Source organism: Streptomyces johnsoniae (genome assembly GCF_031845565.1).
In the GTDB taxonomy this organism is placed as follows: domain Bacteria; phylum Actinomycetota; class Actinomycetes; order Streptomycetales; family Streptomycetaceae; genus Streptomyces; species Streptomyces johnsoniae.
The window spans coordinates 228,697-341,474 of sequence record NZ_JAVREV010000001.1; the positions used below are offsets into that span (position 1 = coordinate 228,697).

Sequence of the window (112,778 nt, forward strand, 5' to 3'; positions counted from 1 at the left end):
GACCCGGATGTCCACCAGCCTGGTGTTGACCTCCTCCGGCGGGTACTTCCACGCCAGCGCCCAGCGCGGCGCCCGCGAGGTGCTGCCCAGGCGGCCCTGGAGCGGGATCTCGTCCACCTTCACCACGACGCCGTCGATCTCGTGCTCCACCGCGTGCCGGTGCTCCCCGTAGTACGCGATGAACTCCCGCACGCCGTCGATGGAGGAGACGACCCTGCCCGCCCGCGCGGTGGGCAGGCCCCACCCCTTCAGCAGCTCGTACGCCTGCGACAGCCGGTCGATGTCGAAGCCCTCGCGGGCGCCGATGCCGTGCACCACCATCTGGAGCGGGCGGCTCGCGGTGACCTTCGGGTCCTTCTGCCGCAGCGAACCGGCCGCCGCGTTCCGCGGATTGGCGAAGGGCTTGTCGCCCGCCTCGACCAGCCGCGCGTTCAGCTCCTCGAAGCGCTCCATGGGGAAGAACACCTCGCCGCGGATCTCCACCAGCTCCGGCACGTCATCGCCCGCGAGCCGGAGCGGCACCTCGTCGATCGTGCGCACATTGGGCGTGATGTCCTCGCCCGTCCGCCCGTCGCCGCGGGTGGCCGCCCGCGTCAGCCGGCCGTGCTCGTACGTCAGGTTGACCGCGAGCCCGTCCACCTTCAGCTCGCACAGGAAGTGGTACGGAATGCCGCGCAGCTCCTCCGCGATCCGGTCCGCCCACGTGTCCAGGTCCTCGTCGGCGAACGCATTGTCCAGCGAGAGCATCCGCTCGCGGTGCGGAACGGAGGTGAACTCCGTCTCGTAGACGCCGGCGACCTTTTGCGTCGGCGAGTCGGCCGTGCGCAGCTCCGGGTGCTCCTCCTCAAGACCCGTCAGCTCGCGCAGCAGCTTGTCGAAGGCGGCGTCGCTGATGACGGGCGTCTTCACGTAGTACCGGAAGCGGTGCTCCTCGACCTGCTCGGCGAGGCGCGCATGCCGCTCCCGGGCCGAAGCGGGCACTGACGACTGCTGCTCGACGCCACGTTCCCCAGCCACTGTCTCGTCTCCCGTCACTCAGGGTTGTCCGCGAGGGATCTCGCCGCCCGGGCGCAGTGGACGAGCGCGGCCCGCGCGTACCCGGGGGAGGCACCCGCGAGGCCGCAGGCCGGGGTGGGTGTCACCAGCTCCGCGAGGAGCCCGGGAGACAGGCCCAGCCTGCGCCAAAGCGACCTGACTCCACCGACAGTACCGGCCGGGTCCGACAATTCTTCCGCCTCGGCTCCCCGCCCCGGCACGACGCCCGCGAAGAGGGCGGTACCGCCCTCGGCCGCCTCCCCCACCGCCTCGTCGTCACGCTCGGTGAGCAGTCCGGCGTCGAAGGAGATCCCGGTCGCCCCGGCCCCGCGCAGCAGTCCGAACGGCACCTCAGCGGCGCAGCAGTGCACGACGACGGGGGTGTCCCCGGCGGCGGCGATCAGGCCGCGCAGCGCCTCCTCGGCGACGGCGGGGTCGACGGCACGGTGGGCCCGGTAGCCGCTGGCGGTCGGCACCCGGCCGGAGAGCACCGCGGGCAGCGAGGGCTCGTCGAGCTGGAGCACGGGGCGAACGCCCGGCAGCCGGCGCCGCACCTCCGCCAGGTGGGCCGCGAGCCCCTCGGCCAGTGACGCGGCCAGGTCCCTGCGGGCGCCGGAGTCGCCGAGCATCGCCTCGCCGTTGCGGCGCTCCAGGGCCGCGGCCAGCGACCAGGGGCCGACGGCCGACACCTTCAGCGCGCCCTCGTAGCCCTGCGTGAACTCCTCGATCGCGTCCAGGTCCTCGCGCAGCCACGCCCGTGCGCGCCGCGTATCGCGCCCCGGGCGGTCGGCGATCCGCCAGCCACTCGGCTGGAGGTGCGCGTACAGCTCGGCCAGCAGCCCCGCGGTGCGGCCGGTCATGTCGGCGCCGGGACCGCGGGCGGGCAGCTCCGGCAGGAAGGGCAGCGTCTCCAGCGTGCCGGTGACGATCCGGGCCGCCTCCCGGACGTCCTCGCCCGGCATCGAGCCGACCCCGGTCGCGGCGGCCGGGCCCCAGGGGAACTTCCACGTGTCTGTCACGGGGACAACGTAGGTCACCGGGCGGGTGCGGCTCCCGGCAGGCGGGTCATTCCGCCGGGCGGACGGTCAGGTCGGTGACCTCGGCGCCGCGCGGCAGGTCGAGGGCGGTGAGCACGGTGGTGGCCACCGCGTCGGCGGTCAGCCACCGTTCCGGGTCGTAGTCCTTGCCCTCCTGCCGGTGCACCTTCTCCTGCATCGGCGTCGCGGTGCGCCCGGGGTAGACGGTGGTCACGCGCACCCCGCCCGGCGCCTCCTCGCCGCGCAGGGCGTCGGCGAGGGCCTTCAGCCCGTGCTTGCTCGCCGCGTACGCGGACCACTGCGGGCTGGCGCGCAGCCCCGCGCCGGAGTTGACGAAGACGACGTGGCCGCGGGCGGCGCGCAGCTGCGGCAGCAGCAGCCGGGTCAGCTCGGCGGGCGCGACGAGGTTGGCGGCGAGCGTGGCCTGCCAGATCCGCGGCGTCAGCTCCCCGACGCCGGCGAGGTCGACGACGCCGGCGCTGTGCACGAGCGAGTCGATGCGGTCGGGCGGCGACTGGTGCCCGAGCGCCCACGAGAGCCGCTCCGGCTCGGCCAGGTCGCCCACCAGCGTGCGCGCGCCGGGGAAATGCTGCGCAAGCTCCCGTGCGCGCCCCGCGTCGCGGGCCCACAGCCACAGTTCGTCACCGCGCTCCGCGAGCCGCCGCGCCACCGCCGCGCCGATTCCGGACCCTGCCCCCGTGATCACATGCGTTGCCATACGACCATGGTCTCCTATGCCCCGACAGCGAAGGAGGGCTCCCCGTGCGGATCGCAGTGAGTCAACTGGCGTCCGGCGTCTCGCCGGCGGACAACCTGGCGGCCATCGCGGAACAGACGGCGCGGGCGGCGGCCGAGGGCGCCGACGCCGTGGTCTTCCCCGAGGCCGCGATGGCCAGGTTCGGCATCCCGCTCGGCCCGCTCGCCGAGCCGCTCGACGGGCCGTGGGCGACGCGGGTGCGGTCCGTGGCGGATGCCGCGGGGGTGCTGGTGGTCGCCGGGATGTTCACCCCGGCCGGGGCGGGCCGGGTCCGCAACACCCTGCTGATCACCGGCCGCGGCATCGACACGCACTACGACAAGCTGCACCTGTTCGACGCTTTCGGCTTCGCGGAGTCGGCGACCGTGGCGCCCGGTTCGCGGCCGGTGACGGCGGAGCTCGACGGCGTGGTGCTTGGCTTCGCCACCTGCTACGACGTCCGTTTCCCCGGCCTGTTCACGCGGCTCGCGGACGACGGCGCCCGGATCGTGCTGCTGCCCGCCTCGTGGGGCGCGGGGCCCGGCAAGGCGGAGCAGTGGGAAGTGCTGGTGCGGGCCAGGGCGCTCGACAGCACCTGCTGGCTGGTCGCGGCCGGGCAGGCGGACCCGGCGAGCGTCGGCGAACCGCCCGCGACGTCCGCGCCCACCGGCATCGGGCACAGCATGGTGGTCTCGCCCTACGGCGAGGTCCGCGCCCGGCTCGGCGCGGAGCCGGGGCTGCTGGTCGCCGATGTCGACCCGGCCGAGACGGAACGGGCCAGGCGGACCCTTCCCGTGCTCGCCAACCGCAGGCGCGACGTGGTGTGAGCCGGCGCGAACGGCGCGCGGCCGTCAGCCGACGGCCGTCAGCCGACGGCCGCGCCCGCGCGCTCCGTCGCGGAGATGGTCGCGGACCCGACCACCCGCGTCCCGTCGTACAGCACGATCGCCTGGCCGGGCGCGACACCGCGCACCGGCTCGGCGAACCGCACCCGCAGCGAGCCGCCGTCCGGCTCCGCCGTGACCGGCGTCTCGGCACCGTGCGCGCGCAGCTGCGCGGTGTACGCGGCGGGGCCCGTGGGCGCGGCCCCGCACCAGCGGGGCCTGATGGCGGTGAGGGCGACCACGTCGAGCGCCTCGGCCGGGCCGACCGTCACGGTGTTGGTGACCGGCGAGATGTCCAGCACGTAGCGCGGCTTGCCGTCCGGGGCCGGGTGGCCGATGCGCAGGCCGCGGCGCTGGCCGATCGTGAAGCCGTGCGCACCGCGGTGGGTGCCGACCTTCTGGCCCTCCTCGTCCACGATGTCGCCCTCGGCCGAGCCGAGGTGGCCCGCCAGGAAACCCTGGGTGTCGCCGTCGGCGATGAAGCAGATGTCGTGGCTGTCGGGCTTGCGGGCCACGGCCAGACCCCTGCGCTCGGCCTCGGCCCGGATCTCCAGCTTGGTGGCGCGGGTGTCGCCGAGCGGGAACATGGCGTGGGCCAGCTGCCGTTCGTCCAGGACGCCGAGCACGTAGCTCTGGTCCTTGGAGAGATCGGCCGAGCGGTGCAGCTCCCCGCGCCCGTCCGCGCCGCGGACGACCGTCGCGTAGTGCCCGGTGCAAACGGCGTCGAAGCCGAGGGCCAGCGCCTTGTCCAGCAGCGCGGCGAACTTGATCTTCTCGTTGCAGCGCAGGCACGGATTGGGCGTGCGGCCCTCCCGGTACTCCGCGATGAAATCCTCCACGACGTCCTGCCGGAACCGCTCCGCCAGGTCCCATACGTAGAACGGGATGCCGATGACGTCGGCCGCGCGGCGCGCGTCGCGCGAGTCCTCGACGGTGCAGCAGCCACGGGCGCCGGTGCGGAAGGACTTCGGGTTGGCGGAGAGGGCGAGATGGACGCCGGTCACCTCGTGCCCGGCCTCGGCGGCGCGGGCGGCGGCGACGGCGGAGTCCACCCCGCCGGACATCGCGGCCAGCACGCGCAGGCGTCGCGGGCCGCCCGCGGGTCCGGGAGCGGGGAGGGAGTCAGTCATCACTCCACCAGGGTAGTGCCCCGTACCGGTGCCCCCCGGTCAGGTGAGCCCGGCCGTGCGGGCCCGCTCGACGGCGGGCCCGATCGCGTCGGCGACGGCGGCCACGTCGGCCTCGGTCGAGGTGTGCCCGAGGGAGAACCTGAGCGTGCCGCGCGCCAGGTCCTGGTCGGCGCCGGTGGCGAGGAGCACGTGGCTGGGCTGGGCGACGCCCGCGGTGCAGGCGGAGCCGGTGGAGCACTCGATGCCCTGGGCGTCGAGCAGCAGCAGCAGGGAGTCGCCCTCGCAGCCGGGGAACGCGAAGTGCGCGTTCCCCGGCAGGCGGCCCGCCGGGTCGGGGTCGCCGCCGAGCACGGCGTCGGGCACGGCCGCGCGGACCGCCTCGACGAGCGCGTCGCGCAGCCCCGCGACGCGGCGGGCCGTCGCCGCGCGGTGGGCCGCGGAGTGTTCGGCGGCGGCGGCGAAGCCGGCGATGGCGGGCACGTCGAGGGTGCCGGACCGGACCTCGCGTTCCTGGCCGCCGCCGTGCAGAACGGGCGTCGGGGTCCAGTCGCGGCCGAGCAGCAGGGCGCCGATGCCGTAAGGACCACCGATCTTGTGCCCCGACACCGTGAGCGCGGCGAGCCCCGAGGCGGCGAAGTCCACCTCCAGCTGGCCGACGGCCTGAACGGCGTCCGAGTGCATCGGAATGCCGTGCTCGGCGCAGATGGCGGCCAGCTCGGCGACCGGCTGAAGGGTACCGATCTCGTTGTTCGCCCACATGACGGTCACCAGCGCGACGTCGGCCGGGTCCCGTTCGACCGCCGCGCGCAGCACGCGGGGCGCGACGCGGCCGTACGCGTCGACCGGCAGCCATTCGACGCGCGCTCCCTCGTGGTCGGCGAGCCACTGCACGACGTCGAGCACGGCGTGGTGCTCGACCGGGCTGGCCAGCACGCGGGTGCGGCGGGGGTCGGCGGCGCGGCGGGCCCAGAACAGCCCCTTGACCGCGAGGTTGTCGGCCTCGGTGCCGCCGGAGGTGAAGACGATCTCGCTGGGCCGGGCGCCGAGCGCGGCGGCCAGCGTCTCGCGCCCCTCCTCCACCGCCCGCCTGGCCCGCCGCCCGGAACCGTGCAGCGCCGAGGCGTTACCCGTCGTGGCGAGGTGGGTGGTCATCGCCGCGATGGCCTCGGGGAGCATCGGGGTGGTGGCGGCGTGGTCGAGGTAGGGCATGGTGAGCCGATTCTACGAGCCGCTGCGGAACCGGCGGCGGGGCCTCGGACGTTCTTTCCGACCGGAGGAGATGCGCGATGGGTGAGCATTCCGCGGGTGGGCATTCCGCCGGGCGCGGTCCGCGGGAGCCGCGCGGCGGGCCCGGGCGCCGGGCGCTGCTCGTGGGCGGCGCGGCCGGGGCTCTCGGCGTGGGCGGGTTCGCGGCGCGGGACACGCTCTCGCGCTGGTGGTGGCGCTATTCGGGGAGCGAGACCCCGCGCGTCGAGGGGGAGGTGGACCACGCGGGCGCCGAGTGGGTCCCCGCGTCCTCCGCCAACTACCGGCAGGCCAGCCGCCCGCGGGACTACGGCATCGACCGGGTGGTGATCCACATGCCGGAGGCCACCTACCCGATCACGCTGCGCGTCTTCCAGGACCCGGGGCACGGGGCCGCGACCCACTACGTGGTCCGTTCCGAGGACGGGCACATAGCCCAGCTGGCCAGGGAGTTGGACGTCGCCTACCACGCGGGGCACCAGGGGTTCAACGAGCGCAGTGTCGGCATCGAGCACGAGGGGTGGGCGGACCGGCCCGAGTACCTGACCGACGCGCTGTACGAGTCGTCCGCGCGGCTGGTGGCCGGCATCTGCGACCGGTACGGCATCCCGGTCGACCGCGAGCACATCGTCGGGCACAACGAGGTGCCGGACGTGGTGCGGGTGTGCCCGGGCCCGCACTGGGACTGGGACCGCTACATCGAGCTGGTGCGGCGGGCCGCGGGCGCGGCGTGACGGCACCAGGTGCCGCGGCGGCCACGGTGGTGCGGCGGCCACGGTGCCACGGCGGCCAGGGTGCCGCGGCGCCTCAGGCCCTGCGGCCCGAGTAGGTCAGCATCAACGGGAGCGCCGCCGCGGCCCGCTCCGCCGCCTCGGTGCGCGCGGCGGCGCGCAGCGTCCGGCGCGCGCGGCGCAGCCGGAGGCGCGCGGTGGTGCGGCGGACGCCGAGTGCCGCGGCGGCCTCGGCAACGGTGCGGCGGCCGCCCGCGGTCAGGCCGACCAGGGCGCGCTGCGTCTCGGGGAGGGCGGCCAGCGCCGCGCGGACGCGGGGTCCTGCGGCCCTGGCCAGGTCTTCCGGTTCGGTGTGCACGTGAGGTCTCCGTCCTGGTTGTCCGGCTGGTCGTCCGGCCCCGCGGCGGGCGGCGCGGTGCCCTCCCTGGTTGTCCGTTCGGCGCCGGGTGTCACGCGCTGACGTGCCCGTGCCCGTGCCCGATCCGCTGCCCTGTTGAGCCCGTCGGGGTGCCGTCGGTTGCAGTGGAGTTTCCGGTTCAGGGGCGTGGCGTCCAGTCGGCGGCATGGCCGAGCCGGTCGACGACGCGCTTGCGCACGTCTTTGATGGAGATGCCGGGGCCGCGCGGGTCGACCTTGCCCGGCTGCCACTCGAAGTGGCCGATCACCGAGGTGTCGCCGTCCTTGCCCCAGCCGTGCGCGCGGCAGATCGCGGCCGAGGCCCGCACGATCGCCTCGACCTGCTCCTTCGGCCAGGAGTCCTCGCCGTCGCCGAGGTTGACGCACTCGAAGCCGTAGAAGTGCGGGTTGCCGTCGGTGTCGGAGGCGTTGTCCTTCGGCAGGGAGCGCTCGGCGATGACGGCGTTCAGCACGTCGCCGTCGCCCTTGCCCGCGTGGTTGGCGCGTCCGTGGCCGACCAGGTGGACGGTGCCGTCCTTGGCGATGACGCCGTGGCACAGGGGCCCGGGCAGATCGGAGCGGCCGTCATAGCACAGCTCGACCGAGCTGTCGGTGCCCGAGGTGGCGGTGTGGTGGATCATCACGCCGTGCACGGGGCCCCAGGCCCCGGACTTGTTGCGGTTGTTGGTGCGCCAGGAACGGTGCTCGACGAGGTCGACGCCTTCGTCGCCGAGCGCTTTCAGGAGTTTGTCCGCAGACAGTGGAGTAGCCATGTACGACTTGTAGGATGAGTCCGGACTGCTACACAAGGGCACCCCATGCTCCTTCTGGGCGGGAACCGCCCACTGTCTCGCCTTTGAAGGTCAACGCCCCCTGCAATGCGCGTAGTTGGCGTTTGTCAGTGAAACTCGTGAATCTTCCGGTTCGACCAGGCGCTTTCAACAATTAAGATTCCTTCATCCTGCTTTCATGAAGCGCAGCACAGTCCGACCGCAGCCTTGTTCGTATGGCTTTCTCGCACCGCATGGCAGCGCTCGCCGCCGTTGTCCTCATACCCGTGGGCATCGCCGGGACGAGCTACCTGCTCAGTGACGATCCCGAACCGCCCGCGGTCCCCTCCGACGTAGAGCTGGAGGAGCCGTCGCCCACGGTGCCGCCCAACGAAGAAGTGGTGCCAGGGCCCGACCCGACCGAGGTCCCCATCGATGGACACGACCAGCAGCACCTCGACGACGGGGACGACACGGACGACGACCGGGACGACGACCAGGACGACGACGGAAACGAGGGCGGGGACGACTTCGACGACTGAACGCGGCACCCGGGCGCCCTCGCGCGTCTCCGCCCGGTTCCGCATCCTGCTGTGGCTCGTGGTCGTGATGGCCGTCGCGCTCGCCGCTGTCGTCACCACCACGCGGTCGATCCTGCTGCGCGACGTCGAGGAGCGCACCAGCCAGATATTGACCCAGGAGTCCTCCGAGTTCCGCAACTTCGTGTCGCGCGGGCGCGACCCGGGCACCGGGCAGCCGTTCACCGACGCGCGCCGCCTGCTCAACCTCTACCTGGAACGTCAGTACCCGGACCCGGCCGAGGAGCTGCTCGGCTACATCGTGGAGTCGCCGCGGCCCACGGTGATCAGGCAGCCACGGGACATACCCTCCCGCCTGCCGCTCTTCCAGGACCCCGCCTCGCTGGCGCTGATCGCCGAGGACACCGCCCGGACCGGCACGCTGAAGCGGGACAGCGGCGAGGTCAGCTGGGCGAAGGTCCCCATCACGCCCACCGGTGACGAGCCGCCCGCCATGTTCATCGTCGCCTTCCACTCCGACCGCGCGCAGTCCTCCGCGCAGAATGTGGTCAACATCCTGCTGGTGATCTCGGGCGTCGCGCTGCTGATGACCTGCGCCGTGGGCTGGGCGGTGGCGGGCAGCATCCTCGCGCCGGTCCGCCTGGTGCGGGCCACCGCGGCACAGCTCACCGAGCAGGACCTCACGCGGCGCATCCCGATCCGCGGCCGCGACGACATCTCGGCACTCGCGGAAACGTTCAACGCGATGCTCGACCGGCTGGAACGCGCCTTCGCCGCCCAGCGGCGCTTCGTGGACGACGCCGGGCACGAGCTGCGCACGCCCATCACCATCGTGCGCGGCCACCTGGAGCTGATGAGCGAGGGCGAAGGCCCGGAGAGCGTCGCGGAGCGGCGCGAGACGGTGCGTCTTGTCACCGACGAGCTGGACCGGATGAGCCGCATCGTCGAGGACCTGCTGCTGCTCGCCAAGGCGGAACGACCGGACTTCGTGCAGCCCGCGCCCGTTCAGCTGGCCGAGCTGACCGCCGACGTGTTCGTGAAGGCCAGGGCCCTGGGCGACCGGCGCTGGGAGCTGCCGGAAGTGGCCGAGTGCGAGGCGCAGCTGGACGCGCAGCGCATCACACAGGCCATGGTGCAGCTCGCGCAGAACGCCGTCGAGCACACCGGCCCCGGGCAGGCCGTGCACATCGGCTCCCGGCTGACCGAGCGGCACGTGGAGCTGTACGTGGCCGACTCGGGGCCCGGCGTCCCGGCCGAGGACGCCGACATGATCTTCGAACGCTTCCGGCGCGGCGACGCCAGGCGCGGCGGCAGGACCGGCGGCGGCAGCGGGGCCGGGCTCGGCCTTTCCATCGTCAAGGCGATAGCCGAGGGCCATCACGGCCGTGTGGACCTGCGCCCCACTCCCGGCGGGGGCGCCACCTTCGTACTCGTACTGGAGACCCCATGAACCGCATTCTCATCGCCGAGGACGAGGAGCGCATCGCCTCCTTCGTCGAGAAGGGCCTGCGGGCCAACGGCTTCACCACCACCGTCGCCGCGGACGGCGACGCCGCGCTCGACTACGTGAGCACCGGCGGCTACGACCTGGTCCTGCTCGATATCGGGCTGCCGGGCCGTGACGGGTTCACGGTGCTGCGCGAGATGCGGGAGTCCCGCGTCACCGTGCCGGTGATCGTGCTGACGGCGCGCGACTCGGTGCGCGACACCGTGGCCGGCCTCGAAGGCGGCGCGGACGACTGGATGACCAAGCCGTTCCGCTTCGAGGAGCTGCTGGCCCGGGTGCGGCTGCGGCTGCGCACCGCGGCCAGGGCGCCCGAGGTGACGGTGCTGCGCAGCGGCGACCTGAGCCTCGACCTGCGAACGCGCCGGGCGCGCGCTGAGGGCGCGATGGTGGACCTGACGGCGCGCGAGTTCGTGCTGCTCGAACTTTTTCTGCGGCACCCAGGACAGGTGCTCTCGCGCGAGCAGATCCTGTCCCACGTATGGGGTTACGACTTCGACCCGGGCTCGAACATCGTGGACGTGTACGTGCGCGCGCTGCGCAAGAAGCTCGGCGCCGGGCGCGTCGAGACGGTGCGCGGCATGGGGTACCGGCTGCCGCAGTGAGGCGCGGGAGGGCGCCGCCCGGCCGATGAAGTTCCCCTCATGAAGGGTTCATCGGCCGCTCACCCGACGTTCGGAGACTGGTCGGGTGACACTCACCTTCCGTCAGGCCGCGGCGCTGTGCGCGACGCTGAGCTTCTGCGGGCTGCTGCTCGTTCCGCGGAACTTCCCGGAGCTGACCGGCGACGCGCGCATCACGCTCGCCGTCTTCGCGCTCGCGACCTGCGCCTGGATCGCCTCGTCGATCGACGACACCTACGTCGCGCTCGGCGCCGGTCTGGCCCTGACGGTGACCGGGGTCACCAGCGCGGACGCCCTCTTCGGCACCCTGGGCGACGCGACGATATGGCTGCTGATCTGCGCGTTCGTCCTGGCCGCCGCCGTGGCGGCCACCGGCCTCGCCGGGCGCGCCGCCGCCTTCCTCGTGGGCGGCGCGCGCACGGTGCGGCAGCTGGTGCACCTGACGACGGCGGCCCTGGTCGTCTCGGCCTTCGCGGTGCCCGCGACCTCGGGCCGCGCCGCGCTGGCCCTGCCCGTCTTCCTCGCCCTGGCCCGCGCGCTGGCCGACCGCAAGCGCCTTGTCGTCGCGCTGGCCCTGCTCTTCCCGACCGTGATCCTGCTGTCCGCGGTGGCCACGCTGATCGGCGCGGGCGCCCACCTCATCACCGTCTCGGTGCTGTGGGAGACCACGGGGGAACGCGTCGGTTTCCACGAGTGGCTGCTGCTCGGGCTGCCGCTGGCCGTGGTGTCCTCCCACCTCGCCGCCGAGGTGGTGCTGCTGACGACGACGCGGCGGGCGGACCGGCGCGGGCCGGTGCGGGTCACCGCCGAGGCGATCGAGGAGCACAGCGAACGGCCGGTGACCGGGCGGCTCTCGCCGGCCGAGACCCGCTGCGCCGCGCTGCTGACCACCGTCGTCGCGCTGTGGTGCAGCGAGCCGCTGCACGGGGCGTCGCCCGCCGTGGTCGCGCTGATCGGCGCCGTCGTCGCGACGGCGCCCGCGCTCGGCACGATACGGCTCAAGGACGCGCTGGCCACGGTGCCGTGGTCGCTGCTGCTGTTCATGGCGGCCACCATGGCGATGGGGGTGGCGCTGGCCGAGTCGGGGGCCGCGACGTGGCTGATATCGGGCCTGCCGGGGGACGCGGTCCCCGCGTGGGCGTTCCTCGCCGTCGTCGTCGCGGTGAGCACCGCGGCGCATCTGGTGCTCCAGTCCCGCTCCGCCCGCTCCAGCGTGCTGGTGCCGCTGGTGGTGGCCGCGGCGATGGCCGCGGGGGTCGACCCGGTCGCCGCCGCGCTGGCCTCGACGGCGGCGGCGGGCTTCTGCCACACCCTGCCGGCCTCCGCCAAACCGGTCGCCCTGTTCTCCGATGTGCCCGGCACACCGACGTACACCCCCGGTGACCTGCTGCGGCTGTCCGCGGTGCTCGCCCCGCTCACCGCCGCCCTCGTTCTGCTGTTCGCCCTGGCCGTGTGGCCGCTGTTCGGCGTCACCCCCTGAGGAGTGCCCGTGATCCCCCCGTACCGATTTGCCGTGGCGCCCAGCGGCCTCAAGGAGTCGCTGTCCGCCTCCGCCGCCGCCGATGCCATCGCCGAGGGCCTGCTGCGGGCCGCACCCGGCTCGCACATCGACCTGCTCCCCCTGGTGGACGGCGGCGAGGGCACGGCCGAGGCGCTCGCCGCCACGGCCGGCGGCCGGCTGGTCCACCGCACCGCGACCGGACCCGTGGGTTCGCCGGTGCCGACGCACTTCGCGCTGCTGAACGGCACCGCCGTGGTGGAGATGGCCGCGGTCGCCGGTCTTTCGCTGGTCCCGCCGGGGCAGCGCGATCCGGGCGCGACCACGACGTACGGCGTCGGCGAGCTGATCGCCGCGGCGCTCGACACCGGGGTGCGGCGCATCCTGGTGGGCTGCGGCGACTCTGGCACGTCCGACGGCGGCGCGGGCGCCCTCCAGGCGCTGGGCGCGCGACTACTGGACGCGGACGGACGGGACCTGCCGCCCGGCGGAGCCGCGTTGCGGCGGCTGCACCGCATCGACGCGCGGCGGCTCGACCCGCGGCTCGCCGAGGCCGAGGTACTGGTCGCGTGCAACCCGTTCAACGTGCTGTGCGGCCCGCGCGGCGTCGCCCGCGTCTTCGGGCCGCAGAAGGGCGCGGGGCCCGCGCTGGTGGAGGAGCTGTCCACGGCGCTCGACCACTGGGCCGGCGTACTGGCCCGCGACCTGGCGCCCGCGGGCATCGACCTACGCACGGGCGCGGGCACCGGCGCGTCCGGGGGCCTGGGCGCCGGTCTGGCCGCCGTGGGCGCGCGGCTGCTGCCGCGCTTCGACGTTCTGCTGGACCACGTCGACCTGGACGCACGGCTGGCGCGCGCGGACCTGGTGGTCACCGCGGAGGGCGCGCTGGACCGGCAGTCCTCCCGCGGGAAGATCCCGGGCGAGGTGGCCCGGCGCGCGAAGGCGCTCGGCATTCCGGTCCTCGCCCTCGCGGGCACCCTCGGCGAAGGCGCGCACGAGGTCAGGCTGATCGGCGTCGACGCCTGGAGCGGCATCCTGCCCGCACCTGTCGGCCTGCCGGAGGCGCTGGCGCGCGGCGGAGAGTTCCTGGCCGACGCGGCGGAACGGGCGCTGCGCATGGTACTGCTCGGCAGCCGGATGGCCCGCCCCGCGGTGCGCCCCTGAGAGCCGCTCGGCGCGGGCCTACTCCCAGATATCGGGCCCGCCGCCGCGCCATTCGAAGAGGCCGGGGTCGCGCAGGTCGACATCGTCCGGGTCGAGCCCGGCCCGCCGCAGGAATTCGAGCAGCTCGCCGAGCGACCTGGCGCGGCCGAGGATTTCGCCGTTCGCGCGCACCCGCCGCCCGCCGCCCTCGGTCAGCGGATAGACGACGATGCGTGTGGCCATGCGCCAAGAGTGCACCCCGGCGCGCGCCCGCGCACCCTCGACGGCGCACGCGGGTGCGGAACACCCAGCCCGGAGACGGCCCCGGCAGGACCCGCAGGACCGACCGACGCGAAGCCGCGCGCGGCGTTCCGGTACGGCTCCGGCCGACTGCCCGACGCCGCCCGGAGCGCCACGCTGCCGCGTGTGCCGCGCGCTGAGCCCGGAGCCTCGTCTCCTCGGGCATGGCGGTTTCCTGGACGGGAGTGCGGGTAGCGTGCGCCAGGCCGCCGTGTCACGCCTCGTGGAGTCCTGCCCACTTGGCGAGTATCGCGAGTTCCGGCTTCGACCGCCGGTGCAGCGACACCAGGACCCGCAGCACCTCCCGGGCCATCGGGTGAATCCGTGCCATCTGCGGCGCCGCGTCCCGCGCGCGGAGCAAGGACTGGAGCGCCTCGTCACGGTCGCCGGCCGCCAAGTGCGCGCGTGCCGCGTCGATGTGCAGGTGCCCGACACGGGTCGGCGCAAGTCCTGGGAGGGGGACGTCGGTGAGTTCGTCCACCATCGCGACCGCGCGGCGGGGGCGCTCCAGTTCAATGTGAGTGGCGAGTTCATGGAGCACGACGTTGCCCGGCCCGAACGTCAAGTTGTTCCGGTACAGGTCGGCGTCGGGGATGTACCCGGCCAGTCGCTTGGCCTTCTCCAGGTGGAATTTGGTGGTGGCGCCGTCCCGGGCACGGGACGCCAGGGTGACGGCGCGGAGGTGCAGCGATCCGGCGGCTACGACGCCGGCGACGCTGTCGGTGGCGATGGCACTCATGGAGGTCAGCGCCCGGTCGGTGACGGCGAGCCCTTCGAGGTAGTCGCCCGCGGACTGGTAGCAGCCGGCCTCGGTCCAGGCGGCGGCCATCTGAGCCACGGGCGTCCAGCTCTGGTTGGCTGCCCACTCCTGCCGGGCGGCCACGAGGTCGGCGAGGTCGGGATACCCGAGTCGGTGGGCGATGGTGAACGCGCAGCTGTAGGCATCAACCAGCAGCTCCCAGGCCGTTGGTTCCTGTGTGTCGTGTGCGTGTGCGACAGCCCGGGCGATCAGTGCGGGCAGTATCGGGAGAAGGCGCGCGTAGTTGGTCGACGCGCGCATGCGGGAGGCGGCGTCGATGTCAGCGGGCAGCTGGTCGGCACGCAGATCCGTGACGGCTGGATGCCGGTGCCGGCGGACGGATGAGCGCAGGGCGTCGATGAGGTGGGGGTCGGGGGATTCCGCGTAGGGCTGGCCGTAAAGGACGGTGAGGGGGACACCCAGCGCGCCGGCGATGGATGCGGCGACGGCTGGGCGGCAGGCCCGGTCACCGATTTCGATTTTCGCGAGTAGTGACTTGGAAATCTTTGCCCGGTTGGCCAGCGCCTGTTGCGAGAGTTCCCTCGCCTTGCGCTGGACGGCGATGTTCTCGCCCACGGCAGTAGGTGCTGTGGCAGCGTGCATGTCCAAAGTGTTCCCCACCTCGCTGGGGGCGCGTCCGGCATCTGGGCTATTCCCTCAACGGGTTGTGCATCATCTGTGCATCTTCAGCCACCCGCCACGTAGTTGTCTGGTTACCACAGGCAATGACGGCTGGACGGAGGCGTCGTGAACTCGACGGGCAAGGACGCGAGCATCGACCACGATGCGCTGCGGGAGTCGGTGAGCCGCGCGCGGTCGCTCTACTCCGCGAAGTGGCAGGCCGCGAAGGTCGCCGAGGTGACCGAGCAGCTACGTGGCCACCTCGGCGTGCTGGTACGAGAGTGCTCGGGGATGGCCAAGCGGATGCCGCCGCACACCTCCACGCGGCGCCGGCTGGAGGCAGCCCTGGAAACCGCCGCGCACCTGCTGGAGAAGCAGCCGTCCGGGGGTCCGATGTCGATGCTCGTTCACATGCAACTGCTCGCCGACTCGGCGAGTTCCCTGGCCACTCACGTCCGTACCCCGAGCTGAGGCAGGGCCATGGCGACATCCGAGGTACTGCCCGAGTGGCTGCCCGTTGAGGAGGCGGCGGTGTTGCCGTCCGGCCGGTGGTGGGACGCAGTCCGCGTCACTTCGCTCACGGGAACGCGAACGGTCAGCCACCTGCGTGAGCGGTCCGGGCCGGTAATCGAGGATCAGGCGCTGCGCACGATGACGTGGTTGGTGCCCGTCGGCTCGTCCGACGGGTGGGCGCGGGCCGGCGGTATATGGGTCCTCGGGGCGGGGCTGGCCGCGCTGGTCCCGCCTGCCGAGAGCATCGGCGGGCCGTGGTCGGGCGGGGAGTCCCTGCGGTGGCTGATTCCCCCGACCGTCACGTGCCTGACCGACCCCGGCGACCTGCACGACGCACTGGAGCAGGTTCGGTGAACGCGCTGTCGCGCCGCGCGCGCCACCGGCGCTCAGCTGCCCGCCAGGCCCGCGCCCGTGGCTGGCTCGGCGCCCGCGCGGGCGAACTGATGATCGCGGCGGACCCGCTCGGTTTGGCCGCCCTGCTCGCCGTCCTCCTTGTCTCGCGGGAGTGAGCGCCGTGACCGCCTCTGTCTGTCACCACCCCGGCGTCCTCGACCGCCGCGCGGACGGCGCGTACTGCCCGCTCTGCGATGCCCTGATCTACACCGCCCGCGCCTGCGTCACCCCCGCCGACCCGCCGCCCGAGTCGCCCGCGCCGTCGCTGACCGACGCCGACCGAGAGGACCTCATCATGACCCCCGCAGCCGAGCCGCGCAGGCCGGCCCGATGACCGGCAGGCCCCTGGCGCGGGCCGGCCAGGTCATGATCTCCGTGGAAGTCACCGCGCAGACCGTGCGCCGCGGCGACCGACTGGCGATCGGCGGACAGGACTTCACCGTCCGCGACCTCACCACGATGCACCGCGGCACCAAACGGCTGGAGTTCACCACCGGCGAGACGTTCACCATGACCAAAGCCACCGTCCTGTGGGCCGCCCGCCGCCGCACCCTTCCGCGGGTGGACACCCCCTGAAACTGCGCTGCCCCCGACACCCGCCCCCGCGGCAGCCCGACACCATGGCGGCGGGGCCCATTCTCCCCTCGCGCGCAGCGGGGCCGCCCGGTCGCAGAGCCGGGCAGCCCCGAACCAACCGTGCGCGAGGGGAACGCCCGCCCCGCGCACGGGGCCCACGGGGCGGGCAACCAGCACCGACCGACGAGGAGAAGCGCATGGGCGCCTGCCCCGAGGGCGGCAGCCTGAACGTGCGCCGCCTATTTTCCACAGACGGGCGCGTGCCCTGCCAGTGCAGGGACTGCCGTCACACCTGGATCAGTTGACTCCCGCCCCGGCGCTCTCGCCTGGACAGCCGAGCGCCGGAGGCGGGCCCGCAACACCCCAGCAACCAAGAAGGGAACACCGGAATGAGCACTACCACCGTAGCGCCCCGCACCGGGCGCGACTTACTAACGGACCGCGAGTTCGCGGCCGTCACGGCGACCGTGCGGGGCAACAACCCCGGCATGCGCGAGCCGCTGGCCCAGCGCATCGTCTCCCAGGGCGCGGCGTTCGTCGGCGCTGCCGCCGTCACCGAGCACACCATCTCCCCGTCGCGCACGGTGGATGAGGGCTGGCATGCCCTGATCCTGCACACCCGCATCTACCAGCGGCTGTGCGACCGTGCGGGCCGGTTCGTGCACCACGTGCCCCAGGCCCCGGACTCCGGACGGTTCGACACGGCCTGGCGGGACCGGGCCATGGACGCGATCCGCGCGGCTGGGTTCGAGGTCGACGAGGAGTTGTGGCGACCTCCCGGGGACCGCACAGTCGACGTGGCCGCGCAGTGCCAGCACCGGCCGCCCACGTGCGATGACGCGCCGTGCGAGGCCCAGGACTGCGACGCGTCACCGAACTGATGCCACCCACACGAGCGGTGCACCCGCCGTTTCCTCTCCCAGGCGCGGGCCGCGACCGTACAGTGCGGCCATGACCGATCCCACCGATCCCGAGGAACAGCACCGGCAAGGCGTGAATGCCGCGGCCGTTTTCGAGCTGCACTGGCAGAAAGTACTCCGTCGGCGAAGCCGGAAGCCCCGATGGGCGCGTACCTGCCCCGGGACACTGATCGTCATGGCCACCGGGAACGGCCCGGTGACTGTTCCCTGTGTGTGCTGCCAGGGCGGCAGCTCCTGACCTGACGGACAGCGCAACGCCCCGGCCGTCACCGCGGCGGCCGGGGCTCCTGTACGAGGTCGGCCAGGTCGACGCCGAGGGCACCGGCGATACGGATGAGCCAGCCGAGGTGAACTGAGGTGGCGCCGGGAGAGCCGGCGGGGGCGGGGCCCACGGTTGCCCGCCCTTCCGCGGTGCCCACACAAAGGCCCCGACCGCCCTTTTCAGGGTGGCCGGGGCCTCGCTGCGTTCCGGTTTCCTTCCGGTCGGGCGGCGGATTCCGGTTTTCTTCCGTCACATTTCGGGGAGTGACGGAACGCCGTGTCACATGTCGTGACTGCTGTTTTCCCAGGTCACCACGCCGAGACGGTGGCGGTCTCAGGACTCGTTCTCGGCCTGGAACATCCAGTGGTGCTTCTCCAGCTCCTTCGTGAGCTGGATCAGTACGTCCTCGGTGACGGAGTCGACCGGGCCGACCTCGTCCAGGCGCTCGCGCATGCGGACGATGACCGCGCCCAGCGCGTCCACCATCGTGCGGACGGCCTCGGTGTCCTGCTGCCAGCCGTCGGCGACCTTGCCGATCCCGGTGGCCGCCGCGACCGTCGAGGCGCGGCCGTCCGGGGAGAGGCCCAGGGCCGCGGCGCGCTCGGCCACCGTGTCGGAGTGGGAGCGCGCGGTGTCCACGACGTCGTCGAGCTGCAGGTGCACCGAGCGGAACCGGGGGCCGAGAACGTTCCAGTGCGTCTGCTTGGCGATCAGGGAGAGATCGATCAGATCCACCAGCGCGCCCTGGAGCGCCTCGCCCACCGTCTTCAGCGTGGCCTCCGGCAGCGTGCTTTTGATGGCGTACATGCGGGCGTCCCCTCTCCTGTGTCTGTGAACGTGACGGGTAACCCGGAAAGGCCGCCCGAAACCGCCCAGGGACTCAGTACGGGCGCGGGTAGCCGTAGCCGTGCCGGCGGGGCGGGGCGGGGCCCGAGCCGTCGCCGGGTGCGTCCCGGTCGTAGAACGGGCGGGCGTTGGCCCGCAGCCACATCGCGACGGGGTCGAACGCGTCGGCCATCGCGACCGTGCCGACCGGCAGGCCCTCGGGCACCGCGGTGATCGCCCGGCTCATCATCTGCCGCACGGCCTCCGCCGTCTGTTCCGCGGTGTCGTCCACGTCCAGGCCGATCACGAGGTAGGCGGGGCCGACCGCGGGGCGCACCCACGCACGGCGCAGGCTGCGCAGCGCCGGCGTGCGCCGGGCGTGCAGCGTGAGTTGCGCGTAGAACGCGTCCGCGCGGATGCTGGGTTCGCTGATACGCAGCGGGCCGGCGGGCAGCCGGTCGAGGCCGCCGGCGATGCGGCGCAGGTCCAGCCACGGGATGCCGAGGCCACCGCTCTCCGCGTGCGGGTTGAGCCACAGGCCCCAGTGCTCGGGGTAGAGGGCCGCGGCGATGTCGCGGCCGGCGACCACCTCGTGCGCGCGCGTCCAGCCGCTCGCGGTCAGCTCCCGTTCCGAGGTGACGCACGGCGCGTAGCCGTGCCCCGCCACGTCCACGCTGCCGTACTGCGCGTCCGGCTCACCGGGGCGGCCGTGCCACAGCAGCATCAGAACCTCGCTGGTGGCGAGCGCGCCGAGCAGCTTCTCGTAGGTGTCGAGGCGGTCGGGGGTGATCCGGGGCAGCAGCTCCTCGACGCCCTCTTCCGCACTCACCTGGTCCGGACCTCCTCGCGCCCCTCGGATGCACTGTGCCCGGCAGCCGCCCGTCACATGCCCCTCACCGAGGGCGCTTAGACGTCACGCGTGTAGAACGGCTGCACACATTCCCGCAGCCAGTCCACCACGGGGTCCTCGGCCGCATCCAGCATGACGAGTTGCACCGGCCAGGCGACCGGTCGCGCGGCGAGCGCGCGCCCCAGCGCATCGCCGGCGGCCGCGCGCCCTTCCTCGTCCGGCGCGTCCAGCTCCACGCCGATGAACAGGCTCGGCGGCGCTCCCTCGGCGCTGGCGAGGCCGCGGCGGGCGGTCCTGACCTGCCACACCTGCGCCAGCTCGGCCGCCGCCGCGTTCAGGAAGTCGACCGGCTCGCTCTGCCAATCCGGCTGGAACAGACGCATCCGCGCGCCGGAGGGCACACCGGGCGTGCGCCGGCCCGGGGTGGAGCGGCACAGCTCCGCCACGGCGGCGGGCGGCACCGGAACGCCGACCGTGCCGCCCGGGTTGACGGCGATGCCGACCTGCGGCGGCAGCCCGCGGGCGAACTGCCAGGCGGGCGCGACACTGAACGGAAGGTGCGAGGCGCCGCCGAGGTGCAGCTGCTCCGCGGAGCTGAACACCGGGACGTACACGCCGCCGTTCAGCTCGATGGTGGGCAGGTCGAGGGTGCGGCTCTCCGGCCCGCCGCCCTCGGGCAGCGGGACCCACACGGCGCTGCGGGCCAGGGTCTCAAGCAGGCGCGGGGCGGCGTCGTTGGCGCCGAGGGCACCGGCGAGCGTCTCCTCCAGCTCGTTGCTCGGCCAGCCGCCCCCGTAGCCGGGGCCCTGCCGCGGAACACTCATCTCGTTCGACCACCATCTCATCAGGTCCGGGAACGCCGCCCCAGACCTTAGTACGGGCGGCGATCGGGGACGGGGCGGGCGGCCTGCCGCCCCGGTCCGTGCGATGATGTGTCCGCAGCACGACACAACCGCATACCTGGCCGTTCGACCACGCGCGGGAGAGTCCCCGGTCACCGGGGCGCCGAAGGAGCAAGTCCTCCCTTGAATCTCTCAGGCCCCGCACCGCGCGCGGGAGGCGAATCTGAAAAGCGGGCCGCCCACGTCGGCGCGGCCCCACCCACGGTGCAAGCCGCCGCCCGCCAGGGCCGCGGCGAACCTCTCAGGTGCCGATGACAGATGGGGAGGGCCCGGAAGCCTTACGCCCCCTGCCCTTCTGCCGCTGCCCATCGCCTCCTGGAGACCGCCCATGACGGACGTCACCCCCCGGACGACGGCGCTCGACGCCGTGCACCGCGCTCTCGGCGCCACCCTCACCGACTTCGCGGGCTGGTCGATGCCGCTGCGCTACGGCAGCGAGCGGGCCGAGCACCAGGCGGTGCGCTCCGCCGCGGGCCTGTTCGACCTCTCCCACATGGGCGAGCTGACGGTGACCGGGCCGCAGGCGGGCGCGCTGCTCGACCACGCGCTCGTCGGCCGCCTGAGCGGCCTGGCGGTGGGCCGGGCCCGTTACACCATGATCTGCGATGCCGCGGGCGGCATCCTGGACGACCTGATCGTCTACCGGCTCGCCGACGCGGAGTACCTGCTGGTCGCGAACGCGGCCAACGCGCAGACCGTGCTGGACGCGCTGGGCGCACGCCGAGGGGCGTTCGACGCCGAGGTGCGCGACGACCGCGCGGCGTACGCGCTGATCGCCGTCCAGGGCCCGGCCGCCTCCGGCATCCTCGGGCGCCTGACCGACGCCGACCTGGCGGGCCTGAAGTACTACGCGGGCCTGCCAGGAACGGTCGCGGGCCGCCACGCGCTGATCGCCCGCACCGGATACACCGGCGAGGACGGCTTCGAGCTGTTCTGCGCACCGGCCGACGCCGAGCCGCTGTGGCAGGCGCTCACCGAGGTCGGGCGGCCCGACGGGCTGGTCCCCTGCGGCCTCGCGTGCCGCGACACGCTGCGGCTTGAGGCCGGCATGCCGCTGTACGGGCACGAACTGTCCACCGCCACCACCCCGTTCGACGCCGGGCTCGGACGGGTGGTGAAGCTCGACAAGCCGGGCGGCTTCGTGGGCCGCGAGGCCCTGGCCGCCGCGGCGGAGCGGGCCGCGGCCGGACCGCCGCGCGCGCTCGTCGGGCTCGTGGCCCGCGGCCGGCGCGTGCCGCGCGCCGGGTACGCGGTGGTGAACGCCGCGGGCGCCCCCGTCGGCGAGGTCACCTCCGGCGCGCCGTCGCCGACCCTGGAGCGGCCGATCGCCATGGCGTACGTGGACCCGGAGTTCGCCGCGCCGGGCACCGAGGGCGTGTGCGTGGACATTCGCGGCAGCCGCGAGCCGCACGACGTCGTGGCGCTGCCGTTCTACCGTCGCCAGAAGTAGTCCCGAGTAATCGCACAAGCTGAAGACAACCGCGATCTCCCAGGAGAGCCACCCCATGAGCAACCCCCAGCACCTGCGCTACAGCAAGGAACACGAGTGGCTGACCGCCGCCGAGGACGGCGTCGCCACGGTCGGCATCACCGAGTACGCGGCCACCGCGCTCGGCGATGTCGTGTTCGTCCAGCTGCCGGAGACCGGGTCCGCCGTCACCGCGGGCGAGCCCTGCGGCGAGCTGGAGTCGACCAAGTCCGTCAGCGACCTGTACGCCCCGGTGTCCGGCGAGGTCACCGAGGTCAACCAGGACGTGGTGGACGACCCGGCCCTGGTCAACTCCGCGCCGTTCGAGGGCGGCTGGCTGTTCCGCGTGCGCCTGGACACCTCGGCGGGCGAGCCGGAGGGCCTGCTGTCCGCCGACGAGTACACCTCCTTCACCAGCGAGTGAGCACGCCGTGGCCCTCTCCGCCTTCGACCTGTTCAGCATCGGCATCGGCCCCTCCAGCTCGCACACCGTCGGCCCGATGCGCGCCGCCGGGATGTTCGTCCGCAGGCTGAAGAACGAGGGGCTGCTGGCCCACACCGCCGCCGTGCACGCCGAGCTCTTCGGCTCGCTCGGCGCCACCGGGCACGGCCACGGCACGCCGAAGGCGGTGCTCCTCGGCCTCCTCGGCCACACGCCCGACACCGTGGACACCGACCGCGCGGACGAGGAGGCGGAACGGGTACGCGGCGAGCGTTCCCTGCCGCTGCTCGGCGTCCACCCGGTCCCGTTCGACCAGGACACCGACCTGGTGCTGCACCGCCGCCGCGCCCTGCCGTACCACGCGAACGGCATGACGCTGCGCGCGGACGACGGCGCGGGCCGCCCGCTGCTGGACAAGACGTACTACTCGGTGGGCGGCGGCTTCGTCGTCGACCATGACGCGGTCGGCGCCGACCGCATCCGGCTGGACGACACCGCGCTGCGCCACCCGTTCCGCACCGGCGACGAACTGCTGCGGATGACGCGGGAGACGGGCCTGTCGGTGTCCGGCCTCATGCTGGAGAACGAACGGGCCTGGCGCACCGACGCCGAGATCCGCGCCGGGCTGCTGCGCATCTGGGAGGTGATGGCCGCCTGCGTCGACCGCGGCCTGCGCACCGAGGGCATCCTGCCCGGCGGCCTGAAGGTCCGCCGCCGCGCCGCGGCCTCCGCGCGCCGCCTGCGCGGCGAGGGCGACGGGGCGGCGCTCGCGATGGAGTGGGTCACGCTGTTCGCGATGGCGGTCAACGAGGAGAACGCGGCGGGCGGGCGCGTGGTGACCGCCCCGACGAACGGCGCGGCCGGCATCGTGCCCGCCGTGCTGCGCTACTACGTCGACTACGTGCCGGGCGCCGACGAGGAGGGGATCGTCCGCTTCCTGCTGGCCGCCTCGGCGATCGGGATGCTGTTCAAGGAGAACGCGTCGATCTCCGGCGCCGAGGTCGGCTGCCAGGGAGAGGTCGGCTCCGCCTGCTCGATGGCGGCCGGCGGCCTCGCCGAGGTCCTGGGCGGCAGCCCCGAGCAGGTGGAGAACGCCGCGGAGATCGGCATCGAGCACAATCTGGGCCTGACCTGCGATCCGGTGGGCGGCCTCGTGCAGATTCCGTGCATCGAACGGAACGGGATGGGCGCCGTCAAGGCGATCACCGCCGCCCGCATGGCCCTGCGCGGCGATGGCCGGCACCACGTGTCGCTGGACAAGGCGATCAAGACAATGAAGGACACCGGGGCCGATATGAGCGTGAAATACAAGGAAACGGCCCGCGGCGGCCTCGCGGTGAACATCGTCGAGTGCTGACTCGATGTTGATCAGAGCGGCGCGGGCCGAGGAGGCCGGGGCGTTGAGCGAGCTGGCCCTTCGTTCGAAGGCGTACTGGGGCTATAGCGATGCCTTTATCGCCGCTTGCCGCGAGGAGTTGCGCCTCCACCCCGGCGACATCGAACGCCGGCGGACCACCGTGGCGGAACGGGAGGGCCGCGCGATCGGGTTCGCGACCCTCGACGGTGAGCCGCTGGAGGGTGAGTTGGGGATGCTGTTCGTGGACCCGCTCGCCATCGGGCAAGGTGTCGGCCGTCGCCTGTTCGACCACACCCTCGATGTGGCACGCGGCCTCGGCTTCACCCGCCTGATCCTCGGCGCCGACCCCAACGCGGAGCCCTTCTACCGCCGGATGGGGGCGGTACGTGTCGGCTCGGAGCCTTCCGGATCGATTCCCGGCAGAGAGCTTCCCCTGATGGCGGTGGACCTGAGGGTTTGACGAACGCCGAGCCGGGCTGCCGGGTGCGGTGAGCCGGAGGGCGGCGGCGATAGCCTCCAGGACGGCGGGTGAGACACCGGCGAGGTGGCCGCGTCCGACCTTGGCGTAGCACTCGACGCCGACGTCGGCGAGGGCGGCGACTTCGCTGCGCCGCAGGCCGGGGACGCGGCGTTCGCCGCCGGTGGGCAGTCCGGCCTGCTCGGGGGCGACCTTGGCTCGCCGCGAGACGGGGAACTCGCGGACTTCCTGGCGCTTGTCCAGGTCATCGACGGTACGCCCGCCCGGCTGTGCGAGGGACGCACTGCTGGTGCGCCCCTCGGCGGAACCTCCCTCGACGCCGACGGCCGCGCTTCCCTGGACAGCGTGCCGCCCGACGAGTGGCATCGCGCCGACACGCCGCGTGCGCGAACCGTACCTGTCCCCGGCCGCCCTTAGCTGTCCAGGACCGGACCCGGCCGCCGTGCCGGGGCCCGGCACGCGAGCGAACGAGGAAGAGGGATCATCATGCGCGCTGCTGTGCTGCACGCTCCCGGCGACGTCCGGGTGGAAGAGATCGGCGACCCGACGATCACCGCGCCGACGGATGCGGTCATCCGGGTGTCGGCGGCCTGCGTCTGCGGTTCGGACCTGTGGCCCTACCGCGGCACCGAGCCGATTCAGGCGCCGATGCCGATGGGGCACGAGTACGTCGGAGTCGTCGAGGAGGTCGGCAGCGACGTCCGCACCGTGCGGCCCGGGCAGTTCGTCGTCGGCACGTTCGTCGCCGCCGACGGCACCTGCGAGATCTGCCGCTCGGGATACCCCTCCTCCTGCGTGAACCGCGTGTTCATGGCCCAGGTCGGCACCCAGTCAGAACGCGCCCGCATCCCGCACGCCGACGGCACCCTCGTGGCCACCCCTGGCACGCCCGAGGAGGACCTGATCCCCCACCTCCTGGCCGCCTCCGACGTGCTGGGCACCGGATGGTTCGGCGCGGTGGCCGCCGAGGCCGGGCCGGGAAAGACCGTCGCGGTCGTCGGCGACGGCGCGGTCGGCCTGCACGCCGTGCTGGCCGCCCGGCAGCTCGGCGCCGAGCGGATCATCGCGGTGAGCCGCCACGAGCCCCGGCAGAAGCTCGCCCGGGAGTTCGGCGCCACCGACGTCGTCACCGCACGCGGCGACGAGGGCGTCGCCGCGATCAAAGAACTGACCGGCGGTCTTGGCGCCCACTCGGTCGTCGAGGCCGTCGGCACCCAGCAGTCGATGCAGCAGGCGATCCGCTCCACCCGCCCGGGCGGCCACCTCGGCTTCGTGGGCGTCAACCACGACGTCACCCTCAGCGGCGAGGAACTGTTCTTCTCCCAGATCCACCTCCACGGCGGCCCCGCCCCGGTCCGCCGCTTCCTGCCCGAGCTGATCGACCTGATCTGGCAGCGGAAGATCCACCCCGGCAAGGTCTTCGACCTCACCCTCCCCCTCGACCGGGCCGCCGAGGCGTACCGGGCCATGGACGAACGCCGCGCCATCAAAGCCCTGCTGCGCGTGTGACGCCCGCAGCCGCCCACCGCGGCTGTCCGCAGCGACGGTGGCGCCGTACAGTGGTGGTATCGAGAGTTTGTCGTACGTCGGCTTTCATGCGGGCGCCGTTCTCGACGAAGGAAAATGCCGGCCTTCGCCCCAGGCGGTGGCCGGAGACGGGTTCGTCCCATGTCAGCGACAACCGATCGCCCCACATTCCCCTCGGGGCGTGCTGATGCCCTCCCTGCTCGACTGGCCCTGAAGAGCCCGGATGCTCCGCGAGAGCTGCTGGACGGGGCATGGTGGCCTCGTTCCCGGGAGCTGTCCCGGGAGCTTCCCGCGCTGGCCGCCGTACTGGACCCGTTGTGGGGCAGGATCACCCGTGTCGCCGTGAACCCCCGCCACTGGCCGGTCGTTCCGCGCAAGGTGCCGGTCGGGCGGCACGTGATCAAGGTGGGCTGGTTCGCGGCGGAACTGGACCCGCACATGCTCCTGCTGCTCTCCTTCCGCGTCGGCCGCTGGGATCTGCTGGTGATTCCTCCGGAGACCAGCGCGCACTCGGCGGAACGGCTGATGGCCGCGGCGCGCGACGCGTCAGGGCCACCCCGCACCGCGAGCGCGCTCATGGCCGACGAGACGGCCCACCCGGAGCTGCTGACGGTGTGGGAGGACGAGGGCGGCGCCGTCCCGCCGGAACGCCCGCGCGCCGGACGGCACCACGAGCGGCGGGGCCCGGCGTGACAAGCGACCTCGCGCGTCCCGGGCGGACCGGCGTCCCGCTGCGCGTGTCCCACCGCCGGAGAGCCGACCGGGCCCCGATCACGCTGACGGGCGACATCGGCGTCGCGTCCTCGGCACTGCTCCGCGACGGCATCCACCTGATCGACGCCGGCCTGGCCGGCGTCACCTTCCGCGACTGCGCCGGGGTGAACGCCGCCCTCACCGCGTCCCGGCGCGCGGCGACGGCGGGCGCCGTGCTGCGCCTGCACTGCCCGGACGTCCGCGCCGGGCCGGTGCCGCCCGGACGGTTCTCCGGAGGCGCGGGCCGACCATGGCGGCCGGGCCGCGCGGCGTGCGGGAGTGTGTGGTGAGGCCGCCTGCCCGGCCCGGGAAGCGGCCCGTGTCCGCGACGTCCCCTGCCCGCCTGCGCCGGCTCAGCCGCTGGCAGGCCGAAGGGATGCGGGAGGATCTCGCGGATCTGTACGCGGAGTCCACGACGGCAGGCACCGACGTGGACTACCGGAGCCGGGAAGACTTCTTCCGGCGCCTCGCCGAGGATGTCAGGCAGCCGGGGTTCGGCATGCTCATCGCGGAGACGACCACCCTGGCGGGGTGCGCTTTCGGCTTCCCGGTGGGGCGTGGCAGCTCCTGGTGGCACGGGTTCGACGGCCCGCTGCCGCCGGATGTCGAGCACCTCACCGCTTCGGGGCGGGTGTTCTCGATCACCGCGATCGTGGTCCATCCGCGGGAGCGCGACCGCGGGCTCACCGAACGGCTTCAGAAGCGTCTGTTCGCCGATCACCAGGTCTCGTTGGGCGTCACCCTGGTGGACCGCGCCGATGAGTACGCCGTGCGGGCTTTCGCGGCCCTCGGCTGGCGGCAGATCGGCGAGCTCCGCCGCCCGACGGGCCCGGCGGTTCTCCGGGTCCTCGCCCTTGACCTCGGGAACGCGCGGTCCGCCGCGCCCGGCCAACTCGGACGGCACGACAGCACGCAGGGGTGAGGCCCCGTTCAGGCACTCGGTGCCGGGCCGGGACGGGTACGGCTCAGCAGCTCCTCGGTGCGCTCCGCGAGGCGGGCCGCGTCGGCCGGGTCGAGGGTCTTCAGCGACAGCGGAACGTTCCGGCCGCGGTCGACGGCGGTCAGCGGTTCCGCGGGCGGCCGGTCGATCCAGTCGACGACAGGGCGGGCCGAGTCGGCCACCGGGCGGCCGAAGAACCGGCCCAGCAGCCGGATCGAGCCACGGACCAGCGGGTTGCCGTGGGCGTCGGCGCCACTGCGGGTGAAGCCCGGGTGGTACAGGACGTAACGGGCCCGGCCGCCGGCCGCCGCGAAGGCCACGCCGAGCAGGTCGTTGGCCCGCCCGGCCTGGAGCTGGGCGCGCACCTGGCCGTAGCGGCGGGTCAGTTGCAGGTCGTCCCAGTGCATCCGGCCCGCGGTGTTGCCGACCCCGGCCACGTTCACGACGACGGGGGTCTCGGCGGCGTCGAGCAGGGGGCGCAGGCGGTGGGCGAGCAGGTGGCGGCTCAGGTAGTAGAGGGCGAAGGTGAACTCCAGCCCGTCCGGGGTCTCCCGCCGTTTGACGCTGACGCGGTTGGCGAACAGCGCCAGCGCGTCCACGGCCTCGTGGTGCCCGGCGATCTCGGCCGCGACCCGCTCGACCTCGGCGATGGAGGACAGGTCCGCCCGGATGAACCGCAGGTCCCGGTGCCCGGCCAGGTCGAGCAGCGCGCGCCCTCTGGACTCGCTGCTGCCGATCACGGTGACGCGGTCGCCGCGCGCCAGCCGTTCCAGCGCGGTCGCCCGGCCCATGCCGGCGGTACCGCCGCTGATGATCACGTTCTTTCGTGCCGGGACCGGCATGGTGTCCTCCGCATAGGCTCGTCGATCGGCCGGTCCATCGTCGGCCGCGGCCTCGGAAGCGGGAAAGAAGGCACTTTGATGTCAGGTACGCACAGCGATGTTCCCTCGGTGCTCGCGCACGAACTGCCGCGTCCCGTGCCGCTGGACGAGCTGGCCGCCTGTCCGGTCGGGGAGGTGTTCCGGCGGGTGGGCGACAAGTGGAGCATGCTGCTGATGATCCTGCTCGGGCACCGCCCGTACCGGTTCAACGAGTTGCACCGCGCCGTCGAGGGCATCAGCCAGCGCATGCTGACCCGCACGCTGCGCGGTCTGGAGAACGACGGCCTGGTGCGGCGCGAGGTGTTCCCGACCGTGCCGCCCGGCGTCGAGTACAGCCTGACGCCGCTGGGCCGGTCGCTGCTCGAACCGCTGTCGGCGCTGGCGGACTGGGCGGTGCGGCACGGGTCGGCGCTGGGCCGCGCCCCGGAACCGCGCTGACCGGCCGGGTCCTGGGGGTAACCCCACCGCGTACCCGGTGGGTTGCCGCATGGTGGGCCGGTGGCGCCGGGCGGCAGGGTGAGCGGCATGAAGGATATGACGAGGACGAAGGGCCGCGCCGGGCGGGCGGTGGCGTGCGGCATCGCGGTGGCGGTACTCGCGACGCTCGCCGGGCCGGCCGCGGCCGGCGGAGCGGCGACGGACCCGCGCGAGGGCGACGGGGACCGGCTGCGGCAGGACGTGGCGGCGATCACGGCGGCCGGCGTGACCGGCGTTCAGGCGCGGGTGACGGGGGCCGACGGACGCGTGCGCACCGCGACCGCGGGTGTCGCGGACCTCCGCACCGGGCGGCCGGTCCCGCCGAACGGATACTTCCGGATCGGCAGCACCAACAAGACGCTCGTGGCCACCGTCCTGCTGCAACTCGCGCGCGAGGGCGCGCTGTCGCTGGACGACACCGTGGCGGAGTGGCTGCCCGGCGTCGTCGAGGGCAACGGCCACGACGGCAGCCGCATCACGCTCCGCGCGCTGCTCCAGCACACCGGCGGCGTGTACGACGGCAACTACCCCAGCCGCGGCGGCTCCGCGGCCGACTACTACGCGAACCGGTACGACGTGCACACGCCGCAGGACATCGTGGCCGCGGCCATGCGCCACGCGCCGGACTTCCCGCCCGGCGAAGGCTGGAGCTACTCCAACACCGGCTACGCGGTGCTCGGCATGGTCATCGAACAGGTCACCGGACGGGCGTGGCACGAGGAGGTGAACGACCGCATCCTGACGCCCCTCGGCATGCGGCACACCATCTGGCCGGGCCTCTCCCCCACCCTGCCCCACCCGCACGCACACGGCTACACCCGTTTCGCGCCAGGCGAGGACCTGGTGGACACCACCGAGCTGATCGACGCCGACGCCTCGGGCGGCTACCTCTCGACGACCGCCGACCTGGACCGGTTCGCGCGGGCGCTGTTCGACGGCACGCTGCTCGACGAGGCCGAACGGGCGGAGCTGACGCGCACCGTCGCGCTCGGCGAGGACGACACCCCCTGGCCAGGGGCCCGTTACGGTCTCGGCGTGTTCTCGCGTCCGCTGCCCTGCGGCGGCACCGTGTGGATTCCCAGCGGCGACCAGATCGGCTACAAGACCAGGATCGGCGTCACCGCCGACGGGCTGCGCAGCGTCGTGGTGTCGATGTCCACCCAGCTCCAGGACTCGGCCGACAGCGCCCTGCGCCAGGAGTCCGCCGCCACCGAGCTGATCGACAACGCCCTGTGCGAGGACGGCGGCTGACAGGCCCCCGGGACCAGCGGCGCCGTCCGGCTCACTTCACGGCGCCGCTGGTGATGCCCGAGACGATGCGCCGCTGGGCGATGACGAAGACCGCGATCATCGGCAGGCTCATCAGTACGACGTAGGCGAAGACGAGGTGCCAGTTGTTCAGGTACAGCTGCGCGCTCGCCACTTGGTAGAGGTTGATCGGCAGGGTGGCGGCGTCGCCGCCGCCGAGCACGAAGAACGCGTAGAAGATGTCGCTCCAGGCGTACAGCATCACCATGATCGTCGCGGTCGCGATGACCGGGCGCAGCAGCGGCAGGATGATGCGCAGGAACACCCGGAGCGGGCGGGCGCCGTCCACCCGTGCCGCCTCCTCAAGTTCGAAGGGGATGCTGCGAATGAAGCCGGTCATGAAGAAGATCGCCGTGGAGAGGTACATCGCCGTGTAGACCGCGATCATGCCGGGCCGCGTACCGGCGAGGCCGAGCTGGCGCAGTTGCAGCACGATGGTGATGATGGCCGGCGGGAGCAGCAGGCCGCTGATGCAGACGGCGTACGCGGCGGCGACGAGCCGCCCGCGGCGGCGGGCGAACACCCAGGCCGCGGCGGCGCCGAGGCACAGCACGAGCACCACGGAGGGAACGATGACGAGCAGGCTGTTGACGAAGCCGCGCAGCATCTCGCCCTCGCTGAAGGCGTCCGCGTAGTTGGCGCCGGGCTGCCAGTCGCCCGGCGGGTCCAGGTTCGGGCGGACGGCCTCGCCCTGGGGTTTGGCTGAGGTCGCCAGGACGAGCCAGAGCGGGATGCCGACGGTGACGAGCGCGAGGACGACCACGAGCGCCGGGCGCCCCAGGCGCCAGTAACGGCCGGGGCGGTTCACAGTAGTTCCTCCCTGCGGCGCAGGCCGGTGATGAGTGGGATCGCCATGGCGATGACCACGAGGAACAGCACGAGGCTCATCGCGGACGCCTGGGCGTACAGGCCCTGTCCGAAGACGCGGAACATGTAGATGTTCATGACCTCGGTGGAGGCCGCCGGGCCGCCCGCCGTCGTGGCCTGGACGATGTCGAAGGTGTTCATCGAGCCAAGCAGCGAGGTCGTGACGTTGAACGTGACGGCCGGCGCGAGCATGGGGAAGCGGACGGACCTGAACATCCGCCACGGCCCCGCACCGTCCGCGCGCGCTGCCTCCGTGACCTCGTTCGGGATGCCCTTGAGGCCCGCGAGGTAGATGAGCATGGCGAGCCCCATCCACTTCCAGCCGTGGATGACGGCGACCAGGACGACGGTCCACGTGGTGTCGCCCAGCCAGGGGACGGACGTTCCGAGCAGGTCGTTCACGGCGCCTTCGGTGTTGAGCAGCGCCTGGAAGACGTAGCCGACCGCGAGCGCCGAGATCAGCACCGGCAGGAAGAACACGGCGCGGAAGAAGCGGTTGAAGCGCGTGTCCTTCTCCAGCAGCAGCGCCAGCAGCAGGCCGAAGAGGTTCTGGAAGAAAGCGGCGAGCAGCGCGTACGTCAGCGTCACGCGGATGGCCCGCCACAGCGTTCCGTCGTCGAGGACGGCGCGGAAGTTGTCCAGGCCGGCGAAGCCGATCTCGCTGTGGTAGGCGGACCAGTCGGTGAACGGGTACCAGAAGTTGAGGAGGTTGGGCAGCAGGAAGAACCCGCCGAACACGACGACGGCCGGCAGGGCGAACCACCAGGGGTGGTGAACGGCGGCGGCGGAGAGCCGGCGGCCCGTGGCGGACGCCTTGTCGGTGGCGGTGTGCGCCACGATGCGTGTCCCTTCGCTCGGGTCAGAAGCCCGCCGCGCCCTGGGCGCGGGCGATCTCGGTGAACTGGTCCTGCACGAACTCGGCGACGTCCCGCGGCGACCGTTCCCCGTGGATCATGTCCGCGAGGCCGACGTGCAGTTCCGGGGCGACGATGGCGCGGGCCTGGAAGACGCCGTGGGCGTCGGGCAGCGCGGCGACCTGGTCGAGGGCGGTCTGCGGCAGCCCGTCGGGGGTCGGCACGTCCGGCTGGATGGACGGGATGTCCCTGGCGTCGACGTAGTCCGGGTAGTGGGGCCCCAGCCAGAAGGCGAGGAACTGGCGGGCGGCGTTCTGCCGTTGCTCGTCGCCGGTGCGGAAGGCGACGACGCCGTTGGTCTGGTCCGGCGAGTACAGCCCGCGCGCCTCGGAGTTGGCGATGGGGAACCAGCCGATCCGTTCGTCGATCTCGGCGCTGCCGTACTGGGCCTGGAGCTGGGACTGGAAGGAGGTGACGTTGAGCGCCATGGCGGCGGTGCCGCCCCAGAGGGCCTCGCCCTGGCCGGTGAACGTGCCGGTGCGGTAGTTCTCCTGGGCCAGTCCGGCGCCGAGGAGGTCGTCCTGGTAGCGGGTGATGGCGTCGACGACGACCGGGTCGGTCCACGACTCCTCGTTGCGGTTCAGCCCCTCCCACCAGGCGTCGGGCAGGTCGGTGAGCTGGACCTGGACCTGCCACTGAAGGGGCCACCTGTCGCCGCCCACCTCGTAGAACGGGGCCGCGTCGGTCCGGTCGGCGATGGTGTGCCCGAGGGCGAGCAGCTCCTCGTAGCTGCCGGGGAAGTCCGCCTCGTCAAGGCCGGCTTCGGCGAAGACGTCCTTGTTGTAGTAGACACCGAGCATCGCCGGGCTGGTGACGATCGCGGCGTAGCGGGTGCCGTCGACGACCCCGAGGGACCGCTCGGTCGGGCCGAGGGCCTCGACCCACGGCTCCTCGTCCAGCGGGAGCAGGTTCTGTTGGGGCTGGATGAACGGGAGCGTGCTGATGCTGGGCTGCCAGAACATCAGGTCGGGCTTGTCGCCGCCGGCCAGCCGGGTGGGCACGTTCTGTTCGTAGAGGTCGGGGATGGCCTCGGTGGACACCTCGGCGCCGGTCGCCGCCTCGAACGCCTCGATCACCGGCTCGGGGGCGGTGACGCTGTTCTGCGCGGTCCAGAAGGTGAGTTCCACGCCTTCCAGGCTCGCGGTGGGGTCGACCGGCGGGCCGCCGCCGCTGTCGGGCGGCCCGCCCGCCGTACTGTCGCTGCACGCGGTCAGGGTCAGGGCGGCGGTGCATATGAGGGCCGTCAGGCCGGCGACTCTTCGCATGGCGGACTCCGGGAAGGGTGGTCGGTGCGGGTTCAGTTCTCGGGCCGGCCGCCCACGGGGCCGGTGCGCGTGGCCGCTTCGGCTCCCCGCGGCCGTCTGCCGCCCCGCAGCCTTGTGTTACCGGTCACACGCATGCCAGGATTGTGACCGGTAACACTTTGGCCGTCAAGAACTGCACCAACTGCACCGACGGATTCACCGGGAGGCACGCGTTGTCCGGTACACCCGCGGCTGGTGGCAGCCAGCGCATCCACTGGGGGCACTCCGCGCTGTCCGCCGAGTTCGCCACGGCGCCCGACGGCTCCCTGCGGATCGTCGGGCTCGGCCCCCGGGGCGCCGGCCCCCTGGACACCGCGGCGGCGGCGCCGCCCCAAGCGACCCCGGTGGTCGAAGTGCTGGCGCTCGGGCACGGCAGCGGATGGTCGGGGCGGCGGTCGATCGAGACCGCCGTCGGCGCGCGCCTGCGGCTGCGCGGCCACACCAGGGAACGCGACGGTGACTGGCACGTGCTGCGCCTCGACCTGCACGACGCGGTCAGCGGCATCACCGCCGTACTCCGGCTCTCCTCCCCCGAAGGGCTGCCCGTCGTCCGCGCCGACACCGAGATTCGCAACGAGGGCCAGGAGCCGGTCACGCTGCTGGCCGTCTCCTCGTTCGCCCTCGGCGGCCTGCCCGCGCCCGGCGAGCTGGAGCTGCACTGGGCGGACAACGACTGGCTGGCCGAGTGCCGTTGGCGCAGCGCGCCGCTGCGCGAACACCTGCCCGACCTCAACCGCGGCGTGCACGAGCACGACAGCCGGGGGCACTTCGCCCTCGGCAGCCGCGGCAGCTGGTCCACCGACGGCCACCTCCCCATGGGCGCGCTGACCGAACGCACCGGCGGGCGGTGCTGGTTGTGGCAGGTCGAGTCGCCCTGCGGGTGGACCTGGGAGACCGGGGAGCGGGAGGGCGGCACCTATCTGGCGCTGCACGGGCCCACCGACACCGAACACCAGTGGCGCGATCGGCTGTCCCCAGGTCAGTCCTTCCGTACCCAGCCGGCCGCCGTCGCGATGTCCGGGGAGGGCTTCGACGGCGCGCTCGGCGCGCTGACCGGCTACCGGCGGCGGGTGCGCCGCCCGCACCCCGACCACGGGGCGCTGCCGGTGATCTTCAACGACTACATGAACACCCTTTCCGGCGACCCGACCACCGGGAAACTGCTGCCGCTCGTCGACGCCGCTGCCCTGGCCGGTGCGGAGTACTTCGTCATCGACTCCGGCTGGTACGACGAGGACGCGGCCGGCTGGTGGGACAGCGTCGGCGCGTGGCAGCCCGCGGCGAGCCGGTTCCCCGGTCCGCGCGGCATCCACGAAGTGCTCGACCGGATACGGCAGCACGGCATGGTGCCGGGCCTGTGGCTGGAGCCCGAGGTTGTCGGCGTGCGGAGCCCGCTGGCCGAACGGCTGCCCGACGAGGCGTTCTTCCGGCGCGACGGGGTGCGCATCAGGGAGCACGGCCGCCACCAGCTCGACCTGCGGCATCCGGCGGCCGTTGCGCACCTGGACGAGACGGTCGACCGGCTCGTCGGCGCCTGGGGCGTGGGCTACCTCAAGCTCGACTACAACATCAGCGTGCCGCCCGGCACCGACGGCGGCGGCGTGGAGAGCCCGGGCGCGGGCCTGCTCGGGCACGCGCGCGCCTACCTGGACTGGCTGAACGCGGTCCTCGACCGGTACCCGGGGCTCGTCATCGAGAACTGCGCCTCGGGCGGCATGCGCATGGACGGGGCGCTGCTCGGCGTGGCGCAGCTCCAGTCGACCAGCGACCAGCAGGACCACCTGCGCTACCCGCCGATCGCCGCCGCGGCGCCGACGGCGGTGCCGCCCGAGCAGGGGGCCGTGTGGGCGTACGTGCAGCCGGAGTTCGGCGACGAGGAGAACGCGTTCATCCTGGCGGGCGCCCTGCTCGGCCGCGTTCACCTCTCCGGCCGTCTCGACCGCATGTCCCCGGCGCAGCTCGGGCGGGTGCGGGAAGCGGTCGGGGTGTACCGGTCGATCCGGCAGGACCTGCCGGACGCCGTGCCGTTCTGGCCGCTGGGCCTGCCCGGCTGGACCGCCCCGTGGACCGCCCTGGGGCTGCGGGCCGGGCGGGCGTCCTATCTCACCGTGTGGCGCCGCGAGGGCGGCGGTCCTGACGCGGTCCTCCCGCTGCCGCACCTGCGCGGCCGGGCGGCAGGCGTGGAGGTGCTGTTCCCCGCGGGCACGGCGGGCGGCGCGGCGTGGTCCGCCGCGTTGGGCGAGCTGGCCGTCACCCTGCCCCGGCCCGGCACGGCCCTGCTGCTGCGGCTGACCACGTGAGGGGGCGGCCGGGCGGCGGGGCGGGGGCGGCGGGGCCCGCGTTCGAGCACGACTACGGACATCCCGGATACGAGGAGGCAGCACCCATGAGGAAATCCCTGAGACACCTGGCCGGGGCCGCCGCCGTGGTCACCGCCGCGGGGCTGCTGGTGCCCCCGGCGGCCTCGGCCGCGGAACCCGACGTCCTGGCCGTCGACTTCGGCGAGACGACCGGCGCGTTCCGCGGGGGTGCCAGCGGCACGCTGTACGGCTTCGGCGACGACGGCTCCCCGACTCAGGCGCTGATCAACGGGGCGCACATCACCAACTCCTCGCAGAAGCCGCCGGCGGGCCTCCAGCATCCGAGCGGCGACGTGCTGAACATCGAGGACGGCTTCTTCGACAAGCACGGCAGGGAGCTGGCCGTGTACGTCCAGGACCTCTACCCGGACTGGCCGTACCACGAGGGCGAACGCCCGCAGGACACGCGCACGTACGACCAGACGGACGGCTCGTGGACGGAAGGCGGGAACGGCACCTGGGACTACCTGGAGGTCGTGCGGCACGTCGTCACCCGGATCGCCACCGAATCCACGCACCCGGACCAGTACCTGTTCGTCATCTTCAACGAGCCGGACGGCATCTGGTACCAGGACTGGCCCGGGATGAAGGACCAGTTCCTGGCCGACTGGACCGAGGTGTACCACCTGGTGCACGAGATCTACGACGAGGTCTTCGACGGCGCCGTGCAGCCGCGCATCGGCGGCCCAGGGCACTCGCGCTGGCACGGCACCGCCGAGCCGGACGACAACCGGCGCGAGCGGGACTTCCTGGAGTACGCCGCGGCGCACGACGTCGTGCCGGACACCTACATCTGGCACGAGCTGGGCGGCACGGACCCCGACCTGTTCCGCGACCACATGCGCGAATACCGGGCGCTGGAGGACGAGTTCCTGGGCGCGGACCTGGACCTGCCGGTCACCATCAGCGAGTGGGGCGGACTTGAGGACATGAGCACGCCGGGCCGGATCGCCCGGTGGTTCGCGGCATTCGAGGCGGAGAAGGTCGACGCCCAGACCGCCTACTGGAACTACGCGGGCAACTTCTCGGACAACATGGCCCGCGCCAACGGCGCGAACGGCGGCTGGTGGATGTTCAAGTGGTACGGGGACCTGGCGGGCTCACGGACGGTCCGGGTGACCCCGCCACACCCCGAGGACGTGACCTCGCTGCGGGGCATCGGCGCGCTCGACGAGGACAACCGGCGGGCCACCGTTCTCTACGGCGGCACGAACGCCGACGTGGCGCTCGACCTGCACGGCCTGGACCGGTCCCTGTTCGGCAGCCAGGTCGACGTCGAGGTGCGGGAGATCACGCTCAGCGGCGCGGAGGGCGTCCACGGCAATCCGCGGCTCGTGGCCGCCCTTGAGGGCGTGCCGCTCGGCGACGACGGCACGCTGGCGGACGTCACGGTCCCGACGCACGACGAGGACGCCGCCTACCAGCTCGTCATCACGCCCCGCCAGGACCGCGACGTCGAGGCCGCGCTCGCGGACCAGGCGTGGAGCCGGTCCTTCGAGGCGGAGGACACGCGGCTGACCGAGGCGTCCGTCCGCGACGCCGCCGACCACGAGTTCCAGGCTTCCGGTGACGCGGACGTGGCCGAGTTCAACCAGCCGGGGTCGCGTTCGGACTTCACGGTCACCGTGCCGCGAACGGGCACCTACCGCTTCCAGGTCATCGGCTCGGCGCCGGCCCCCGGCCGCCACGCCCTGTTCGTCGACGACCGGTTCGGCGCGACCGTCCAGTACTCATCCGACCTGTCGACACGGGGCAAGTGGATGTACCGGGGCAGCGCCGAGGTCGAGATCGAACTGCCCGCGGGGGAACACACCCTGTCGCTGCGGGCGAGCGCCGACGGCGCCACCGCGCTGCCGAACAGCGACATCACGCTGGACCGGTACGTTCTGACCGATGTGACGGACGGCGCGCCGACGGTGTACCCGGCGAGCACCATGCGCCTTCAGGGCGGCGCCCGCCTCGCGTTCGAGGAGAGCGGAACGCGGGGCGCCGCGCGGATCGGCGGTGACGGGCAGCGCGGCGAGCTGTACGTGACCGCCTGGGAGTCCGGTTACCACGACGTCGTCGTCGACTACGCGAGTACGGGGGCCGCTTCGGCGTCGCTGCGCGTCAACGGGGCCGAGGCCGAACCGTTCGAGGCGCCGGGCGCGGGCACGTGGCGTTCCACCGCGCGCGTTCATCTCGCCGAGGGCATCAACGAGTTGGAGGTCACCTCGGCGGAGGGCATCGCCGTCTCCTCGGTGACGACCGCGCGGAACGCGGCGGCGGACGCGGCGGCCGTCACCGTTCAGGCCGAGGATGCCGTCCTGCACGGGGCGGCGGCGGTCGAGACACTGCCGGAGAGTTCGGGCAGCAACGCCTCGGGCGGCAGCGTCGTCAGGTACCTGGGCAACGACACGGCCGAGGCCCGCAACCGGCTGGAGATTCCGCGGCAGCCGGGATTCGACGCGCCGGGCGACTACACCGTCGTGGTGCGTTACGCGAACGCCGAGACCTCGGGCGACCACGACTACAACCCGCAGGTCGTCGACCGTGGCCTGCAGATCACGGAGGACGGTGCCGAGGGCTACGCCGGCCGGGGCATGTTCCGCAACAACCACCACTGGGACAGCTTCTGGGAGCGGTCGGTCGGCGTGACCCTGACCACCACGAACGGCTCCCTGTTCCTCGGCAACGACGTGCCGGGCGCCTGGGCCCCGGACATCGACTCGGTGACCATCGCACCCCTGACCGCGAACGGCTTCGAAACCACCCCGGCGTAGCGGCGGCGGGGCGGCCGGAGGGCCTCCCGGACTCCGTCCGGGAGGCCGGTCAGCGGGGGATGCCAGGAACTCGGCGCAGACCCGGGTGCCGAGGACGGGCAGAGGTGCGGCGACCAGCCGGTCTCAGGATGTGCTTGCCGGGGGGCGCCGTCGGCCGAGGCGGAGGGGGATATGGCGGCGGGCGGCCCACAGGGTGGTGGTGCGCGTCCTGACGAATGACTCGCCTGAGCTGAAGACCAGGCGTTTCGCTCCGCCGCGCATGGCGGTCATGTCGGTGACGGTGAACGTCCCGCCTCCGATCATGAGTTGGTCGCCGCGGGCGATGGTGGCGGCGTCCACCTCGACCGAAACCAGCACCCCGCCGATCACGACCGCCTCCCGCAGGCTGGTGCGCAGGCGCGCAGCGGGTGGCCGTTCACAGTGGCCAGGACGCGGGAACGCTCGCCGGGCCGGTGCCCGAGCCAGGCCCGGCACAGCACGCACGCGGCCCCGGACCACTGCCGCGGCGAGAGGTCCCGTTCCAGATCAAGCCCCATCAGCAGAACGGGCAACGGCGCATCAGCCACAGCGGCCTCCCCGCGGCGGAAGCACGTGCCGCAGTGCTTCCAGCAGCACCGGCGGATCGGTCAGGCACATCGGAGTCGGGCGGATCAGCCAGCGGATCGCCGAGCCACCCGTCCACGGCCCCTCACACCACGCCGCGGGCGGCACCGCCACCACCCGCGGCCCGCGCATGATGTCCACCCCCGGCGCCCGTTCCTCCCACCCCACCGCCGCACCCGGCCGCACCAGCCACGTCAGCACATCCGCGACCTGATCCTGAACCACCGGCCCCGACCGCTCCCGCAACCGCGATACAACCCGCAACCCGACAAACGTCGGCAACTGCACGCCGTCGAACCATCTGCCGCACGGCAGCGACTCCACGCCCTTATGCGGCATCCAGTCCGGCACCGCCTCGATTTCGGCCATGCTGGGACGCTACTGACGCCCGACCGGCCGCTCCAGGCACGTTCCATGCCCATCCATACCTGGAGCACGCGGACAGATACGGAACGTGTCTCTAATGGGCGCCCAGGAAGTCCCCGAGGGCCCGCTGCTCCCTCGACAGAGCGCGCCGCCGCGCACGCCGCGCATCACGGAACACATCAGCGGCCAGCCGTTGGTGGCGCAGCCACTCGGGAGTCTCGGAGCGCAGCGACGCAAGGATTCCCAACGCGTCGTCGCTCTGCCGCAGCATCGCGTGGGCCTGCGCCACATCCAGAAGGTGTCGCCGCCCGAACGTCTGCCCCTTGGGCAGCGGCGGCATACGCGCCGCCAGCGCCAGCGCCCGCGTGGGGCGCTGAGCGACCATTTGGTTCTCGATCGCCTGGTAGGCCACCGTGCGCCAGTCGAAGCGCCCCCAACTGCCGTTGTCCACCGCCGTGGCATTTCCAAGGGCGACCCCGGCGGTCCGGGCCAGCCGCAGCATCTCACGCGCCTCGGCGGGGCGGTTGTTCCGAGCCGCCGCCGAAGAAGCATGAACGAGCAGCTTGCCCCACGCACCGAGTGCTGCCCGCGACGCTCGCGAGATACGGGGCTCGGAGCCATCCGCAGTCACCACGGACACCCGCTCGGCCTCATCGAGGCGTCCCTGACGGATCAATAGCCAGCCCTGCTGGTAGACCGCTGCGGCCACCCCGGCCTGATCCCCGGCAGCGGCCGCGTCCTCCACGGCGTGCCGGAGCGCCGTCTGCGCGAGGTCGTAGGCGCGGACCTGAACCAGATACCGCCCGGCCATCTGAAGGACTCGGCCACGCAGCCGCAGCGCCTCGGCGCGGTCCGTCCCGCCATCGAAATGACGCACGGCAAGGTGCGCCGAGTGAATGAGAGGCGGCAGCACCTCGGCGACGGTGGCGTAGTCGTCGCGGTGGTAGGAGTCGGCCAAAGCGTCCGAGGTGCGCCGCATCTGTGCGAGGTCCGGGTCCGGCTCCACGGTCCCGCACGTGGCCAGTGGCCCGGCGGCACCGACAGCTGGGGCGATCGCCTGCCGCAGGGGCATGAGAACGAGGTTGTCCTCATCGCCGCGCCGGTCGCGGTGGGGCGGGCCCGAGTCGAACAGCCTGCTGGTCCGCACGTCGAGGGCACGCGCGAGCGCGTGATAGGTCTCGATCCTGGCGTTCCCGCCGCCCTCAATCTTTTTCACTACCCCGGGGCGCAGGCCGGCGCGCTCGGCCAGAGACTCTTGGGTGAGGCCGCGGCTCCTGCGGAGGTATCGAAGCTGATCCCCCGCCGAGCTTTCGTCGTGCATGACAGTCCCCGTCCTACGAGGCTTGCTCGTCACTTGCCAGCATAGAGCGGCGCTTTCCTTTTGCCCGGACCTCAGTCGGGCACAAGACGAAACCCCGGGGCCATTCCCGGGCTGGGTGTTTCGGACCCGCGTGCGTCGCTGGGGGTGCGCGGGCGTGCGCCGGGGTGCACTCTTGGCGCATGGCCACACGCATCGTCGTCTATCCGCTCACCGAGGGCGGCGGGCGGCGGGTGCGCGCGAACGGCGAAATCCTCGGCCGCGCCAGGTCGCTCGGCGAGCTGCTCGAATTCCTGCGACGGCCCGCAGCGGGCCTCCAGGACGCTACTGCCGTGCAAGCGCTGGGCGAGCGAATGGAGAACTTTACGGCGCACGCGGCCGGGCGAGGGCTCGGCACCGTGTCTCCGCTCGCTCTCGAACCCTGATCACTGGCCGAGCGCAGCGAGAATCCTCGCCTCCTTTTCCAGGGCGATGCCATGCTCGACCCAACGCGGGTGCTCCACCGGCGCCCCGCCCTCGCGCAGCCAGGCCCAGGTGTCGGCCACGGTCTCGGCCAACGGCCGACACCGCAGCCCTGCCGCTTGCGCGCGGGTGGAGTCCACCGCCCAGGCGCCGACGGAGGTGCGCCACAAGGGGAGTTCGGCCCACTGCCGCACCCCGTGCTCGATCAACGTCTGATCGGGCACCCAGCGCAGTACACCGCGACTCCCTGTTGCGTCCAGACAGGCGGTCAGAAAGCTGCCCATCGTCTCGTGGCCGATTGGCGCGGCGACGTTGTAGGCACCGCCGGTTGCGTATTCGGCGGCGGCCTGGTCCAGGACGAAGCTGGCGACATCGCGCACGTCAACAGGCTGGATGGTCTTGCCTGGAGCGCCGGGGGCGAGCACTGTTCCACCGCGCTCGGCCCGGTGCAGCCACCAGGGCAGACGGCCGACGTATTCGCCCGGCCCCAAGATGACGCCCGGCCGCAGGATCACTACTCGGTTCGGGCCGTAGGAATCGATGACGGCCCGCTCGGACCCCGCTTTCTGTACGCCGTAGCACGTGGCCGCAGGCCCGTCCCGGCCGAACTCCTCGTCGGCGTCCGCGGGCGCGTCCAGCAACTCGGACTCCTCGGTCAAGGGCTCGGTCGGCCAGCCCCGGTAGGCGTTGACGGTGGAGACGTACACGTACCGGCTAGAAACCGGCGCCAAGGCGCGGGCCCCGGCGAGCACCCACCGAGGCGCGAAGTCGGCCGAGCTGGTGTCGATCACGGCGTCCCACTCGCCCGCGTCAGCAAGCCGTTTCAGATCCGACTGAACTTTCCGGTCGCCGCGCACCGGCCGCACCCCGGCGACGTCTTGCCCGGACCGACCGCGGTTGAACGTCCAGAGGTCCCACCCCCGGTCAACACCTTGCTGAGCGATGGCTCGTCCAAGAAACCAACTGCCGCCGAGTACCAGAATCCTCATACGCTGATCGTGCCCGCCGAAGAGGCAAGACGAAAACTCCCACCAGCTACTCCGGCAGACGACGGCTCCCAGATGCCGGGCATGGCGAAGCGTCCCCGTCCGCAGCGCCCCACCGAGGGCTGGCGTTGAGTCATGCGTGCGAGGCGCCGGTGATAGGCGATGCGACGCCCTGCCTCCAGCGTGGTGTTCGCGGCATTCTGGCTCCCCGTTCGGTGCTCATCACACCGAACGGTACCCGGGCGATCACATTCAGGTATATGTGTTCATGCTTCCGTGACGACGTCGATCAGCTCGCGCAGGCCGTTGATGGACCAGTCCGCCACCGCCCGCACCTCCGGGGCGTCCGCCCACAAGTGCCCCCAGGGGCCACGCCGTAGGTGGCCGGCCAGCAGCCCCATATCGCCTGCGGGGAACACGTCGTTCGCCGGGTGATCTCCCACGTAAAGGGTCTCGTCCGGTCGCGCTTCCGCGAGTTCGATCACCCTGCGGAAAAACTCGCTGTCCGGCTTGGCCACGCCCCAGTCTCCGGACACCGCCACCGCGTCCACCGGAAGGTCGAGCGCCCGCAGCAACTCCCCGGCGCGCGATGTCTGGTTGCCCGCCACGATGACGCGTACGCCGAGGTTGCGCAGCGCCGACAGTGCCGGCCGGACATCGCCGTACAGATCGGTCTCGTCCAGGATCTCGCCGCGTCCGGCGGCCTCGCGTGCTCGGTATTCGGCCGCCACGTCCGCCCCGGGCCGGAGCATCCGAATCGCGTCGGCATTGTCGCGCCCCTGCGACACGACCACGCCGACCAGAGCCGACAAGGTATGCCGAGGCACCTGGAACCAGTCGGCCCACGCGTTCCAGTAGCGGTCGTCACACACCAGCGTCTCACCGATGTCGAGGGCAACACACTTGATCACCGCTACAGCGTAGAGACATCGCGAGGGGGTCAGCAGCGCACGGCCGGAGCGGCGATCGTCCGGAACGCCCGCCGACCGTGTTCCAGGGGCCCGGACGCGTATCTCATGTGACGGCGAGATCGGTGGTCCCGTCGCGCTGTGTCCCGACCCTGCGCCGTTCGTCTGTCGGCGCCTCTGGGCGGACCCGAGGTGCGCCCCGGATCAGCGGGTGCCGAAGCTGTGCACGGTGGTGGAGCGGTAGGTCTCGCCCGGGCGGAGGACCGTGGTGGGGAAGTGCGGCTGGTTGGGTGAGTCGGGGAAGTGCTGGGTCTCCAGACACAGGCCGTCGCCCTGCCGGTAGACCCGGCCGCCGGGGCCCGTCAGCGTGGCGTCGAGGAAGTTGCCGCTGTAGAACTGCACGCCGGGCTCGGTGGTGTCGACCCGCATGAGGCGGCCCGAGCCGGGGTCGTGGAGGGTGGCGGCGTGCCGCGGCGCGCCGGTGATGCCCTTGTCGAGCACGAAGTTGTGGTCGTAGCCCTGCCCGTACAGGAGCTGCTGGTGGCTTTCGCGGATGTCACGGCCGACGTTCTTGCCGCGGCGGAAGTCGAAGGGGGTGCCCTGGACGCGGGCGAGTTCGCCGGTGGGGATGAGGGTTTCGCCGACGGGCGTGTAGCGGGCGGCGGCGATCTCCAGGCGGTGGTCCTCGATGCTGCCGGTGCCCTCGCCGCCGAGGTTGAAGTAGGTGTGGTTGGTGAGGTTCAGAGGGGTGGGTGCGTCGGTGGTGGCCTCGTAGTCGATACGGAAGTCGCCGTCGCGGGTGAGGGTGTAGTCGACGCGCACCTCCAGCGTGCCGGGGTAGCCCATCTCGCCGTCGGGGCTGGTGCGGCGCAGGGTGAGTCCGGACCGGCCGTTCGGCGTGACGTCCCACAGGCGTTTGTCGAAGCCGCGGTCACCGCCGTGGAGGCTGTTGGGGCCGTCGTTGACGGGGAGTTGGTAGGCGGTGCCGTCGAGCGTGAAGCGGCCTTCGGCGATGCGGTTGCCGTAGCGGCCGATCAGGGCGCCGAAGTAGGTGGTGGCCGTGAGGTAGGGCGCCAGGGTGCCGAAGCCGAGGGAGACGTTGACGTACTCCCCGTCGCGGTCCGGCAGTTCGAGGGACTGGACGATCCCGCCGTAGCTCAGCACCTTCAGCCGGGTGCCGCCGCGGCTGAGGGTCCAGCGGTGCACCTCGGTGCCGTCGGGCAGGTGGCCGAAGACCTCGGGTCCTTCGCCGTTTCCCTCCGCGGGGGCGGCGGCCCGGGCCTGGCCGGCCGCGGCGGTGGCGGCGAGCCCGGCGGCGGCCGAGGCGAGGACGGTTCTTCTGCTGGGGCTCATGTGGTCGCTGCTCCTTCTGAACTGTGAGAGGAGTCGGTGGCCGTACAGACGGCCGACACACGTTCGACATTCCGAACGAAGTTCGAAATACGGGGGGAACTTAGTGACTCATCTCACGCGCCGTCAAGAGGCCGTCGCACGCGGCCCACCCGGTGCCGCGGTATCAGATCAGATCTCAGATCAGATCGCGCGGAATGGTCTCGCTCCACGTACGGGAGAAGACGCGGTGCGGCCCCTCGAACGCGTCGAGGGTCGCGTGCAGCCGGAAGTCCGTATCGGTGCACTCCAGAACGGTGCGGGTCTCCGTGCGCGTCTCCCACGCGCCGCGGCGGAAGGCCATCGTCCACGCCGACTCGCCGCGCGCCGAGCAGAATTGGTCGGCCACCGAGTCGTAGCGCTCGCAGGCCCGCCGGTGCACCTCCATGCCGTGGTCCTCGTGGCGCTGGACGCCCTGGTCCTTCACGATCTCCAGGGTCGAGCGGTAGTCCACCAGGTCACGGGACACCTGCCAGCGCTGCTCGCCCGGAGTGAGCCGGGTCGTCGGAACGGGCCGGGTGCCCTCGGGTTCGCCGAACGGGCGCTCGGCCACGTCGTCCGGCTCGCCGAGCGGGCGGACCGGCAGGGTCAGGCAGCCGGCGCCGTGCACCGTCATCAGCACCGGCTCCGGCGGCGGCCAGGCCAGCGGCCAGTACGACGTGGACAGCGACACGCGCACCCGGTGGCCCGGCGGGAACGCCTGCGCCACACCGTTGAGCGGCACGGTGACGCGGTAACGGCGGCCGGGTTCGAGGGGCTGCGGATCGTCCAGGCTGTCGCGGCGGGTCAGGTTGAGCAGCCCGTAGGTGACGCGGGTGGCGCTGCCGTCCTCGGCGACGTCGGAGAGGCGGGCCGCGACCATGGCGACCGGACGGTCGACCGAGATCTCCAGGTCGACGGACGGCGAGCCGAGGACTTCGAGGCGTTCCGTCAGCGGGTCGCTGTCGAAGACCATCGATCCGCCGTCCTCCTCGCGCTGGTCGTAGGGCAGGTCGGGCGGCGCGTTGTAGGAGGCCCACTTTCCGGCGAACTGCCCCACGGACAGCGGCGAGCAGACGGCGGCGGCCGCCCGTTCCCCCGCGGGGTGCCGCTCGTCCGCCGCCCCGATGCGCCGGTCGAGCAGCGGGTGGCGGATCTCGCGGACGTGGGGCGAGGGCCAGTCCGGCTCGCCGACCCAGCGGCCCGGACGTTCCTCGTAGGACGTGGAGGGCGGCACGCTCTCCTGCATCCAGGCGCGCAGCATCGGTCCGTCCATCACGCCGTTGTCGATGTCCTTGAGCCAGTGGTCCCACCAGCGCACCAGCTCCTGGAGGTAGCCGATGGCGGGCCCCGGCTCGCCCTGGTGCGGAAACTTGTGGGACCACGGCCCGATGAGGCCCTTGCGCGGCACGTCCAGGTGCGCGAGCAGGCGGGTCACGGCGTTGGAGTAGCCGTCGGCCCAGCCGCTGGAGGCGAGCACCGGGCAGCGCACGGCGGTGTAGTCCTCGCAGACGGACGCGTGCCGCCAGTAGGCGTCGCGGCGCTGGTGGCGCAGCCAGTGCGCGACCCAGGGGCGGGCGGCGTCGAGGCGTTCGAACCACATGGCGCGCCAGTCCTCGCCGGCCAGCGCGGGATCGGGCGGGCAGGTGGCGTAGGCGAACATGGTGCCCGCCTCGGCCAGGTTGTCCGAGAGCATGCAACCGCCCATGTAGTGCATGTCGTCGGCGTGGCGGTCGTCGGTGAACGACGAGATGGCGATGGCGCGCAGGCTCGGCGGGCGGCGCGCGGCGACCTGGAGCGCGGCGAACGCACCCCAGGACAGGCCCATCATGCCGGTGCGGCCGTCGCACCAGGGCTGCGCGGCCAGCCAGGCCAGCACGTCCTCGGCGTCCGTCTGCTCCTGCTCCAGGTACTCGTCAAGCAGCACGCCGCCGGACTCCCCGGTGCCGCGCAGGTCCACGCGCACGCAGGCGTAGCCGTGCCCGGCCAGGTACGGATGGTGCACGGAGTCCCGGGCGGCGGTCAGGTCGCGCCTGCGGTAGGGGATGTACTCCAGCACCGCGGGAACGGGCCGGTCGTCGGAGGTGACCGGGCGCCAGACGCGCGCGGCCAGGCGCGTGCCGTCCGCCACGGGGATACGGACATCCTCCTCGGTCCGCACCCGGTGCGGCAGGTCCTCGGGGTCGACGAACCGCATCAGCCGCTCATCTCCTCGAACGCGAACGGCAGTCCCTTCACCACCTCGTCGTAACGGGCGACCAGCTCCTCCTCGCTGTCGGCGGCGGTGAAGACATGGGCCAGCTCGAAGCTGTAGCTGTCCTGCTCCGGCAGCTCGGACAGCCGCGCACCGGCCGGGACGACGTGGTTGACGTGGGTGCCGGGGATGCGGCCGGCGAGGGCGGCCAGCTCCTCCTCGGTGGGGGAACGGCGGACCACGGCGTCCCCGAAACGGCGGTAGTACCACTTGGCGGCCAGCGCGTAGTCGCCCGCGCGGTGCGGCAGCGCCGGATCGCGGCCCAGGGCGAGGCTCAGCATGACGTGGTGGTTGGGCACCCCGTCGACGTACGCGAACAGTTCCGCATGTGACTGTGAGTGACGGGGGTTGACCTCCAGGAGATTGATCCTGTCGGTCGCCGGATCGTAGAAGAACTCGATGCTGAAGGTCGCGTTGTTCAGCCCGATCCGCGTGATCACCCGCTCCGAGATGTCGCGCAGCCGCTCCGTCACGCCGTCCGGCAGCTGCGAGGGGTACTGGTGCCGCAGGAAGCACGGGCTGTCGGGGTAGGTGAGCGAGTCGAGCGTTCCGTAGACGGTCACCCTGCCCTCGTGCACGTAGCCCTCGACCGCCACCTGGTCGCCGCGGATGGCCTCCTCCGCCAGGCATCCCCGGCCGCCCGCGGCCGCGGCGGCGGGTGGCAGCGGCAGCCGGTCGAGCACGAAGTCGAACGGTCTGCCGACCCGGCCCGCACCCTCCCGTATCCGCGCCACGGCCGCCCGGAACTCCGCCAGGTCCGCCACGCCGAACGCCAGCTCGGACGAGTACGCCGTCACCGGCTTCAGCCACATCGGGAACCGCACGCCCTCCGGCGGCTCCGGGGCGTCCGCGTCCAGGTCCACCAGACCGAAGCGGGGCAGCGCGTCCGTCACCTCGGCCTGTTCGAGGCGGCTCCAGTACTTGTGCTCGCACTTGACCACGGACGCGAGGCTCGTGCTGCGCAGCCCGTACCGCTCGGACAGGATCGGCACCAGCGTGGAGACGGGGAAGTCCCAGTAGCCGACGATGGCGTCGACCGAGCCGTCGAACGCGTCCAGCTGCCGCTCCGCCTTGCGGACCAGGGCCGGGAAGTCGATCTCTCCGTGCTGGAGCTCCTCGATGGTGAGCAGCGGGTGGAACCGGTAATCGGAGGCGTGCGGCACCTCCCCCAGCACCTGCTCGTTCGCCTCGTCCATCCCGATCACGAAGATGTCCGCCTTGCCCACCACTGTCCTCCTCGTCCGCGGCCCGCCGGGACGCGGACCGGACTTCCGGGGTACCCGGTCGCCGCCGGAGCATGCCGCGCGGACCTGCAGGGCCGTTCCCCGTCGCGGCCGGAGAGCGCTCTCAGCCCGCTGCCGCCGAGGGCGGACGCGGCTCGCCCGGGGAGGTGCCGCGGCGGACCGGAGGCCGCGAGTCGGTGAAGCGGTTGATCATGAAATGGGTAGGTTTGGCACCCCTTGCCACAAAGGAGAACCCATGACGTTCAACCCGCTGGAGCAGCGTGGTATCCCGCTGGACCGGCAACTGCGGAACTGGCGAGAGCTGGCCGTGGAGCCGGTGGACCCCGACCGCAGCGACCCGTACACCCGGTGCCGGATCATCACGATGAACGGCATCGAGGTGGAAGCGATCCTCTTCAGCCACCAGTTCGCCCGGCACTGCCAGGACCCGGAGGTCAAACGGAAACTGGCCGAGGTCCGCTACATCGAGGCGCAGCAGCAGAAAGCGGTCAACTGGCTGCTGCCGGGGGTGTCCTCGGTGCTGGAGACCACGATCTCCTACGAGCAGGTGGCCGTCGACCTGACCGCCTGGATCGCGCGGGCCGAGCCCGACCCTTACCTCAAACAGGCGTACCAGTTCGGAGTGCTGGAGGACTTCGACCACCTGTACCGGTACGCCAATCTCTACGAGATGATCGAGCACCGCAAGGCGGAGGAGATCGTCGACCAGCTCACCGAGGTCATGCCCGGCCGGCCCACCCCGCTGCACCACCGCCACCCCACCGACAACGTGCGCGAGCCCTACGACCGCCGGCAGACCGACCCGCTGTCGAAACTCCACGCGCTGACCGTCATGTCAGCCGAGCAGCAGACCATGAACTTCTACATGAACGTCGGACCGACGTACATGGAACCGATCGCCCGCAAGCTCTACCAGGAAATCGGGCTGATCGAGGAGGAGCACGTCACCCACTACGAATCCCTGGTCGACCCGGGCGAAACCTGGTGGGAGCAGCTGGTCCACCACGAGTACAACGAGTGCTACCTCTACCACTCGTTCATGGAGCAGGAGAGCGACCGGCGGGTGAAAGCCATCTGGGAACTGCACCTGAACATGGAGCTGGAGCACCTGCACAACGCCTGCGACCTCATGCGCCGCCACGACGGCAGGGACCCGGCCGAGGTGGTGGCGCCGCAGCTGCCGAACGTGCTGACCTTCGAGCCGAACAAGCAGTACCTGCGCGAGCTGATCGCCGACCAGCTGGACCTGACCACCCTGGGCACCGGCTACGTACGCGAGGCACACGAACGCTTCGAACGCATGCAGCAGCAGCTCAACGGCGACGGCCCCGCCCCCAGCGACGAGGTCATGCAACGCCACCAGGAGATGTTCGGCCGCGACTACCGCGTCCAGACCGAGGGCGAGCACCCGGCCTTCGCCACCGGCCACTGGAACTGACCCCGAGGGAGGGCCACGCAATGACATCGACCACACCCGACGCGGCAGACCAGGACGACGTCGTGGCACTGCTGATGCGCCAGCACGGAGACATCCGCAACCTCTTCGACGAAGTGGAACGCACCACCGGCGACGACCGGCGGGACGCCTTCCGCCGCCTGGTCCGGCTGCTGGCCGTACACGAAACGGCCGAACAGGAAGTCGTGCACCCCTTCGCCCGGCAGCTGTTCGACGGCGGACAGGGCGTGGTCGCCGACCGCCTGGCCGAAGAGAAACACGCCAAACAAGCCCTCGCCCAGCTGGACGCGATGGACCCCGACTCCCCCGGTTTCCTGCCCGGCCTGCGCCACCTGCGCACGGACGTCATGGAACACGCACGGGCCGAGGAACGCTACGAATTCGCCCAGCTGCGCCGCCACGCCGACCCCGAACGACTCGCCGCCCTGGCCAAAGCGGTCAAAGCCGCGGAAGCCACCGCCCCCACCCACCCGCACCCAGCCGTCCAGGGCGCCGCGGCCAACATGGCCGCCGGTCCGTTCGCCGCACTGATGGACCGCACCAAGGACGCGGTCCGCAAAGCCATGGGCAAAGACGGATAGCCGAACCGCCGGCCGGTCAGGGCCCGCTCCCCCGCACCCGCGGGGAGCGGGCTCCCGCCCGTTCGCAGGGCGGACGGCGGCCACGCGCTCGCGTTCCGGTCTGGAACGCCGCCCCCGGGCTACTCGCGGAAGTCCTCCGGGTGGACCTCCGCGTCCTCAAGCGCCTCCCGCATCGTCGAGCCCTGGCCCCGGCCCGGCTCGTCCTGGCCCCGGGACTCGGCGACGGGCTCCGGCCCGTCCAGCACCTCGTCGGTCGTCCGGGTCTTGGGCCGGTTCTCCTCCGGCACGGTCATGTCCGCTGCTCCTCGCCTCGTCGCCGCCCCGCGGCGGGCGCGGCGTGCGGGAGGGTCCCGCCCCACCCACGGCAGCACGCGCGCGGTGCCCGCGCAACCGGAGGGCGCACGGGCCGGGCGGCGGCCCCTCATCCGTGGGCGAGCGGCCTGCGGAACCCGTCGTCCGCCGCCGACCACAACGCGTGGCCGCCGTCGGCCGAGACCGTCAGCCCGTACGCCTCGGGACCCGGGCGTCCGGCGGCGGCCCAATGGGAGACGACGGGCGCGAACTCGCCGAAGACGTCCCGCGGTCCGGCGTGGTCCACGTGCACGAAGCCGCCGCTGCGCGGCACGACCCTGGCCCAGGAGCCGCTGGGGCGGTGGGTGAGGATGTGGAGGGCGCTCTGTTCCTTCTCCGCCTCGCGGAGCGTCACCTGGGTGACGTCGGGCTGGACGAGGTGGCGCAGCAGCCGCGGCACGGTGCCGCCCAGATCGGGCAGTACGGCGACCCGGCTCTGCCCGCGCAGCGACAGCACCATGCCCACGTCGTAGCCGAGGGGGCCCGCCGGGTCCTGCCACGCGTCGGCGGGTGCGTCGGCGGGTGCGTCGGCGAACGCGGCCGTCACCGGCAGCAGCGGCCCGGTGGCGCTGCCGTCGGCCGCGACGCTGAGCGCGGCCAGCGCGAAGCCGAGGGCGGCCACGACCGTGCCGCCCGGCCGCACCTGCGCCAGCCAGGCCGCGGGAACGCGCGGCACGTCCACGCCCGCGATCAGCGCATCGTAGGGCGCGCCGCCGGGGTGGCCGGCCGCGGGCGCACCGACGGCCAGGGTGGGCGCGTACCCGGCGCGGGCCAATGCCTCGCGAGCCGGCGCGAGCGCTTCCGGCCCGGGCGCGAGCGAAGTCACGGTCGCCTCACCGGCCCGGTGGCACAGCAGCGCGGTGTCGTAGCCGCGGCCCGTGCCGACCTGGAGCACGCGGGTGCCGCGCTCGACGGGGCCCAGCGCGCCCAGCATCGCGGCGAGCACGGAGGGCCGCGCGCCCGGCCCGTCCGCCGCGGGCGCGTCGTCCCGGCAGCCGGACTCCGCCTCGCGGAAGAACGCCTCGTGCGGAACGTGCAGAAAGGCGTCGCGCCACCGCGGGTCGAGGTGTCCACCGGCCGTGAGCCGGTCGACGAGCGTCCTGCGGAGGTCCGCTGCGGAGGCGGCACTGGTCACGGTGGTCATGAGCGGCGGGTGCTTCCTTCCCGTTGGGGGACGGCGCGCGTCGGTGTGCGACGTGCTGCCCCTCCCAACGAGGAAGACGGGACGACGTGGCGCCCCCGGCGCCGCCGGGGCGCGGGCGGCGGCGCGCAGGGCGCGCGGCCCCCCGCGTGAGCCGGGCGCACCGGCCCCGGTGCGGACTTCACCATCCGCACCGGAGCCAGCAGGCCCTCACCGTTCGGGCACCCGGCACCCGGCACCCGGCACCCCCGGCGCGCGCCGAACTAGTTCGCGCCTGCGCCTCCGGTGACGATGTCCTTGACGCTCGTGGCGCTGTCGAGGCTGTACGCGTACGGGATGTCCGCCACCGAACCGGCGGTCTGGATCTCGCCGGAGCCGACCAGGTGGTTGTCCCTGGCCACGAGGTCGCCCGGGTCGGAGCCCGCGTAGCCGACGAGGGCCGGGTCCTCGCAGTTCTCGAAGTAGTTGCCCTCGACCAGGACCCCGGCGCCCTCGGTGGAGGCGACGCCGTACTCGTTGTCGTAGTAGTAGTTGTTGAAGACGTGCACCGGGTCGCCGAACCGGACACGGGGGTGGCGCGTCTCGCTGCCGTCGAACCAGTTGTGGTGGTAGGTCACCCGCAGGTGGCCCTGGTCCTCGGTGTGGCTGTCGGAGTGGCCGAGCAGCATCGACTTGTCGCTGCCGTCGAGGTGGTTCCAGGAGACGGTGATGAAGTCGGATTCGCGCTTGATGTCCACCGCGCCGTCGCTGCCCGTCCCGAACGTGTTGTGGTCGATCCAGATGTTGGTCGAGCTTTCCTGCACGTTGATGGCGTCGTCGTCCCAGTCATCGAAGGTGAGGTTCTGGATGATGACGTTGCTCTGCCCGTTGATGTCGAAGCCGCCGCCGGTGATGGTGGCGCCGCCGACCCCGACGATGGTCTTGTCGCTTCCCACGTCGTTCATGCCGGACAGGTTGATGGTGCCGCTGACCTCGATGACCAGCGGCCCCGACTGGGTGAGGGCGTCGGTCAGTTCACCGGCGGAGCCGACGGTGACGGTGCCGCCGCCGGCGCCGCCGGTGGTGCCGCCGTTCTCCGTGGCCCAGCCGACCAGCCCCTCGGCGGAGGGCGCGGGGGCGGACGCCCCGGCGGGCGTCATGCCCGTGCCGGCCGTGACGACGGCCAGCGTGCCCGCCAGGAGCAGCGCCGGGCGGGCGCGAAGGGACTTTCTGCGTGTGTCGGCGTTGTCGCGGGACATCCCGGTCTTCCTTTCGTCATTGCCGAGCCGTTGAACGAGGGGGGAGCGGCTCGGACCTGTGGGGGCCGCATTTCCGGGACGGGGAAGCGTTCCCGGGAATGCGGGTGGCTATGACGAGCGCGGGACGGGCCCCTTTGCCGGGCCCATTCCCTTCGGGCGCCGACCTGCCGCCAGGTCGGCTTCCGGGGGTGCGTTGCCGCACGTCCCTCCGGTTCCGGAGGGCCGGTATGCGGTTCTGCCGTGACGGTCTCCGTGAAATAGCAAGCGCTTTCCGGTTTCTGGAAAGTATCGCCGGTGTTAAGGGCTGTCAAGGGATCGGATCGGCAAGCAGAAAAGGTGTGGAATATGGCGCGGACCCTGTGGACTTTACCGATTGATGCCGCGGTCCTGGCCGCCTTGTCCAGGCGGCCAGGACCGCGGGCGGAGTGGAACGGCGGCCCGTTCAGTGCCCGTTCAGTGCCCGTTCGTGGCGCGGGCGGCCGCGACCTGGCGCAGCACCTGCGGCACCACCTGACCGCCCGCGGGCGCGAGCGCCGGCGTGTAGGTCCAGGCGTGCCCGACCCACGGGTCGGCCAAGTGGTCGTCGGGCACCGGCGTGATGCGCAGCAGCGCCCGGAACAGCGGGTCGAGCACCGGGCCGTAGGCCCGCGCGTCCTCCCGGTCGGCGACCATCATCAGGTGGACGCCGACCGAGGGCCCCTCGTCCGCCAGGTAACGGAGCTGCGTGACGGACCTGTCGTCGAAGCCGTGCGGGAAGTCGTGGACGACCAGCAGCTGTTCGGCCAGGTCGATGTCCTGCGGCAGGGCGTCGGCGACGCCGCTGCGCACGGCCATCTGCACCAGGTCGACGCGCTGCGTCAGCCGCCCGAGCACTGCGCCCACGCCCGCGGCCCCGGCCGCGGGCGGCCCGGCCAGCGCGCCGGACTCGGTCAGCGGCGCGAGCGCTGTGGCGGCGGCGCCCGCCGGGTCGATGATGTGGACACTGAGCCCGCCCGCGGGGTGGGCCGCCAGCAGGCGGGCGGCGATGACCGCCGCCGTACCGGCGGCGAGCCGGCGCAGCTCGTCGCCGTCGACGAGCGCGGATTGCACCGAACTGCCGCCGCGCCCGCTGTCGATCCACAGGCCGCGTTGCAGCGGCAGCCGCACCAGCATCGGGATACGCAGGTCGACCCGCTCGGGCAGGCTGAGGTCGCCGAGGCGCAGCGCCATCGCCGTCTCCTCCGGCACCCGGTACTGCTGCCATACGGCGCTGTCCCAGCGCGCGTAGGCGGGCGGCAGGGCGGGCTCGACGACCGCCGCCTCGGCGATCAGCTGGGCCACGTCGCGGTCGAACGCGGCCCTGGCCTGGTCGACGAGCTGCGTGTGCTTCGCGCGTGCGGCGTTGCGCGCCGCGTCGGCGGCGGGGCCCACACGGGTGCTCGGGTCGGAGAGCACCGAGTCCAGTTCCCGGTCCATGCGCGAGTCGGCGAAGTCGACGGCGCTGCGGTAGGCCGCGGTCGAACGGGCCAGGTCCTCGAACATGCCCCAGACCTGGTTGTACAGCCGCTCGTCCATCGACCAGCCGGTCGCGTCGCCCGCGACGGGCCGCGGGTGCGCCCCCTGCTGCGGCCCGGGGGCGGCCGGCGGCGGGGCCGAGGGCGCGGCGGGGGCGTCGGCGGTGTGGCGTCCCGGGTGCCGGTAGTCGATCCGGCCGCCGGTCGCGCCGCCCGCGACGGGCCGCGGGGCGGTCCCGCCGCCGACCGGGGCGGCGCGGCGTTCGCGGTCCGCGTCGGCGGTCCGCGGCGGGGGCGGCGCGACCGAACGCGCCATGCCGCCGGCGACCGCCTCGTCGATGGCGGCGGCGAGGTCCCTGGCCTGCGGCAGGCCCTGGTCGTGGAGCATCGCGGCGAGGCCGCCCGCGTAGCCCTGGCCGACGGCCCTGACCTTCCAGGCGTCGTTCCTGCGGTACAGCTCCAGGGCGACGACGGCGGACTCCGCGTCGAGGTCGATGATGGTGTAGCTCGCGACGGGGGTGCCGTCCAGGCCGGTCACGGCGACGAAGGGGGCCGCGACGGCGCCGAAGCTCGCCGGGCCGCCGGTGCCCGTCGGCAGGGCGAGCATCACGTTCACCCGGTGCACGGCGGCGGGCAGCGCGCCGAGGTCGACGGCGAGCCGGTGGTCCGCGGCGGCCTGCTTGGAGACCTCGATGCCGGGGAGGCGGGGCGATGCCGGGTGGGCGACCCACTCGGCGTCCTTCATGCGCCCCGCCTCGTCGTTGAGCGTCACTCCGGCCAGAATCGGCCGGCCCGCGGACACCCGTATTTCCAGGCGGGTTTCGGGAAGCGGGTGGTTCTGCCCGCGGATCAGCTCGGCCGTCATGCTTGCGCCCCCTCGTTAGGTCGCCCCGCCGGGCGATACCCGGCGCGCTGCGTGTGGATGGTGTGCCGCGTGTGGATGGTGTGCCCCATGTGCCCCGTGCGCCCGGCGAGCCCGGCGTGGCCGCGTGCCACTGCCGGGCCCGATGGTATCCGCGCCGTGCGCCGCGCCTACAGGTAGGGAATCAGCGCGGGCATCAGGTCCTGGAAGGTGCGGCCGTTGGCCGGCTCGCCGATGGCGGTCATCTGCCAGCCGTTGCCCTGGCGGTGCACCTTGGCCATGACCTGCGCGGTGTACTGGCCGCCGCCGGTCAGCGTGTACCTGGCCAGCTCCTGGCCGTTGGTCTCGTCGACCAGACGGCAGAACGCGTTCTGCACCTCGGTGAAGCTCTGGCCGGTGAAGGAGTTGACGGTGAAGATGATCTGGTCGATGTGGACCGGAATGCGCTGGAGGTCGACGAGGATCGCCTCGTCGTCGCCGCCCTGCCCGGCGCCGCCGACAAGGTTGTCGCCGGTGTGGCGCACGGAGCCGTCGTCGGACACCAGGTGCTGGAAGAAGACGACGTCCACCGGCTGCTTGTCGGCGAACACGACGGCCGAGGCATCGAGGTCGATCTCCCGGGAACGCGACCCGAACAGTCCGCGGCGCGGGGCCGCCTGCCAGCCGAGTCCCATCCGCACCGCGGTCAGGGTGCCCCCGTCGGACTTCGCCAGGTTGATCGCCTGTCCCTTGGACAAGTTGAGACTCACGTGCTAACCCTTCCCGGATCGGATCACCGCCGGTTCCGGCGGTGATCCGCACCCTACGCAGTGCGGACGGCGGTCCGGGGCACCCGCCTCGCTTTGTGGCAGTCCTGCAATACTCCCGCGGCACGCCCGCGCGTGAACGGGCCTGCCGCGGGTCCGTCGTTCACCGGTCGCCGTCGCGGTGTTCGCCGGGCGGGCGCGCGGCCGGGTCCGCGTGCTTGGACCGTTCCGCGTCGCGCAGTGCCACGCGGCGGATCTTCCCCGAGATGGTCTTGGGCAGTTCGGCGAACTCGATCCGCCGGATGCGCTGGAACGGCGCGAGCCGCGCGCGGCTGTGGTCGAAGAGGGCGCGCGCGGTGTCCGCGTCCGGTTCCCAGCCGGCCGCGAGGACCACGTACGCCTTGGGCACGGCCAGCCGCACCGGGTCAGGCGAGGGCACGACGGCCGCCTCGGCCACCGCGGGGTGCTCGATCAGCGCGCTCTCCAGCTCGAACGGCGAGATGCGGTAGTCCGACGCCTTGAACACGTCGTCGGAACGGCCCACGTAGGTGAGGTAGCCCTCGTCGTCGCGGGCGGCGACGTCCCCTGTGTGGTAGTAGCCGCCGGCCATCGCCTCGGCCGTGCGCTCGGGGTCGTCCCGGTAGCCGGTCATCAGGCCGAGCGGCCGCGCGGACAGGTCGAGGCACAGCTCGCCCTCGTCGCCTTCCTGCCCGGTCACCGGGTCGATGAGCGCCACGCGGAAGCCGGGCGCCGGGCGGCCCATGGAGCCGGGTTTGACCGGCTGGCCCGGCGTGTTGGCGACCTGCACGGTGCTCTCGCTCTGCCCGAAGCCGTCGCGGATGGTCACCCCCCACGCCTCCCGGACCCGTTCGATCACCTCGGGGTTGAGCGGCTCCCCCGCCCCCGCCGCGATCTGTGGCGGTCGGCGCAGCAGCCGCAGGTCGGACTGGATCAGCATGCGCCACACCGTGGGCGGCGCGCAGAAGCTGGTGACCCGGCAGCGGTCCATGTGGGCCATCAGCCGGGCGGCGTCGAAGCGCGTGTAGTTGTGGACGAAGACGCACGCCTGCGCGTTCCACGGCGCGAAGACGTTGCTCCAGGCATGCTTGGCCCAGCCGGGCGAGGAGATGTTCAGGTGCACGTCGCCCGGCCGCAGGCCGAGCCAGTACATCGTCGACAAGTGCCCGACGGGGTAGGAGAGATGAGTGTGCTCGACCAGCTTCGGCCGGGCGGTCGTGCCCGAGGTGAAGTACAGCAGCAGCGGGTCGCCGCCCGCGGTCGGCCCGTCCGGCTCGAAGGCGGCGGAGGCGGCGGAGACGGCGTGCGCGTCGGCGTGGGCGAGCCAGCCGGGCGTCGGCGGGCCGACGGCGATGCGGGTGACGTCCGCGGGCACCCCGGCGAACTTGCCGGTGTGCGCCGAGCCGGTCACCACGTGCCGCGCCCCGCCGCGCAGCACCCGGTCGGCCACGTCCTCCGGGCCGAACAGCGGCGTCGCCGGGATCAGTACGGCGCCCAGCTTCATGGCGGCGAGGATCGTCTCCCACAGCTCGACCTGGTTGCCGAGCATGAGGAGCATCCGGTCGCCGCGGCGGACGCCGTGCCCGCGCAGCCAGTTGGCCAGGCGGGCGGACCGGGCGGACAGGTCGGCGAAGGACCAGACCCGTTCCGAGCCGTCCTCCTCCACCAGCCACAGGGCGGGCGCGTCGTTGCCCTCGGCGATGACGTCGAACCAGTCCAGCGCCCAGTTGAACGTGTCCAGCCGAGGCCAGGTGAACGTCGCGTACGCGGTGTCGTAGTCGTCGCGGTGGGCCAGCAGGTGATCGCGGGCCGCCCGGAACGTCGCGGTGCTCGAAGTCGCGGTCATGACGGAACGGTGCCCGCCCGCGCGCCGCCCGTCCACCCCGAAGGGGGTGCCACGGGACCGCGGACGGGCACCGCCGGGGTCAGCCGGCCGCCGCGCGCCAGGGCTCGTAGTGCGGGTTGTCCACACACTCGGCCATGATCTCGGTGTCCGTGGTGCGGTCGACCGGGCAGGCACCCACGATGAAGGAACGGTCGATGCCGCCGGGGAACGCGACCTCCACCTGGTCGGCCCACCGGTGCTGGTCACCAATCGTCGCGTTGACGTCGATGCCGCCGGGGGCGTCCACGTAGTAGTTGTACTTCGCCCGGCCCCACTCCTTGTACAGGTCGTGGTCGTAGGTGGTGCTGACGAACGGCGAGGGCTGGTTCTTCAGCACGTACGCCTCCAGGTCGTACTGGCCGTTCACATCCTTGGGCCGGAAGCCCTCCTCGAAGATCACCGCGGGACCGCGGTTCTCCGCGCGGTAGAGCTGACGGCAGTCGGTGCGGTGGGCGGGCGCCGGGGAGATCCGGTCGACGTCCACGTCCCGGGTGGCCGCGGCGTACAGCGGGTCCTGCACGGACGGGCAGGCCACGGCGGCCGCCGCCGTGCCGGTGGCGCCGGGCGCGGAGGTGAACAGCAGGGTCAGGGGCAGGGCAACTGCCGCTGCCCTGCGCGCGATTCGTTTGATCAGCATGCCGTACACCCTGGCGGCGGGACCTCGCGGAGGCGGGAGATATCACCGGTACGAGCGGTAGATGTCACCGGTTCGAGGGCGTGGCGGAGGACGTGGCGGACAGCGGGACGGTGGCGGCGACCGGCAGGGCACGCAGCAGCAGGACCGACCGTTCGGGAACGGTGATCGTCTCCCCGCCGTGGTGGACGGTGCCCGGCGCGGTGTCCTGGTCCTCGCGCGAGGTGTCGATCAGCAGCGCGTAGGCGTCGGCCCAGGGCTGTGCGGGCAGCGGGAACTCCACCGGGGCGGCCCCCGCGTGCAGGATCGCCAGGAAGCTGTCGTCGGTCACCGGGCGGCCCTTGGCGTCGCGCTGCGGGATGTCGCGGCCGGAGAGGAACATGCCGAGCGTGGCGCCCGGCGCGTACCAGTCCCGTTCCGTCATCTCCTTGCCCGCCGCCGTGAACCAGCCGAGATCCCTTATGCCCTCAGGACCCTGGCGCCTGCCGGAGAAGAACGCGCGTCGGCGCAGCACCGGATGGTCGCGGCGCGTCCGGATCAGGCGGCGGGTCAGGTCGAGCAGGGGCCGCCAGGCCGGGTCGGTGCGCAGCGACCAGTCGATCCAGCCGGTCTCGTTGTCCTGGCAGTAGCCGTTGTTGTTGCCGTGCTGGGTGCGGCCCATCTCGTCGCCCGCGACGAGCATGGGCACGCCGGTGGACAGCAGCAGCGTGGTGAGCAGGTTGCGCAGCTGGCGGCGGCGCAGCGCGGTGATGCCCGGGTCGCCGGTCTCGCCCTCGGCACCGCAGTTCCAGGAGCGGTTGTCGTCGGTGCCGTCGCGGTTGTCCTCGCCGTTCGCCTCGTTGTGCTTGGCCTCGTAGGTGACGAGGTCGCGCAGCGTGAACCCGTCGTGTGCGGTGATGAAGTTGACCGAGGCGTACGGGCGGCGCCCGCCCCACGCGTACAGGTCGCTCGACCCGGACAGCCGGTAGCCGAGGTCGCGCACGTCGGGCAGCGCCGCCCGCCAGTAGTCGCGGACGGTGTCGCGGTAGCGGTCGTTCCACTCGGTCCACAGCGGCGGGAACGCGCCGACCTGGTAGCCGCCGCTGCCGACGTCCCAGGGCTCGGCGATGAGTTTGACGCGCCGCAGCACGGGGTCCTGGGCGATGACGGCGAGGAAGGGGGAGAGCATGTCGACGTCGTGGAACGAGCGGGCGAGCGCCGCGGCCAGGTCGAAGCGGAAGCCGTCCACGCCCATCTCCTGCACCCAGTAGCGCAGCGAGTCGGTGATCAGCCGCAGCACTTGGGGCTGCACGACGTGCAGCGTGTTGCCGCAGCCCGAGTAGTCGGCGTAGTGGCGCGGGTCGTCGGCGAGCCGGTAGTAGCCGGGGTTGGCGATGCCGCGCAGGGAGAGGGTCGGGCCCAGCTCGTCGGCCTCGGCGGTGTGGTTGTAGACGACGTCGAGGATGACCTCGATCCCCGCCTGGTGCAGGGCGCGGACCATGGACTTGAACTCGCCGACCTGCTGCCCGCGCGTGCCGGTGGCGCTGTAGGCGGCGTGCGGTGCGAAGTAGCCGATGGAGTTGTAGCCCCAGTAGTCGCGCAGCCCGCGGCGCAGCAGGTGGTCCTCGTGCGCGAACTGGTGGACGGGCAGCAGCTCGACGGCGGTGACGCCGAGGGAGACGAGGTGGTCGACGGCCGCCGGGTGGCCGAGCCCCGCGTAGGTGCCGCGGAGTGCCGCGGGGACGCCGGGGTGGCGCATGGTGAAGCCGCGCACGTGCAGTTCGTAGATGACGGAGTCGGCCCAGGGGGTCTTGGGCCTGACGTCGTCGACCCAGGTCTCGGTGTCGTGCACGACGACGCCCTTGGGGACGAACGGCGCGGAGTCGCGGTCGTCGCGGACGGTGTCGGCGAGGTCCTGCCGCTGGTGGTCCCTGTGGTGCCCGTACACCTCCGGGGGCAGCCGCCCGAAGTCGCCGTCGACAGCCCGCGCGTAGGGGTCGAGGAGCAGCTTGGCCGGGTTCCACCGGGCACCGGCCGCCGGGTCCCACGGGCCGTGGACGCGGTAGCCGTAGCGCCGCCCCGGCCGGACGCCGGGCACGAAGCCGTGGAAGATCTCGTGGGTCAGCTCTTCGAGCGGGCAGCGGATCTCCCGCCCGTCGTCGTCGAAGAGACACAGCTCGACGGCGTCCGCGCCGCCCGCCCACAGGGCGAAGTTGGTGCCCTCGACGCCGTCGGGGCCCGTGCGGAACCGCGCGCCGAGCGGCGCCGGGCGGCCGGGCCAGACATCGGTCGTCGCACGCTCGGGTGCCTGGGACACGGGTGCCTCCACATCTCGCTGCCCGGATACTTCCCGCTGCGCGGGGCGCCCTCACGTGCGGGGCGGGGCTCCACCGGGTGTGAGTGGCATTCAATCAGTTTTGCGGTGATTGCCGCGTTTTACCGTTGGATCGCCCGCCGTGTTCGCCGCAGGCCCTTGAACTGCGACGGAACAGTGACAATCGGCTTTCCTTCCCGTAAGCGCGGTGTGATTACCTGGCATCAGGAGAGGGTGTGCGGAGGGAGAGGGGTCCATCGTGAAGACGGGGCCGGTCGCGGCGTTGCTCGGGCTACTGCTGCTGGTGCTGACGGCGTGCAGCGGAAGCAGTGAGGCGGGGGAACGCGGCGGCGAGGGGGAGACACCGGCCGGCGCGGAGTCGGTCGACATAGCCATCGCGCCCGGGGACGGCGCCACGGACGTGGCGACCTCGGGCGCGCTCGAAGTGACGGCCGAGCACGGCACGCTCACCGAGGTCACGGTCACCGACGCCGAGGGCGCCGCGGTGCCTGGCGAGCTGTCCGGGGACGGGACGTCGTGGCGGCCGGGCGAACACCTGGCGAACGGCACCGACTACACGGTGACCGCGACCGGTGAGAACGCGGGGGGCGAGGAGCAGACGCGCAGCGCCGCGTTCACGACGACGGCGGCGGACGCGACGTTCACCAGCAACTGGAATATCGCGGACGGGGCGACGGTCGGCGCCGGGATGGTGCTGTCCATGACGTTCGACACCCCCATCGAGGACATGGCGGCCGTGCGCGACGCGGTGCGGATCAGCGCCGAGCCGCACGTCGACGTCCGCGGGCACTGGTTCGGCAACCAGCGTCTCGACTTCAGGCCCGAGGAGTACTGGGCGGCCGGCACGGAGGTGACGGTCAGCTTCCGCGTCCGCGGTGTGGAGGGCGCGCCCGGGGTGTACGGCACGCTGTACGAGGACGTGACGTTCACCGTCGGCCGCAGCCAGGTGACCACCGTGGACGCGGCGGCGATGACCATGGAGGTCGTGCGCGACGGGGAGAGCCTGCGGACCATTCCCGTGACCACGGGCGCGCCCGGCACGCCCACGTGGAACGGCAAGATGGTCATCACCGAGAAGCACGAGGAAACGCGGATGGACGGCTCGACCGTCGGTTTCGGCGGCGAGTACGACATACCGGATGTGCCGCACGCGATGCGGCTGAGCACCTCGGGGACGTTCATCCACGGCAACTACTGGGCTTCCGGCTCGACGTTCGGCAGCGAGAACGTCAGCCACGGGTGCGTCGGCCTCCAGGACACGCAGGGGGCGAACGACTCGTCCACGCCCGGCTCCTGGTTCTACGAGAACTCGATGATCGGCGATGTCGTCGAAGTGATCAATTCTGACGACGATGTGATCGCACCCGACAACGGCATCAACGGGTGGAACATGGCCTGGGCAGAGTGGGGCGCGGGGCAGTAGTGATCCTGCCCAGGGCATATGTGGGCGACCACGCCAGGATCACCCACCCCAGAAGGGCCAGTTACCACGGAACTGCCCGCGCGCGGGGCATATGCAGTCCATGATGGGAGGATGGCAGCAGCGTCGGACACTCCCATGCTCGGAGTCAGGGAAGAGGACGAGTCGACCGACACAGCGTGGGATCTCGGCCTCGACCCCTCGGCCGGCGAAATCCGCCTTCCCTCCCGCGCGCGTTCGGCGCGCGTCGCCAGACGGCTGACCCAGCGGCAGCTCCAGCAGCGCTGGCTGCTGCCCGCCGAGCTGACCGACGACGCGGTGCTGCTGGTGTCCGAGCTCGTGGGCAATGCGGTGCAGCACGCCGGTGCCGCGGAGTTCGGGCTGCGGATTCGCCGCCGCCGCGGCTGGATTCGCGTCGAGGTCCGCGACCCGTCCCGGGCCCTGCCCTGCCACCTGCCGGTCCGCGAGATGGACGTGGTCAGCGGCCGGGGCCTGTTCCTGGTCGACACGCTCGCCGACCGCTGGGGCGTCGACCTGCTCGCCGACGGCAAGTGCACCTGGTTCGAGATGCGGGTCAGCTACCGCCCCGTCGGCTGACCCCGGCGGCCGGCCCGGCGGCCGGGATCTCGTGCCCGGCCCGGTGCGCACTCGGCGCGACGCCGTGGCGGCGCTTGAACGCGACGCTCAGCGCGAAGGCGTTGGCGTATCCGACGCGGCGCGCGATGGCGCCCACGGTCGCGTCCGTATCGCGCAGCAGGTCGGCGGCCAGCGCGATGCGGTGGCCGGTGAGATAGCGCATCGGCGGCTCCCCGACCCGGGCGGTGAAGCGGCGGCCGAGCGCGGCGCGGGACACCCCCGCCCCCGCCGCCAGCTCCGCGAGCGTCCACGGCCGCGCCGGGTCCGCGTGCAGCAGCCGCAGCGCCCGGCCGACGACCGGGTCGTCCCCGGCCGCGTACCAGTCCGGGCGGTCGGCGCCCGCGCGGCCGAACCAGGCGCGCAGCGCGGACGTCAGCGTCAGGTCGAGCAGCCGGTCCAGCACGGCCTGCTGTCCCGGCCCGTCCCGCGTGACCTCCTCGGCCAGCAGATCCAGCGCGGGCAGGCGCACGTCGGCGGCCGCGACCACCAGCACCCCGGGCAGCGCCGCGAGCAGCCGGTCGCCGATCTCCCCGCGGCGCTCGACGGCACCGGCCAGCAGCAGCGCGGCGCCGCCCGGGCCCATATCGCAGGTGCGCAGCCGCCGTTCGACCTCGTCCCCCGCGTCCGTGCCGTCCGCGCGGGCGCAGTAGTCGGCGTCGGTCACGAGGTACCGCGGCCGCGTCGCCGGATCGTCGGCCACGGTGTAGGGCGCGGGACCACGGGTGATGACGACGTCCCGCTCCCGCACGCGCACCGGCGCGCCCGCGGCGGGCAGGACCCACGCGGCGCCGCGCAGCATCGTGGACAACGTCAGCGGCGCGCCGGTGGCGAACCGCAGCGACCACGGCGGGCTCATCAGCAGCTGCCGGAAGAGGGCGCCCCGCGCCCGCACCCCGCCCAGTACCTCGGCCAGCACATCCACGTCGCCGTCCACGCCCCCGTCCACATCCGCGTCCATGGCCTCGACTGTAACCGCGTGGACGCTCGGACATCCCAGCGAGCGGAACGGCCATGGCCCGTCTCCCGGGCGGCGCGTTCACTGGAGCCATGACTGATCACCCGATACTCGTCACCGGCGGCACCGGCACGGTCGGCAGCCGCGTGGTGTCCCTGCTGCGGGAGCGCGGGCACGCGGTGCGCGTGGCCTCGCGCGGCGCCGCGGAGCGCTTCGACTGGCAGGACCGCACGACATGGGACACCGCGCTGGCCGGAGTGCGGCGCATGTTCGTGGTGCCGCTGGACGGCACGACCCTCACCCGGCCCTTCCTCGCGCGGGCGGCGGACCACGGGGTCGAACGCGTGGTGCTGCTGTCGGGCCGCGGCGTCGACGTGCCCGGCTACATCGAGGAGGACCCGAACGGCCTGGGCGAGACGCACGTGGACGGCGAGGACGCGGTCCGCGGCGGCACCGCGGACTGGACGATCCTGCGGCCGGGCTGGTTCGCGCAGAACTTCAGCGAGGGCTTCTTCCGCGAGGCCGTGCTGTCCGGCGAACTGCGGCTGCCGGTCGGGGACGGTGCCGCCTCGTTCGTCGACGCGGCGGACATCGCCGCGGTGGGCGTCGCCGCGCTCACCGAGGACGGCCACGCCGGGCAGATCTACGAGCTGTCGGGGCCCAGGGCCCTGACCCTCGCCGAGGCCGCGGCCGAGATCTCCACGGCGACCGGCCGCGAGGTCCGTCACGTTCCGCTGCCGCCCGGGCAGTTCACCGCGGAGCTGATCGCGCAGGGCTGGCCGGCGGCCGACGCCGAGGGCTTCCTCCTGAGCCTCTCGCCCCTCGAACGCGGCCTCGACGAGCACCTGTCGGACGGCGTGCGGCGGGCGCTGGGGCGCGAGCCCCGCGACTTCGCCGCCTTCGCGCGCGACGCCGCGCGCGCCGGGGCGTGGCCGGCGCGCGCGTAGGCCGAGGCGCCCGGGGACATGTGTCCCCGGGCGCCCGCGTCGCTCAGCGAGCCTGCCCGAGGGCGGCCTGCGGTCCCGCGCCAGCCGTCACGATCGACGGCACGTCGGCGGCCGGGTCCAGGGTGTAGTCGTACGGGATCTCGTTGACTCCGGTGCCGGTGCTCTCCGGCTCGCCCGAGCCGTCGTACACGTTGTCGCGTTCGACGAGGTCGCCGGGGCCCGAGTCCATGTACCCCACGTGGGTGGGCGCCGGGACGTTCTCGAAGTAGTTGCCCTCGACGAGCACGCCCGCGCCCTCGGTGGAGGCCACGCCGTAGATCTCGTTGCTGTCCAGGTAGTTGTTGAACACGTGCACCGGGTTGCCGTGGCGCACACGCGGGTTGCGCTCGGCGCTGCCGTCGAACCAGTTGTGGTGGTACGTCACCCGCAGGTGGCCGCCGTCCTCGTCCTCATTGCCATCCGTGTGGCCGAGCAGCATGTTCTTGTCGTGGGTGGTGTGGTTCCAGGAGATGGTCACGAAGTCGGAGCCGCTCTTGACGTCGACGGAGCCGTCACTGCCCGACCCGAAGAAGTTGTGGTCGATCCAGACGTTGGTGGAGCCCTCCTGGACGACGATCGCGTCATCGCCCCAGTCGTCGAAGTTCATGTTGCGGATGATGACGTTCTCCGCATCGCTGACCTTGAGGCCCGCGCCCGTGAGGCCGGAGTCGGTGCCGACACCGAGGATCGTCTTGTCCGAGGAGACGTCGTTCATCTCGTCCGGCATGCTCAGCTCGCCGTCGACGAGGAGGGTCAGCGGTTCGTCCGACTCCAGCAGCTCGGCCAGGGTGTCGCCGTCGGTGACGGTCACCGACTCGCCGTCGGCGCCGCCGGTCGTGCCGCCATTCTCCGCGGCCCAGCCGACCAGCTCGTCCTGCACCGGGTCCCCCGGCTCATCCGGCTCGTCCGGGTCCCCCGGCTCGTCCGGAGGCGTGGTGTCCAGGTTCCCCGCACCGGCGCCCGCGCTCACCACCGACGGCACGTCCTCACAGGGCAGGACGGTGTAGTCGTAGGGGATCTCGGCGACGCTGCCGCCGGTCTCGCCCTCGCCCGAGTTGTCGAAGCAGTTGTCCCGCGCTTCGAGGTTCCCGTCGCCCGAGTCGCCCTCGCCGAGGTGGAAGGGGTCGTCGACGTTCTCGAAGTAGTTGGCCTCGACGAGCACGCCCGCGTCCTCGGTGGAGGCCACGCCGTAGTCGTCGACGTCCAGGTAGTAGTTGTTGTAGACGTGCACCGGATCGCCGAAGCGCGCGCGGGGGTTCCGCTGGTCGGTGCCGTCGAAGAAGTTGTTGTGGTAGGTGACGTTCAGCCGCCCGACGTCCTGCTCGCTGTTGTCGTCGTCGTGGCCGAGCAGCATGTTCTTGCCGTGCATGCTGTGGTTCCACGACACGGTGACGAACGACGAGCCGCGCTTGACGTCGAGCGCGCCGTCGCTGCCGCTGACGAACGTGTTGTGGTCGAGCCAGATGTGGTGGGAGAACATCTGGACGTTGATCGCGTCGTCCTCCCAGTCCTCGAAGGTGAGGTTCTGGACGATGACGTTGTGCACGGCGTCGTCCGGCGGATCGGTGATGTCGTCGTCGAGGGGCAGCCCGATGTTCAGCCCGGCACCGGTGAAGCCCGAGTCCGCGCCGACGCCGATGAGCGTCTTGTCGGAGGTCACCTCCTGCATCGGGCCCGGCAGCTCGATCATGCCGTCGACCTGGATGACCAGCGGCCCTTCCTGGCCGGCGGCCTCGATGAACTCGTCCGCGGAGCCGACCGTCACGGTCGGGCCGCCGGCACCGCCCGTGGTGCCGTCCTGGCCCAAGACCGACATCGAGGCGAAGCCCTCCGGCTCGCCGACGGCCGCCGCGGTCGGGTCCGCGCCCGCGCTCGGGGCGACCGTGAGGATCGTCCCCACGACGAGCGCGCCCGCCGCGCCGCCGATCAGCGCGTTGCGCCCGGCCCTGCGGCCGAACGGTCGCGCCTCCTCGCTCTTGCCTCTTCCTCGGTGGCGCACATGTATGGATGCCATGCTGTGTCCTCCTGAAGGTCCGCGTCCGGCCGACGCGACCTGATCGCGTGCCAGGCGTGCCCTGCCCGCGGTGGCGGACCGCAAGGCCGAGGGGAGCCGTGCGCTCGTCCTGCGCACAAGGCTCTGCCTGGTGGATGGGGGGTGTGCCGGTATTGCCGCGCGGCGGGTGGCTCGCTACGTAACCTAGCCGGAGGACAGAGGACGATAACGCGACGCATGTGGACTCGGACGCCCGGAGCCGACGGGGACGGAGGCGCCCTGGGGTCACAGCGGACCGAAGCGCCCCCCGGGCCGGCGTGGCGGCGTCACCGGTGACCGCAGGCCACGGGTGGCCCGGCGCCTGCGGTCGTTGCACAGCAGGCACTTGCCCCAGCCGGGCGGCAGCGGATCGTCCTTGTCGCCGTAGAGCGGGTCGACCGCGCCGCGCGGATGCTCGCGGCACCCCGTCTCGCCCGGCCCGTCCACGTAGGACTGGGCCGCGGCCAGCGCCCTGCGGAGCGCGTCCACCAGCACCTCGGCCTGCTCCCCCGCCGGCTCGTCGTGGTCGAAGGCGATGTCGGACGCGGTCCGCAGGGCCGCCTGGAGGTCCCTCAGCTCGGACTGCTGATTCATGCGCGCCAGCGTAGGCGGTACCACTGACAGCGGGACGGGCCGTGGGGCCTAGGACTGCCCTAGGCCCAAAAACCCATGGGAACTGTCAGAGGCTGCTCGTAGGCTCGTATGTTGATGTCTGCCTCAGCCGATCCCCCCGCGTCCCCTGCCAGAAAACGTTCCGTCGTCCGTTCCCTTCTTCGGCTGTGGCCCTACGTCCGCCCGGTTCGCGCGAGAGTCTTCAGCGCCGCCGGCGTGGCCGTCGTCGCCGCCTCGATGGGGCTGCTCATGCCCCTGGTGCTGAAGTGGATCGTCGACGGTCCCGTCGCCGACGGCGACACGTCCGGGGTGTGGCTCGGCGGTGCGGTGCTGCTCGGCGTGGGGCTGGCCGAGGCCCTGCTGTTCGGTCTGCGGCGGTGGCTGGTGGCCAGGCCGCTGGCCGGTGTCGAGGCGTCGATGCGCGCCGCGCTGTACCGGCACGTGCAGCGGCTGCCCGTGTCCTTCCACGACCGGTGGGCCACCGGCCAGCTGCTCTCGCGCGGCACGGGGGACCTCCAGCTGCTGCGGATGTTCCTCGCGTTCGGCCTGACGTTCCTCATCGTCAACAGCGCGACCATCCTCATCGGCCTCGGCATCCTGATGTCGCAGGGCTGGCAGCTCGGCCTCGTGCTGGCCGCCCCCGTGGTGCCGCTGATCTGGCTGTGCGCCCTGTTCGAGAACCGGTTCTCCCTGGTCGCGCGCCGGGCGCAGGACCAGATGGGCGACCTCACCACCGTCATCGAGGAGTCCATCCTCGGCATCCGCATCATCAAGGGCTTCGGCAGGCATCGCAGCCAGGCCCGCGCCTTCCACGCGCTCTCCGGCCGCCTGATGGGGACCGAGCTGCACAAGGCCCGCCTGCTCGCCGGGATCTGGCTGGTCATCCTGGCCCTGCCCGAGATCTTCCTCGGCGCGGCCCTCGTGCTCGGCGCCGTGCAGGTCGCCGACGGCGACCTCACCGCGGGCACGCTCGTCGCCTTCATGACCACCGCGATGGCGCTGCGCTGGCCGATCGAGTCCATCGGCTTCCTGCTCGCCCTGTGCAACGAGTCGGCCACCGCGACCGACCGCTTCTTCGACGTCATGGACACGGAGGTGCCGCCCGAGTCCGCCAGGGAGGGCACGGCGCTGGTGCCCGGTGCCCCCGACGGCCTCCGCTTCGACAACGTGGTGTTCCGCTTCCCGGACAGCCCGCCGGGCAGCCCGCCCGTGCTGGACGGGATCGACCTGCACATCCGCCCCGGCGAGACGCTGGCGCTCGTCGGCGGCACCGGCAGCGGCAAGACCACCCTGATCGGCCTGGTGCCGCGCCTGCACGAGGCCACCTCGGGCCGCATCACGCTGGACGGTGAGGACATCGCCGCCCTGCCCCGGGCCGAGGTGCGGCGGCGGGTCGCCGTCGCCTTCGAGGAGCCGACGCTGTTCTCCGCCACCGTCCGGGAGAACGTGCTGATGGGCGCGGACGGCGTCGGGCACGAGGAGATGGAGCGGGCCCTGCGCGTCGGCCAGGCCGCCGACTTCGTCCACGCCCTGCCCCAGGGCCCGGAGACCGAGGTCGGCGAGCAGGGCCTGAGCCTGTCCGGCGGGCAGCGGCAGCGGCTGGCGCTGGCCCGCGCGGTCGTCGGCCGGCCGCCGTTCCTCGTGCTGGACGACCCGCTCTCCGCCCTCGATGTGCACACCGAGGCCCGCGTGGAGGCCGCGCTGCGCGAGGTCCTCGCGGACACCACCGCGCTCGTCGTCGCCCACCGCCCCTCGACCGTGCAGCTGGCCGACCGTGTCGCGCTGCTGTCCCACGGCCGCATCGCCGCCGTCGGCACCCACGCCGAGCTGCTGCACTCCAACGCCGAGTACCGGCACCTGATGACCGGCGAGCACCCCGAGGTGTCCCTGCCATGACCGCCACCGTCCCGAAGCAGGCCCCGAAACAGCCGCCCGCCGCGCCGGAGCGTCCGGGGCCCGACATGTTCGACCAGGACACCCTGCCCGCGCCGCGGGGCGCGTCCCGCCGCCTCCTCGGCTCGCTGCTGCGCCCCCACCGCCGCCGGATCGGCCTGGCCGCGGCCCTGCTGCTCACGCAGCAGGCCGCCGTGCAGGCCGTGCCGCTGATCGTCGCGTACGCGATCGACAGCGGTGTGCCCGCCGTCCGCGACGACGACAACGGGCCGCTGATCGCGGTCGCCGTGGCCTACCTGCTCTGCGCGCTCGGCGCCGGGCTGCTCCAGTACACGTTCATCCGCGTCTCCGCCCGGGTCAACCAGAGCATCCTGCTGGAGCTGCGCGGCCGGATCTACCGCCACGCGCAGGCGCTCAGCCTCGACTTCCACGACCGCTACACCTCGGGCCGCCTGATATCGCGCTCCACCAGCGACGTCCAGTCACTGCGCGAGCTGCTGGAGGAGGGCCTCCAGGAGATGCTGATCATCCTGGTGTCCCTGGTGTACATCGGCGGGCTGCTGTTCTACCTGGACCTCGGCCTCGGCGGGGCCGCGCTGCTGTCGTTCGTGCCGCTGTGCCTGCTGGTGCGCAACTACCGGCGGCGTTCCGCCCAGCGCTTCAGCAGGCGTTCGACGGCGATCGCGGCGGTCATCGTCAAGTTCTCCGAGACGCTGAACGGGATCAGGCCGGTGAAGGCGTTCCGCCGCGAGCGGGCCAACGACGCCGCCTTCGACGAGCTGAACCGGCGCCACGAGCGCGTGAACGGCGACACCATCCTGGAGATGGCGCGCTTCGTCGTGCTGTCGCGGCTGGTCGCGGCCGTCTCCATCGCCGGGATCGTGCTGTGGGGCGCGCAGCGGGTCACCTCGGGCGACATGGAGCTTGGCGCGCTCGCCGCGGGCGCGCTGTACGTCCGGCGGCTGTACGACCCGCTGGACCGCTTCGCGATGATCCTGAACAACTACCAGTCGGCGGTGGCCTCGCTGGACAAGATCGCGGGCCTGCTCGCGCAGCGCCCCGACGTGCCGGAGCCGGAGCGGCCCGTGGAGCTGCCGCCGCGCTCGGCCGGGCAGCCGGGCCGCGAGGTCGTCTTCGACGACGTGCGGTTCGCGTACCGGACGGGCGGCGAGGTGCTGCCGACGTTCCGGCTGACGCTGCCCGCCGGGCAGACCACGGCCCTGGTGGGCGCGACCGGCGCGGGCAAGTCCACGCTGGCGAAGCTGCTGGCCCGCTTCTACGACGCGACGGAGGGCCGGGTCCTGCTCGACGGCAGGGACCTGCGGGATCTCACCATGGCGGAGCTGCGGCGCGGTGTGGTGATGGTGACGCAGGAGGCGTTCCTCTTCTCCGGCACGGTCGCGGAGAACATCGCGCTGGGCAAGCCGGACGCCTCGCGCGAGGAGATCGAGCGGGCGGCGAAGGCCATCGGCGCGCACGACTTCATCGCGTCGCTGCCCGAGGGGTACGAGACGGACGTCCGCAAGCGCGGCGGCCGGATCTCGGCGGGGCAGCGGCAGTTGGTGGCGTTCGCCCGGGTGCTGCTGGCCGACCCGTCCGTGGTGATCCTGGACGAGGCGACGTCCTCGCTGGACATCCCCGGGGAGAAGGCGGTGCAGGAGGCCATGGTGACGGTGCTGCGCGGGCGCACCGCCCTGGTGATCGCGCACCGGCTGTCCACGGTGGAGATCGCCGACCGGGTGCTGGTGATGGAGGGCGGGCGCATCGTCGAGGACGGGCCGCCCGCGGATCTGATCGCGGGCACCGGCCGGTTCTCCGACCTGCACCGCGCCTGGCGGGAGAGCCTGGCGTAGGCCGTGCCGTTCGGATCTTCCCGGGGCCGCGCCGGGGGCCCGCCGTCGCGGGCCGTCCGGCGGGCTCGGCCGTCAGCGGAGGAGGGTGCCGTGGGCCTCGGTGTCCTCCTCCCCCGGCAGCGCCACGAGGCCGAGCTCGGCGCGGTGGGCCAGCAGCCGGTGGGAGGGCAGGATGCGGACGGTGTAGCCGAACGGGCCCGGCCGGTGCAGGGACAGCTCGCCCGAGAACGTCCAGCGGCCCGCGAGGTCGGCCCCGCCCTCCGGCTTGAGCTGCACGTACACCGAGTCGGCGAGCGTGTCGTCGCCGTCCACCCGGCCGGTGACCGCCTGCACCTCGACGGCCGCCGGATCGAGGTCGCCGAGGGAGACCCGCACCCGCAGCGACACCGTTCCGCCGAGGGTGGGCGACTCGGCGCCGGGCTCGACGTGGTCGACGGAGACCCGCGGCCACTCCTGCCGGACGCGGTCGGCGTACGCGGCCAGCTCCCCGGCGGCCTCCGGGGTCATCGCGCGGTGCGCGGCGGCGGCCGGGGCGTAGAAGCCGGTGACGTACTCGCGCAGCATCCGGTCGGCCAGCACGCGCGGGCCCAGCCGGTCGAGAGTCGCGCGGACCATTTCGAGCCAGCGGATGGGCAGCCCGCCGCGGTTCACGCCGCGGTCGTAGAAGCAGGGGGTGACCTGCTCGTTCAGCAGGGTGTAGAGCGCGGCGGCCTCGATCGCGTCGCGCCGGTCGGGCTCGGCGGCGGCCAGGCCGTCGGCGGTGGGGATCTCCCAGCCGAAGTCCGGGTCGAACCACTCGTCCCACCAGCCGTCGCGCACCGACAGGTTGAGGCAGCCGTTGAGCGCGGCCTTCATCCCCGAGGTGCCGCACGCCTCCAGCGGGCGCAGCGGATTGTTGAGCCACACGTCGCAGCCCGCGTACAGGGAACGGGCCATCGCCATGCCGTAGTCGGGCAGGAAGACGATGCGGTGGCGGATCGCCGGGTCGTCGGCGAACCGGACCAGGTCCTGGATGAGCCGCTTGCCGCCGTCGTCCGCCGGGTGGGCCTTGCCCGCCACGACGATCTGCACCGGCCGCTCCGGGTGCAGCAGCAGGGACGTGAGGCGCTCGCGGTCGCGCAGCATCAGCGTCAGCCGCTTGTAGGAAGGGACGCGCCGGGCGAAACCGATGGTCAGAACGTCGGGGTCCAGGACGTCGTCCACCCAGCCCAGCTCGGCCTGCCCGGCTCCGCGCTGCCGCCAGGAGGCGCGCAGCCGGGCGCGGACCTCGTGCACCAGCTGCTCGCGCAGGGTGCGGCGCAGCTCCCACAGTTCGGCGTCGCCGAGCGCCTCGGTGCGCGCCCGCAGCATGGCGTCCGCGGTCCAGGTGGGGGCGTGCACCCCGTTGGTGACCGCCCCGATGGGGGCCTCTTCGGCGTCGAAGCCGGGCCACAGGCCCGCGAACATGCCGCGGCTGACGTTGCCGTGCAGAGCCGAGACGCCGTTGGCCCGCTGCGCGGTGCGCAGGCCGAGGACGGCCATGTTGAACTGCGGCTCGCCGTCCGCGGTCGTCTCGCGGCCGAGGCGCAGCAGTGCCTCGGTGCCCAGGCCCGCCAGCTCGCCGCCCTCGCCGAAGTGCCGGGCCACCAGCTCCTCAGGGAAGCGGTCGATGCCCGCGGGCACCGGGGTGTGGGTGGTGAACACGGTGCCGGCGCGGACGGACCACAGCGCGGCGTCGAAGCCGGTGCCCGCCTCGCCCAGCTCGCGGATGCGCTCGGGGCCGAGGAACCCGGCGTGGCCCTCGTTCATGTGGCACACCTCGGGCTCCGCGTGCCCGGTGACGCGGCAGTAGGTGCGGACGGCGCGCATGCCGCCGATGCCGAGCAGCATCTCCTGGAGCAGGCGGTGCTCGCCGCCGCCGCCGTAGAGCCGGTCGGTGACGTCACGTTCGGCCGGCCCGTTCTCCGCGACGGTGGAGTCGAGCAGCAGCAGCGGAACGCGGCCCACCGCGACCTGCCAGATCCGGGCGGTCAGGGTGCGGCCGACCGGCAGGTCGAGCGTCACCCGGGCGGGTGTGCCGTCGGGCTCGGTGAGCGGGGTCAGCGGCAGCTCGTGCGGGTCGATCACCGGGTAGTGCTCCTGCTGCCAGCCGTCGGGCGACAGGCTCTGCCGGAAGTACCCATGCCGGTAGAGCAGGCCGACGCCGATCAGCGGGGCGCCCAGGTCGCTTGCGGCCTTGAGGTGGTCGCCGGCGAGGATGCCCAGGCCGCCCGAATACTGCGGCAGGGCGGCGGTGATGCCGAATTCCGGGGAGAAGTAGGCCACGCAGCGGGGCAGTTCGCCGCCGGCGCGGGCGTCGGCCTGCTGGTACCAGCGGGGCTCGGTCAGGTAGTCGCGGAGGTCGCCGATGGCCACGCCGAGGCGGCGCAGGAAGCCGCGGTCGGCGGCGAGTGCGGCCAGCCGGTCGGCGGAGACGGTGCCGAGCAGGCGCACCGGGTCCTCGCGGGCCGCCTGCCAGCTGTCAGGGGCGACCGAGCGCAGCAGCTCGCGGGTCTCGGGGTGCCAGGACCAGCGCAGATTGAACGCCAGCTCCTGGAGGGGTCGCAGGGGTTCGGGAAGGACGGGGCGAACGGAGAAACGACGGATGGCCTTCACGTTTCCGACCGTAGCCGGGGCCCGGGGGCGGTAGCGGCGGATTCCGGGCCTTTCGGCTGGAATGGCGCCGGTAAACCACCCCCGGGGACCACGCGGGGCGGTCAGGGGACGGGCACCCCGGGCGGCTCGGACTCGGGCTCGGCATCGCCCAGGATGCGCGGGGCCAGCTCGGTGGTGGGCCGGATCGTTCCCTCGGCGATCTCGGCCGCGTAGTGGCAGGCCACGCGGTGTCCGCCGCCGATGTCCTTCAGCTCGGGGCGCTCGGTGTCGCAGCGCTCCGGCTGCCGCCACGGGCAGCGGGTGTGGAACCGGCAGCCCGTGGGCGGGCTGGCCGGGGAGGGCAGGTCGCCGCGGAGCAGGATGCGCTCGCGGGTGTCCTCCAGATCCGGGTCGGGCACCGGCACCGCCGACATCAGCGCGCGCGTGTAGGGGTGGCGCGGCTCGGCGTACAGGGAGTCGCTCGGGGCCTCCTCCACGAGGGCGCCGAGGTACATGACGCCGATGACGTCGGAAATGTGCCGAACGACGGCCAGGTCGTGGGCGATGACGACGTACGTCAGGCCCATGGCGTCCTGGAGTTCCTCCAGCAGGTTGAGCACCTGGGCCTGGATGGACACGTCGAGGGCGGAGACCGGCTCGTCGCAGATGATGAGGTCGGGCTCCAGAACGAGCGCGCGGGCGATGCCGATGCGCTGGCGCTGGCCGCCGGAGAACTCGTGCGGGTAGCGCGACAGGGCACCGGCCGGCAGGCCGACGCGCTCCAGGATCTCGTTGATCTTCACGCGGCGCTCCTCGCGGGAGGCGCCGATGCCGTGGGCGGCCATGCCCTCGGCGAGGATGGACTCGATGTTCTGCCGCGGGTTGAGGCTGCCCAGCGGGTCCTGGAAGATCATCTGTAGGCGCCTGCGGGACTGCCGCATCTCCTCGTCCGGCAGGGCGGCGAGGTCGGTGCCGTCGAAGAGGACACGGCCCGAGGTGATGTCGTTCAGCCGCAGGATGGCCCGGCCGAGCGTCGTCTTTCCGCAGCCGGACTCGCCGACGAGGCCGTAGGTCTGGCCCGCGGACACGGACAGGGAAATCCCGTCCACGGCGTACACGTGTCCGATCGTCCGGTCGAAGAGCACCCCGCGCTTGATCGGAAAGTGCACCTTGACGTCGTCCAGTTCGAGCAGGCTCATGCCGATGCCTCCGTTCCGGAATCCGTTCCGGTGTCCTCGTCGGTACCCGCGCCGGCCTCAGGGCCCTTGCCGTCCCCGTCGGAGGCGGAGTCCTGGGCGGCTTCCTCGGAGGAGGTGGGTGGCTTGTCCAGCAGGGTGGTCGTTTCCGGGGGGCCGGTCATGACCGGGTTGACGCAGCGCACGTCGTGGCCGTCCGCGCCGCGGGGCAGCGCGGCCAGTTGCGGCGTGCCGCGCAGGCACTCGTCGACGTAGAAGTCGCACCGCGGCGCGAAGGCGCAGCCGTCCTGCCACGCGATGGTGTCGTTGATGGAGCCGCGGATCGGGTTCAGCCGTTCGCCGCGCGGGGCGTCGAGCCGCGGGATGGAGCCGAGCAGCCCGTGCGCGTACGGATGGGCCGGGGCGGCGAACAGCGGGCGGCGGCCGGCGGCCTCCACCACCTTCCCGGCGTACAGCACGTTCACCGTGTCACACATGCCGGCGACCACGCCCAGGTCGTGCGTGATCATCAGCAGCGCGGTGCCCTGGTCGTCGACCAGCTCCTTCAGCAGTTCCAGGATCTGCGCCTGGATGGTGACATCCAGCGCGGTCGTCGGCTCGTCGGCGATCAGCAGGCGCGGCGCGCAGGCCACCGCCATCGCGATGAGGGCCCGCTGCCGCATCCCGCCCGACAGCTGGTGCGGGTACTCCTTCAGTCTGCGCGTCGGGTCGGGGATGCCGACCCGGTCAAGCAGGTGCGCGGCCTCCTTGCGCGCCGCCTGGCCGCGCAGGCCGCGGTGGCGCGTCAGGATCTCGGTGACCTGGACGCCGATCGGCACGACCGGGTTCAGGGAGGACAGCGGGTCCTGGAAGATCATCGCCAGCTGCGTGCCGCGCAGGTCGCGCAGGGCCGAGCGGCCCAGCGTCAGCAGGTCGACGGTCTCCCCGCGGCCGGTGCGGAACATCGCCCGGCCGCCGACGCGCACGCCCTTGTTCGGCAACAGGCCCATCAGCGCGAGCGAGGTGACGCTCTTGCCGCAGCCCGACTCGCCGACGAGGCCGACCACTTGGCCTTCGTCCACCGAGAAGGACACCCCGGACACGGCGTTCACCTCACGCATGCCGCGCCCGCCGAAGGTGACCGCCAGTTCGTCCACGGAAAGCAGGGACATGACGCATCAGCTCCGCAGTTTCGGGTCGAGTGCTTCCCGCATGGCCTCGCCGAGGAGGGTGAAACCGAGGGCGGTGATGATGATGCCGAGCGCGGGATAGACGGCCATCATCGGCGCTTGGTCGAAGAACCGCTGGGCCTGCGCGAGCATCACGCCCCACTCCGGCTGCGAGGCGTCGGGGTTGCCGAGACCCAGGTAGGACAGGGCCGCCGCCTCGATGATGGCGGTGGCCAGGGCGAGGGTGGTCTGGACGATGACCGGGCCGAGCGAGTTGGGCAGCACGTGGCCCAGCACGATGCGCCGTCGGCGCACGCCCAGGGCGCGGGCGGCCAGCACGTAGTCGGCGCCGGCCTGCGCCAGCATGGAGCCGCGCAGCAGCCGGGCGAATATGGGGATCTGCACGACCCCGACGGCGATCATGACCGTGGTCAGGCTCTGCCCCATGACGGCGGCGATACTCACCGCCAGCAGCAGCGAGGGCATGGCCAGCATCATGTCGATGAAGCGCATCAGCACGGTGTCGAGGCGCCGCCCGGCCGCGCCGCCGAAGGACAGGGCGGCGCCGGCGATGCCGCCGATGAGGGCGCCGATGGTGAGTCCGAGCACGGTGGAGACGACGCCGACCATCAGCGTCTGCCGGGCGCCGACCAGCATGCGGGACAGTTCGTCACGGCCGAGGTGGTCAAGGCCGAGCCAGTTGTCGCCGCGGGGGCCGATGAAGACGGCGGCGTTGACCCGGACTTCGCCGCGCCACGTCTGCGCGGTCGGGTCGTAGGGCGCGATCCACGGGCCGACGATGGCGATGATGACGAACACGGCCATGATGCCGCCGCCGATCATGGCCATCTTGCTGCTGCGCAGTCGGCGCAGGGCCTCCGCCCACAGGCTGCCGCCGGTGGCGGTCTCGCGCCGCGCGGTGAGTTCGGCCAGGCGGTCGATCTTTGCGGTCTTGGTGGTCATCAGTTCACCCGCACTCTCGGGTCGATGACGCTGTAGGCGAGATCCACGAGCAGGTTGATGAGGACGTAGGTGAGGGCGATGAAGAGGATGAAGCCCATCAGCACGGGGTAGTCGCGTCCGTCGATGGCGGTCTGGATGAACGAGCCGATGCCGCCGAACGCGAAGACCGACTCGGTGAGCACCGCCCCGGAGAGCAGGCTTCCGGTGGCCAGGCCGACGGTCGTGACGACGGGCAGCAGCGCGTTGCGCATGACGTGCCGGCCGCGGACGACGCGCTGGTTGAGGCCCTTGGACTCCGCGGTGCGCACGTAGTCCTCGCCGAGTACTTCGAGCACGCTGGCGCGGGTGATGCGGACGATGAGCGCGAGCGGGATGGAGGCGAGGGCGACGCCGGGCAGCACGAGGTGTTCGATGGCGTCCCAGGAGGCGTCCCACTCGCCGGTGAGGAGCCCGTCGAGGACGAAGAATCCGGTGACTTCCGTGGCGTCGATGCCTGTCGACTGTCTGCCGACGCTGGGGAGCCAGCCGAGGTTGACGGCGAAGAGGGCCCGCAGCAGGAAGGCGAGGAAGAACACCGGGATGCACACGCCGATCAGCGAGCCGGAGACGGCGGTCACGTCCAGCCAGCTGCCGCGCCTGCGGGCGGCGAAGTAGCCGAGCGGTATGCCGATGACGACGGCGATCAGGATGGCGGTGAGCGCGAGTTCCACGGTGGCGGGGAACCGCTGGGTGAACTCCTCCCAGACCGGCTGGCCGGTCTGCACGGAGGTTCCCAGATCGAGCTGGAAGAGCCGCTCCATCCAGCGGCCGTACTGGACCCACACCGGCTCGTCGAGGCCGAGGGCGGCCTCGATCTGACGGCGGTCGGCCTCGGTGGCGCGCTCGCCGAGCAGCGCGGAGGCCGGCCCGCCGGGCAACCGGTTGATCCAGAGGAACAGGAGGATCGTCAGGCCGAACAACGTGGGTATCAGTTGCAGGAGCCTGCGAACGATGAGACGGAGCACCGAAAGGCTCCCCTTTCTCTGTGGGCCCGGAATTCACACGTCCGCCCGGCCACGGGGTGTTGTGGCCGGGCGGATTTTCCAGGGCCTGCTCGCCTGAGCTACGTGAAGCTATTTGAAGGAGACTTCGGCGAAGTTCTCCTGGGTGAGCGGGGACACCGTCGGCGGGTTGACGTCGGCGGAGAACGCGATGGAGGGCGGCGAGCTGGAGATCGGCACGCCGGGCAGGAAGTCCATGACCATCTCGTTGATGTCCTCGTAGAGGGCGACGCGAGTGGCCTCGTCGGGCTCCGTCTCGGCCTGGGCCATCAGGTCGAACAGCTCCTCGTTCTCGAAGCCCCACTCCTTCATGTAACTGGCGAACCAGGTGCCGAGGAAGTTGAAGCCGTCGTTGAAGTCACCGGTCCAGCCCAGGAGGTAGATGTTGCAGCCGCCGTCCCGGGTGGTCTCGGTGTAGTCCGGGTTCCACTTGAGCGGGACCGGGTTGACCGTGATGCCCACGGCCTCCAGGTCGGCCTTCAGCAGCTCGTAGATGTCGGCGGGGGCCGGCATGTACGGGCGGGTGACCTCGGTCGGGTAGCAGAAGTCGAGCGTCAGGTTTTCCGCGCCCGCGTCCGCGAGCAACTGCTGGGCGCGCTCGGGGTCGTACTCGTAGGTGGTGACGTCGTCCGAGTAGCCGGCCACCGTGTCGGGCATGAACTGGCTGGCCACGACGCCGCCCTCGGGCAGCTGGGTGTTGACGATGTTCTCGCGGTCCATGGCGTGGGCCAGGGCCTGGCGCACTTCGGGCTCGGCGAGTGCCTCGTTGCTGTCCTGTGTGATCCCGAGGTACAGGATGTTGAACACGTCGCGGACCGGGACCTGGAAGCCGTCGCCTTCCAGCGTCGCCACGTCGGCGGGCGCGACCAGGTCATAGCCCTGGATGTCACCGGCCTGGAGCGCCTGGCGGCGGGCGTCTTCCTCGGGGATGGTGCGGATGACCAGCTCCTCGACACCGGCGGTGTCGCCCCAGTAGTCGTCGAAGCGGGTAAGGCTGACCTCGCCGTTGCCCTTGTTCCACTCGGTGATCTCGAACGGGCCGGTGCCGGCGACGGTGCCGGCCTCCTGGCTGTAGCCGGGGAACGTGATGTTCTCGCCTTCGCCGCTCGCCTCCTCCTCGGCGTACGCCTCCAGGGCGTTGGGCGAGTGGATGGCGAACGCCTGGAGGGAGAAGCCGCCCGGGTAGTTCGCGGAGGGCTCGGCGACCTCGATGACGGCCGTCAGGTCGTCCTGGGCGGTGCAGCCGACGTAGTTGGGGTCGGGCGTCTCTTCGCTCTCGTTCTGCGCGAAGCCGCCGAACACGGTCTGCCAGTAGTAGGAGATCGTCGTGTTCTGGTAGGTGCCCGACCAGTTGTACCAGCGGTCGTAGTTGGCGCAGACGACCTCGGCGGTCAGCTCGGCCCCGTCGTGGAACGTCACCCCGTCGTGGAGGTTGAACGTCCACTCGGTGCCGGCCTCGTTGCTCTCCCAGGTCTCCGCGAGGCCGCCCACCAGCTCGGTGCCGCCCGGCTCGTGCTCGATCAGCGCCTCGAATGCCTGGCGGGTGACGCGGAACGTCTCGCCGTCACTGGCAAGCGAGGGGTCCAGGGAGGCGGGGTCGCCCGCGGCACCGAAGACGAACGGCTGGGAGTCGTCACCCGAGCCGTTCTCGTCGTCGTCGCGCTCGCTGGCGCAGCCGGTCGCGATCAGGCCGATCGCGAGTACGGCCGCGAACATCTTTGCGGCCCTGGGTCTTGCTATGCGCATTGATCCACCTCAATGGGTCGGCGGTGGTAGGCCCTGTCTCGGAGCCAGACGTTCGGTGGACGGCACATTACTGCGCAGGTACATAGCTGTGAACCGCATACCGGACGGCGATACCGACCTGAGACGTGCCCCATAAAGGGGGACAGAATGCCTTCTATCAGGCGCACTTGTGCCGTTTCAGCGGCCGAACGGGCGCGCGGCAACCTTGTGCGCCCCCTGCGGCAACACTCCCGTGACATTCCCCCACACACGATCAGGAGGATCGCCGTGCGATCCGAGCACCGAAAGACGGACGGGCGCCGGGGCAGGCTGCTGCTCTCTGCCGCGCTCGCCGGAGTGGTGGCCACCGGCGGGCTGACCGCGCTGGCCCACGCGTCCGAAGAGGAGACGCCGCCGGCCGCGTCCGGCGCCGCGCCGGGCGCCCTGCCCGCCGGGACCTACCAGATGGACCGCCTCGACCGCGGCCTGGTCAGCGTCGGCACCGGCGAGGGCAACCTGGTGAGCTGGCGGCTGCTGGCCACCGACGCGGACGACATCGCGTTCCACCTCTACCGGGACGGCACCCGGGTGACCGACGAGCCGCTGTCCGGCGTCACCAACTTCCTCGACGAGGGCGCGCCCGCCGACGCCGAGTACACCGTCGGCACGGTCACGGACGGCGCGGAGGTGCGCGACGCGGCACGGGCGCTGAACATGCCGAACGCGCAGACCGACATCCCCATCAGCTCGCCCGGCGACGGCTACGTCGCCAACGACGCCTCCGTCGGCGACCTGAACGGCGACGGGGAGCTGGAGATCGTCCTGAAGTGGGACCCGGACAACGCCAAGGACAACTCGCAGTCGGGCGTCACGGGCAATGTCTACCTCGACGCCTACACGCTGGGCGGCGACCAGCTGTGGCGCATCGACCTCGGCCGCAACATCAGAGCGGGCGCGCACTACACCCAGTTCCAGGTCTTCGACTACGACGGCGACGGTTCGGCCGAGGTCGCGGCGAAGACCGCGGACGGCACGGTGGACGGCGCGGGCACGGTCATCGGCGACGCGGACGCCGACCACCGCAACGACGGCGGCTACATCCTGGAGGGCCCCGAGTTCCTCACCATGTTCGACGGCGCGACCGGCGCGGCCGTGGACACGGTGGACTACGTGCCCGGCCGCGGGAACGTGGCGGACTGGGGCGACGACTACGGCAACCGCGCGGACCGCTTCCTGGCCGGGACCGCGTATCTCGACGGCCAGCGCCCCTCGCTGATCATGGCGCGCGGCTACTACACGCGTTCGGTCGTGGCCGCTTGGGACTTCGACGGCTCCTCGCTGTCGCAGCGCTGGGTCTTCGACAGCGACGAGGCGGGCGGCCAGTACGAGGGGCAGGGCTCGCACAGCCTGTCCGTGGGCGACCTCGACGGCGACGGCAACGACGAGATCGCCTACGGCTCGATGGCCGTGGACGACGACGGCAGCCCGCTGTGGAACGCGGGCACCGGGCACGGCGACGCCCAGCACCTCGGCGACCTCGATCCGGCGCGCGACGGGCTGGAACTGTTCAAGGTCTCCGAGGATTCCAGCAAGCCGGGCTCGCTCCTCCTCGACGCGGCCACCGGCGACATCCTGTGGGAGACCGCGAGCGGCAGCGACAACGGGCGCGGCGTGGGCGGCGATGTCTGGGACGGCAGCCCGGGCGCCGAGTTCTGGTCCAACGCGGACGGCTCGCTACGGAACACGGCGGGCGAGGAGATCGGCCGCAAGCCCTCCAGCGCCAACTTCCTCAGCTGGTGGGACGGCGACCTGACGCGCGAGCTGCTCGACGGCACGCACATCGACAAGTACGGCCCGGACGGCGACACGCGGCTGCTGACGGGCGAGGGCGTGGCGTCGAACAACGGCACGAAGGCGACGCCCGCGCTGTCCGCCGACATCCTCGGCGACTGGCGCGAGGAGGTCATCTGGCGCACCGAGGACAACAGCGCGCTGCGCGTCTACGCGACGGACATTCCCACGGAGCACGCGATTCCGGCGCTGATGCAGGACCGGCAGTACCGCACCGGCATCGCCTGGCAGAACACGGCATACAACCAGCCGCCGCACCCCGGTTTCGCCATCGGCCCCGGCATGGCCGACGTGGCGCCCTCGGATCTGGCCGGCGTCCCGGCCGGCGGGGCCGCACGGCCGTGACAGACGTGACAGACGTGACAGACGTGACGGCCGTGATGGCCGGTCTGACAGCTCGTATCAGCAATTCCCGGTAATCACACCGGTATCACCCGCACCACGGCAGGCCCGCCATATCGCGAGATGTGGCGGGCCTGCCGGTGTGTGCGCGAAACCGCAGGTAAGCCTTCAGACATGTAGCCGTGACAGTGGACGCCTACCGTTGGTGCCCCCCACACGAGTGAACGCGCACCGGAGCGGCCATGCTCGGAACCAGCCACTCAGCAGCGAAGAAGATACAAAGGACAAAGGCCCTCTCAGCGAGGGAAAATCCTCATTTCGAGGAACCAGGTCCGCCCTCAACGCTCTCAGGTGATCCCCAAATGATCGGTCGTATCCCTGTTCTCGACGTCCAGCCGCGCGTTGACTGCGGACGGCGCCCCGTCAAGGCCGTACCGGGCGAGACCTTCGAGGTCTCCGCCACCGTCTTCAGGGAGGGCGCGGAGGCGGTCGGGGCGAACGTCGTCCTCCGCGATCCGAGCGGCCGCGGCGGGCCCTGGACGCCCATGCGCGAACTGGCGCCCGGCACCGACCGCTGGGGCGCGAACGTGACCCCGGACCGCGAGGGCCGGTGGACCTTCGCGGTCGAGGCGTGGGGCGATCCCGTCGCCTCCTGGCGCAACGCGGCCCGCGTCAAGATCCCGGCGGGCGTCGACACCGAGCTGACGCTCTCCGAGGGCACGGAGCTGCTGCGCCAGGCCGCCGCCTCCGTCCCCAAGAGCGAGGGCAAGGACGTCGTCCTGGCCGCCGTCGTGACCCTGGCGGACGCCTCGCTCCCGCCCACCGTGCGGCTCGCCGCCGCCATGACCCCCGAAGTGACGGCCGTGCTCGGCCGGCACCCGCTGCGCGAACTGCTGACGGCCTCCCGGCCGCTGCCGCTGCTCGTGGAGCGGGAACGTGCCCTGTTCGGCTCGTGGTACGAGTTTTTCCCGCGCTCCGAGGTGCCCGTGCCGCACCGGGGCGGCCGGCCCGCGCACGGCACGTTCCGCACGGCGGCCGAGCGGCTGCCCGCCATCGCGGAGATGGGCTTCGACGTCGTCTACCTGCCGCCCGTCCACCCCATCGGCACCGCCTTCCGCAAGGGGCGGAACGGTGCGCTGACCGCGGGCCCCGACGACGTCGGCTCGCCGTGGGCCATCGGCTCGCCGGACGGCGGGCACGACGCGATCCACCCCGACCTCGGCACGCTGGAGGACTTCGACGCCTTCGTGTCCGCGGCCGGGGCGCTCGGCCTTGAGGTCGCCCTGGACTTCGCGCTGCAGTGCAGCCCCGACCACCCGTGGGTGAAGTCGCACCCCGAATGGTTCCACAAGCGCGGGGACGGCAGCATCGCGTTCGCCGAGAATCCGCCGAAGAAGTACCAGGACATCTACCCGATCTCGTTCGAGAACGACTTCCGCGGCCTGGTCACCGAGACGCTGCGGATTCTGCGCTTCTGGATGGCTCACGGGGTACGGATCTTCCGGGTGGACAATCCGCACACCAAGCCGGTGGTGTTCTGGGAAAAGGTCATCGCCGAGATCAACCGCACCGACGCGGACGTCATCTTCCTCGCCGAGGCGTTCACGCGTCCGGCGATGATGCGGACCCTGGCGCAGGTCGGCTTCCAGCAGTCGTACACGTATTTCACGTGGCGCAACGGCAAGGACGAGCTGACCGACTATCTGACGGAGCTGTCGGGGCCCACCGCGCCTTATATGCGTCCCAACTTCTTCGTCAATACACCGGACATCCTGCACGCCTACCTCCAGCACGGCGGCCGGGCCGCGTTCGAGACGCGCGCGGTGCTCGCCGCGACGCTCTCCCCCACCTGGGGCGTGTACGCGGGCTACGAGCTGTGCGAGAACACGCCGGCGGCGCCGGGCAGCGAGGAATACCAGGACTCGGAGAAGTACCAGATCCGGCCGCGGGACTGGGCCGGGGCCATGGCGGCGGGACGTTCCCTCGTGCCCCTGATCACCAAGCTGAACACCTTGCGCCGCAGCCACCCCGCGCTGCGCCGGCTGCGCGATCTGCACTTCCACCGCACGAACAACGACCACATCCTGGCCTACTCGAAGCGCTCACGGACACCTCACGCCGACTGCGTGCTGATCGTGGTCAACCTCGATCCCCACCACACCCACGAAGCAACGGTCTCGTTGGACATGGAGCAACTCAAGGGTTACGGCCTGACGCCCGCTCAGGAGACGGGTGCCGAGCCCTTCCCGGTGTGCGACGAGCTCACCGGGGAGACCTACTACTGGGGCAGGGACAACTATGTACGGCTTGAGCCGGGCCGTGCGGATGCGTACGCCTCCTCGGCCCACATCTTGGCCCTGCGACCGTCCTCACAGACCGGAGGGTCACCCACACCATGAGCGTCAATGAGCCGGTCCCCGATAAATTCGAGGACACGCCCGACCGCGACCGCGACCCCGAGTGGTTCAAGCGCGCGGTGTTCTACGAGGTCCTGGTCCGCTCCTTCCAGGACAGCAACGGCGACGGAATCGGCGATCTGAAGGGCCTCACCGCCCGGCTTGACTACCTGCAATGGCTCGGCGTCGACTGCCTCTGGCTGCCGCCGTTCTTCAAGTCCCCGATGCGCGACGGCGGGTACGACGTCGCGGACTACGCCGACGTGCACCCCCACTTCGGCGATCTGGCGGATTTCGTCGAGTTCGTCGACGCGGCGCACCAGCGGGGCATTCGGGTCATCATCGACTTCGTCATGAATCACACCAGCGACCAGCACCGCTGGTTCCAGGAATCACGCCAGGACCCGGACGGCCCCTACGGGGACTACTACATGTGGGCCGACGACGACAAGCAGTACTCGGACGCCCGCATCATCTTCGTCGACACCGAGTCCTCCAACTGGACCTTCGACCCCGTCCGCAAGCAGTACTTCTTCCACCGCTTCTTCTCCCACCAGCCCGACCTCAATTACCGCAGCGCCGCCGTGCAGGAGGAAATCCTGTCGGCGCTGCGGTTCTGGCTGGACCTGGGCATCGACGGATTCCGGCTGGACGCCGTTCCGTACCTGTACGCGGAGGAGGGCACCAACTGCGAAAACCTTCCTGCGTCGCACGCCTTCCTGAAGCGGGTCCGCGCCGAGATCGACGCGCACTACCCCGACACGGTCCTGCTGGCCGAGGCCAACCAGTGGCCCGAGGACGTCGTCGACTACTTCGGCGACTTCGACAAGGGCGGCGACGAATGCCACATGGCGTTCCACTTCCCGGTGATGCCGCGCATCTTCATGGCGGTGCGCCGGGAGTCCCGCTACCCCGTCTCGGAAATCCTGGCCAAGACACCGCAGATCCCCTCCGGCTGCCAGTGGGGCGTCTTCCTGCGCAACCACGACGAGCTGACCCTCGAAATGGTCACGGACGAAGAGCGCGACTACATGTACGCGGAGTACGCCAAGGACCCGCGGATGCGGGCCAACATCGGCATTCGCAGGCGGCTGGCCCCGCTGCTGGACAACGACCGCAATCAGATCGAGCTGTTCACCGCGCTGCTGCTGGCGCTGCCCGGCTCGCCGATCCTGTACTACGGCGACGAGATCGGCATGGGTGACAACATCTGGCTCGGGGACCGCGACGCGGTGCGCACCCCGATGCAGTGGACCCCCGACCGGAACGCGGGCTTTTCCTCCTGCGATCCCGGCCGGCTGTTCCTGCCGAACATCATGGACCCGGTGTACGGCTATCAGGTCACCAATGTCGAGGCGGCCATGAGTTCGCCGGCCTCGCTGCTGCACTGGACACGGCGGATGGTGGAGATCCGCAAGCAGAACCGGGCGTTCGGGCTCGGCTCGTACACCGAGCTGCCCTCGTCCAACCCGGCCGTGCTCGCCTTCCTCCGGGAGCACGGGGACGACCTGGTGATGTGCGTCAACAATTTCTCGCGTTTCTCCCAGCCCACCGAGCTGGATCTCGCGGCCTGGGCGGGCCGCGTCCCGGTGGAGCTGATCGGCGGGGTGCGTTTCCCGCCCATCGGGGAGCTGCCGTACCTGCTGACCCTCGCGGGCCACGGCTTCTACTGGTTCCGACTGCGTCAAGCCTCGGAGTCATAAGCCGCGGACGGCACGAGACAGGCTTACCCCCAGCCCTCTGGGGGAAGCCTCCCCGTACGCCAAGCGTTGCCCAGAGCCCTCCATATGCGTTACGGGCCTCACCCGCACGGTCGTTCCTTCACGACACGTCCCGCACCGCCCGGCAACCCACGCCTCAATCCGGGACACTTCGTCACATAATTCGTGCCCGGGGAAAGGACGCCATGTCGGATAGCTCCGCGCCCCGGACGGCTCCGGCCCGGCTTCCGCTCGCCGACGCGCCGCAGGGCAACGCCCTGCTCCGCTCCCTTGACGGTCTGCTCTCCCGCTGGCTCCCCGGCCAGCGCTGGTTCGCCGGCAAGGGCCGTCCGCTCGGCGGACTCACCCTCGTCTCCGCGACGGAGCTGACGCCCTGCACCGCGGGCGGCCAGCACCCCGGGCTGCTGCACCTGCTGATCCGCACCCGGCCGGCCGACGGCGACGGCACCCAGGCCCCGCCCTCGGGCGACTGCTACCAACTGCTGCTCGGCGTCCGCCCCGCGCTCCCCCCGGCCCTGGGCCCGGCGCTCGTCGGCCGACCCACCGAGGGGCCGCTGCGCGGGCGCGCCGTCTACGAGGCACTGCATGACCCGCGGCTCGCCGGACTGCTGCTGGAACGCATGCGCACGCCCGGCACCCTCGGCACCCTGCGCTTCGGCCGGGCCCCGGAGGCCGCCATCCCCGCCGGGCTGCCGGCCCGGCTGCTCACCGGCGAGCAGTCCAACTCCTCCGTCGTCTACGGCGACGCCCACGTGCTGAAGCTGTTCCGCCGCGTCAGCCCCGGCGTCAACCCCGACCTGGAACTGCCGCTGGCCCTGGCCGCCGCGGGCTCCGACCGGGTGCCCGCGCCCGCCGCCTGGTTCGAGGCCGTCTTCCCCGGCAGCGGCTCGAAAGCGGGCGGCGGCGACGCGCCGGAGCCCCTGACCCTCGGCGTCCTCGCGCCGTTCCTCGCCGGGTCCACCGACGGCTGGCAGCTCGCCCTCCAGTCCCTCGGCCATCGAACGGACTTCACCTCCGCCTCGCACTCCCTCGGCCGCGCCACCGCCGAAGTGCACACCGCCCTCGCCGCCGCCCTGCCCACCGACGTGCTGCGCCGCCCCCAGCTCGAACAGACCGCGACCGGCATGATCGAACGACTCACCGAGGCCACGGCCGCGGTGCCCGCGCTGCGCCCCTACCGCGCCGGGCTGCGCCGCGGGTACGAGGCGCTGGCCTCGTACGCGCGGCGCGGCGGCACCTGCACGGTGCAGCGGCTGCACGGCGACCTGCACCTAGGGCAGGTGCTGCTGACCCCCGACCCCAGGGGCCGCGGCTCCCACTGGTCGGTGATCGACTTCGAGGGCGAACCGGCCCGCCCGCTCACCGACCGGCGCCGCCCGGGACCGCCCGTGCGGGACATCGCCGGGATGCTGCGCTCGTTCGACTACGCCGCCTGCCAGCACCGCACCGGCGGTCCCTGGGTCGAGGAGTGGTCGCGCGCCAACCGCGTCGCCTACTGCCGCGGCTACGCGGAAGCGGCCGGCACCGACCCCATGGAGCAGCGGGAACTGCTGCTCGCCTACGAGACGGACAAGGCCGTGTACGAGGTGCTGTACGAGGCCAGGCACCGCCCGGCGTGGCTGCACGTCCCGATGGCGGCCATCCGTCGCCTGGCCGAGCCCGCCGGCTGACCGAAAGGACGTCCCCCGCTGTGCATGCGACCCTGTCCGGAGCGGAACGCGCCCGCCTGCTGGCCGGCGAGCACCACGATCCGCACGCGCTGCTCGGCGCGCACCCGGCGCCCGGCGGCACCCTCGTACGCGTCCTGCGCCCGCTCGCCCGCCGGGTGGCGGTCCGCGGCACCGAGCTGACGCCCGAGGGCGACGGCCTGTTCTCCGCGATCCTGCCCCCGGAGCAGGCGGGCGACCGCTGCCCCGTGGTGACCTGGTCAGACGGCAGCCGCAGCCGCGGCCACGACCCGTACCGCTTCCTGCCCGCCCTCGGTGACGTGGACCTGCACCTGCTCGCCGAGGGCCGCCACGAACGGCTGTGGGAAGCCCTGGGCGCCAGGCCCATGACCCACCAGGGCGTGGCGGGCACCCGCTTCACGGTGTGGGCGCCGAACGCGCGCGGCGTGCGGGTCGTCGGCGACTTCAACGGCTGGGACGGCACCGGCTTCCCGATGCGTTCCCTCGGCTCGACCGGCGTGTGGGAACTGTTCGTGCCCGGCGTCGCCGCCGGCACGCGCTACAAGTACGACATCTGCCGCGCCGACGGCACGCACGCGCTGCACGCCGACCCGCTGGCCCTGGCGGCCGAATGCCCGCCCGCCACCGCCTCGGTGGTGCACCACAGCACCTACGAGTGGGGCGACGCCGAGTGGATGGCCCGCCGCGCGGAACGGCCACCGCACGCCGCGCCGATGTCCGTGTACGAACTGCACCTGCCCTCCTGGCGCCCCGGCCTCGGCTACCGGCAGCTCGCCGAAGAACTGCCGCCCTACATCCGCGACCTCGGGTTCACCCACGTCGAACTGATGCCCCCGGCGGAGCACCCGTTCGGCGGCTCGTGGGGCTACCAGATCACCGGCTACTACGCCCCCACCGCCCGCCTCGGCCCGCCGGACGACTTCAAGTACCTGGTGGACGCGCTGCACCGGGCGGGCATCGGCGTGCTGATGGACTGGGTGCCCGCGCACTTCCCCAAGGACGAATGGGCACTCATCCGGTTCGACGGCACCCCCTGCTACGAACACCCCGACCCGCGCCGCGCGGAACATCCCGACTGGGGCACGCTGGAATTCGACTACGGCCGCCCCGAAGTGCGGAACTTCCTCGTGGCCAACGCCGTGTTCTGGTGCGAGGAGTACCACATCGACGGCCTGCGGGTGGACGCCGTCGCCTCCATGCTCTACCTGGACTACTCGCGCGCGGAGGGCCAGTGGACCCCCAACGCGGACGGCGGCCGGGAGAACTGGGACGCGGTCGCGTTCCTCCAGGAGATGAACGCGACGGTGTACCGCCGCTGCCCCGGCGTGGTGACCGTCGCCGAGGAATCCACCGCATGGGACGGCGTCACCCGCGCCACCGACCACGGCGGCCTCGGCTTCGGCTTCAAATGGAACATGGGCTGGATGCACGACTCGCTGACGTACATGTCCAAGGAGCCCGTGCACCGCGGCTGGCACCACGGCGACATGACGTTCTCCATGGTGTACGCCTACTCCGAGAACTACCTGCTGCCCATCTCGCACGACGAAGTCGTGCACGGCAAACGCGCCCTGGTCTCCAAGATGCCGGGCGACTGGTGGCAGCAGCGCGCCAACCTGCGCGCCTACCTCGCGTTCATGTGGTCCCACCCGGGCAAGCAACTCCTGTTCATGGGACAGGAGTTCGCGCAGGGCGCCGAGTGGTCCGAAACGGATGGCCCGCAGTGGTGGGTCCTGGACCCCACCTACGCCGCGGCCGGCGACCACGCCGGCGTCCAGCGCCTCGTCCGCCACCTGAACACCCGCTACCGCGCCACCCCGGCCCTGTGGGAACGCGACACGGAGCCGTCCGGCTTTTCGTGGGTCGAGGCCGACGCCGCGACGGACAACGTCCTGGCATTCCTCCGCTTCGCGGCCAACGGCACCCCCCTGCTGGCCGTCAGCAACTTCTCCCCCGTGGTCCGCCACGCCTACCGCCTCGGCGTGCCCCCGGTGGCGAAGAGGTGGCGGGAAGCGCTGAACACCGACGCGACGGAGTACGGCGGCAGCGGCATCACCACCCCCACTCCGGTCCGCACCACCCCCACCCCCAGCCACGGCCACCCGACCAGCCTCCCCCTGACCCTCCCCCCACTCACCACGGTATGGCTCCGCCCCACCACCTGAACCCGGAAGGCGTCAGGCAGGGTCGCACGTACCGGGCATCTGGCGGGCGATGAACTCTTCGGCGAACGGCTGGATGGCCTCCGACAATTGCTCGCTGTAGTCATCAAAAGGGCCCGGCCAGTCGAGCCGGATCGACACGTTCAAGCCGGTGAAGTCGAGAGCGGGCGATGCGGCGCAGGGCACGTACATGGTGGCGAAGTCCCGCCACACGAGAAGTTCCCCCAGGGGGCTGGGGACCCATTCCGCGTCTGCGGGGTCGTACTCCGCATCGCGGAGGAAATCCTCGACGTACGCCTGGGCCCCCTCGTCCACTCCCCCATCACTGGCGCTCATGGCGTCGATGAACAGTGCCGTCGTCCCATCGACACTCACAACGCACTCGCCGAAGGGCTGCACGTAGTCCAGATCGTCACTCCGGTCCTCCAGCCGGTTCTCCACAGCGACTTCGCGACCCGGCGGAAAGAGCGGTGCGAACTCTCGCTCGTCGACCGCGATGTCGCACAGGTCCTCCGGAATGGCGTAGTCGATGCTTTCGCTGTCCGATTCCCCCGAGCAGGAGGTACCGGCGAGCACGGCCACGAGGGCCAGCAGTAAAGGACCTTTGACCCGCATGCCCACGCCGTTCAATTTCGGCCCGTCCGATCGATACCGTTATTGAAACTGCCCAGGAAGTGATCTTTCGCGCCGTTCCGCACCGCTCTTTCCTCCTCGTCCGAGAGACCGTAATCCCCCCGCGCCAAGGCTTCGTCCACGGCGCCCGTCACGACGACATCGCGGTAATAGTTCAAAGACCTCTCGTACTCCCGGGTGGCCTGGTCCTCGGCCGTGGCCTGGCTGTCGTGTTCGAACGCGCCGAAGACCATCTCGGTCAGGCCGGCCCGCAGGCTCACCGCCAGTGGGCCGGCGAGCGGGATGCGTTCCTGCACCGCGAAGCGCCGCTCCTCGTTCGTCCCCCAGTCGTGGTTCACGGCCGCGTCGACCGCCACGTAGGTGTACACCTCGTTCGCCGCGGTGAGGGAGGCGTACGCATCCGGCTCCTTGCCCAGGTCGAACAGCATCAGGGCCATGTACTCGTCCTCGAAATCCGCCTGCGGATCGGGGCGGGGCTCGATCTCCATGCCGCCCAGCGCATGGTGCACGTCCGGCATGTAGTCCGCGGCGATGGCGCCCAGGGCCGGGCGGAGGGCGGCGAAGGGCTCCCCCTCGGCGATGCGGGGGGGTCTTGATGTCGGACAGCTCGTCCGAGCCCGCGTAGTCCGCCGCGAACTCGTTCCACACGGTCTCCGCCACCCGGGCGTTCGCATCCGAGTGGGTCCGGTGTTCGCCCGGGGGCGGGGGCTCGCCCGGAGGGAGGCCGGTGGCCGCCGCTTCCAGGGCGGCTTGCAGGCCGGGGCCCGGGGGCGTGGTCTGCCACTGGGCGTGCAGCGGCGAGGGGGTGGTGCCCACGGCCGCGTGGCGGGCCTCGTCGCCCTCGCCGATGAAGTAGTCCAGGTGCTCCGCGCCGGGGCCCTCCGGGTCGAAGAACGCCGTCACCGCGTCGGGGTTGCCGTGGGCGCCGATGCCGAGCATGCGGTCCACCAGGTCGTTCTTCGCGTCCCATGGGCTCGGCAGCCACGGGGATTCCCGTTCGGGGAAGCGGTCATGCTCCCAGATGCCGGGGGTTTCCTGTTCCAGCTCGATCAGCCGGCTCGTCGTCTGGTGGAAGAACTGGTCGTCGATGGGCACGTCCGACGCCTCCAGCAGGTCGAAGGCGACATCGTAGCCGACGCGCTGGTCCGCGGAGTCGCGGTCGAGCGGGCTCGGCTCGTGCAGCAGGCGGTTGCCCGCCTCGTGGAAGGCGTCGTAGCGCTCCTGGTACTGCTGTCCGGCCGAGGTCTGAAGCCACTGGAGGTACGCCGGTGAGCCGGGCGGCGCGCTGCTCATGTCGCCCGCGGGCCGCAGTGACGTGGACAGGGCGGTGCCGAGGCCCTGCCGCAGGTCGGCGGCGAGGGTGCCGTCGCTGTTGAGCCGGGTCGCGGTCGTCTCCGTCCGGTCGGCCGGCAGCAGGTACTCCTCCATGCCGACGGTGTCGACGATGCGGGCGGCGAACTCCGGGTCGTCCGCGTGGTCTTCGAGCAGCCGGTTCATGCGGTGTTCGAGATCGCTGTGGGAGACGATGGTGCCGTCCGGGTGGCCGGAGATCCTGGCGCAGTCGTTCTGGAGCGAGGTGATCCTCGTGCGCCAGGTCTCCGTCAGCCCGGTGAGGGCCGTGCCGCTGGCGATGCCGTGCCGGGCGAGCCCGGCGCCGGTGTCCTGGCTCTCCGGCTCGGCCGCGAGGCCCTTGGACGGCAGTAGTTCGTATAACTCGCGGGCCGCGGACTCCACCGGGCCCAGTTCTTCGCTGTTGACCGAAAGGTCTGCTCCGTCGCACATGTCCCGCCCCCTTGGCTGGTGTTGCCGTGCGAGGGCCCAGGCTAGGCCCTGTCCTGCCGATCTTGCCGGGCCCGCGACGCCAGCTACGGCACCTCGCTGCGTTGTCGCATCGCGCGAGTACGGCCAAGTACGAGCTGCGATCCTCCGCCTTGCGATGCACCGCATCTGACGCCGCGGGCTGCTCCGACAAGATCGACAGGACAGGACCTAGTCACACGTATCGTGACCGGTCCACTGCGCCCCGCACCGGGGGGCGGGAGCGGTGACGGGGCGTCAGCCGTTCAGTCGTTCAGCCGTTCAGTCGTTGGCGTTGAGGGCGGGGAGGTAGCCACTGGAGTGGCCGACGGCGGTGGGGTGGTAGGACTCCCACACCGGCAGGGCGAGGTCGTGGAGCCAGTCGTCGCCGGAGCACAGCTCGTGTCCGTCGAACGTGTTCCGCACGTCGCCGAACGCGAAGCCGTGCGCGGCGGCGCGTTCGGCGATCACCGTGTTCAGCAGGTCGGAGGCGTCGTTGATGGCTTCGCGCTTGGTCTCGCCGATGCCGGCGCACCCGGGGGACGGCTCTATGTACATGCGCGGGTAGCCGAGAACGACGACGCGCGCGTCGGGGGCGCCGGCCCGGATGGCGTCGTAGGTGGCGTCGAGGCGGCCGGGCAGCGTTCCGGAGATGAACGATTCGGCGGTGGCGATGTCGCCGAGGCAGGTGTCGACGGAGCTGATCACGCAGGTGGTCATCACGTCGGCGAAACCGGCGTCGTTGCCGCCGATGGAGATGCTGACGAGTTGCGTGTCCGCGTTCAGCGCGGAGATCTGGGAGCCGGTCACGTCGCTGGTGACGGCGCCGGAGCAGGCGGCGAACGAGAACGAGGAGGGGGCGTTGGCGGCGGCCCACAGGGCCGGGTAGGCGCTGTTGCTGCGGTGGCAGTCGCCGCTTGAGTCGATGTAGTCGCCCGCGCCGTTGCCGGAGGAGTAGGAGTCGCCGAGCGCGACGTAGGAGGGTCCGGCGGCTTGGGCCGTTCCGCCGCCGACGAGGGCGAGGAGCAGTCCGGATACGGCGGTGGCGAGCGTGGTGAGGGCTCTTGTCCTGCGCATGCGTCCTCCGAGTGTGCGTGTGGGGGAAGAGGCCGACGCATGTCAGGCTGCCCGACGCAACGCGCGTTGACAAGCATGCACATGTCACCAACACGGGCCGCTCGAAGAGTTTCCCGGGCGTTCAACTCCCCTGCCCACCGGCGGGCGTCAGGCCGTGGCGGGCTCCCGGTAGTACGGGTCGACGACCGAGCCCGAACGCGTTCCCTCGTGCCAGCGGTAGACCTCCCGGCCCTCGACGAACACGCGCAGCGCCCGGCTCATCACGTCCAGCGGGTCGCCGGACCAGATGACGACATCGCCGTCGAGGCCGGGGCGCAGGCTGCCGACCCGGTCGTCCAGGCCCAGGATCTCCGCCGGGTTCGTGGTGATGGTGCGCAGCGCGGTGCCGCGGTCCAGGCCCTCCTTCACGCACAGGGTCACCTGGTGGACAAGGAAGTTGATCGGGACCACCGGGTGGTCGGTGGTGATGGCGACCTTGACGCCGGCGCGGGTCAGGATGCCGGGGTTGGCGAGGGTGCGCTGCCGCACCTCCACCTTCGTGCGGGTGGTGAACAGCGGCCCGGCGATCACCGGCACGTCGCGGCGGGCGATCTCGTCGGCCAGCAGATGGGCCTCGGTGCCGTGGTTGATGACGACGCGGTAGCCGAACTCGTCCGCGAGCCGCAGCGCGGTCGCGATGTCGTCGGCGCGGTGCGTGTGCTGGCACCAGGGCAGTTCCCGGCCCAGCACCCGCACCAGGACCTCAAGACCGGCGTCGCGTTCGAACGGCTTGCCCTCGGCCGCGGCGTGCTCGCGCCGCGTCAGGTAGTCCTGGGCGCGGGTGAAGGCGTCGCGGATGACGGCGGCCACGCCCTGCCGGGTGGAAGGCAGTTGCTTCTTGTCGCCGTAGACCCGCTTGGGGTTCTCGCCGAGCGCGCTCTTGACGCTCACCGGCTGCCTGATCAGCATGTCGTCGACGCTGCGCCCCCAGCACTTGACGGCAACGGTCTGGCCGCCGACCGGATTTCCCGAACCGGGCTTGATGACGGCGCTGGTGACGCCGCCCGCGAGGGCGTCGGCGAAGCCCGCGTCGGCCGGGTTGATGGCGTCGAGGGCCCGCATCCTGGCGCCGTTGGGGTCGGTCATCTCGTTCGTGTCCTGACCGGCCCAGCCCTCCGCCTCCTCGTGCACGCCCAGGTGGCCGTGGGCCTCGACGAAGCCGGGCAGCACCCAGGCGCCCGCGGCGTCGACGACGGGCGTCCCCGCCGGGACGGCGACCGAGGCGTCGGGCCCCACGGCGGCGATCTTGCCGTCGACGACGAGAACGGTGCCGCCGTCGATCGGCTGCCCCTCGACGGGTACGACATAACCGGAAGTGATCGCAATATCCATGGCGGTCGAACCTACCCGAACCCGGCCATGGACACCGGCTCGCGCGTCGCGTCGGGATGGGATGGGGGTGAACGGTGGGGACGGGCGGCCGTCCGCCGCCGCCCTGTCCCCCGCCCCTCCCCCGGTGTCCCGCGATTCCCCTCCGCGCGCACGGTGCTTGCGCGGTCCCGCGGGCGTCACCGCCGCGGCCATCATCACCGGGAAGAGGGGTGGCCGTCGCGTTTCCCGTGCAAACCCGGTCACGCCGGGTAGACACCCGTGGTGTTCAATGGGTGACGGTGTGGAGGACGCGATGAGGGACACCGGCGCGCGGCGGCCTCCGGGCGATCCACCGGACCCGGGCGGCGCGCGGACCATGGACGAACTGGTGGCGTGCCTGCGCGCGTTGCGTGGCTGGGCCGGGCTGTCGGAGCGCGAGGTGCACCGGCGCGTGAGCCGTGCGCGCGCGGCGCGCGGCATTCCCGAGGTGCCCAGTTACGACACGGTGCACCGCTGTTTCCAGCAGGGCAGGGCGCGGCTGAACGTCGACCTCGTGGAGGACATCGCGCGCGCCCTGGTGGGTGACGAGGCCGCGGCCGGGCGGTGGCGCGGCGCGCACGCCAGGATCATCGGCGCGGTGGCCGGCTCCGGGGTGGTGACGGTCGCGGACGCGCCGCCGGCCGACCTGCCCGCGTTCAGCGGACGGCGCGACGCGTTGCGCGCGCTGCTCGGCGGCGGCCACCCCCCGGCCGGGTTGCGGGTCATCGAGGGCATGGCGGGCGTCGGGAAGACGGCGCTCGCCGCGCGGGCCGCCCATCTGCTGCGGCGGCAGGGCGGTTTCGAGGCGACGCTGTGGGTCGACCTGAACGGTTACGCGCCCGATCTGCCGCCGGCCGACCCGCTGGCCGTGCTCGACGCGTCGCTGCGGCGGCTCGGCATGTCGGCGGACCGCGTCCGGCTGCTCACGCCGCAGGCGCGCGCCCGCGAGTTCCACCGGCGGCTGGCCGGCCGCCGCGTGCTGCTGGTGCTGGACAACGCGGGCGACGAGGAGCAGGTGCGCCCCCTGCTGCCGGAGGGCCCCGGCTGCCTGACGCTCGTGACGAGCCGCCGCAGCCTTCCCGGGCTGCCGGGGGCGCGGCGGCTGCGCCTCGACGTCTTCTCGCCCGGGGAGGCGATGGAGCTGCTGCGCCGCACGGCGGGCGCGGACCGCGTGGACACCGACCCGGGGACGGCCGCGCGGATCGCGGAGTCGGTCGGTCATCTGCCGCTGGCGCTCGGCGTGGTGGCGGGGCGGATCGGCGGCCGGTTCGGCTGGACGCTGGCGGACCATCTGGAGCAGTTGCTCGGGCACCGGGACCGGCTGCGGTCCGAGGACAGCGTGGAGCTGGCGCTGCGGCTGTCGTACGAGAGCCTGGCGCCCGGCTGCCGGCGCCTGTTCCGGGTGCTGGCCCTCGGCCCGCGGCCGGATCTGGACGTGTACGCGGCCGCCGCGCTGGCGGACGACGACCCGGCCGGGGTGCGGGCGCGCCTGGAGACGCTGCTCGCGGCCAACCTGCTGCGCGAGCCCGTTCCCGGCCGGTACGCGTTCCACGACCTGGTGCGGATCTACGCGACGGCGCAGGCGCACGAGCACGACCCGGCGCACGCCCGGCGCGCGGCGCTGGCGCGGTTGCTCGACCACGACCGGCACGCCGTGTCGCTCGCGATGGACCACTTCGCGCCGTACGAGCGCCACCACCGGCCGCCGCCGTGCACCCCGGGCACCCCGGGCACGGTGCTGCCCCTGCTGACCGACCGGCGGTCCGCGACGGCGTGGCTGGAGGCGGAACGGGCGGGTCTGATCGCCACGGCCCTGCACGCGGCGGAGCACGGCCGGCCGGATCACACGGGCAAGATGTCGGCGATCCTCTTCCGTTACCTGGATGTCGGCGGGCACTACCAGGAGGCGGAGGCCCTGCACACCCGCGCCGACCTGACGCCCGACCCGCACGACCGGGCGCAGGCACTGGCGCGGCTCGGCGCGGTGCGCTGGCGGGTCGGCCGCGACCTGGACGCGATCGAGGACTTCCAGCAGGCGCTGGCGGCGTTCCGCGGCGTCGGGGACCGGGTCGGCGAGGGCTGGGTGCTGGGCAATACCGGCGAGGTGCTGCAGCACCTGGGGCGGCTGCCCGAGGCGCGGGAGCACTTCGGGCAGGCCCTCGCCATCGCGCGCCAGTTGCGGGCGCGGCGCGAGGAGGACGGCAAGCTCGGGGACCGCGGCGTGATGTACGAGCCGCTGGGGCGCTACCCGAAGCAGTTCGCGCATCCGAGCGAGGCGCTGGAGATGGGCCGGGAGATCCTGGGCATCGCGCGGCGTATCGGGGACCGGGTCAGCGAGGGGCAGGTACTCGGCAGCCTGGGATCGATCCTGCGGCAGGACGGCCGCCCGGCCCAGGCGCTGAACCATCTGCGGCAGGCGCTGACGATCGCGCGCGCCATCGGGCACCACGTGGCGGAGGTGGCGCTGCTGAACGAACTGGGCGCCACGCTGCGGGCGTTGCCGGGAGACGGCCGGTGGGCGCGGGCGGCGCGGTACTACCGGGAGGCGGCGGCGCGGGCCGGTGAGCTGGGCGACCGCTACGAGGGGGCGCGGGCGCACGAAGGTCTGGGGCACTGCCGGTCCGCGGCCGGCGACGCGCCCGGCGCACGCGCCGCTTGGCGCCGGGCGCACGCGCTGTTCGCGGAGCTGGGCACCCCGGAGGCGGAGGCGGTCGCGCGGCGGCTCGCGTCACTCGACGCGGCGGACGTTCCCCCGCCGGGGTACCGGGACGAGCCGGTCTGAGGCGGGCTGAGCCGGTCTGAGGCGGCGGGCCGCCTCACCAACGCGGCGGGCCGCCTCACCAACGCGGCGGGCCGCCTCACCAACTGGGCCTGCGGACCTCGCCGTAGCCGCCGCCGTGCGGCCGGTCCTCCAGGTGCAGGTGCGGGCCCGTGGTGGCGCCGCTGTCGCCGACCTCGCCGATCCGCTGCCCGGCGCTGACCCGGGCCCCGGCCTCGACGGAGCGGGTGGCGAGGTGGCAGTAGACGTAGTCCCGGCCGTTGTCGGCGCGCAGGCCGATCCACTGCCCGTAGGCGCCGCCCTCGCCGTTCGACCAGGCGATGGTGCCCCCGCGGACGGCGACCACGGGCGTGCCGGCCGGGGCCGCGTAGTCGTCGCCGGTGTGGAACCCGGCCGCGTAGCGGCTGTTGCGCACCCCGTACGGGTAGGTGACCTCGCGCCCCTGCACGGGCGAGGCGACCCGGCCCGCGGCACCGCCGGACCGTGCGCCGTTCGCGAAGCCGAGCCCGGCGAACGTCTTCGCCCCCGGCACCCCGTCCGCCCCTGCGCCGCGCCAGCCCTGCGCCCGCTGGAACGCGGCGCACGCGGCCTTCGTCTGCTCGCCGTAGTACCCGGTGGCGCCCGCGGCGATGGCGAACCCCTTTGCCATGAGCGCCCGTTGGAACGCCGCCACGCAGCTGTCCCGGCTCCCGTACCTGACGTGCGCGAACGTGATGACCGCCATGCCGCCCCCCGCGTTTCCCGGTTTCCGCCGGATTCTGGCAGCGATCTCTCCCCGCCTGAATAGCCCGGCAACCGGCCCTCGCCTCCGCCCGTTGTCGCACCCCGCCTCCACCAGAAGCGCGAGCCGGAGCGCACGGCGCGGCGCGCCCCGGCCCGTGACCGGCGGGAACCGTACGCGCCCGGGACCCCTCCCAGGCCGTCCGCGTACGGTCGGGTCCATGAGACGTGTGCGACGTCGCGCGATCGCGGAACGGGCGAGGCAAGCCGGCCTCGGTGCCGTCCACCGGGTGCACTACGAGCGGCGGAGCTGGGTGACCGGCGGCGGCGCGAGCCTGCTCGGACTCCTCATCGGCGTCGCCGTCTTCACCCCGCTCTACATCCCCGCCGTCCTGCCGTTCGTTCTCGTCGGCGTCCCGCTGCTGCTCGTCTGCTGGGCGAGCTGGGTGTACCTGATGCCGCCCCGCAGGCTGACGGGGCGGCGCTGGTTCGCGGTCTGCGACGAGGGCCTGCTCCTGTGGTCCCTGCACGGCGGGCAGCCCGCCGCCCTCGCGATCCCGTGGGAAATGATCGGCGGGGTGGAGGAGGGCGTGAACGACGCGCAGGGCGCCTTCTCGTTCCGGCTGTCCTGGCTGGAGGGCGACCGACACCGGAAGGACCTTGCGCACGAACGTTCCCTCACCGTCGGGGCGGTGATGGGCCGTTCCGGCCTGATCCGGGCCGTGCGGGCGCGGGGCGCGCTGCCGCGTCCCGTCGCCCGGCGGGTCGTGATCACCTCGGTGGCGCTCGGCTCGGCGGCCGTCCTGTCGTGGGCGCTGATGCTGCTGCCTCCCGTCAACGACGCCGTTCTCGGCGACCTGCCGCGCGACCTCCACGACTTCGCGCGCATATGCGGCGAGGACGGCGAGGGCGGCGGCGAACCGTTCCCGCGCGCCGCCCCGTTCGAGCCCGGCGACGAGCAGGAGCCGAGCCCGTGGGTGGCCATCGAGGACGAGTGGGATGAGCACTCGGGCACGGGTACGGAAACGGCGGAGCCGGAGTGGGGCGACGACGAGCCGGACGCGGACACGGTGCAACTGGTGGCGTGCGCCGCGGGGTCCGGGGCGGTGCCGGACACGGATATCTCCTGCCCGTACACGGAGGGGCCGCTCGGATTCGGCCCGGCCACCCAGTCCGTCGAGTTCGCCCAGGGCCGTTACCGCGTGACCGTCTACGAGGCGCGCACCGGCGACAAGGTCGGCGAGGGCGTGCTGGAGGGCGAGGACGACGTGGAGTGCCACGAGTACGTCTCCGCCGAGGAGACCGGGCCCATCTACACCAGCCCCGAGTGGGACGCCTACGCGACCCTGCTCACCGAGGTCCAGACTCAGCGTTCGCAGCGAGTTCCGTCAGCGTGGTCAGTCGCTGGGATGTGGCGTCGTTCGCCGGCGTCATGACGGTCATCCGGTGACCGGTGTCCGAGGTGTATGTGGAAACGAACTTGAGGTGCAGCAGACCGACCAGAGGGCTGTTCAGGCGTTTGGTCTCGTAGTCCTGAAGAAGAATGTCGTGCCGACTCCACAGTCGCGCGAATTCGTCTGACCGTTGCCGCAGCTTTTCGACCGTCGCTGCGGCTGCTGAGGTGTGCAGGTCGGTGCCGACGGCGGCACGCATCCCCGCGACCATCCGGGTGGCGACGATATCGCCGTCGACGTAGCGGCTGCGCCAGTCGGGGTCGGTGAAGAACTGCACGGCGCAATTGCGTTCCTCCGCCGGGATCATGTCCATATCGGTGAACAGGAAGCGATACGCGCGGTTGTAGGCCACCAAGTCGAACTGTGGAGTTTGCAGACACGTGGGAAACGGTTCGAGTTTGTCCAGCACTGGCTGGAACGCCGCCACCAAGGCCGGGTCGTGCACGCTCGGTTCCGCGGGCGGCAACGGCAGGCCCGCGAGCCGTTGCAGATGCCATTTCTCGGTGTCGTCCAGTCTCAGTGCTTTACCGACAGCCATCAGTACCTGCATGCTGACGTTGATCGGGCGGCCCTGTTCGAGCCAGGTGTACCAAGTCACGCCGACTCCGGCCATCACCGCCACCTCTTCGCGGCGCAAACCCGGTGTGCGGCGGCGCCCGGTAGCAGGAAGGCCCACCTGTTCCGGGGCCAGCCGCTCGCGCCGGGTACGCAGGAAGTCACCGAGCTCGCGCCGGATCGCCGGGGGCCTGACGTCGCCCATGTCTCCACCCTGCCGGCAGGTATCGGTCCATAGCCAGGTTCTGCCAGTACCCGCATAAACTGGCTTCTGGTACCAGCATGGTAATGCCGTGACGGTGAGGGTGTGACCACAGAATCCACACCCCGCAGCACCCCGCCCGGGACGCGAGCGGAAAGCGACGGCACGACCGTCCCCCCTCCGGCGCCGCGTTCACGGTCCGCCGCCGCCCCTCGGACGCTGGGCACGGCCGGGCTTCTCACCGCCTTGTCGGCGCTGTTTCTGTCGGTGGTGAGTTTCGCCGCCGTCGGCATCGCGGTGCCCGATATCGGCGCGTCACTGCACGCCTCGGCTGCCGAGCAGTCTCTTGTGGTGTCCGTGTACTCGCTGGGTTTCGCCGTGCCCATGGTGCTCGGCGGCCGCCTCGGTGACCTGTACGGGCGCCGCCGCCTGTTCCTGGTCGGCATGGCCGGGTTCACGGTGTTCTCGCTGATCGCGACCGCGGCACCCGCCATGCCCGTGTTGATCGCTGCTCGCGCGCTCACCGGTGTCTGCGCATCCGCGATGGTGCCTCAGGTGCTGGCGACGATCACGGCATCGACCACAGGGCGCGAGCGGGCCAGAGCCGTCGCCCTGTTCGGCGCGACCGCGGGCGGTGCCACGGCGATCGGTCAGGTGCTCGGCGGCGTGCTGTTGTCCGTGCCATTGCCAGGCGCCCCGTGGCGCATGGTCTTCGCGGTCAGCGTCCTCATGGGCCTCGTTGCCTTCCTCGCCGGCCTGCGCTGGCTGCCGGACACCCGCTCGCCCGGTCATCGCTCCCTCGACCTGATCGGCACCGCCCTGCTCGGGGCCGCGCTGCTGGCGCTGCTGATCCCGCTGTCCCAGGGCGGAGCACTCGGCTGGCCGGTCTGGTGCTGGGTGCTGCTGGTGACGGCCCCGGTGCTGTTCGCGGCGTTCTGGGCCTGGCAGCACCGGCTGCATCGCGGGGCCCGTGTGCCCCTGGTGCCGCCGCCCTTGCTCCGGCTGGGCTCGTACCGGATCGGCCTGGTGATGGCGCTGATGCTCCAATCCGCATTCGGCGCGTTCACCTTCCTCTACGCGCTCACCACCCAGACCGGACTGGGCTGGTCCCCGATGCACGCCGCCCTGGTGCTGCTGCCCTACGCCCTGTGTTTTTTCGCCGTGTCGATCTGGTCGGGGAAGCTGGCGCCCCGCTTCGGCTTCCGCAGGCTGCTGACGACCGGCGGCATCGTTCAGGCCACGCTGCTCGCGGTCACCGCGACGTCGGTGTTCATCCGACACGCCGAGTTGAACTCGTGGACGCTGGGCGCACTGCTCGTCGGAGTCGGGGTCGGCCAGGCGTTGATGTTCGGCCCTCTGGTCGGCGCGATGATCGCCGACGTTCCGCCGGCTTTCGCGGGAGCAGCCTCCGGGGTACTCCAGACCACACAGCAGGCCGCGATGGGCCTCGGCGTCGCCGTCGCCGGAGGACTGCTCGGCACCGCGATGGCCGGTTCGACGGCCTCGGCCGACCAGTCGTACACCACCGCCCTCGCGATCTGCATGGTCGTCCAGGCCGTCCTCGCAGTCGCCTTTGCCCTCTGCGCTCTCGGCCTGCCACGCCGCTGACCCGATCGCCGCGAGCCGAGCACTCCTGGCACCGCAGTCCGGACCAGTGACGGTCCGCGCCATGCACGCCCCGGTCGGTGGCGCGGCGGGCACAGCCGTCGTGGTACCAGAGGTCTGCGGTGCTGATCACCCGCCTTTCGACCGCCGAGCCGCCGCCACCTCCCCCAGCTTCACTTCCCGCCCCACGCGGGAGAGCCCGACGTCGGCCGGATCGGCGCGTGCGGTGATGATCCGTCAGTCCGACTCGCAGTCGGTGGTGTGGCCGCTCTGCGCAGCAAGCCAGGGGCCGGGGGCCATGGTGAGCAGATCCGCCCCCAAGAGAGCCATCAAGCGCATGGGCAGCACCGCTGCCCCGGACCAGCGGACCACCGGATCACGACAACCGACCCTGCGTGGCGACGTTCAGCGGGCGGGGAGGTCCGTGTCCTTCACGGCCGTGACGAACGCGCTCCAGCCGGCGGTCGGGAACACCAGGGCCGGGCCGTGCGGGGCCTTGCTGTCCCGCACGGGAACGGCGGACGGCACCGCCCCCTCCGCCACCTCGACGCAGGCGCCCGCACCGTTCTCGCTGTAGCTGGACTTGCGCCAGCCGCCGAGCGCGGACGCATCAGGAATCGCCTTCATCCTCGTACTCTTTCCGGTAGCTGCGCAGCAGATCCAGGGACTCGTTCTCGGGAAGCGCCATCGCGCGCACCACGTCCAACCGCTGGACGTACGTGGCGAGTCTCCTGGGGGAGTCTACTGCCTCGCCCGAATCGAAGCTCTCGATGTTCGCCACCGTTCCGCCGTCCTTCAGGCTCAGCAGGGTGAGACTTCCGCCGAGCATGGGGTGCATGGCCTGGGCGAAGGGCAGCACCTGGACAACGACGTGCGGCCTCGCGGCAGTTGTCAGTATGTGCGTGACCTGCTCGCGCATGGTCGCCCGGCTGATCGTGGGCCGCTTCAGCGCGGCCTCGTCCATGATGGCCCAGTAGAACGGCGGCTCCTCGCGCTCCAGCATCAACTGCCGTTTCACGCGGAAGTCGACCCTCGCCTCCACCTCCTCGTCCGACTCCCACGGCAGGGACGTCCGGAACAGCTCGCGCGCGTAGTCCCGGGTCTGGAGCAGTCCGGGGACGAGGCTGCTGGTGAACACCTGGATGCGCAGCGCCTCCCGCTCCCTGCGGACGAAATCCCGGCCGTAGGCCGGAATGGCCAGCTCCTGCGCCATGAGCAGCAGCTCGGCGAACAGGCCATCGGTTTTGTAGAACGTGTCCAGGGCCCTCACGAGGCCGTCCGTCGCCGGTTGTTCGCCCCGTTCGACCCGGCCGAGGAATCCGTAGGGGAAAACAATCCGCTCCCCCAGGCCCCGCAGGGACAACCCCGCGCTCTCCCTTGCACGTCGCATTCTGCGGCTCAGCACCACACTCGGTGTGGGCCGGTCATCGTCATACAGCTCCATCGAACATACTCTCCAACTCGCCGAGTCCCGACCCCTATTGGGCCCGCGTCGGGTGTGTACCGGAAGCCGCCGGGCGGCAATAGTGGTATCCACACAGCTGGTTCGCGGTCAAGATGGCGAATCGGTCTCGGAGCCCCGCGGGCGGTCGCACCCGCCCCGGGGCTTGGCCATCAACAAGAGGGACGTCGACGACATGCGCCACGTTACCGCGCTTGGCATTCCCTGCGGGAGGGTGCGGGGAAAATGACCGAAGAGGAAGCGAAGGAGGAGCCGCCGACGGCGGTCGAGGACACCGTTCTCGAAGAACTGTCCCGGGAGCTAGCCGAGTTGAATCAGCGTATTGCGGAACACCTCGGACGGAGGCCGGAATGACGGTCATGGACGCAGGTATAGGCGGACGCGGTGGTGGTCCAGTGACCGGGGTGACCGGGGTGCTCGTGGCCGTGGAGATCGACGCGGGGACCGTGCGGCGCGGCGATCAGCTGATGGTGGGTGGGCAGGCGCTGACCGTGCGGGACATGACGGCGGTCGCCGGTGGCGGGAAGCGGCTCGAATTCACCAGCGGCGAGTTCTTCACCATGCGGCGCACGACGGTGCTGTGGGCGGCGCGGCGGGTTTCCCCGCGCCTCACCCGGCGCAGGGAACCGCGCTGACGCTCCGGGCAAACGTCGGCGCGTCCCTTCTTCCGTACGGACGGGGGCGCGCGACGCTGGTGGGGTGGACGACGCACGGGATGGGCGTCCGGGGCGCAATCACTACGCCGACCTGCTGCGGGTGGGCGCGATCGCCGCGGTGGTGACCGGGCACTGGCTGCTGACCGACATCACCTACCGGGACGGCCGCCTGTCCGGCCGCGACGCTCTCGACCACGTCGACTGGGGCAGTTGGGTGACGCTGGTCCTCCAGGTGCTGCCGGTCTTCTTCCTGGTCGGCGGCTATGTCAACGCGGTCTCCTGGACCTCCCACCTGCGGCGCGGCGTCCCCTGGCACGTCTGGGTCCAGGGCCGGGCGCTGGGGCTGATGTGGCCGACGGCGGTGTACGTGGCGGTGGCGCTGCTCGGGGTCCTCGCCGCCGCGTCGGCGGGCGCGCCCGCGCCGGACCTCGACCGCGGCGGCTGGCTGGTCGCCCTGCACCTGTGGTTCCTGCCGCTCTACCTGCTGATGATCGTGCTGACCCCGCTGATGCTCGCCGCCCACCGCCGCTGGGGCCTCGCGGTGCCCGCCGCGATGGCCGCGCTAGCCGGCGGGGTTGATGTCGCGGTGGTCGACGCCGGGCTGCCGTGGATCGGCACCCTCAACTACCTGCTGGTGTGGGGAACGATGCACCAGTGGGGTTTCGCCTGGCAGGACGGCCGGCTGGTCCGTCCCCGGTGGCGCTCCGCCGCGTTGGCGGTGGCCGGGGCGGTGCTGCTGGTCGTACTGCTGTGGCCGGGTCCTTTCCCGGTGGCGATGATCGGTGCGGACACCCGGGTGGACAACACCTCGCCGCCGTCGACGGCACTCCTCGCCCTCGCCGCCGCCCAGGCCGGGCTCCTGCTGACCGCGGGGCCCGCGCTCTCGTCCCGCCTGGAGCGGCCCGCCCGGCTGCGGCGGCTCGGGCGGCTGAACGGCGCGGTCATGACCGTCTACCTATGGCACATGGCGCCGGTGGTCCTCGTGGCCGTAACGCTCTACCCGGCCGGGATCGCGCCGCAGCCGGACATCGGCTCGGCGCCCTGGCTGGCCCTGCGGGTGGGCTGGGTCGCGCTGCTCGCGTTCGTCCTCGCCCCGGTGACCGCGGCGGTGCTGTGGGCGCAGCGCCCGCTCGGCCGGCTGCCGCGGGGGGCGGGCGGGGCCGGGCGGTGGTGGGGGCCCGCGCTGCTGGTGTGCGGGGTCGGCGCGGCCGCCGCGGCGCTCGCCCTGCTCGCCACCGAGGGGTTCGCGCCCGGGGGCCGGGCGGCCGTGCTCGCGCCCGCGCTGTTCGCGGGCGGCCTTGCCGCGACGTTCCTGTCGGGCGCTCGTGACCGCGCATGAACGCGCGCGGCCCGGCACAGAATGTAGTCATGCGGACACCGGCTGTGCGAAAGTACCGGAGTTTCTTCATCAACAGCACCCACTGGGACGGATTTCAGCCGCGCGAGGACGACATCGTCATCTCGACCGCGCCCAAGGTGGGCACCACCTGGACCCAGCGCATCGTGTCCGTTCTGGTGTTCCAGCACACGCGGCTCGGCACCCCCCTCATGGACGTCAGCCCGTGGCTCGACGGCACGTTCACCGCGCGCGACGACATGCTGCGCACCCTGGACGGGCAACGGCACCGGCGGTTCATCAAGAGCCATCTCCCGCTGGACGGGCTGCCGTTCCACTCCGGAACGTCCTATCTGATCGTCGGCCGCGACCCGCGTGACACGGTGGTGTCCGCCCACAATCACGCCCGCGGCATGAACGCGACGGCCGACGACCGGATGACGTCTCCGACCGGCGAGGACGTGCACACCCCGGAGCAGCCGGTCGTCGCCGATGACCTGGCCGACTACTGGCACGCCTACTTCACCCGCAGCGCCTTCCCGTGGGAGCCGAACGGCTGGCCGTTCAACTCCCCCACCCGGCACCTGGAGTCGTGGTGGACGATGCGCGACCGGCCGAACGTCCTGTTCCTGCATTACCAGGATCTGCTGAACGACCTGGACGGCGAGATGCGGCGCATCAGCGCGTTCCTCGGCATTCCTGTCGACGAGTCGGTCTGGCCCGACCTGGTGGCCGCGTGCCGGTTCTCGGCCATGAAGGAGAAACCCGAGCGGATCTTCACCAAGGGCTCGGTCGCCGACATCGTCTCGAACTTCGAGTTCTTCCACCGAGGCAGGAACGGCCAGTGGCGTGGCACCGGTCCGGAAGCGGCGGCCCTGGACCTCTACCGGGCGGCGGTGGCCCCGCTTCCGGAAGAGCTGAGGGCCTGGCTGACCCGCAGCACCTGAACCCCCAGCGCCTGAACCCGCAGCACCTGAACCCGCAGCACCTGAGCCCTCAGGGCTCCAGCCGCTGCGGCGGGCCCGTCGTCAGGCCGGACTCGTCCAGGCAGCCGAAGCCCCGGGCGATGGCAAGCGATGCCGCGTTGAGCACCGTGATGCGGTCGTCCGGCTCACCGCCGCGCGGACTGGCGAGACGGGCCTTGAGGAGGTCGCCGTTCCGGCCTTCCACCGTGCAGGGGAAGGTGATGACCGCGGACTGGTTCCGGGAGAGGGCGCTCTCCCCGGTGTCGTAACGGAGGACTGTCCCGTCTTCCGTCGTGGATTCCGTGCCGTCGTCCGGCGGCTCCCAGCCGAAGAATACTTCCAGGGCCGGAAGAATACCCGAGGTGGGTGTGAAGACACGGCACAACTGCTCTTCCGCCCCCTGGGTCTCTCGAAGTGCCCGGATAAAGGCGGGTATATCGAAGGACTCCCCGAGAGCGGGCCTGTCCACAAACTCGACCGCACCCGTTAAACCTTCCAGGTCCCGCGCCACCCGCGAAAAGGCTCCGTCGCACACCCGGTCGGCCGCGACGAACTCTTCCGTCGACGGCTGAGCCGCCCCCGGCTCCTCGGCCTGGCCGGCCTCCTCGGTCCCGCATCCGCTGACGCCGAGAATCGCCAGAAAGAGCAGGGACCCCGTCAATCCTCGCATGACGGACCCGCCATCACCCCGCATCATCTTTCGCCCTTTCCCGGCTCAATCGCCACTTCCGCGGCCCCGTCGGTCAGCCCAGACTCTCCCAGACTTCGGAAGTATTTGGCAACGGACCAGAAGTCAAAGGGAAAGCCGCACCGAGCGGAAAAGGCCGAACATGGCATTCTCCCGCCCTGCTCATGCGGGCAAACTCGACGCCGGTGACCTTTTCCGCAGAATCACCGGAAGAAGACGTGAAGATCCCGTGTGACTCCACCGGAATGCTTCCGCGGTCGGCTGCCACGCCGGATATGCGGTGGGAACGGGCGAATCCGCGCCCGACGGGCGCGGGGCGCGGGGGCGCGGCGGGGAGCCGGCAGAGAGGCCGGGGACCGGGGGGCCGGGGGGCCGGGGGGCCGGGGGGGCCGGTCAGAACACCGCTTCCGTCTCGTCCATCCGGTTCTGCGGAACGCGGTTCAGCTCCGCCGTCGCGTCGGCCAGGGGGGCCATCACGATGTCCGTGCCCCGCAGTGCCGTCATCCTGCCGAACTCGCCGTGGTGCGCGGCCTCCACCGCGTGCCAGCCGAAGCGGGTGGCCAGCACCCGGTCGTAGGCGGTGGGGGTGCCGCCGCGCTGGATGTGGCCGAGGATCATCGCGCGGGCCTCCTTGCCGAGCCGGTGCTCCAGCTCGTCGGCGAGGCGCTGGCCGATGCCCGTGAACCGCTCGTGGCCGTACGGGTCGATCTCGCCGCGCTCGTACGGCATGGAGCCCTCGGCCGGGCGGGCGCCCTCGGCGACGCAGATCACGGCGAACTTCTTGCCGCGCGCGAACCGTTCCTCGACCATCTTGCACAGGTCGTCGATCTGGAAGGGCCGCTCGGGGATGCAGATGCCGTGCGCGCCGCCGGCCATGCCGGCCTCCAGCGCGATCCAGCCCGCGTGCCGCCCCATGACCTCGACGACCATGACCCGCTGGTGCGACTCCGCGGTCGTCTTCAGCCGGTCGATGGCCTCGGTGGCGACGCCGACGGCCGTGTCGAAGCCGAAGGTGCGGTCGGTGGCCGAGATGTCGTTGTCGATCGTCTTGGGCACGCCCACGACCGGGATACCGGCGTCGGAGAGCATGCGCGCCGCGGTCAGAGTGCCCTCGCCGCCGATCGGGATGAGCGCGTCCAGGCTGAGCTTGTGCCGGAACGCCTCCGCGTTGTCGCACGCCTCGGCGAGCCGGTGCCGCTCCAGGCGGCTGGAGCCGAGAATGGTGCCGCCGCGGGCCAGGATGCCGCTCACCTCGTTGATGTCCAGCTCGCGGTAGCGCCCTTCGAGAAGCCCTTTGAAGCCGTCCTCGAAACCGATCACCTGGTCGCCCCGGTCCACGACGGCGCGGTGCACAACCGACCGGATCACGGCGTTGAGGCCAGGGCAGTCACCGCCGGCGGTGAGAACTCCGATGCGCATGGGGAACGCTCTCCTGCTCGCTTGGGACGGGGGTCGGGGACAGGCAAGGCTGGGATCGGCGACCGCTCCCTCGCGGCCGCCCGAATTGTTTCACGAGAAGGCGGCACGTTCGAACGGCGCTCGTCAACCCGACGCGCGCCCCATTACCTCTCACGGGTACGGTCGACAGGAGGGATGCTGCCCGGAACCCCTCACACCAGGCTTGCGACGGGACGACGGGGACGGGACGGGAAAGTGACGCGCAGCGTGTACGTGGCCGGTATCGGCCGCGGGGACGGCCGGCAGGCGATCGAGCTGGGGCTCATGGAGCTGTTGACGCGCCAGGTTGACCGGGTGGGGGTGTTCCGGCCGCTGGCGCACGAGGGCCCCGATCCGGTCTTCGACCTGCTCCGCGCCCGCTACCGGCTGGCCCAGTCGCCCGGGGCGGCGCGCGGCCTGCACTACGCGCAGGCCGCGGAGCTGCTGGCGGAGCGCGGCACGGACGCCCTGGTGGGGCGGCTGCTCGACCGGTTCCACGCGGTCACGCGCCAGTACGAGGTGGTGCTCGTCCTGGGCACCGACTACGCCGACACGCAACTGCCCGCGGAGCTGTCGCTGAACGCGCGGCTGGCGAACGAGTTCGGCGCGGCGGTGCTGCCCGTGGTGTCCGGCCTGGGGCAGGGCGGGGATTCGATCGTGGCCGAGGTGCGCAACGCCCACCACGCCTACGCCTCGCTCGGCTGCGAGGTGATCGCCATGATGGTGAACCGGGTCCGCGACAGCCACGCCGTGCGGGCGGCCCGCGAGCTGGCGGGCCACCTGCCCGTTCCGGTGTGGGTACTGCCGGAGGAGCCCGCGCTGGCCGCGCCGACCGTGGCGCAGGTGCGGGAGGCGCTGGGCGCCGAGGTGCTGCTCGGCGACGCGACGGGGCTGGCGCGCGACGTGCGGGACTTCGTGTTCGGCGGGGCGACGCTGCCGGTGTTCCTGCCCGCGCTGACCGAGGGCTGTCTGGTGCTCACGCCCGGCGACCGCGCGGATCTGGTGGTGGGCGCGCTGGCGGCGCACTCCGCGAGCGCGCCGCCGATCGCGGGGCTCCTGCTGACCCTGGGCGCGCGCCCGGGCGAGGAGACGATGGCGCTGGCCGCCCGCCTCGCGCCGGGGACGCCGGTGCTGTCCGTGCCCGACGGCTCGTTCGCCACCGCCACCGCGCTCTCCGGCCTTGAGGGCAAGCTGACGGCGGCCACGCCGCGGAAGGCGGAGATCGCGCTCGGGGTGTTCGAGCGGCATGTGGCGACGCAGGCGCTGACCGAACGGATATCGCTGGTGCGCGGCGACCGGGTCACCCCGATGATGTTCGAGCACCGGCTGATCGAACGGGCCCGCGCGGACCGGCGGCACGTGGTGCTGCCCGAGGGCACCGAGGAACGGGTGCTGCGCGCGGCCGAGGTGCTGCTGCGGCGGAACGTGTGCGAGCTGACGCTGCTCGGCGACGAGACGGCCGTGCGCAAGCGGGCGGCGGATCTGGGCATCGACCTGACGGGCGGCGACCTGCCGGTGCGGATCACCGATCCGGTGACCTCGCCGCTGCGCGAACGGTTCGCCGAGGTGTACGCCGGGCTGCGGGCACACCGGGGCGTCACGTACGAGCTGGCGCACGACGTGGTGGCGGACGTGTCGTACTTCGGGACGCTGATGGTCAAGGAGGGGCTGGCCGACGGCATGGTCTCGGGCGCGGCGCATTCGACGGCGGCGACGATCCGTCCGGCGTTCGAGGTGATCAGGACGAAGCCGGAGGCGTCGATCGTGTCCTCCGTGTTCTTCATGTGCCTGGCGGACAAGGTGCTGGCCTACGGCGACTGCGCGGTCAACCCGGACCCGGACGCGGCGCAGCTGGCGGACATCGCGATCCAGTCGGCGGCGACCGCGGCCCAGTTCGGGGTGGAGCCGCGGATCGCGATGCTGTCGTATTCCACGGGCACCTCCGGCTCCGGCGCGGACGTGGACAAGGTGCGCGAGGCGACGGAGCTGGTGCGGCGGCTGCGCCCGGATCTGATGGTGGAGGGCCCGATCCAGTACGACGCGGCGGTCGAGCCTTCGGTGGCGGCGACGAAGCTGCCGGGGTCGAAGGTGGCCGGGCAGGCGACGGTCCTGGTCTTCCCCGACCTGAACACCGGGAACAACACGTACAAGGCGGTCCAGCGCTCGGCGGGCGCGGTCGCCGTGGGGCCCGTGCTCCAGGGGCTGCGCAAGCCGGTGAACGACCTGTCGCGGGGCGCGCTGGTGCAGGACATCGTCAACACGGTCGCCATCACCGCGATCCAGGCCCAGCAGGGCGGCCTTGCCGATCAGCCGGCCGATCAGGAGGAGGTGGCGCCGTGACGCGCACGAGGCGTGCGGGCAGCCGGGTACTCGTTCTCAACTCCGGCTCGTCGTCGGTGAAATACCAGCTGCTCGACATGAACGGCACCGTGCACGGCACCGCGCGGCTCGCCACCGGTCTGGTGGAGCGCATCGGGGAACGTTCCGCGCGCCTGGTGCACACCCCGGCGCACGGCGAACGGCGCGAGCGGGAGGCGGATCTGCCGGACCACCGGGCGGCGCTGACCGCGGCGGCCGAGGAACTGGCGGCGGACGGGCTCGGCCTCGACGCGCCGGAGCTGGCCGCGGTGGGCCACCGCGTGGTGCACGGCGGGCGGTGGTTCACCGAGCCGACGGTGGTGGACGAGGGCGTGCTCGCCGAGATCGAACGTCTGGTGCCGCTCGCGCCGCTGCACAACCCGGCGAACATCGCCGGGATCAGGACGGCCATGGCGCTGAACGGGGACGTGCCGCAGGTCGCGGTCTTCGACACGGCGTTCCACACGACGATCCCTGAGCACGCGGCGCGCTACGCGCTCGACGCCAAGACGGCCGAGGAGCACCGCATCCGCAAGTACGGCTTCCACGGCACCTCGCACGCGTACGTGGCGCGGCGCACGGCCGCGCTGCTGGGGCGCGAGCCGTCCGCGGTGAACGTGATCGTGCTGCACCTGGGCAACGGCGCGTCGGCGTCGGCGGTGGCGGGCGGCCGGTGCGTGGAGACGTCGATGGGCCTGACCCCGTTGGAAGGGCTCGTGATGGGTACCCGCTCGGGCGACATCGATCCGGCGGTGGTCTTCCACCTGTCGCGGGTCGCCGGCCTGGCCATGGAGGATATCGACGTGCTGCTGAACCAGCGCTCGGGCCTGATGGGGCTGTGCGGCGACAACGACATGCGGGAGGTGCTGCGGCGCAGGGCGGAGGGGGACGAGGAGGCGCGGCTCGCCTTCGACGTCTACATCCACCGGCTGAAGAAGTACATCGGCGCGTACTGCGCGGTGCTCGGCCGGGTCGACGCGGTCGCGTTCACCGCCGGGGTCGGGGAGAACGCGGCACCGGTCAGGTCCGCGGCCGTGGCGGGCCTGGAAGGGCTCGGCATCGAGGTGGACGAGCCGGCGAACACCGCGCGGGAGAGCGGCCCCCGGCTGATCTCCCCGGAGTACGCTCGGGTCGCGGTCGCCGTGGTGCCCACGGACGAGGAACTGGAGATCGCGACCCAGGTGTTCGCCCTGGTCGGATCGTGAGGGTCCGGGAGCGTTCGTGGATGCGCGCGAGCGCGCTCGGATAGCCTGGCCCCGCCGATAATTCAGCTACGGAACAAATCGATAGGATCGCCACCATGCGCCGTTCCAAAATCGTCTGCACCCTGGGCCCCGCCGTCGATTCCTTCGAGCAGCTCAAGGCCCTGATCGACGCGGGCATGAACGTGGCCCGTTTCAACTTCAGCCACGGGTCCCACGAGGAGCACGAGGAGCGGTACCACCGGCTGCGCAAGGCCAGCGAGGACACGGGCCGGCCGGTGGGCGTGCTGGCCGACCTCCAGGGGCCGAAGATCCGGCTGGAAACGTTTGCCAACGGGCCGGTGGAGCTCCAGCGCGGCGACGAGTTCACCATCACCACCGAGGACGTCGCGGGCGACCGGTCGATCTGCGGCACCACCTACAAGGGGCTGCCGGGCGACGTCGCCAAGGGCGAGACCATCCTGATCAACGACGGGAACGTGTCGCTCCAGGTCACCGAGGTCGACGGGCCGCGCGTGCGGACCATCGTCATCGAGGGCGGCGTGATCTCCGACCACAAGGGCATCAACCTGCCGGGCGTCGCGGTGAACGTGCCCGCGCTGTCCGAGAAGGACGTGGAGGACCTGGAGTTCGCGCTGCGGCTCGGCGCCGACATGGTGGCGCTGTCGTTCGTGCGGAACGCGGGCGACGTGCGGGACGTGCACCGCGTGATGGACCGGGTGGGCCGCCGCGTTCCGGTGATCGCCAAGGTGGAGAAGCCGCAGGCGGTCGACAACATGGAGGAGGTCGTGCTGGCCTTCGACGGGGTGATGGTGGCGCGCGGCGACCTCGCGGTCGAATACCCGCTTGAGCGGGTGCCGATGGTGCAGAAGCGGCTGATCGGCCTGTGCCGCAGGAACGCCAAGCCGGTGATCGTGGCGACCCAGATGATGG

The 112,778-nt window shown here is 72.2% G+C and carries 103 protein-coding genes, 1 pseudogene and 1 riboswitch (2 of these 105 only partly in view); of the genes and pseudogenes, 50 read left to right on the forward strand and 54 right to left on the reverse strand.

Translation table 11 applies throughout. From position 1 onward, the window contains the following. From ligA to RM779_RS01010, 3 genes are all read right to left on the reverse strand, one after another. On the reverse strand, positions 1-1,017 hold the 5' end (the start) of the coding sequence (gene ligA / locus RM779_RS01000; protein WP_311614740.1) for an NAD-dependent DNA ligase LigA. The gene continues 1,308 nt to the left of window position 1, outside the view; the window shows 1,017 of its 2,325 coding nt (coding positions 1-1,017); the start codon lies at positions 1,015-1,017; its stop codon lies beyond the left edge, outside the window. A gap of 14 nt (positions 1,018-1,031) precedes the next feature. Then, positions 1,032-1,997, reverse strand: coding sequence for a methionine synthase (locus RM779_RS01005; RefSeq protein ID WP_394813206.1), 966 nt, complete (start codon positions 1,995-1,997; stop codon positions 1,032-1,034). A gap of 103 nt (positions 1,998-2,100) precedes the next feature. Next, complete coding sequence (locus tag RM779_RS01010; RefSeq protein WP_311614744.1) at positions 2,101-2,790, reverse strand: SDR family oxidoreductase; 690 nt, start codon at positions 2,788-2,790, stop codon at positions 2,101-2,103. Positions 2,791-2,834: 44 nt separating this feature from the next. Here RM779_RS01010 and RM779_RS01015 point away from each other — a divergent pair, with 44 nt between their 5' ends. Further along, entirely contained in the window at positions 2,835-3,635 is an 801-nt protein-coding gene (locus RM779_RS01015; RefSeq protein ID WP_311614746.1) for a carbon-nitrogen hydrolase family protein, read from the forward strand. Positions 3,636-3,673: 38 nt separating this feature from the next. Here the strand turns inward: RM779_RS01015 and mnmA are convergent, their stop codons facing one another. Further along, positions 3,674-4,822, reverse strand: a complete 1,149-nt coding sequence (gene mnmA, locus RM779_RS01020; RefSeq protein WP_311614748.1) for a tRNA 2-thiouridine(34) synthase MnmA — start codon at positions 4,820-4,822, stop codon at positions 3,674-3,676. Positions 4,823-4,861: 39 nt separating this feature from the next. Next, positions 4,862-6,031, reverse strand: a complete 1,170-nt coding sequence (locus RM779_RS01025; RefSeq protein WP_311614750.1) for a cysteine desulfurase family protein — start codon at positions 6,029-6,031, stop codon at positions 4,862-4,864. A gap of 77 nt (positions 6,032-6,108) precedes the next feature. On the opposite strand from RM779_RS01025, the gene RM779_RS01030 reads away from it, so the two are divergent. Continuing rightward, positions 6,109-6,801 (forward strand): N-acetylmuramoyl-L-alanine amidase, encoded by a 693-nt coding sequence (locus RM779_RS01030; protein ID WP_311614752.1) that lies wholly within the window; start codon positions 6,109-6,111, stop codon positions 6,799-6,801. 73 nt (positions 6,802-6,874) lie between these two features. Here the strand turns inward: RM779_RS01030 and RM779_RS01035 are convergent, their stop codons facing one another. Next, entirely contained in the window at positions 6,875-7,156 is a 282-nt protein-coding gene (locus tag RM779_RS01035; RefSeq protein WP_077058672.1) for a sigma factor-like helix-turn-helix DNA-binding protein, read from the reverse strand. Between the two features lie 178 nt (positions 7,157-7,334). Next, on the reverse strand, positions 7,335-7,967 hold the full coding sequence (locus tag RM779_RS01040) for an N-acetylmuramoyl-L-alanine amidase (RefSeq protein ID WP_394813197.1): 633 nt from the start codon (positions 7,965-7,967) through the stop codon (positions 7,335-7,337). 233 nt (positions 7,968-8,200) lie between these two features. On the opposite strand from RM779_RS01040, the gene RM779_RS01045 reads away from it, so the two are divergent. The 5 genes from RM779_RS01045 (at position 8,201) to RM779_RS01065 (ending at position 13,292) form a co-directional block, all read left to right on the forward strand. Beyond that, positions 8,201-8,506 carry a small secreted hydrophilic protein gene (locus RM779_RS01045; RefSeq protein ID WP_311614755.1) on the forward strand — a complete coding sequence of 102 codons (306 nt, stop codon included), beginning with the start codon at positions 8,201-8,203 and terminating at the stop codon, positions 8,504-8,506. A gap of 67 nt (positions 8,507-8,573) precedes the next feature. Then, positions 8,574-9,953, forward strand: a complete 1,380-nt coding sequence (locus tag RM779_RS01050) for a sensor histidine kinase (RefSeq protein ID WP_077063192.1) — start codon at positions 8,574-8,576, stop codon at positions 9,951-9,953. Continuing rightward, positions 9,950-10,612 carry a response regulator transcription factor gene (locus RM779_RS01055; RefSeq protein ID WP_311614757.1) on the forward strand — a complete coding sequence of 221 codons (663 nt, stop codon included), beginning with the start codon at positions 9,950-9,952 and terminating at the stop codon, positions 10,610-10,612. The genes RM779_RS01050 and RM779_RS01055 overlap by 4 nt, the downstream gene beginning before the upstream one ends. Positions 10,613-10,697: 85 nt before the next feature. Then, positions 10,698-12,110 carry an SLC13 family permease gene (locus tag RM779_RS01060; RefSeq protein WP_311614759.1) on the forward strand — a complete coding sequence of 471 codons (1,413 nt, stop codon included), beginning with the start codon at positions 10,698-10,700 and terminating at the stop codon, positions 12,108-12,110. A gap of 33 nt (positions 12,111-12,143) precedes the next feature. Continuing rightward, a complete protein-coding gene (locus RM779_RS01065; protein ID WP_311614761.1) occupies positions 12,144-13,292 on the forward strand; it encodes a glycerate kinase family protein in 1,149 nt (382 codons plus the stop codon). A gap of 18 nt (positions 13,293-13,310) precedes the next feature. Here RM779_RS01065 and RM779_RS01070 read toward each other — a convergent pair whose 3' ends face one another. Together RM779_RS01070 and RM779_RS01075 are read right to left on the reverse strand one after the other, a co-directional pair. Next, on the reverse strand, positions 13,311-13,514 hold the full coding sequence (locus tag RM779_RS01070; RefSeq protein ID WP_077058678.1) for a hypothetical protein: 204 nt from the start codon (positions 13,512-13,514) through the stop codon (positions 13,311-13,313). Between the two features lie 271 nt (positions 13,515-13,785). Then, a complete protein-coding gene (locus tag RM779_RS01075) occupies positions 13,786-14,973 on the reverse strand; it encodes a helix-turn-helix domain-containing protein (protein ID WP_311614763.1) in 1,188 nt (395 codons plus the stop codon). A 144-nt stretch (positions 14,974-15,117) separates the two neighbouring features. Between RM779_RS01075 and RM779_RS01080 the strand changes: the two genes are divergently transcribed. The 7 genes from RM779_RS01080 to RM779_RS01110 all read left to right on the forward strand — a co-directional run bounded on the left by RM779_RS01080 (position 15,118) and on the right by RM779_RS01110 (position 17,631). Further along, positions 15,118-15,462 carry a DUF6415 family natural product biosynthesis protein gene (locus RM779_RS01080; RefSeq protein ID WP_311614765.1) on the forward strand — a complete coding sequence of 115 codons (345 nt, stop codon included), beginning with the start codon at positions 15,118-15,120 and terminating at the stop codon, positions 15,460-15,462. Between the two features lie 9 nt (positions 15,463-15,471). After that, a complete protein-coding gene (locus tag RM779_RS01085) occupies positions 15,472-15,858 on the forward strand; it encodes a hypothetical protein (RefSeq protein WP_311614767.1) in 387 nt (128 codons plus the stop codon). Next, positions 15,855-16,013: a hypothetical protein gene (locus RM779_RS01090; protein WP_311614769.1), complete on the forward strand. Its 159-nt coding sequence runs from the start codon at positions 15,855-15,857 to the stop codon at positions 16,011-16,013. Before RM779_RS01085 ends, RM779_RS01090 begins: the two co-directional genes overlap by 4 nt. 5 nt (positions 16,014-16,018) lie before the next feature. Beyond that, entirely contained in the window at positions 16,019-16,231 is a 213-nt protein-coding gene (locus tag RM779_RS01095; protein WP_311614772.1) for a hypothetical protein, read from the forward strand. Further along, complete coding sequence (locus tag RM779_RS01100; RefSeq protein WP_311614774.1) at positions 16,228-16,473, forward strand: hypothetical protein; 246 nt, start codon at positions 16,228-16,230, stop codon at positions 16,471-16,473. Before RM779_RS01095 ends, RM779_RS01100 begins: the two co-directional genes overlap by 4 nt. 389 nt (positions 16,474-16,862) lie before the next feature. Continuing rightward, a complete protein-coding gene (locus RM779_RS01105) occupies positions 16,863-17,354 on the forward strand; it encodes a glycine-rich domain-containing protein (protein ID WP_311614776.1) in 492 nt (163 codons plus the stop codon). Between the two features lie 70 nt (positions 17,355-17,424). Beyond that, positions 17,425-17,631: a hypothetical protein gene (locus tag RM779_RS01110; RefSeq protein WP_311614778.1), complete on the forward strand. Its 207-nt coding sequence runs from the start codon at positions 17,425-17,427 to the stop codon at positions 17,629-17,631. Positions 17,632-17,659: 28 nt separating this feature from the next. Here RM779_RS01110 and RM779_RS01115 read toward each other — a convergent pair whose 3' ends face one another. From RM779_RS01115 to RM779_RS01130, 4 genes are all read right to left on the reverse strand, one after another. Then, positions 17,660-17,785, reverse strand: coding sequence for a hypothetical protein (locus tag RM779_RS01115; protein ID WP_311614781.1), 126 nt, complete (start codon positions 17,783-17,785; stop codon positions 17,660-17,662). A gap of 203 nt (positions 17,786-17,988) precedes the next feature. After that, positions 17,989-18,462 carry a Dps family protein gene (locus RM779_RS01120; protein WP_077058683.1) on the reverse strand — a complete coding sequence of 158 codons (474 nt, stop codon included), beginning with the start codon at positions 18,460-18,462 and terminating at the stop codon, positions 17,989-17,991. 73 nt (positions 18,463-18,535) lie between these two features. Further along, positions 18,536-19,309, reverse strand: a complete 774-nt coding sequence (locus RM779_RS01125; RefSeq protein ID WP_311614783.1) for an enhanced serine sensitivity protein SseB C-terminal domain-containing protein — start codon at positions 19,307-19,309, stop codon at positions 18,536-18,538. Positions 19,310-19,386: 77 nt separating this feature from the next. Next, positions 19,387-20,154, reverse strand: a complete 768-nt coding sequence (locus RM779_RS01130; protein ID WP_311614785.1) for an enhanced serine sensitivity protein SseB — start codon at positions 20,152-20,154, stop codon at positions 19,387-19,389. Between the two features lie 145 nt (positions 20,155-20,299). Then, positions 20,300-20,389: riboswitch (glycine riboswitch) on the forward strand. Positions 20,390-20,560: 171 nt separating this feature from the next. Here RM779_RS01130 and gcvT point away from each other — a divergent pair. Genes gcvT through RM779_RS01150 form a run of 4 tightly spaced genes read left to right on the forward strand, consistent with a single transcriptional unit; the run spans position 20,561 to position 23,959 of the window. Continuing rightward, positions 20,561-21,682 carry a glycine cleavage system aminomethyltransferase GcvT gene (gcvT, locus tag RM779_RS01135; protein WP_311614787.1) on the forward strand — a complete coding sequence of 374 codons (1,122 nt, stop codon included), beginning with the start codon at positions 20,561-20,563 and terminating at the stop codon, positions 21,680-21,682. Positions 21,683-21,737: 55 nt separating this feature from the next. Then, a complete protein-coding gene (gene gcvH / locus RM779_RS01140; protein ID WP_311614789.1) occupies positions 21,738-22,124 on the forward strand; it encodes a glycine cleavage system protein GcvH in 387 nt (128 codons plus the stop codon). Between the two features lie 7 nt (positions 22,125-22,131). After that, positions 22,132-23,499, forward strand: coding sequence for an L-serine ammonia-lyase (locus RM779_RS01145; RefSeq protein WP_311614791.1), 1,368 nt, complete (start codon positions 22,132-22,134; stop codon positions 23,497-23,499). 4 nt (positions 23,500-23,503) lie between these two features. Further along, positions 23,504-23,959, forward strand: coding sequence for a GNAT family N-acetyltransferase (locus RM779_RS01150; protein ID WP_311614793.1), 456 nt, complete (start codon positions 23,504-23,506; stop codon positions 23,957-23,959). A gap of 30 nt (positions 23,960-23,989) precedes the next feature. On the opposite strand, the pseudogene RM779_RS01155 reads toward RM779_RS01150, so the two are convergent. After that, positions 23,990-24,220 (reverse strand): annotated as a pseudogene (locus RM779_RS01155) (transcriptional regulator); the annotation flags it as partial. Between the two features lie 243 nt (positions 24,221-24,463). Here RM779_RS01155 and RM779_RS01160 point away from each other — a divergent pair. The 4 genes from RM779_RS01160 (at position 24,464) to RM779_RS01175 (ending at position 27,179) form a co-directional block, all read left to right on the forward strand. Beyond that, positions 24,464-25,486, forward strand: a complete 1,023-nt coding sequence (locus tag RM779_RS01160; RefSeq protein WP_311614794.1) for a zinc-dependent alcohol dehydrogenase family protein — start codon at positions 24,464-24,466, stop codon at positions 25,484-25,486. Positions 25,487-25,645: 159 nt separating this feature from the next. Then, the gene (locus tag RM779_RS01165; protein WP_311614796.1) at positions 25,646-26,197 is read left to right on the forward strand and encodes a DUF5994 family protein; all 552 of its coding nucleotides are present in this window, start codon (positions 25,646-25,648) and stop codon (positions 26,195-26,197) included. After that, entirely contained in the window at positions 26,194-26,547 is a 354-nt protein-coding gene (locus RM779_RS01170; protein ID WP_311614798.1) for an STAS domain-containing protein, read from the forward strand. The genes RM779_RS01165 and RM779_RS01170 overlap by 4 nt, the downstream gene beginning before the upstream one ends. Before the next feature lie 29 nt (positions 26,548-26,576). Beyond that, on the forward strand, positions 26,577-27,179 hold the full coding sequence (locus RM779_RS01175) for a hypothetical protein (protein WP_311614800.1): 603 nt from the start codon (positions 26,577-26,579) through the stop codon (positions 27,177-27,179). 8 nt (positions 27,180-27,187) lie between these two features. Here RM779_RS01175 and RM779_RS01180 read toward each other — a convergent pair whose 3' ends face one another. Then, positions 27,188-28,039 carry an SDR family NAD(P)-dependent oxidoreductase gene (locus RM779_RS01180; RefSeq protein WP_311614802.1) on the reverse strand — a complete coding sequence of 284 codons (852 nt, stop codon included), beginning with the start codon at positions 28,037-28,039 and terminating at the stop codon, positions 27,188-27,190. A 78-nt stretch (positions 28,040-28,117) separates the two neighbouring features. Here RM779_RS01180 and RM779_RS01185 point away from each other — a divergent pair, with 78 nt between their 5' ends. Beyond that, the gene (locus tag RM779_RS01185; protein ID WP_311614804.1) at positions 28,118-28,516 is read left to right on the forward strand and encodes a winged helix-turn-helix transcriptional regulator; all 399 of its coding nucleotides are present in this window, start codon (positions 28,118-28,120) and stop codon (positions 28,514-28,516) included. Positions 28,517-28,603: 87 nt separating this feature from the next. After that, entirely contained in the window at positions 28,604-29,806 is a 1,203-nt protein-coding gene (locus RM779_RS01190) for a serine hydrolase domain-containing protein (protein WP_311614806.1), read from the forward strand. 31 nt (positions 29,807-29,837) lie between these two features. Here RM779_RS01190 and RM779_RS01195 read toward each other — a convergent pair whose 3' ends face one another. From RM779_RS01195 to RM779_RS01205, 3 genes are read right to left on the reverse strand one after another with little or no spacing between them, the layout of a single operon-like run. Beyond that, positions 29,838-30,671, reverse strand: coding sequence for a carbohydrate ABC transporter permease (locus RM779_RS01195; protein ID WP_311614808.1), 834 nt, complete (start codon positions 30,669-30,671; stop codon positions 29,838-29,840). After that, positions 30,668-31,567, reverse strand: a complete 900-nt coding sequence (locus tag RM779_RS01200) for a carbohydrate ABC transporter permease (RefSeq protein ID WP_311614810.1) — start codon at positions 31,565-31,567, stop codon at positions 30,668-30,670. Before RM779_RS01200 ends, RM779_RS01195 begins: the two co-directional genes overlap by 4 nt. 22 nt (positions 31,568-31,589) lie before the next feature. Continuing rightward, complete coding sequence (locus RM779_RS01205) at positions 31,590-32,909, reverse strand: ABC transporter substrate-binding protein (protein WP_311614812.1); 1,320 nt, start codon at positions 32,907-32,909, stop codon at positions 31,590-31,592. Between the two features lie 212 nt (positions 32,910-33,121). On the opposite strand from RM779_RS01205, the gene RM779_RS01210 reads away from it, so the two are divergent. Together RM779_RS01210 and RM779_RS01215 are read left to right on the forward strand one after the other, a co-directional pair. Further along, entirely contained in the window at positions 33,122-35,248 is a 2,127-nt protein-coding gene (locus RM779_RS01210; RefSeq protein WP_311614815.1) for an alpha-galactosidase, read from the forward strand. Between the two features lie 86 nt (positions 35,249-35,334). After that, positions 35,335-38,070 (forward strand): hypothetical protein, encoded by a 2,736-nt coding sequence (locus tag RM779_RS01215; RefSeq protein ID WP_311614817.1) that lies wholly within the window; start codon positions 35,335-35,337, stop codon positions 38,068-38,070. Between the two features lie 123 nt (positions 38,071-38,193). Here RM779_RS01215 and RM779_RS01220 read toward each other — a convergent pair whose 3' ends face one another. The 4 genes from RM779_RS01220 to RM779_RS01235 all read right to left on the reverse strand — a co-directional run bounded on the left by RM779_RS01220 (position 38,194) and on the right by RM779_RS01235 (position 40,360). After that, entirely contained in the window at positions 38,194-38,439 is a 246-nt protein-coding gene (locus RM779_RS01220) for a hypothetical protein (RefSeq protein WP_311614819.1), read from the reverse strand. Beyond that, complete coding sequence (locus tag RM779_RS01225) at positions 38,436-38,636, reverse strand: hypothetical protein (RefSeq protein ID WP_311614821.1); 201 nt, start codon at positions 38,634-38,636, stop codon at positions 38,436-38,438. Before RM779_RS01225 ends, RM779_RS01220 begins: the two co-directional genes overlap by 4 nt. Next, positions 38,629-39,042, reverse strand: coding sequence for a hypothetical protein (locus tag RM779_RS01230; RefSeq protein WP_311614823.1), 414 nt, complete (start codon positions 39,040-39,042; stop codon positions 38,629-38,631). The genes RM779_RS01225 and RM779_RS01230 overlap by 8 nt, the downstream gene beginning before the upstream one ends. A 91-nt stretch (positions 39,043-39,133) precedes the next feature. Next, a complete protein-coding gene (locus tag RM779_RS01235; RefSeq protein ID WP_311614826.1) occupies positions 39,134-40,360 on the reverse strand; it encodes a helix-turn-helix domain-containing protein in 1,227 nt (408 codons plus the stop codon). Between the two features lie 179 nt (positions 40,361-40,539). On the opposite strand from RM779_RS01235, the gene RM779_RS01240 reads away from it, so the two are divergent. After that, positions 40,540-40,782, forward strand: a complete 243-nt coding sequence (locus RM779_RS01240) for a hypothetical protein (protein WP_311614828.1) — start codon at positions 40,540-40,542, stop codon at positions 40,780-40,782. Here the strand turns inward: RM779_RS01240 and RM779_RS01245 are convergent, their stop codons facing one another. The 5 genes from RM779_RS01245 to RM779_RS01265 all read right to left on the reverse strand — a co-directional run bounded on the left by RM779_RS01245 (position 40,783) and on the right by RM779_RS01265 (position 47,531). Further along, complete coding sequence (locus tag RM779_RS01245) at positions 40,783-41,808, reverse strand: NAD-dependent epimerase/dehydratase family protein (protein WP_311614830.1); 1,026 nt, start codon at positions 41,806-41,808, stop codon at positions 40,783-40,785. A gap of 263 nt (positions 41,809-42,071) precedes the next feature. After that, positions 42,072-42,716 carry an HAD family hydrolase gene (locus tag RM779_RS01250; RefSeq protein WP_311614832.1) on the reverse strand — a complete coding sequence of 215 codons (645 nt, stop codon included), beginning with the start codon at positions 42,714-42,716 and terminating at the stop codon, positions 42,072-42,074. A gap of 201 nt (positions 42,717-42,917) precedes the next feature. Next, positions 42,918-44,066 carry an aldose epimerase family protein gene (locus RM779_RS01255; RefSeq protein ID WP_311614834.1) on the reverse strand — a complete coding sequence of 383 codons (1,149 nt, stop codon included), beginning with the start codon at positions 44,064-44,066 and terminating at the stop codon, positions 42,918-42,920. Positions 44,067-44,241: 175 nt separating this feature from the next. Beyond that, on the reverse strand, positions 44,242-46,278 hold the full coding sequence (locus RM779_RS01260; RefSeq protein ID WP_311614836.1) for a CocE/NonD family hydrolase: 2,037 nt from the start codon (positions 46,276-46,278) through the stop codon (positions 44,242-44,244). After that, positions 46,278-47,531, reverse strand: coding sequence for an ATP-grasp domain-containing protein (locus RM779_RS01265; RefSeq protein ID WP_311615451.1), 1,254 nt, complete (start codon positions 47,529-47,531; stop codon positions 46,278-46,280). Before RM779_RS01265 ends, RM779_RS01260 begins: the two co-directional genes overlap by 1 nt. Before the next feature lie 283 nt (positions 47,532-47,814). Here RM779_RS01265 and RM779_RS01270 point away from each other — a divergent pair, with 283 nt between their 5' ends. After that, entirely contained in the window at positions 47,815-49,017 is a 1,203-nt protein-coding gene (locus RM779_RS01270; protein ID WP_311614838.1) for a hypothetical protein, read from the forward strand. 20 nt (positions 49,018-49,037) lie between these two features. After that, entirely contained in the window at positions 49,038-49,616 is a 579-nt protein-coding gene (locus RM779_RS01275; RefSeq protein WP_311614840.1) for a hemerythrin domain-containing protein, read from the forward strand. A 119-nt stretch (positions 49,617-49,735) separates the two neighbouring features. Here the strand turns inward: RM779_RS01275 and RM779_RS01280 are convergent, their stop codons facing one another. From RM779_RS01280 to glgX, 8 genes are all read right to left on the reverse strand, one after another. Next, a complete protein-coding gene (locus tag RM779_RS01280) occupies positions 49,736-49,909 on the reverse strand; it encodes a hypothetical protein (RefSeq protein WP_311614842.1) in 174 nt (57 codons plus the stop codon). A gap of 128 nt (positions 49,910-50,037) precedes the next feature. Beyond that, positions 50,038-51,111, reverse strand: a complete 1,074-nt coding sequence (locus RM779_RS01285; RefSeq protein ID WP_311614843.1) for a methyltransferase domain-containing protein — start codon at positions 51,109-51,111, stop codon at positions 50,038-50,040. 260 nt (positions 51,112-51,371) lie between these two features. Next, positions 51,372-52,346, reverse strand: a complete 975-nt coding sequence (locus RM779_RS01290; protein ID WP_311614845.1) for a pectate lyase family protein — start codon at positions 52,344-52,346, stop codon at positions 51,372-51,374. Between the two features lie 453 nt (positions 52,347-52,799). Next, on the reverse strand, positions 52,800-54,704 hold the full coding sequence (locus tag RM779_RS01295) for a TerD family protein (RefSeq protein WP_311614847.1): 1,905 nt from the start codon (positions 54,702-54,704) through the stop codon (positions 52,800-52,802). Between the two features lie 167 nt (positions 54,705-54,871). Then, positions 54,872-55,450, reverse strand: a complete 579-nt coding sequence (locus RM779_RS01300) for a TerD family protein (RefSeq protein ID WP_311614850.1) — start codon at positions 55,448-55,450, stop codon at positions 54,872-54,874. 160 nt (positions 55,451-55,610) lie between these two features. Beyond that, positions 55,611-57,311, reverse strand: a complete 1,701-nt coding sequence (locus RM779_RS01305; protein WP_311614852.1) for an AMP-binding protein — start codon at positions 57,309-57,311, stop codon at positions 55,611-55,613. Between the two features lie 79 nt (positions 57,312-57,390). Next, the gene (locus tag RM779_RS01310; protein WP_311614853.1) at positions 57,391-57,987 is read right to left on the reverse strand and encodes an ADP-ribosyltransferase; all 597 of its coding nucleotides are present in this window, start codon (positions 57,985-57,987) and stop codon (positions 57,391-57,393) included. A gap of 64 nt (positions 57,988-58,051) precedes the next feature. Next, positions 58,052-60,280 carry a glycogen debranching protein GlgX gene (gene glgX, locus RM779_RS01315; RefSeq protein ID WP_311614856.1) on the reverse strand — a complete coding sequence of 743 codons (2,229 nt, stop codon included), beginning with the start codon at positions 60,278-60,280 and terminating at the stop codon, positions 58,052-58,054. Positions 60,281-60,536: 256 nt separating this feature from the next. On the opposite strand from glgX, the gene RM779_RS01320 reads away from it, so the two are divergent. Both RM779_RS01320 and RM779_RS01325 read left to right on the forward strand, forming a co-directional pair. Continuing rightward, positions 60,537-61,721 (forward strand): L,D-transpeptidase, encoded by a 1,185-nt coding sequence (locus RM779_RS01320; RefSeq protein WP_311614858.1) that lies wholly within the window; start codon positions 60,537-60,539, stop codon positions 61,719-61,721. Between the two features lie 111 nt (positions 61,722-61,832). Continuing rightward, positions 61,833-62,315 (forward strand): ATP-binding protein, encoded by a 483-nt coding sequence (locus tag RM779_RS01325; RefSeq protein WP_077058716.1) that lies wholly within the window; start codon positions 61,833-61,835, stop codon positions 62,313-62,315. On the opposite strand, the gene RM779_RS01330 is transcribed toward RM779_RS01325, so the two are convergent. Beyond that, complete coding sequence (locus tag RM779_RS01330; protein WP_449657292.1) at positions 62,293-63,276, reverse strand: AraC family transcriptional regulator; 984 nt, start codon at positions 63,274-63,276, stop codon at positions 62,293-62,295. The genes RM779_RS01325 and RM779_RS01330 overlap by 23 nt on opposite strands. Positions 63,277-63,401: 125 nt before the next feature. On the opposite strand from RM779_RS01330, the gene RM779_RS01335 reads away from it, so the two are divergent. Next, positions 63,402-64,256 carry an NAD(P)H-binding protein gene (locus tag RM779_RS01335; RefSeq protein WP_311614861.1) on the forward strand — a complete coding sequence of 285 codons (855 nt, stop codon included), beginning with the start codon at positions 63,402-63,404 and terminating at the stop codon, positions 64,254-64,256. A gap of 43 nt (positions 64,257-64,299) precedes the next feature. On the opposite strand, the gene RM779_RS01340 is transcribed toward RM779_RS01335, so the two are convergent. Then, positions 64,300-66,309 carry a pectate lyase family protein gene (locus tag RM779_RS01340; RefSeq protein ID WP_311614865.1) on the reverse strand — a complete coding sequence of 670 codons (2,010 nt, stop codon included), beginning with the start codon at positions 66,307-66,309 and terminating at the stop codon, positions 64,300-64,302. A 264-nt stretch (positions 66,310-66,573) separates the two neighbouring features. Further along, on the reverse strand, positions 66,574-66,921 hold the full coding sequence (locus RM779_RS01345; protein WP_077058719.1) for a hypothetical protein: 348 nt from the start codon (positions 66,919-66,921) through the stop codon (positions 66,574-66,576). Positions 66,922-67,035: 114 nt separating this feature from the next. Between RM779_RS01345 and RM779_RS01350 the strand changes: the two genes are divergently transcribed. After that, positions 67,036-68,835, forward strand: coding sequence for an ABC transporter ATP-binding protein (locus RM779_RS01350; RefSeq protein WP_311614868.1), 1,800 nt, complete (start codon positions 67,036-67,038; stop codon positions 68,833-68,835). Further along, the gene (locus RM779_RS01355) at positions 68,832-70,685 is read left to right on the forward strand and encodes an ABC transporter ATP-binding protein (RefSeq protein WP_311614869.1); all 1,854 of its coding nucleotides are present in this window, start codon (positions 68,832-68,834) and stop codon (positions 70,683-70,685) included. Before RM779_RS01350 ends, RM779_RS01355 begins: the two co-directional genes overlap by 4 nt. A 72-nt stretch (positions 70,686-70,757) precedes the next feature. Here the strand turns inward: RM779_RS01355 and glgP are convergent, their stop codons facing one another. From glgP to RM779_RS01385, 6 genes are all read right to left on the reverse strand, one after another. Further along, a complete protein-coding gene (gene glgP / locus RM779_RS01360; protein WP_311614871.1) occupies positions 70,758-73,319 on the reverse strand; it encodes an alpha-glucan family phosphorylase in 2,562 nt (853 codons plus the stop codon). 101 nt (positions 73,320-73,420) lie between these two features. After that, a complete protein-coding gene (locus RM779_RS01365) occupies positions 73,421-74,497 on the reverse strand; it encodes an ABC transporter ATP-binding protein (protein ID WP_311614873.1) in 1,077 nt (358 codons plus the stop codon). Then, positions 74,494-75,645 carry an ABC transporter ATP-binding protein gene (locus tag RM779_RS01370; RefSeq protein ID WP_311614876.1) on the reverse strand — a complete coding sequence of 384 codons (1,152 nt, stop codon included), beginning with the start codon at positions 75,643-75,645 and terminating at the stop codon, positions 74,494-74,496. Before RM779_RS01370 ends, RM779_RS01365 begins: the two co-directional genes overlap by 4 nt. Positions 75,646-75,651: 6 nt before the next feature. Next, positions 75,652-76,605, reverse strand: coding sequence for an ABC transporter permease (locus tag RM779_RS01375; RefSeq protein WP_311614878.1), 954 nt, complete (start codon positions 76,603-76,605; stop codon positions 75,652-75,654). Continuing rightward, positions 76,605-77,609, reverse strand: coding sequence for an ABC transporter permease (locus tag RM779_RS01380; RefSeq protein ID WP_311614880.1), 1,005 nt, complete (start codon positions 77,607-77,609; stop codon positions 76,605-76,607). Before RM779_RS01380 ends, RM779_RS01375 begins: the two co-directional genes overlap by 1 nt. A 108-nt stretch (positions 77,610-77,717) precedes the next feature. After that, complete coding sequence (locus RM779_RS01385) at positions 77,718-79,391, reverse strand: ABC transporter substrate-binding protein (RefSeq protein WP_311614882.1); 1,674 nt, start codon at positions 79,389-79,391, stop codon at positions 77,718-77,720. 267 nt (positions 79,392-79,658) lie between these two features. Between RM779_RS01385 and RM779_RS01390 the strand changes: the two genes are divergently transcribed. The 5 genes from RM779_RS01390 (at position 79,659) to glgB (ending at position 89,533) form a co-directional block, all read left to right on the forward strand. Further along, positions 79,659-81,566, forward strand: coding sequence for a rhamnogalacturonan lyase (locus RM779_RS01390; RefSeq protein ID WP_311614884.1), 1,908 nt, complete (start codon positions 79,659-79,661; stop codon positions 81,564-81,566). A 359-nt stretch (positions 81,567-81,925) separates the two neighbouring features. Then, positions 81,926-83,962 (forward strand): alpha-1,4-glucan--maltose-1-phosphate maltosyltransferase, encoded by a 2,037-nt coding sequence (locus RM779_RS01395; protein WP_311614886.1) that lies wholly within the window; start codon positions 81,926-81,928, stop codon positions 83,960-83,962. After that, positions 83,959-85,662 (forward strand): maltose alpha-D-glucosyltransferase, encoded by a 1,704-nt coding sequence (gene treS / locus RM779_RS01400; RefSeq protein WP_311614889.1) that lies wholly within the window; start codon positions 83,959-83,961, stop codon positions 85,660-85,662. The genes RM779_RS01395 and treS overlap by 4 nt, the downstream gene beginning before the upstream one ends. Before the next feature lie 203 nt (positions 85,663-85,865). Next, a complete protein-coding gene (locus RM779_RS01405; protein ID WP_311614891.1) occupies positions 85,866-87,350 on the forward strand; it encodes a maltokinase N-terminal cap-like domain-containing protein in 1,485 nt (494 codons plus the stop codon). Between the two features lie 20 nt (positions 87,351-87,370). Beyond that, complete coding sequence (gene glgB / locus RM779_RS01410; protein WP_311614895.1) at positions 87,371-89,533, forward strand: 1,4-alpha-glucan branching enzyme; 2,163 nt, start codon at positions 87,371-87,373, stop codon at positions 89,531-89,533. A 12-nt stretch (positions 89,534-89,545) separates the two neighbouring features. On the opposite strand, the gene RM779_RS01415 is transcribed toward glgB, so the two are convergent. After that, positions 89,546-90,151, reverse strand: coding sequence for a hypothetical protein (locus RM779_RS01415; protein ID WP_311614897.1), 606 nt, complete (start codon positions 90,149-90,151; stop codon positions 89,546-89,548). Positions 90,152-90,156: 5 nt separating this feature from the next. Beyond that, complete coding sequence (locus RM779_RS01420) at positions 90,157-90,681, reverse strand: hypothetical protein (RefSeq protein ID WP_311614899.1); 525 nt, start codon at positions 90,679-90,681, stop codon at positions 90,157-90,159. A 493-nt stretch (positions 90,682-91,174) separates the two neighbouring features. Here RM779_RS01420 and RM779_RS01425 point away from each other — a divergent pair, with 493 nt between their 5' ends. Continuing rightward, complete coding sequence (locus tag RM779_RS01425) at positions 91,175-91,435, forward strand: hypothetical protein (RefSeq protein WP_311614900.1); 261 nt, start codon at positions 91,175-91,177, stop codon at positions 91,433-91,435. Between the two features lie 807 nt (positions 91,436-92,242). Here the strand turns inward: RM779_RS01425 and RM779_RS01430 are convergent. Then, positions 92,243-93,037 (reverse strand): SGNH/GDSL hydrolase family protein, encoded by a 795-nt coding sequence (locus tag RM779_RS01430; protein ID WP_311614903.1) that lies wholly within the window; start codon positions 93,035-93,037, stop codon positions 92,243-92,245. A 147-nt stretch (positions 93,038-93,184) separates the two neighbouring features. Further along, entirely contained in the window at positions 93,185-94,408 is a 1,224-nt protein-coding gene (locus RM779_RS01435) for an amidohydrolase (RefSeq protein WP_311614905.1), read from the reverse strand. 292 nt (positions 94,409-94,700) lie between these two features. Between RM779_RS01435 and RM779_RS01440 the strand changes: the two genes are divergently transcribed. Continuing rightward, positions 94,701-97,208 (forward strand): tetratricopeptide repeat protein, encoded by a 2,508-nt coding sequence (locus RM779_RS01440; protein WP_311614907.1) that lies wholly within the window; start codon positions 94,701-94,703, stop codon positions 97,206-97,208. 76 nt (positions 97,209-97,284) lie between these two features. Here RM779_RS01440 and RM779_RS01445 read toward each other — a convergent pair whose 3' ends face one another. Beyond that, positions 97,285-97,929, reverse strand: coding sequence for a M23 family metallopeptidase (locus RM779_RS01445; RefSeq protein ID WP_311614909.1), 645 nt, complete (start codon positions 97,927-97,929; stop codon positions 97,285-97,287). 217 nt (positions 97,930-98,146) lie between these two features. On the opposite strand from RM779_RS01445, the gene RM779_RS01450 reads away from it, so the two are divergent. Next, the gene (locus RM779_RS01450) at positions 98,147-99,361 is read left to right on the forward strand and encodes a hypothetical protein (RefSeq protein WP_311614911.1); all 1,215 of its coding nucleotides are present in this window, start codon (positions 98,147-98,149) and stop codon (positions 99,359-99,361) included. Here RM779_RS01450 and RM779_RS01455 read toward each other — a convergent pair. Further along, positions 99,276-100,139: a helix-turn-helix transcriptional regulator gene (locus tag RM779_RS01455; protein WP_311614913.1), complete on the reverse strand. Its 864-nt coding sequence runs from the start codon at positions 100,137-100,139 to the stop codon at positions 99,276-99,278. The two genes, RM779_RS01450 and RM779_RS01455, sit on opposite strands and share 86 nt — an antisense overlap. A gap of 243 nt (positions 100,140-100,382) precedes the next feature. Here RM779_RS01455 and RM779_RS01460 point away from each other — a divergent pair, with 243 nt between their 5' ends. After that, positions 100,383-101,744, forward strand: coding sequence for an MFS transporter (locus RM779_RS01460; RefSeq protein ID WP_311614915.1), 1,362 nt, complete (start codon positions 100,383-100,385; stop codon positions 101,742-101,744). 402 nt (positions 101,745-102,146) lie between these two features. Here RM779_RS01460 and RM779_RS01465 read toward each other — a convergent pair whose 3' ends face one another. Then, the gene (locus tag RM779_RS01465; RefSeq protein ID WP_311614917.1) at positions 102,147-102,368 is read right to left on the reverse strand and encodes a DUF397 domain-containing protein; all 222 of its coding nucleotides are present in this window, start codon (positions 102,366-102,368) and stop codon (positions 102,147-102,149) included. Further along, on the reverse strand, positions 102,352-103,131 hold the full coding sequence (locus tag RM779_RS01470) for a helix-turn-helix domain-containing protein (RefSeq protein WP_311614919.1): 780 nt from the start codon (positions 103,129-103,131) through the stop codon (positions 102,352-102,354). The genes RM779_RS01465 and RM779_RS01470 overlap by 17 nt, the downstream gene beginning before the upstream one ends. Positions 103,132-103,428: 297 nt before the next feature. Between RM779_RS01470 and RM779_RS01475 the strand changes: the two genes are divergently transcribed. The 4 genes from RM779_RS01475 to RM779_RS01490 all read left to right on the forward strand — a co-directional run bounded on the left by RM779_RS01475 (position 103,429) and on the right by RM779_RS01490 (position 106,142). Continuing rightward, positions 103,429-103,557, forward strand: a complete 129-nt coding sequence (locus RM779_RS01475) for a hypothetical protein (RefSeq protein WP_311614921.1) — start codon at positions 103,429-103,431, stop codon at positions 103,555-103,557. A 41-nt stretch (positions 103,558-103,598) separates the two neighbouring features. Then, complete coding sequence (locus RM779_RS01480; protein WP_311614923.1) at positions 103,599-103,838, forward strand: hypothetical protein; 240 nt, start codon at positions 103,599-103,601, stop codon at positions 103,836-103,838. A gap of 64 nt (positions 103,839-103,902) precedes the next feature. After that, the gene (locus RM779_RS01485) at positions 103,903-105,198 is read left to right on the forward strand and encodes an acyltransferase family protein (protein WP_311614925.1); all 1,296 of its coding nucleotides are present in this window, start codon (positions 103,903-103,905) and stop codon (positions 105,196-105,198) included. 29 nt (positions 105,199-105,227) lie between these two features. Continuing rightward, a complete protein-coding gene (locus RM779_RS01490; protein ID WP_311614927.1) occupies positions 105,228-106,142 on the forward strand; it encodes a sulfotransferase domain-containing protein in 915 nt (304 codons plus the stop codon). Between the two features lie 49 nt (positions 106,143-106,191). Here RM779_RS01490 and RM779_RS01495 read toward each other — a convergent pair whose 3' ends face one another. Continuing rightward, positions 106,192-106,830 carry a hypothetical protein gene (locus RM779_RS01495; RefSeq protein WP_311614929.1) on the reverse strand — a complete coding sequence of 213 codons (639 nt, stop codon included), beginning with the start codon at positions 106,828-106,830 and terminating at the stop codon, positions 106,192-106,194. A 411-nt stretch (positions 106,831-107,241) separates the two neighbouring features. After that, positions 107,242-108,267 carry an ATP-dependent 6-phosphofructokinase gene (locus RM779_RS01500; RefSeq protein WP_077058758.1) on the reverse strand — a complete coding sequence of 342 codons (1,026 nt, stop codon included), beginning with the start codon at positions 108,265-108,267 and terminating at the stop codon, positions 107,242-107,244. Positions 108,268-108,501: 234 nt separating this feature from the next. Between RM779_RS01500 and pta the strand changes: the two genes are divergently transcribed. The 3 genes from pta to pyk form a co-directional block, all read left to right on the forward strand. Next, positions 108,502-110,625, forward strand: coding sequence for a phosphate acetyltransferase (gene pta, locus RM779_RS01505; protein WP_311614933.1), 2,124 nt, complete (start codon positions 108,502-108,504; stop codon positions 110,623-110,625). Beyond that, positions 110,622-111,848 (forward strand): acetate kinase, encoded by a 1,227-nt coding sequence (locus RM779_RS01510; RefSeq protein WP_311614935.1) that lies wholly within the window; start codon positions 110,622-110,624, stop codon positions 111,846-111,848. The genes pta and RM779_RS01510 overlap by 4 nt, the downstream gene beginning before the upstream one ends. Before the next feature lie 95 nt (positions 111,849-111,943). After that, positions 111,944-112,778, forward strand: partial view of a pyruvate kinase gene (gene pyk, locus RM779_RS01515; protein ID WP_311614937.1) — the 5' portion only. Its footprint extends 596 nt past the window's final position; only the first 835 of its 1,431 coding nucleotides appear in the window; it begins with the start codon at positions 111,944-111,946; its stop codon lies off the right edge, out of view.

What these genes read in the sequence shown, in the direction of transcription:
- RM779_RS01310 (WP_311614853.1), bottom strand. Translation starts at nt 57,987, where the DNA reads ATGCTGATCAAACGAATCGCGCGCAGGGCAGCGGCAGTTGCCCTGCCC.
- RM779_RS01205 (WP_311614812.1), bottom strand. Translation starts at nt 32,909, where the DNA reads ATGCGAAGAGTCGCCGGCCTGACGGCCCTCATATGCACCGCCGCCCTG.
- RM779_RS01435 (WP_311614905.1), bottom strand. Translation starts at nt 94,408, where the DNA reads ATGGATATTGCGATCACTTCCGGTTATGTCGTACCCGTCGAGGGGCAG.
- RM779_RS01365 (WP_311614873.1), bottom strand. Translation starts at nt 74,497, where the DNA reads ATGAGCCTGCTCGAACTGGACGACGTCAAGGTGCACTTTCCGATCAAG.
- RM779_RS01455 (WP_311614913.1), bottom strand. Translation starts at nt 100,139, where the DNA reads ATGGGCGACGTCAGGCCCCCGGCGATCCGGCGCGAGCTCGGTGACTTC.
- RM779_RS01190 (WP_311614806.1), top strand. Translation starts at nt 28,604, where the DNA reads ATGAAGGATATGACGAGGACGAAGGGCCGCGCCGGGCGGGCGGTGGCG.
- treS (WP_311614889.1), top strand. Translation starts at nt 83,959, where the DNA reads ATGAGCGTCAATGAGCCGGTCCCCGATAAATTCGAGGACACGCCCGAC.
- RM779_RS01370 (WP_311614876.1), bottom strand. Translation starts at nt 75,645, where the DNA reads ATGTCCCTGCTTTCCGTGGACGAACTGGCGGTCACCTTCGGCGGGCGC.
- RM779_RS01280 (WP_311614842.1), bottom strand. Translation starts at nt 49,909, where the DNA reads ATGACCGTGCCGGAGGAGAACCGGCCCAAGACCCGGACGACCGACGAG.
- RM779_RS01265 (WP_311615451.1), bottom strand. Translation starts at nt 47,531, where the DNA reads ATGGACGAGGCGAACGAGCAGGTGCTGGGGGAGGTGCCGCACGCCTCC.
- RM779_RS01395 (WP_311614886.1), top strand. Translation starts at nt 81,926, where the DNA reads ATGATCGGTCGTATCCCTGTTCTCGACGTCCAGCCGCGCGTTGACTGC.
- RM779_RS01340 (WP_311614865.1), bottom strand. Translation starts at nt 66,309, where the DNA reads ATGGCATCCATACATGTGCGCCACCGAGGAAGAGGCAAGAGCGAGGAG.
- RM779_RS01230 (WP_311614823.1), bottom strand. Translation starts at nt 39,042, where the DNA reads ATGGCCGAAATCGAGGCGGTGCCGGACTGGATGCCGCATAAGGGCGTG.
- gcvT (WP_311614787.1), top strand. Translation starts at nt 20,561, where the DNA reads ATGACGGACGTCACCCCCCGGACGACGGCGCTCGACGCCGTGCACCGC.
- RM779_RS01275 (WP_311614840.1), top strand. Translation starts at nt 49,038, where the DNA reads ATGACATCGACCACACCCGACGCGGCAGACCAGGACGACGTCGTGGCA.
- RM779_RS01500 (WP_077058758.1), bottom strand. Translation starts at nt 108,267, where the DNA reads ATGCGCATCGGAGTTCTCACCGCCGGCGGTGACTGCCCTGGCCTCAAC.
- RM779_RS01495 (WP_311614929.1), bottom strand. Translation starts at nt 106,830, where the DNA reads ATGCGAGGATTGACGGGGTCCCTGCTCTTTCTGGCGATTCTCGGCGTC.
- RM779_RS01430 (WP_311614903.1), bottom strand. Translation starts at nt 93,037, where the DNA reads ATGCGCAGGACAAGAGCCCTCACCACGCTCGCCACCGCCGTATCCGGA.
- RM779_RS01350 (WP_311614868.1), top strand. Translation starts at nt 67,036, where the DNA reads ATGTCTGCCTCAGCCGATCCCCCCGCGTCCCCTGCCAGAAAACGTTCC.
- RM779_RS01445 (WP_311614909.1), bottom strand. Translation starts at nt 97,929, where the DNA reads ATGGCGGTCATCACGTTCGCGCACGTCAGGTACGGGAGCCGGGACAGC.
- RM779_RS01260 (WP_311614836.1), bottom strand. Translation starts at nt 46,278, where the DNA reads ATGCGGTTCGTCGACCCCGAGGACCTGCCGCACCGGGTGCGGACCGAG.
- RM779_RS01050 (WP_077063192.1), top strand. Translation starts at nt 8,574, where the DNA reads ATGGCCGTCGCGCTCGCCGCTGTCGTCACCACCACGCGGTCGATCCTG.
- RM779_RS01290 (WP_311614845.1), bottom strand. Translation starts at nt 52,346, where the DNA reads ATGTCCCGCGACAACGCCGACACACGCAGAAAGTCCCTTCGCGCCCGC.
- RM779_RS01325 (WP_077058716.1), top strand. Translation starts at nt 61,833, where the DNA reads ATGGCAGCAGCGTCGGACACTCCCATGCTCGGAGTCAGGGAAGAGGAC.
- RM779_RS01040 (WP_394813197.1), bottom strand. Translation starts at nt 7,967, where the DNA reads ATGGCTACTCCACTGTCTGCGGACAAACTCCTGAAAGCGCTCGGCGAC.
- RM779_RS01375 (WP_311614878.1), bottom strand. Translation starts at nt 76,605, where the DNA reads ATGACCACCAAGACCGCAAAGATCGACCGCCTGGCCGAACTCACCGCG.
- RM779_RS01130 (WP_311614785.1), bottom strand. Translation starts at nt 20,154, where the DNA reads ATGAGTGTTCCGCGGCAGGGCCCCGGCTACGGGGGCGGCTGGCCGAGC.
- RM779_RS01270 (WP_311614838.1), top strand. Translation starts at nt 47,815, where the DNA reads ATGACGTTCAACCCGCTGGAGCAGCGTGGTATCCCGCTGGACCGGCAA.
- RM779_RS01245 (WP_311614830.1), bottom strand. Translation starts at nt 41,808, where the DNA reads ATGAGGATTCTGGTACTCGGCGGCAGTTGGTTTCTTGGACGAGCCATC.
- RM779_RS01295 (WP_311614847.1), bottom strand. Translation starts at nt 54,704, where the DNA reads ATGACGGCCGAGCTGATCCGCGGGCAGAACCACCCGCTTCCCGAAACC.
- RM779_RS01440 (WP_311614907.1), top strand. Translation starts at nt 94,701, where the DNA reads ATGAGGGACACCGGCGCGCGGCGGCCTCCGGGCGATCCACCGGACCCG.
- RM779_RS01335 (WP_311614861.1), top strand. Translation starts at nt 63,402, where the DNA reads ATGACTGATCACCCGATACTCGTCACCGGCGGCACCGGCACGGTCGGC.
- RM779_RS01255 (WP_311614834.1), bottom strand. Translation starts at nt 44,066, where the DNA reads ATGAGCCCCAGCAGAAGAACCGTCCTCGCCTCGGCCGCCGCCGGGCTC.
- RM779_RS01490 (WP_311614927.1), top strand. Translation starts at nt 105,228, where the DNA reads ATGCGGACACCGGCTGTGCGAAAGTACCGGAGTTTCTTCATCAACAGC.
- RM779_RS01165 (WP_311614796.1), top strand. Translation starts at nt 25,646, where the DNA reads ATGTCAGCGACAACCGATCGCCCCACATTCCCCTCGGGGCGTGCTGAT.
- RM779_RS01120 (WP_077058683.1), bottom strand. Translation starts at nt 18,462, where the DNA reads ATGTACGCCATCAAAAGCACGCTGCCGGAGGCCACGCTGAAGACGGTG.
- RM779_RS01345 (WP_077058719.1), bottom strand. Translation starts at nt 66,921, where the DNA reads ATGAATCAGCAGTCCGAGCTGAGGGACCTCCAGGCGGCCCTGCGGACC.
- RM779_RS01030 (WP_311614752.1), top strand. Translation starts at nt 6,109, where the DNA reads ATGGGTGAGCATTCCGCGGGTGGGCATTCCGCCGGGCGCGGTCCGCGG.
- RM779_RS01025 (WP_311614750.1), bottom strand. Translation starts at nt 6,031, where the DNA reads ATGCCCTACCTCGACCACGCCGCCACCACCCCGATGCTCCCCGAGGCC.
- RM779_RS01425 (WP_311614900.1), top strand. Translation starts at nt 91,175, where the DNA reads ATGCTCCCAGATGCCGGGGGTTTCCTGTTCCAGCTCGATCAGCCGGCT.
- RM779_RS01005 (WP_394813206.1), bottom strand. Translation starts at nt 1,997, where the DNA reads ATGCCGGGCGAGGACGTCCGGGAGGCGGCCCGGATCGTCACCGGCACG.
- RM779_RS01285 (WP_311614843.1), bottom strand. Translation starts at nt 51,111, where the DNA reads ATGACCACCGTGACCAGTGCCGCCTCCGCAGCGGACCTCCGCAGGACG.
- RM779_RS01075 (WP_311614763.1), bottom strand. Translation starts at nt 14,973, where the DNA reads ATGCACGCTGCCACAGCACCTACTGCCGTGGGCGAGAACATCGCCGTC.
- gcvH (WP_311614789.1), top strand. Translation starts at nt 21,738, where the DNA reads ATGAGCAACCCCCAGCACCTGCGCTACAGCAAGGAACACGAGTGGCTG.
- RM779_RS01185 (WP_311614804.1), top strand. Translation starts at nt 28,118, where the DNA reads ATGTCAGGTACGCACAGCGATGTTCCCTCGGTGCTCGCGCACGAACTG.
- RM779_RS01355 (WP_311614869.1), top strand. Translation starts at nt 68,832, where the DNA reads ATGACCGCCACCGTCCCGAAGCAGGCCCCGAAACAGCCGCCCGCCGCG.
- RM779_RS01475 (WP_311614921.1), top strand. Translation starts at nt 103,429, where the DNA reads ATGACCGAAGAGGAAGCGAAGGAGGAGCCGCCGACGGCGGTCGAGGAC.
- RM779_RS01045 (WP_311614755.1), top strand. Translation starts at nt 8,201, where the DNA reads ATGGCTTTCTCGCACCGCATGGCAGCGCTCGCCGCCGTTGTCCTCATA.
- RM779_RS01110 (WP_311614778.1), top strand. Translation starts at nt 17,425, where the DNA reads ATGACCGATCCCACCGATCCCGAGGAACAGCACCGGCAAGGCGTGAAT.
- RM779_RS01470 (WP_311614919.1), bottom strand. Translation starts at nt 103,131, where the DNA reads ATGCGACGTGCAAGGGAGAGCGCGGGGTTGTCCCTGCGGGGCCTGGGG.
- RM779_RS01070 (WP_077058678.1), bottom strand. Translation starts at nt 13,514, where the DNA reads ATGGCCACACGCATCGTCGTCTATCCGCTGACCGAGGGCGGCGGGCGG.
- RM779_RS01450 (WP_311614911.1), top strand. Translation starts at nt 98,147, where the DNA reads ATGAGACGTGTGCGACGTCGCGCGATCGCGGAACGGGCGAGGCAAGCC.
- RM779_RS01105 (WP_311614776.1), top strand. Translation starts at nt 16,863, where the DNA reads ATGAGCACTACCACCGTAGCGCCCCGCACCGGGCGCGACTTACTAACG.
- RM779_RS01150 (WP_311614793.1), top strand. Translation starts at nt 23,504, where the DNA reads ATGTTGATCAGAGCGGCGCGGGCCGAGGAGGCCGGGGCGTTGAGCGAG.
- RM779_RS01010 (WP_311614744.1), bottom strand. Translation starts at nt 2,790, where the DNA reads ATGGCAACGCATGTGATCACGGGGGCAGGGTCCGGAATCGGCGCGGCG.
- mnmA (WP_311614748.1), bottom strand. Translation starts at nt 4,822, where the DNA reads ATGACTGACTCCCTCCCCGCTCCCGGACCCGCGGGCGGCCCGCGACGC.
- RM779_RS01180 (WP_311614802.1), bottom strand. Translation starts at nt 28,039, where the DNA reads ATGCCGGTCCCGGCACGAAAGAACGTGATCATCAGCGGCGGTACCGCC.
- RM779_RS01160 (WP_311614794.1), top strand. Translation starts at nt 24,464, where the DNA reads ATGCGCGCTGCTGTGCTGCACGCTCCCGGCGACGTCCGGGTGGAAGAG.
- RM779_RS01215 (WP_311614817.1), top strand. Translation starts at nt 35,335, where the DNA reads ATGAGGAAATCCCTGAGACACCTGGCCGGGGCCGCCGCCGTGGTCACC.
- RM779_RS01240 (WP_311614828.1), top strand. Translation starts at nt 40,540, where the DNA reads ATGGCCACACGCATCGTCGTCTATCCGCTCACCGAGGGCGGCGGGCGG.
- RM779_RS01235 (WP_311614826.1), bottom strand. Translation starts at nt 40,360, where the DNA reads ATGCACGACGAAAGCTCGGCGGGGGATCAGCTTCGATACCTCCGCAGG.
- RM779_RS01385 (WP_311614882.1), bottom strand. Translation starts at nt 79,391, where the DNA reads ATGCGCATAGCAAGACCCAGGGCCGCAAAGATGTTCGCGGCCGTACTC.
- RM779_RS01055 (WP_311614757.1), top strand. Translation starts at nt 9,950, where the DNA reads ATGAACCGCATTCTCATCGCCGAGGACGAGGAGCGCATCGCCTCCTTC.
- RM779_RS01420 (WP_311614899.1), bottom strand. Translation starts at nt 90,681, where the DNA reads ATGCCGGACGTGCACCATGCGCTGGGCGGCATGGAGATCGAGCCCCGC.
- RM779_RS01405 (WP_311614891.1), top strand. Translation starts at nt 85,866, where the DNA reads ATGTCGGATAGCTCCGCGCCCCGGACGGCTCCGGCCCGGCTTCCGCTC.
- RM779_RS01100 (WP_311614774.1), top strand. Translation starts at nt 16,228, where the DNA reads ATGACCGGCAGGCCCCTGGCGCGGGCCGGCCAGGTCATGATCTCCGTG.
- RM779_RS01085 (WP_311614767.1), top strand. Translation starts at nt 15,472, where the DNA reads ATGGCGACATCCGAGGTACTGCCCGAGTGGCTGCCCGTTGAGGAGGCG.
- RM779_RS01465 (WP_311614917.1), bottom strand. Translation starts at nt 102,368, where the DNA reads ATGAAGGCGATTCCTGATGCGTCCGCGCTCGGCGGCTGGCGCAAGTCC.
- RM779_RS01305 (WP_311614852.1), bottom strand. Translation starts at nt 57,311, where the DNA reads ATGACCGCGACTTCGAGCACCGCGACGTTCCGGGCGGCCCGCGATCAC.